64 protein-coding genes and 1 tRNA gene (2 of these 65 only partly in view) are annotated in these 115,343 nt (G+C 38.6%); 44 read left to right on the top strand and 21 right to left on the bottom strand.

Features of this window, described 5'->3' with window-relative positions; translation table 11 throughout:
- From KYH19_RS06395 to KYH19_RS06405, 3 genes are all read left to right on the top strand, one after another.
- Nucleotides 1-373, top strand: the 3' portion of a protein-coding gene (locus KYH19_RS06395) for a phage tail sheath C-terminal domain-containing protein (protein ID WP_219078020.1). It extends 1,208 nt beyond the left edge of the window; 373 of the gene's 1,581 nt are visible here — the last part of the coding sequence; the start codon falls outside the window, past its left edge; it ends in the stop codon at nucleotides 371-373.
- 236 nt (nucleotides 374-609) lie between these two features.
- Nucleotides 610-2,400, top strand: coding sequence for a type VI secretion system tip protein VgrG (gene vgrG, locus KYH19_RS06400; protein WP_219078021.1), 1,791 nt, complete (start codon nucleotides 610-612; stop codon nucleotides 2,398-2,400).
- Nucleotides 2,401-2,426: 26 nt separating this feature from the next.
- Complete coding sequence (locus tag KYH19_RS06405; RefSeq protein ID WP_219078022.1) at nucleotides 2,427-2,726, top strand: PAAR domain-containing protein; 300 nt, start codon at nucleotides 2,427-2,429, stop codon at nucleotides 2,724-2,726.
- A gap of 521 nt (nucleotides 2,727-3,247) precedes the next feature.
- On the opposite strand, the gene KYH19_RS06410 is transcribed toward KYH19_RS06405, so the two are convergent.
- Nucleotides 3,248-3,802 (bottom strand): hypothetical protein, encoded by a 555-nt coding sequence (locus KYH19_RS06410; protein ID WP_132396095.1) that lies wholly within the window; start codon nucleotides 3,800-3,802, stop codon nucleotides 3,248-3,250.
- Nucleotides 3,803-4,557: 755 nt separating this feature from the next.
- On the opposite strand from KYH19_RS06410, the gene KYH19_RS06415 reads away from it, so the two are divergent.
- The 6 genes from KYH19_RS06415 to KYH19_RS06440 all read left to right on the top strand — a co-directional run bounded on the left by KYH19_RS06415 (nucleotide 4,558) and on the right by KYH19_RS06440 (nucleotide 13,881).
- Entirely contained in the window at nucleotides 4,558-5,640 is a 1,083-nt protein-coding gene (locus KYH19_RS06415) for an efflux RND transporter periplasmic adaptor subunit (RefSeq protein WP_121283242.1), read from the top strand.
- Nucleotides 5,641-5,664: 24 nt separating this feature from the next.
- On the top strand, nucleotides 5,665-8,835 hold the full coding sequence (locus KYH19_RS06420) for an efflux RND transporter permease subunit (protein WP_219078023.1): 3,171 nt from the start codon (nucleotides 5,665-5,667) through the stop codon (nucleotides 8,833-8,835).
- Nucleotides 8,828-10,261, top strand: coding sequence for a TolC family protein (locus tag KYH19_RS06425; RefSeq protein WP_132396089.1), 1,434 nt, complete (start codon nucleotides 8,828-8,830; stop codon nucleotides 10,259-10,261). The genes KYH19_RS06420 and KYH19_RS06425 overlap by 8 nt, the downstream gene beginning before the upstream one ends.
- 405 nt (nucleotides 10,262-10,666) lie before the next feature.
- Nucleotides 10,667-11,497, top strand: coding sequence for an aldo/keto reductase (locus tag KYH19_RS06430; RefSeq protein ID WP_219078024.1), 831 nt, complete (start codon nucleotides 10,667-10,669; stop codon nucleotides 11,495-11,497).
- 719 nt (nucleotides 11,498-12,216) lie between these two features.
- Nucleotides 12,217-12,678, top strand: coding sequence for a VOC family protein (locus tag KYH19_RS06435; protein WP_255562575.1), 462 nt, complete (start codon nucleotides 12,217-12,219; stop codon nucleotides 12,676-12,678).
- Nucleotides 12,679-12,744: 66 nt separating this feature from the next.
- Nucleotides 12,745-13,881 (top strand): serine hydrolase, encoded by a 1,137-nt coding sequence (locus KYH19_RS06440; RefSeq protein WP_219078025.1) that lies wholly within the window; start codon nucleotides 12,745-12,747, stop codon nucleotides 13,879-13,881.
- 1 nt (nucleotide 13,882) lies between these two features.
- Here KYH19_RS06440 and KYH19_RS06445 read toward each other — a convergent pair whose 3' ends face one another.
- Together KYH19_RS06445 and KYH19_RS06450 are read right to left on the bottom strand one after the other, a co-directional pair.
- Complete coding sequence (locus tag KYH19_RS06445; RefSeq protein ID WP_219078026.1) at nucleotides 13,883-14,080, bottom strand: hypothetical protein; 198 nt, start codon at nucleotides 14,078-14,080, stop codon at nucleotides 13,883-13,885.
- Nucleotides 14,081-14,087: 7 nt separating this feature from the next.
- A complete protein-coding gene (locus KYH19_RS06450; protein WP_132397480.1) occupies nucleotides 14,088-14,309 on the bottom strand; it encodes a DUF3606 domain-containing protein in 222 nt (73 codons plus the stop codon).
- Nucleotides 14,310-14,587: 278 nt separating this feature from the next.
- Here KYH19_RS06450 and KYH19_RS06455 point away from each other — a divergent pair, with 278 nt between their 5' ends.
- From KYH19_RS06455 to KYH19_RS06475, 5 genes are all read left to right on the top strand, one after another.
- Nucleotides 14,588-15,799, top strand: a complete 1,212-nt coding sequence (locus KYH19_RS06455) for a glycosyltransferase family 87 protein (RefSeq protein ID WP_219078027.1) — start codon at nucleotides 14,588-14,590, stop codon at nucleotides 15,797-15,799.
- A 104-nt stretch (nucleotides 15,800-15,903) separates the two neighbouring features.
- Entirely contained in the window at nucleotides 15,904-16,077 is a 174-nt protein-coding gene (locus KYH19_RS06460; RefSeq protein ID WP_219078028.1) for a DUF3606 domain-containing protein, read from the top strand.
- Between the two features lie 10 nt (nucleotides 16,078-16,087).
- A complete protein-coding gene (gene ligD, locus KYH19_RS06465) occupies nucleotides 16,088-18,784 on the top strand; it encodes a DNA ligase D (RefSeq protein ID WP_219078029.1) in 2,697 nt (898 codons plus the stop codon).
- 50 nt (nucleotides 18,785-18,834) lie between these two features.
- Nucleotides 18,835-19,131, top strand: coding sequence for a Dabb family protein (locus tag KYH19_RS06470; protein ID WP_219078886.1), 297 nt, complete (start codon nucleotides 18,835-18,837; stop codon nucleotides 19,129-19,131).
- A 453-nt stretch (nucleotides 19,132-19,584) separates the two neighbouring features.
- Nucleotides 19,585-19,782, top strand: a complete 198-nt coding sequence (locus KYH19_RS06475; RefSeq protein WP_219078030.1) for a hypothetical protein — start codon at nucleotides 19,585-19,587, stop codon at nucleotides 19,780-19,782.
- 180 nt (nucleotides 19,783-19,962) lie between these two features.
- On the opposite strand, the gene KYH19_RS06480 is transcribed toward KYH19_RS06475, so the two are convergent.
- Nucleotides 19,963-22,461 carry a TonB-dependent receptor gene (locus tag KYH19_RS06480; RefSeq protein WP_219078031.1) on the bottom strand — a complete coding sequence of 833 codons (2,499 nt, stop codon included), beginning with the start codon at nucleotides 22,459-22,461 and terminating at the stop codon, nucleotides 19,963-19,965.
- 156 nt (nucleotides 22,462-22,617) lie between these two features.
- On the opposite strand from KYH19_RS06480, the gene KYH19_RS06485 reads away from it, so the two are divergent.
- From KYH19_RS06485 to KYH19_RS06500, 4 genes are all read left to right on the top strand, one after another.
- Complete coding sequence (locus tag KYH19_RS06485; protein ID WP_219078032.1) at nucleotides 22,618-23,787, top strand: DUF3095 domain-containing protein; 1,170 nt, start codon at nucleotides 22,618-22,620, stop codon at nucleotides 23,785-23,787.
- A gap of 102 nt (nucleotides 23,788-23,889) precedes the next feature.
- Nucleotides 23,890-25,035 (top strand): PAS domain-containing sensor histidine kinase, encoded by a 1,146-nt coding sequence (locus KYH19_RS06490; protein ID WP_132397466.1) that lies wholly within the window; start codon nucleotides 23,890-23,892, stop codon nucleotides 25,033-25,035.
- Between the two features lie 53 nt (nucleotides 25,036-25,088).
- Nucleotides 25,089-26,462, top strand: a complete 1,374-nt coding sequence (locus KYH19_RS06495) for an NAD-dependent succinate-semialdehyde dehydrogenase (RefSeq protein ID WP_219078033.1) — start codon at nucleotides 25,089-25,091, stop codon at nucleotides 26,460-26,462.
- An 11-nt stretch (nucleotides 26,463-26,473) separates the two neighbouring features.
- Complete coding sequence (locus KYH19_RS06500; RefSeq protein WP_132397462.1) at nucleotides 26,474-27,403, top strand: NADP-dependent oxidoreductase; 930 nt, start codon at nucleotides 26,474-26,476, stop codon at nucleotides 27,401-27,403.
- A gap of 139 nt (nucleotides 27,404-27,542) precedes the next feature.
- Here the strand turns inward: KYH19_RS06500 and KYH19_RS06505 are convergent, their stop codons facing one another.
- Nucleotides 27,543-28,484 (bottom strand): cation diffusion facilitator family transporter, encoded by a 942-nt coding sequence (locus tag KYH19_RS06505; RefSeq protein ID WP_219078034.1) that lies wholly within the window; start codon nucleotides 28,482-28,484, stop codon nucleotides 27,543-27,545.
- 189 nt (nucleotides 28,485-28,673) lie between these two features.
- Entirely contained in the window at nucleotides 28,674-29,663 is a 990-nt protein-coding gene (gene mgrA, locus KYH19_RS06510; protein ID WP_219078035.1) for an L-glyceraldehyde 3-phosphate reductase, read from the bottom strand.
- A 311-nt stretch (nucleotides 29,664-29,974) separates the two neighbouring features.
- Here mgrA and KYH19_RS06515 point away from each other — a divergent pair, with 311 nt between their 5' ends.
- Complete coding sequence (locus tag KYH19_RS06515; RefSeq protein ID WP_219078036.1) at nucleotides 29,975-31,147, top strand: aldose epimerase family protein; 1,173 nt, start codon at nucleotides 29,975-29,977, stop codon at nucleotides 31,145-31,147.
- Nucleotides 31,148-31,220: 73 nt separating this feature from the next.
- Here KYH19_RS06515 and KYH19_RS06520 read toward each other — a convergent pair whose 3' ends face one another.
- Both KYH19_RS06520 and KYH19_RS06525 read right to left on the bottom strand, forming a co-directional pair.
- Complete coding sequence (locus KYH19_RS06520; RefSeq protein WP_219078037.1) at nucleotides 31,221-31,886, bottom strand: HAD family phosphatase; 666 nt, start codon at nucleotides 31,884-31,886, stop codon at nucleotides 31,221-31,223.
- Between the two features lie 96 nt (nucleotides 31,887-31,982).
- Nucleotides 31,983-32,615, bottom strand: a complete 633-nt coding sequence (locus tag KYH19_RS06525) for a phosphatase PAP2 family protein (RefSeq protein ID WP_219078038.1) — start codon at nucleotides 32,613-32,615, stop codon at nucleotides 31,983-31,985.
- A 532-nt stretch (nucleotides 32,616-33,147) separates the two neighbouring features.
- Between KYH19_RS06525 and KYH19_RS06530 the strand changes: the two genes are divergently transcribed.
- Entirely contained in the window at nucleotides 33,148-33,840 is a 693-nt protein-coding gene (locus KYH19_RS06530; protein ID WP_219078039.1) for a lysoplasmalogenase, read from the top strand.
- Between the two features lie 285 nt (nucleotides 33,841-34,125).
- Here the strand turns inward: KYH19_RS06530 and pbpC are convergent, their stop codons facing one another.
- From pbpC to KYH19_RS06545, 3 genes are all read right to left on the bottom strand, one after another.
- Nucleotides 34,126-36,507: a penicillin-binding protein 1C gene (gene pbpC / locus KYH19_RS06535; protein WP_219078040.1), complete on the bottom strand. Its 2,382-nt coding sequence runs from the start codon at nucleotides 36,505-36,507 to the stop codon at nucleotides 34,126-34,128.
- Between the two features lie 139 nt (nucleotides 36,508-36,646).
- Entirely contained in the window at nucleotides 36,647-37,198 is a 552-nt protein-coding gene (locus KYH19_RS06540) for a transposase (RefSeq protein WP_219078041.1), read from the bottom strand.
- Nucleotides 37,199-37,329: 131 nt separating this feature from the next.
- On the bottom strand, nucleotides 37,330-42,921 hold the full coding sequence (locus KYH19_RS06545) for an alpha-2-macroglobulin (RefSeq protein ID WP_219078042.1): 5,592 nt from the start codon (nucleotides 42,919-42,921) through the stop codon (nucleotides 37,330-37,332).
- Between the two features lie 214 nt (nucleotides 42,922-43,135).
- Here KYH19_RS06545 and KYH19_RS06550 point away from each other — a divergent pair, with 214 nt between their 5' ends.
- Nucleotides 43,136-43,558 (top strand): nuclear transport factor 2 family protein, encoded by a 423-nt coding sequence (locus KYH19_RS06550; protein ID WP_219078043.1) that lies wholly within the window; start codon nucleotides 43,136-43,138, stop codon nucleotides 43,556-43,558.
- A 61-nt stretch (nucleotides 43,559-43,619) separates the two neighbouring features.
- Here KYH19_RS06550 and KYH19_RS06555 read toward each other — a convergent pair whose 3' ends face one another.
- Both KYH19_RS06555 and topA read right to left on the bottom strand, forming a co-directional pair.
- A complete protein-coding gene (locus KYH19_RS06555; RefSeq protein WP_219078044.1) occupies nucleotides 43,620-44,024 on the bottom strand; it encodes a hypothetical protein in 405 nt (134 codons plus the stop codon).
- 93 nt (nucleotides 44,025-44,117) lie between these two features.
- Complete coding sequence (topA, locus tag KYH19_RS06560) at nucleotides 44,118-46,682, bottom strand: type I DNA topoisomerase (protein ID WP_219078045.1); 2,565 nt, start codon at nucleotides 46,680-46,682, stop codon at nucleotides 44,118-44,120.
- A 557-nt stretch (nucleotides 46,683-47,239) separates the two neighbouring features.
- Between topA and KYH19_RS06565 the strand changes: the two genes are divergently transcribed.
- Entirely contained in the window at nucleotides 47,240-47,752 is a 513-nt protein-coding gene (locus KYH19_RS06565; RefSeq protein ID WP_121283271.1) for a glutathione peroxidase, read from the top strand.
- A gap of 353 nt (nucleotides 47,753-48,105) precedes the next feature.
- On the opposite strand, the gene KYH19_RS06570 is transcribed toward KYH19_RS06565, so the two are convergent.
- Together KYH19_RS06570 and KYH19_RS06575 are read right to left on the bottom strand one after the other, a co-directional pair.
- Nucleotides 48,106-48,942 carry an MBL fold metallo-hydrolase gene (locus tag KYH19_RS06570; RefSeq protein WP_219078046.1) on the bottom strand — a complete coding sequence of 279 codons (837 nt, stop codon included), beginning with the start codon at nucleotides 48,940-48,942 and terminating at the stop codon, nucleotides 48,106-48,108.
- A 46-nt stretch (nucleotides 48,943-48,988) separates the two neighbouring features.
- Nucleotides 48,989-49,432 (bottom strand): MarR family winged helix-turn-helix transcriptional regulator, encoded by a 444-nt coding sequence (locus tag KYH19_RS06575; RefSeq protein WP_219078047.1) that lies wholly within the window; start codon nucleotides 49,430-49,432, stop codon nucleotides 48,989-48,991.
- A 170-nt stretch (nucleotides 49,433-49,602) separates the two neighbouring features.
- Between KYH19_RS06575 and KYH19_RS06580 the strand changes: the two genes are divergently transcribed.
- Nucleotides 49,603-50,832: an MFS transporter gene (locus KYH19_RS06580; protein ID WP_219078048.1), complete on the top strand. Its 1,230-nt coding sequence runs from the start codon at nucleotides 49,603-49,605 to the stop codon at nucleotides 50,830-50,832.
- Nucleotides 50,833-51,052: 220 nt separating this feature from the next.
- Here the strand turns inward: KYH19_RS06580 and KYH19_RS06585 are convergent, their stop codons facing one another.
- Nucleotides 51,053-52,072, bottom strand: a complete 1,020-nt coding sequence (locus KYH19_RS06585; RefSeq protein WP_255562576.1) for a LacI family DNA-binding transcriptional regulator — start codon at nucleotides 52,070-52,072, stop codon at nucleotides 51,053-51,055.
- 252 nt (nucleotides 52,073-52,324) lie between these two features.
- On the opposite strand from KYH19_RS06585, the gene KYH19_RS06590 reads away from it, so the two are divergent.
- The 5 genes from KYH19_RS06590 to KYH19_RS06610 all read left to right on the top strand — a co-directional run bounded on the left by KYH19_RS06590 (nucleotide 52,325) and on the right by KYH19_RS06610 (nucleotide 57,528).
- On the top strand, nucleotides 52,325-54,154 hold the full coding sequence (locus KYH19_RS06590) for a glycoside hydrolase family 2 protein (RefSeq protein WP_219078049.1): 1,830 nt from the start codon (nucleotides 52,325-52,327) through the stop codon (nucleotides 54,152-54,154).
- 64 nt (nucleotides 54,155-54,218) lie between these two features.
- Complete coding sequence (locus tag KYH19_RS06595) at nucleotides 54,219-55,043, top strand: SDR family oxidoreductase (RefSeq protein WP_219078050.1); 825 nt, start codon at nucleotides 54,219-54,221, stop codon at nucleotides 55,041-55,043.
- A 39-nt stretch (nucleotides 55,044-55,082) separates the two neighbouring features.
- Nucleotides 55,083-56,246, top strand: a complete 1,164-nt coding sequence (gene uxuA / locus KYH19_RS06600; protein WP_219078051.1) for a mannonate dehydratase — start codon at nucleotides 55,083-55,085, stop codon at nucleotides 56,244-56,246.
- A 745-nt stretch (nucleotides 56,247-56,991) separates the two neighbouring features.
- Entirely contained in the window at nucleotides 56,992-57,225 is a 234-nt protein-coding gene (locus tag KYH19_RS06605) for a hypothetical protein (protein WP_132397428.1), read from the top strand.
- Between the two features lie 229 nt (nucleotides 57,226-57,454).
- A tRNA-Arg gene (locus tag KYH19_RS06610) sits at nucleotides 57,455-57,528 on the top strand.
- A gap of 259 nt (nucleotides 57,529-57,787) precedes the next feature.
- On the opposite strand, the gene KYH19_RS06615 is transcribed toward KYH19_RS06610, so the two are convergent.
- From KYH19_RS06615 to KYH19_RS06630, 4 genes are all read right to left on the bottom strand, one after another.
- Nucleotides 57,788-58,522: a competence protein CoiA gene (locus KYH19_RS06615; protein ID WP_219078052.1), complete on the bottom strand. Its 735-nt coding sequence runs from the start codon at nucleotides 58,520-58,522 to the stop codon at nucleotides 57,788-57,790.
- A gap of 1 nt (nucleotide 58,523) precedes the next feature.
- Nucleotides 58,524-59,201: a hypothetical protein gene (locus KYH19_RS06620; protein WP_219078053.1), complete on the bottom strand. Its 678-nt coding sequence runs from the start codon at nucleotides 59,199-59,201 to the stop codon at nucleotides 58,524-58,526.
- Nucleotides 59,202-59,983: 782 nt separating this feature from the next.
- The gene (locus KYH19_RS06625; protein ID WP_219078054.1) at nucleotides 59,984-60,871 is read right to left on the bottom strand and encodes an AraC family transcriptional regulator; all 888 of its coding nucleotides are present in this window, start codon (nucleotides 60,869-60,871) and stop codon (nucleotides 59,984-59,986) included.
- 9 nt (nucleotides 60,872-60,880) lie between these two features.
- Entirely contained in the window at nucleotides 60,881-61,885 is a 1,005-nt protein-coding gene (locus KYH19_RS06630) for an aldo/keto reductase (RefSeq protein WP_219078055.1), read from the bottom strand.
- A 166-nt stretch (nucleotides 61,886-62,051) separates the two neighbouring features.
- Here KYH19_RS06630 and KYH19_RS06635 point away from each other — a divergent pair, with 166 nt between their 5' ends.
- From KYH19_RS06635 to KYH19_RS06645, 3 genes are all read left to right on the top strand, one after another.
- A complete protein-coding gene (locus KYH19_RS06635) occupies nucleotides 62,052-62,750 on the top strand; it encodes a DUF1826 domain-containing protein (protein WP_219078056.1) in 699 nt (232 codons plus the stop codon).
- Between the two features lie 124 nt (nucleotides 62,751-62,874).
- On the top strand, nucleotides 62,875-63,591 hold the full coding sequence (locus KYH19_RS06640) for a DUF92 domain-containing protein (protein WP_219078057.1): 717 nt from the start codon (nucleotides 62,875-62,877) through the stop codon (nucleotides 63,589-63,591).
- A 227-nt stretch (nucleotides 63,592-63,818) separates the two neighbouring features.
- A complete protein-coding gene (locus KYH19_RS06645) occupies nucleotides 63,819-64,205 on the top strand; it encodes a hypothetical protein (RefSeq protein ID WP_219078058.1) in 387 nt (128 codons plus the stop codon).
- A gap of 350 nt (nucleotides 64,206-64,555) precedes the next feature.
- Here the strand turns inward: KYH19_RS06645 and KYH19_RS06650 are convergent, their stop codons facing one another.
- A complete protein-coding gene (locus KYH19_RS06650; RefSeq protein WP_219078059.1) occupies nucleotides 64,556-65,263 on the bottom strand; it encodes a LytTR family DNA-binding domain-containing protein in 708 nt (235 codons plus the stop codon).
- Between the two features lie 446 nt (nucleotides 65,264-65,709).
- On the opposite strand from KYH19_RS06650, the gene KYH19_RS06655 reads away from it, so the two are divergent.
- From KYH19_RS06655 to KYH19_RS06715, 13 genes are all read left to right on the top strand, one after another.
- Entirely contained in the window at nucleotides 65,710-66,222 is a 513-nt protein-coding gene (locus KYH19_RS06655; RefSeq protein ID WP_219078060.1) for a UpxY family transcription antiterminator, read from the top strand.
- Between the two features lie 149 nt (nucleotides 66,223-66,371).
- Nucleotides 66,372-68,120, top strand: a complete 1,749-nt coding sequence (locus tag KYH19_RS06660; RefSeq protein ID WP_219078061.1) for a carbamoyltransferase — start codon at nucleotides 66,372-66,374, stop codon at nucleotides 68,118-68,120.
- A 5-nt stretch (nucleotides 68,121-68,125) separates the two neighbouring features.
- Nucleotides 68,126-70,198, top strand: coding sequence for a hypothetical protein (locus KYH19_RS06665; protein WP_219078062.1), 2,073 nt, complete (start codon nucleotides 68,126-68,128; stop codon nucleotides 70,196-70,198).
- A gap of 110 nt (nucleotides 70,199-70,308) precedes the next feature.
- Entirely contained in the window at nucleotides 70,309-70,992 is a 684-nt protein-coding gene (locus KYH19_RS06670) for a head GIN domain-containing protein (RefSeq protein WP_219078063.1), read from the top strand.
- A gap of 130 nt (nucleotides 70,993-71,122) precedes the next feature.
- On the top strand, nucleotides 71,123-82,987 hold the full coding sequence (locus KYH19_RS06675; RefSeq protein ID WP_219078064.1) for a non-ribosomal peptide synthetase: 11,865 nt from the start codon (nucleotides 71,123-71,125) through the stop codon (nucleotides 82,985-82,987).
- A gap of 10 nt (nucleotides 82,988-82,997) precedes the next feature.
- Nucleotides 82,998-84,878 carry an asparagine synthase (glutamine-hydrolyzing) gene (gene asnB / locus KYH19_RS06680; protein WP_219078065.1) on the top strand — a complete coding sequence of 627 codons (1,881 nt, stop codon included), beginning with the start codon at nucleotides 82,998-83,000 and terminating at the stop codon, nucleotides 84,876-84,878.
- Between the two features lie 30 nt (nucleotides 84,879-84,908).
- On the top strand, nucleotides 84,909-91,307 hold the full coding sequence (locus KYH19_RS06685) for a non-ribosomal peptide synthetase (RefSeq protein WP_219078066.1): 6,399 nt from the start codon (nucleotides 84,909-84,911) through the stop codon (nucleotides 91,305-91,307).
- Nucleotides 91,308-91,309: 2 nt separating this feature from the next.
- Complete coding sequence (locus KYH19_RS06690; protein ID WP_219078067.1) at nucleotides 91,310-94,453, top strand: non-ribosomal peptide synthetase; 3,144 nt, start codon at nucleotides 91,310-91,312, stop codon at nucleotides 94,451-94,453.
- A gap of 6 nt (nucleotides 94,454-94,459) precedes the next feature.
- Nucleotides 94,460-96,169 (top strand): carbamoyltransferase N-terminal domain-containing protein, encoded by a 1,710-nt coding sequence (locus tag KYH19_RS06695; RefSeq protein ID WP_219078068.1) that lies wholly within the window; start codon nucleotides 94,460-94,462, stop codon nucleotides 96,167-96,169.
- Nucleotides 96,170-96,183: 14 nt separating this feature from the next.
- Nucleotides 96,184-101,817: an SDR family NAD(P)-dependent oxidoreductase gene (locus KYH19_RS06700; protein ID WP_219078069.1), complete on the top strand. Its 5,634-nt coding sequence runs from the start codon at nucleotides 96,184-96,186 to the stop codon at nucleotides 101,815-101,817.
- Nucleotides 101,818-101,935: 118 nt separating this feature from the next.
- Nucleotides 101,936-103,345: an aspartate aminotransferase family protein gene (locus tag KYH19_RS06705; RefSeq protein ID WP_219078070.1), complete on the top strand. Its 1,410-nt coding sequence runs from the start codon at nucleotides 101,936-101,938 to the stop codon at nucleotides 103,343-103,345.
- Between the two features lie 42 nt (nucleotides 103,346-103,387).
- Nucleotides 103,388-111,118 carry a non-ribosomal peptide synthetase gene (locus tag KYH19_RS06710; RefSeq protein WP_219078071.1) on the top strand — a complete coding sequence of 2,577 codons (7,731 nt, stop codon included), beginning with the start codon at nucleotides 103,388-103,390 and terminating at the stop codon, nucleotides 111,116-111,118.
- 44 nt (nucleotides 111,119-111,162) lie between these two features.
- Nucleotides 111,163-115,343, top strand: the 5' portion of a protein-coding gene (locus KYH19_RS06715; RefSeq protein ID WP_219078072.1) for a non-ribosomal peptide synthetase. 5,170 nt of this gene lie beyond the right edge of the window; 4,181 of the gene's 9,351 nt are visible here — the first part of the coding sequence; its start codon is at nucleotides 111,163-111,165; its stop codon lies off the right edge, out of view.

Genomic DNA, 115,343 nt, shown 5'->3' on the forward strand with positions numbered 1-115,343 from the left:
GGTATGGGGTGCCAGAACATTGGAAGGTAACAGCCAGGACTGGAGGTACATTTCGGTAAGAAGAACCATGATTATGATCGAACAATCCTGTAAACTGGCAGCACATTCTTACGTTTTCCAACCCAATGTAAAAAATACCTGGGAAGCAGTTAAAGCAATGATCAGCAGTTTCCTGAACACGATTTGGAAAGAAGGTGGATTGATGGGATCAACCGCTGCAGATGCCTTTTCGGTAGATTGCGGTTTAGGTACAACCATGACCGCCGATGACATCCTGAACGGATTTATGAACGTAACCGTGCGTGTTGCCATGGTACGCCCTGCAGAGTTTATTGTGCTTACTTTCCAACAGGAAATGGCGGTTTCCAGTTAACAGATTTATACATTAATTTAAAAAGATAATATTATGGCAGATGGTGTAAGCGCACAAGGCGCAATATCAATCACCTTGTTACCGTGGAAGAAGGAAAACATTGCACGAACTGTGCGAAAAGGTATGGAATAATGAAAAATATTACATTCAGTTAGCCCGCTACAACGGCCTTAATAAATTTAGAAACTTAAAAGGAGTAGAGAAACTGATTTTTCCACTCATCATCTCAAAATATAATGACATCATCATCCAATATCCCTAGTGGCAGTTTAGCCACCTATACCGTTAAAGTTGCAGGAAATACAGTTCCTGAAGAAGTAAATGTTCTTTCTGTGCGGGTAGAAAAAAGAATAAACCGAGTTTCTACGGCAATAATCACCATTTTGGATGGTGAAGCAGATACCGGAACGTTTGAGGCGAGTTCTTCTTCTGTTTTTGTACCTGGTAACATCATCAGTATCGAAGCCGGTTACGATTCGTCCAACACTGTAATCTTTAAAGGTATTATTACCCGTCAATCTATCCATATTAATGACCTTATCGGTTCAGCTCTGGAAGTAGAATGCAAGGATGAAGCAATAAAAATGACCGTGGGCAGAAAGAGCCTCACCTTTGCACAAAAAAAAGATAGTGATGTAATCAGTTCCATCATCAGTAATTATTCTTCCTTAACGCCTGATGTAAGTGGAACAACTACTGTTTGGCCCGAGCAGGTACAGTTTTATGTAAGCGACTGGGATTTTATGCTTTCGCTGGCAGAAATGAACGGCTTGGTTGTCACCACACTTAATGGTACAGTCGCTGTAAAAGCACCAGGCGCAAACCCTAGTCCGGTATTAACCATTGGTTATGGTAGCGGATTAATGGAATTCAGGGCAGATATGAATGCCATAACTCAGTTACGTAGTGTAAAATCAAGCACCTGGGATTATAAACAACAGCAGGTAGCCAGTGATGAAGCGCCAAACAATTATGCCGGACCAGGAAATATCTCCTCCAAAACATTAGCTGAAGTAGTTGGCCTGCCTGAATATGGCTTGCAAACCACCGCACCGATGGAAACAGAAAAACTTAATAACTGGGCCAAAGCGCAGATGCTAAAAAGTGAGTATGCCAAAATACAGGGAGAGGCTAAATTCCAGGGAACTAACCTGGTTGATCCCGGTAAATTTATGACCTTTAACGGTCTTGGCGGTAGGTTTAACGGCGATTATCTAATTTCTGGTGTTATCCATGACCTTTCTGAAGGAAACTGGGTTACTGAAGTTTCGGTAGGCCTTTCGCCTCAATGGTTTATCGAAGAACCCGATGTAATGGCACCTTCAGCTTCTGGCATGTTGCCTGGCGTTAGGGGTATATTTAATGGCACCGTTAAAAAAATGTATGATGATCCCGATTCGCAGTACCGCATTTTAGTAGATGTGCCGCTATTTGACCAAACCGGTCAGGGCATTTGGGCAAGATTGGCTAATTTTTATTCAACCAGCGGTGCAGGTGCCTTTTTTCTACCCGAAGTAGGTGATGAAGTGGTACTAGGCTTTTTAAACGAAGATCCACGCAACCCCGTGATATTAGGTAGTATGTATAGCAGTCCGAAAAATAAGCCTTATTCAGGCCTTAACCCTAACGAGAAAAACTCTATAAAGGCGATTGCTTCCAGATCTAACATTAATATCGAATTTGATGATGAAAATAAGGTGTTAACCATTGCCACCCCGGATAAAAACACAATGATTTTCAGCGATAAGGATAAAAAAATCACCATTCAGGATGAACATAACAATAGCATTGTCATGTCTGCGAGCGGGATTACCATCAAAAGTGCTACAGATATTAATATACAGGCAGATCAAAAAGTGAATATCGCAGGTACACAGGGTGTAACTATAAAAGCGCCAACAGGAGATGTTGCGGTAAGTGGTTTAAACATTAAACAAGTAGCCGACAGCCAGTTTTCCGCAGAAGGATCAATGACCACAGAAATTAAAAGTGGGATGGAACTGAGCCTGAAAAGTGCAATGATATGATTAATTAATTTTAAAACAGACGAAATATGCCACCAGCAGCCAGATTAACCGATTTTCATGAATGTCCAATGGTAACTCCGGCACCTGTGCCTGTACCGCATGTTGGCGGACCGATTATAGGACCGGGCGAACCTACTGTATTGATAGGCAAATTACCAGCCGCCAGGGTAGGCGATATGCTGGTTTGTGTAGGACCGCCAGATAGCATTATAAAAGGTTCTGCATCGGTAATGATCGGCGGAATGCCGGCAGCCAGAATTGGAGACCCAACCGCGCATGGCGGAACAATTATGCTAGGTGCATTTAATGTAATGATAGGCGGTTGAAATGGAACTTAACAACAAAAAGTAGCTTTCATGGGTGATAAAGTAGATGGAAGCATGCTAGCTGTTAGAACTGAAGTGACCAGAGTGATTAATGAAAACAAGAACGGAGAGGTGCTTGATGATATTGTTCGGTAAAGGCTTCTATTGCCTCCAGAAGAGGAGAACAGGCTACATTTAAAGATAAAACTGATCCTGAATATATAAAGCATGCTGCCAGAATTACAAATGAGGAAGTAGAATTAGCACGTTTGGAAGTTGTTAGGGCTCGGCAATTGGCAAATAAAGCTGCTGCCAAATCGAAGCCTCAGGCAGATTCCGATGATGGCTGGACAACTGTTTAATAAATTTACAGCGCTATAGTATCGCTTTTCAATACCCTTAAAAAAATAATCACTACACCGTCGGCTATTTTATGGATAAACATGCCTATACTGATGAACGTATAAAACAAGCGTGTTTATATAGCCCCATGCTTTTGGCACAGGGCTACCGAAATATTTTTTATTTAAAAAAGCGGACGATTAAAACGCACCGTCTTCTTTAACCATTTTATTAATGGCTTTTTGTACTTTGATCACATCTGTTTCAACTGTTTTTCTAACCGCTGCATCAAATGATGCTGCAAATTCTGTACTGATAGCAATCTGGTCTTTTTCATTCAGTACATTGAGTACAAAAGCATGGCTTCCGAATTTAAATCCGCTTTTTATTCTGATCACGTCTTTTTCAAAGATTTTCAAAAATTCGTAACTGTTACTGATCTGATCAAAACAATCTCTTACCGCTTGAAAAACAAGGTGGGTTTCTATATCCAAACCGTTTATAATTACCGTAACCGAAGTGAGGTCATTTAGCTCTGGAAGAAGGTCTTCACTGTAAATAATGTCTTTCGGATCCAGGATTACAACCGTTTCTTTATCTGCACTTTCACCTGCCTGTTGTGTTAATTGTATAGTGGCATTACCGTCTTTTAGGGTAACGGTGCTTGCAGAAGTTTGTTCAATTTTAATATCGCCAATGGTATCTTTTATAATGCCTACAACAAGTTCTAGCGCTTTTGATTGGGTATTGTTCATTATGGTATTTTTTACAAAGGTAATGCTTGCCTACGGTGCCGGATAATTATCATTTAAAATAATACAATATTTGTTGCTAAGTGTTTTATTTTTAATGGCTTAATTTTTTTATGTTAGCTGGTGTTATTTTATTTCAACTGTTTGTTAGATGAAGAAGGTAAAGCTGCAGATTATCCAAAAAGGATTTCGTGAGGGTAATTGCTCCGTATCCTCGTAACCGATTTCTGATATGCGATCTTCATCAAACTGATAAATGCTGGCTCCCGGATAGCAGATGTGCGGAAGGGAGAGCTCGGCAATAATAAACTAGACCTGGCCCGCTTTTTTCAATTGATTAATTCATTTCATGTAGTTCAACAGTCATAAAACCTTTTTCTTCACTATACAGCAAATATTCAATTACAATAAAAACAAGCGTTTTTTTTTAGGGAAAATGCCAATTTCTTCATCTAAAGGAATCATTAATTGCTTTATTAGTTAAAAAAGTACCCTAAATATGCTGTTTGCACTTATAAATCAACTTTTTATGTGCTAAACCACGATTTTCAGAATGGAAACCTGAAGTTCAACTTCATTATAACTTCATAAATCTGTATTTATTTCGCCTTCGAATTAAATCATTGCGTAACCACAATTTATTGAAATCAATTAAGTATCTGCAAACCGGTCGTAGATAGCTTTTCATTATAAATTGATTGCCAATGAAAACTAATTAAAGAAAAAATAAATCAGATTAAAACCATTAACGAAAAAAAATGAAAAGAGTTCTCATGTGCTTAGGCTTGTGTACTTTGCTTTACGTAACAGGTTGCACCTCGAAGAAAGAAGAAAAGGAAGAAGTAGCTACTTATGCAGTAACCACTCCGTTAAGGATGGATACTTCCTTTACCAAAGAATATGTTTCGCAGATTAAATCCGTTCGGAACATAGAAGTTAGGGCCCAGGAAAAGGGTTATCTCCAAAATATTTATGTAGATGAAGGCCAGCATGTAAAAGCAGGTCAGCTGTTGTTTAAGATTATGCCTAAAGCAGCTCAATCTGAGTTGCTAAAAGCACAGGCTGAAACTAAATCGGCAGAAATTGAACTGGAAAACACCAAATTACTGTCAGATAAAAATATCGTTTCTAAAAATGAGCTTGCTATGGCCAAAGCCAAACTGCAATCGGCTAATGCCGAAACTTCTTTGGCTAAATTCCATTTGTCTAACACCGAAATCAGAGCGCCATTTGATGGCACCATCGACCGTATTCCTTTAAAATTGGGTAGTTTGGTTGATGAAGGTGCTTTGTTAACCAGCCTGTCAGACAATAGCCAGGTATTTGCCTACTTCAACGTATCAGAGCCGGAATATTTAAACTATCAGAGCGCTGCAAAGGCAAAAGGACAGCAGGAAGTAAGTTTATTACTGGCCAATAACGAGTTGCTAAAATCGAAGGGTAAAGTTGAGGTGATCGAAAGTGAATTTGATAACGAAACTGGGAACATTGCATTCAGGGCAAGGTTCAACAATTCCGATAATTTACTAAGAAACGGCGAAACCGGTAAAATCCAGATGGTTGTTCCTTTAAAAAATGCCATTGTTATTCCACAGAAAGCAACTTACGACATCCAGGATAAAACTTATGTTTTCGTAATTGATAAAAGCAATAAGGTACACTCCAGGGCCATTACCATTGCAGGCGAGCTGCCGGATTTATACATCATCGGCGACGGCATCACAATAGAAGATAAGATCTTACTTGAAGGTGTACAGAAAGTTAAAGACGATGATAAAATTGCCTTTAAATTCCAGCAACCTCAGGATGTGATGAAACAATTGAGATTGAAAACAGAATAATCTAAACCCCTCCATACTTATTTTATGTTTAGTAAATTCATACAAAGGCCCGTCCTTTCTATCGTAATATCGCTTATTATTGTGTTTCTCGGGGTGCTGGCCATCAGTTACCTGCCGGTAACACAATTCCCATCCATTTCACCGCCTAAAGTAAATATTACGGCAGAGTACCCTGGAGCAAACAACGAATTGTTGATTAAATCGGTGGTTATTCCGCTAGAGCGTGCACTTAACGGCGTACCGGGAATGAAATATATTGCTTCTGATGCAGGTAACGATGGTGAGGCATCAATCCAGGTGGTATTTAACCTGGGTACCGATCCCAATCAGGCTTCGCTTAACGTACAGAACCGTGTAGCGGCCGTTACCAATAAACTTCCACCTTTAGTGGTTCGCGAAGGGGTTAAAATTACCCGTGAAGAGTCGAACATGTTGATGTATATCAACTTGTACAGTAAAGACCCTAAAATGAACCAAAACTTCCTGTATAACTATGCCGATATCAACTTGCTTTCGGAGCTAAAAAGGGTTGATGGTGTAGGTTTTGCCGATATTTTGGGAGATAGGGATTATGCCATGCGTATCTGGTTAAAACCAGACCGTATGCAGGCCTATAAAATTTCTGTAGATGACGTAATGAAGTCGCTTGACGAACAGAGTTTAGAAGCCTCTCCAGGTAAAACAGGAGAGAGTTCGGGTAAACGTTCGCAGGCTTTTGAATATGTGTTAAAATATTCAGGTCGTTTTAATACCAAAGAAGGATATGAAAACATCGTGGTAAGGGCAACTCCTAATGGAGAATTGCTTCGCTTAAAAGATATCGCTGATGTAGATTTTAGTGCTTCTGCTTACAATTTATACTCTACCTTAAACGGTAAGGCATCTGCTGCGATCGTTTTAAAGCAATCTTATGGCAGTAACGCTAGTCAGGTTATTAAAGATGTTAAGGCTAAAATGGCCGAGATTAAATCGGCTTCATTTCCTAAAGGCGTAGATTACGAAATCAGTTACGACGTTTCCAAATTCCTGGACGCATCTATCGAAAAGGTAATCCACACTTTGGTAGAGGCTTTTATCCTGGTGGGTTTAGTGGTATTCTTATTCCTTGGCGATTGGCGTTCAACGCTTATTCCAGCCATTGCTGTACCGGTATCCTTAATCGGAACCTTTGTGTTTATGCAGTTCTTCGGCATTACACTCAACTTAATTACCCTATTTGCTTTAGTATTGGCCATTGGGGTAGTGGTTGATGATGCGATTGTGGTAATTGAGGCGGTGCATGCCAAAATGGAGCACGACAGGCACCTTTCGGTACTCAAAGCTACACAGCAGGCCATGAAAGAGATTGGCGGAGCAATTATTGCGATTACCTTCCTGATGGCATCGGTATTTATTCCTGTAGCATTTATGTCTGGTCCGGTGGGTATTTTCTACCGTCAGTTCTCCATTACCATGGCAACGGCAATCATTCTTTCGGGTATTGTGGCGTTAACGCTTACACCGGCATTATGTGCCATTATGTTGAAGAACAATCACGGTTCAACCAAAAAGAAAACCATTATCGACCGTTTCCTTGATGGTTTTAATAATGGTTTTAACAAACTGTCTGGTAAATATGAACTGGTATTGAGCAAAGTAGTAAGCCGCAGGATATTAACCTTTGGTATATTAGTTGCCTTTTGTTTGGGTGTTTGGGGATTAAGTGGAAGTGTACCATCAGGATTTATTCCTAACGAAGATCAGGGGATGGTGTATGCCATTATCCAGACGCCTCCTGGGTCTACTTTGGAGCGTACCGACCAGATTGCTGAGAAACTGCAAAGAATGTGTGAAGACATTGACGGTGTAAAATCAGTTTCATCATTGGCAGGATATGAAATCCTTACGGAAGGTACAGGATCTAACTCGGGTACCTGTTTAATTAACCTGAAAGATTGGAGCGAACGTAAACATTCTGCAGCAGAAATTATTGAAGAGCTTGAAGAGAAATCAAAATCTATCCCTGGTGCAACCATCGAATTTTTCCAGCCACCAGCAGTTCCGGGTTATGGTGCCGCAGGCGGTTTCGAGCTTCGATTATTAGATAAAGCAGGTAGTGGCGATTACAAAAAAATGGAAACCGTTGCCAAAGATTTTGTACGCGAGCTGAATAAACGTAAAGAGCTTTCATCCGTATTTACTTTCTATAGCGCAAGTTTCCCGCAATACATGCTGGATGTTGATAACGACATTGCGCAACAAAAAGGAGTAAGTATTGATAATGCGATGAATACCCTGTCAACATTTGTAGGGAGTAATTACGAAACCAGCTTTATTAAATATGACCACCAGTATAAAGTAATCGTACAGGCCTTGCCTCAATACAGGGCTTTACCAGAGGATATCTTAAAACTGTCGGTTAAAAATGACCGCGATGAGATGGTGCCTTTTTCAGCCTTCATTAAAATGCGTAAAGTTTATGGTTTATCGGAGATTACCAGACACAATATGTATAATGCTTCAGAGATCAGCGGACAATCTGCTCCAGGTTATAGCTCAGGTGAGGCCATTAAAGCCATTACTGAAGTAGCCAAGAAAACTCTGCCAAGGGGATTTGGAATCGATTGGGCAGGTATTTCTAAAGATGAGGTATCAAGAGGCAACGAGGCCATTTATATTTTCCTGATCTGTTTAGGATTCGTGTACCTGGTGTTGGCCGCACAGTATGAAAGTTTCATTTTACCACTTTCGGTAATCCTCTCTCTACCGGCCGGTATTTTTGGCGCATTCCTCTTCCTTAAATTATTGGGACTGGAAAACAACATTTATGCACAGGTGGCCATGGTAATGTTAATCGGTTTACTGGGTAAAAATGCGGTGCTGATTGTGGAGTTTGCTACGCAGCGCCAAAGTCAGGGGGCAACAGTGCTTAAAGCGGCCATGGAAGGTGCAAGTGTGCGTTTCCGTCCGATTTTAATGACCTCTTTTGCCTTTATCGCAGGTTTGATCCCTTTAATGATTGCAACAGGACCGGGTAAGATCGGTAACCGTACCATTGGTTCGGCTGCTGCGGGTGGTATGCTTTTCGGTACCATTTTCGGCGTAATTGTGATCCCTGGGTTATATTATATATTCGGAACAATTGCAGCTAAACACAAGCTCATCAAAATTGAAGAAGAACATCCGTTAACTGAAGAAATTGAGAATAATGTTTAAGAATAATCTTTATAAAGGCCTTGGATTGGTGTTAATATGCGCAGCATATACCGCCTGTAAGCTACCGGAAGTAGCCCAACGTGCCGAAAATAAAAATGTACCTGTGAGCTTTAATGGCTCACAGGATACAGTAAGTACAGCTGGTATTCAATGGCGTAACTTTTTTACAGATCCTAACCTTATCAACCTGATTGATACCGCACTTAAAAATAACCAGGAGCTGAATATTACGCTTCAGGATATTGAAATTGCCAAAAATGAAATCAAGGCCAGAAAAGGAGAACTTTTACCAAGCGTAACCTATGGCGCTGGTGCCGGATTTGATAAAGTGGGCCGTTACACCAGTTCGGGTGCCGGCGATGCTTCTACAGAAATTACGCCAGGCAAAGGTGTGCCAGAAGTACTGCCTGATTATCACTTCGGTTTACAGGCCAATTGGGAAGCGGATATCTGGCATAAACTGCGCAATTCGAAAAAAGCTGCTATTAGTCATTATTTATCAACGGTTGAGGGCAAAAACTTTGTGATTACCAATTTAATAGCCGAAGTAGCCAATTCATATTATGAGTTATTAGCGGCCGATAACCAGTTAGAAACGGTAAAAAAGAATATTGAGTTACAGCGCAATGCTTTGGAATTGATGAAAATCCAAAAACAGGCTTCAAGGGTTAACGAACTTGCTGTACGTAAATTTGAAGCAGAGGTATTAAGTTCAAAAAGTTTAGAATTTGATATTCAGCAGAACATAACCGAAACAGAGAATAAAATTAACTTCCTGTTGGGGCGTTACCCTCAACCGATAGTCAGAGACAAATCTAATTTTACAGATCTGGTTCCGCCAACTGTACAAACAGGTTTACCTTCACAGTTATTGGCTAACCGTCCGGATATTAAACAGGCGGAGTATGAACTAGCCGCTGCTAAATTAGATGTTAAAGTAGCTAAAGCACAGTTTTATCCATCATTGGGTATTTCCGCTGCAATTGGTTATCAGGCTTTTAATCCTTCATATTTATTAAGAACACCAGAATCTTTAATTTATTCTTTAGCGGGAGATTTAGCCGGGCCACTGATCAATAAAAATGCGATAAAGGCTGAATATTTAACAGCAAATGCCAAACAGTTGCAGGCAGTTTTTGATTATGAAAAAACCATTTTAAATGGTTATATTGAAGTCGCCAATCAGTTGTCAAAAATTAGTAATCTGCAGAAAAGCTATGATCTGAAGTCGAAACAGGTTGCTGCACTTACGCAGTCGATTGATATTTCGAACGATTTGTTTAAATCTGCCAGAGCCGATTATTTTGAGGTATTGATGACTCAACGCGATGCATTACAATCGAAATTAGAGCTGATCGAAACTAAAAAACAACAGTTAAATGCTGTAGTAGATATTTATCATGCGCTGGGTGGCGGATGGAGATAGTTAAATTGCTATAACCTCATTTCATTATTATCCTTATAAATCTAGTTAGGCTGTTCCAAATCGGAGCAGCCTTTTTCTTTTTCTTGTCATTCTGAGCGCAGCGAAGAATCTTTATAGCTGCTAACGCTCGTTTCTATTCAGCGTTAAATACCTTTCGGTATCGTCATTGCGAGAAGGCTTTTTCAGCCGACGAAGCAATCTTACAACGATCGCTATTAGCGTATGCATTAAAATGATAGCTTTTCTTTTTTGATCTGTGAACAGTTTATCGTTACAACCAGCAACCACCTTACAATAGCCCTCTTACCCTTTGTTCATTTATTTATCATAAAATTCATTTTGCAAACAATGCCATCTGCCTGCGGTTATCTTTATCATTGAATTTATCATCATATCTGAAATAAAATGGGAAAAACTACATTTAAATTTGGCGAATTAGAAGTTAACCGCTTAGGTTATGGCGCAATGCAATTAACCGGTAATGGTGTTTTTGGGGAAGTAGAAGACCGGGAAAATGCAATCACGGTTTTGCGCGAAGCAGTAGCGAATGGCGTTAATTTTATTGATACTGCAGAGGCTTATGGACCAAAATTTAACGAGACGCTTATTGCCGATGCTTTATCACCTTTTCAAAAAGGTCTGTTTATAGCCACTAAAGGCGGTTTTGATCGACCGGGTCCAAATAATTGGGTGCCTAATGGTGCACCAGAAAAAATCAGACAAGATATTGAAGGAAGTTTACAACGTTTAAAAGTAGATTCAATCGATTTATGGCAACTGCACCGCATTGATCCCAATGTGGATGTCGCGAAAACCCTGGCACCGGTGGTAGAAGCCGTGAAAGAAGGTAAAATAAAAAATGTAGGCTTATCAGAAGTAACCATCGATCAGATTAAGCAAGTGCAGGACATTCTTCCGATAGTTTCAGTTCAAAATTTATATAACCTTAGCAACAGACAGTGGGAGCATGTTTTAGATTTTACAGCAGAACAAGGTCTGGCTTTTATTCCCTGGTTTCCGTTAGCTTCTGGTCCGCATAAGTTAGCTGATAAGATTAAAGCAATTGCCGAAACACATCACGCTACAACTGCACAGATTGCTTTAGCCTGGTTATTAAAAAGATCATCAAATATCCTTTTAATCCCTGGAACAAAATCTGTAGAACATTTAAAAGAAAATTTAAAAGCCGCAGAAATTGAATTGACTGAAGAAGAATTTGAAAGTTTAGCGCAATAGGATGGTTTTGTCATTCTGAGCGCAGTGAAGAATCTTTTTCTTTTTTTGCAGGTTTTAGCCAACTTTACTGGTCTTAACGTCTCACTAAGACCGTTTTTATTAAAATATTTTGCCACGGAAGCACAGAGAACACGGAAAATCCCCTGCGATCGTCATTTCGAGCGAAGTGCAACGCAGTCGAGAAATCTTTCTACATAAATCTCTCTATTTCGCTGCGCTACATCCGATAGCTATCGGATCGAGATGACGAAGGTTCTCTTGGAATCTTTTTTTACTGCAATTAATTTTTGCCACGGAAGCACCGAGAACACAGAAAATTCCCAGCGAACGTCATTTCGAGCGGAGTGCAACGCAGTCGAGAAATCTTTCTACATAGATCTCTCCATTTCGCTGCGCTACAGTCGAGATGACGACGATTCTAATGGAATCAATGGTAGCGCAGCAAGGAACCTGAAGGCTCTGTGAAGCAGATTTTTTTTAGTATGAATACATTAACTCGTGTCGTCATCCTGAACTTGTTTCAGGATCTTTACCAGATAGAATGATCAAGTTCAAAGATCTCTCCACTCTGCATTGCTCCAGGGGATAATGATCCCGCTTTTGCGTTTTTACGCACTTTGTCATGCTGAGCGGAGTCGAAGCACCTCTCAAAAAAAATGATTGGAGAATGTATTAAAAAAAATATAAAAATAATTCCTTTAGAAGTTTGATATTTAAGCATGAAAAAAGTCTTTCTAACCACCATTATTTTATTTTCTATCCTATTTCAAAAAGCCATGGCGCAAAATAAACCAGAAAATACACCTGCTATTTTAAACCATATCGCTGTTTATGTAGCCGATTTAAACAAAGCCACTACTTTTTACGAAAGTGTTTTCAACTTTAAAATGATTCCCGAACCTTTTAAAGATAACCGACATACCTGGTTTACCTTAGGGCCAGCCGGACAGTTGCACTTAATCCAGGGGGCAAAAGGAAATGAAACTTTTGATAAAAACGGACACTTGTGTTTCAGTGTTCCGTCAGTTGATGAATTTGTAAAAAAGCTGAATGCCAAAAATATCAGTTTCGAGGACTGGCCAGGAAAGAAAGATGGAATTACCATTCGTGTTGACGGCGTAAAACAAATTTATTTTAAGGATCCGGACGGACATTGGCTTGAAGTAAACGACGCCAGGTAAATTCTTTGCTACGTCAGACCTTTGTTTTGCTACATCATTTATATTTATTCCATATCCTGCAAGACTATGAAATTTAAATATTTTTATGCACTTTTTTTGATCGTTGGTTTTATCACGCCATCAAAAGCACAAAACGAAAAAGCTGAGGCTGATTTTAAATCCGTAATGGAAAAATATCAAGCTGTTGGCGCTTCCGTAGCGGTAGTCAAAAATGGCCAGATTATTTACACCCACTCGTTTGGTTTAAAAGATTTGGATAAAAAAATACCTTTAACCGATCAGGATATTTTCAGGATTGCTTCGATATCCAAGTCTTTTTCAGCAACATCTATTATGCAGTTGTTAGAAGCAGGTAAAATTTCTCTCAATGATGATCTTGGAGATCTGGTTGGTTTTAAAATCAGAAATCCAAAATTTCCAGATCAGAAAATTACTTTAAAGATGGCGTTGTCACATACGTCCAGTTTAAACGATTCGCAGGGATATTTAAATTTCGATGTGATCAATCCTGATAAAAATTCAGATTGGGCCAAATGTTATAATGATTATTCCCCGGGAAGCAAATTTGATTATTGTAATCTTAACTTTAACCTGATTGGTGCAATCATTGAGAAGAAATCGGGAGAACGCTTTGATTATTATGTGAAAAATCACATTATAAAGCCATTAGGACTTTACGCTGGTTATTATATAGATTCTTTGGACAGCACACGTTTTGTAAATTTGTACGAGTATCATCCAGATACCAAAACTTATACGCCATCTCCAGGTGCTTACGCGCCCAGACGGGCAGAAATTGCCAGTTATGTGATGGGTTATACCACACCGATTTTTTCACCAACAGGAGGAATGAAAATTTCGGCTACAGATTTAGCTAAATACATGATGATGCACATGAATTATGGCACATCAAATGGTGTTAAAATAATAACCAAAAAAAGTGCTAAAATGATGCAAACTGCCTTAACTGATGATGAAGGATACGGCCTGGCCATCAGAACTGCCGATCAGCTCATACCCGGCATTAAGTTAAAAGGACATACTGGCTCTGCTTATGGTTTATATAGCACCATGTTTTTTAATCCCAAAGAAAAGTTTGGATTTGTTATTATTACCAACGGAATAAATGCAACCTATACAGATGGTTTTCCCGATTTCAGTCGCGCTGCTATTAACAGTTTGTACCAATCTTTTTTCAAATAGCTTAAAGCAGGTTAGCTAAACCGTTCTTATTAAAGAAAGCGGTTAAAGTTCTAATGCCTGCCTTTGGATGGTTTACATTATTTCCTTTCACTTTTTGGTCGAAAATGCTTTTAACTGGCGGTAAATCAATTAAATGCGAGGAGTCGGTAATGGCTTGCTCTACCGTTACCGGATTTTTGCTTTCATTTCTATAATCCATATCACCGTTATTGATTCACAAATCGTTGGTAAGTACTTCCTGATTTAATTTTTTCCATCGTGAAGTATTCTTTCAGTTTGGAGAATTCCATGCTGTGAAGCGCTTTTACAGCTGATTTAAGTGTTTCAGTGCTTATGCCTAATCTGGCAGCCCAATAATTGCGGTCTTGTTCGTCTGCAATCTCGATAAATTCTTTTCTGGCATTCATCGAATTAAGTTGATTTTCCATTTTTATAATTTTGGTTAGTGTAATATAAAAACAGCATATTTTCCTTTTGGTTTTCTACTTTTGTCAGTAAATTCTCAAAAATTAATAATAAGCCCAGGTTTTCATTAAGACCTTCAATTAATCCCGTGAAAAATTGTTTCACAGCAATTTTTAATGCCCAAAACCGATGGTTTTTAACGTTTTGACTGTGATCGCTAAAAAGAGTAACGTTTTCTTTACAAAACACTAGGTTTTGTCAGTTTACATTTTTACTATTGTATTGTAATATAATTTTTACAATGCTGAGCCGTTTTTTTACCAATACTCAAAGTCTGTTTTCAAGTCGAAAATTTTATCAGGATAACAGGTTTGTATTATTTCTTTGGGTACTGATTACCCTGATTTTTGTAATAGATTCGTGGGCAACACATCGCTACAATAATTACCTGATTTTCGAGAATACGTTTAGAAACTTACTCCATGAGCGTTCGCTCTATGCAACTTATCCGGCTTATCATGATGATGCAAATCATTATGGCCCTATTTTTAGCCTGTTAATTGCACCATTTGCAATCTTTCATAATTGGATAGGGTTATTGTTATGGAACTTGTTTAACTGTTTCCTGCTTTTTAAGGCCATACAAACTTTGCCATTAACAGAAGATCAAAAAATAATTATAGGATATATTGCCATACCTTGTTTAATAGAATCTATGCTTAACCAGCAGTTTAATGCAGGTGCAGGTGCACTGATGGTATTGAGTTACACGCAGGTGAATAAAAACAAAGGGATCTGGTCTGCGCTTTGCATTGTACTCGGTACTTTTATTAAACTTTACGGTATTGTTGGCTTGGTTTTTTTCTTTTTTGCTAAAAAAAAGCCGGCTTTTATCTTTTGGTTAATCTTGTGGTCGATGGTAATATTCTTATTGCCGATGCTTTTAGCCTCTCCTGATTATGTAGTGCATTGTTATGTAGATTGGAAAAACTCCCTGGTGGGTAAAAATATGACCAATGTTTTGGGCGGAGGGATCGATATTTCTATTATGGGTTTCTTTAGAGCGCTTTTTGATGCGAAGAAAATACCGAATTTTTTATTCCTCAGCCTTGGAGCCATATTGTTTGTTTTGCCCTTGATAAACATATCGCGTTTCAAAAAAGATAAATTCCAATTGATGATCCTGTCATCGGTAATGATTTTTCCAATATTATTCAGCACAGGAGCTGAAGATTGTACATTCATTATCTCCATTATTGGGGTGGGCGTATGGTATGTGAAAGAAAGCAACGCGGCTATGAAAAAGGTATTATTGCCCGTTTTACTTTTAATTACATGCAATTTCCCACTATTGTTATTCCCGGTCTTTGCCAAATCACACCCGCTGTCTTTAGCTGTCATCAGCCTGCCTTATTTTTTGGTATGGTTAAAGGTTATTTATAATGCTATCAATAATAGGTTCACTTATGCGGAAGAAACAGAGCCGGAAATGGTTATTGCGCTAACAGATTAAGTTTAAAATTTATTTTCTTAAAGGTTTTAATGCCCGTTTGCAAAAACTGGTGTTAAAACCTTTTTCGTTATAGGACTGTTTTATACCTGTCTAATCAGAATATTATGGATGATAAACAAAAAAAAGGTAGCGCTGACCGGTCAAGAATCAACATTAACGAAGCTTATGAGCTGGATTATTGGTCTAACAAGTTTGGCGTGAGCAAAGATAAACTTAAAGCTGCTGTAGAAACAGTCGGAACCTCTGCCGATGCAGTTGAAGATTATTTGAAAAAGTAAAATATTGATTATGAGTTTGAAAAAGTACGTTTCCAAACGAGATTTCTCAAAAACTACAGAACCAAAATCGGGTAAAAGTAGCGATCGGAATAAATTACATTTTGTAATTCAAAAACATGATGCATCCAGGTTGCACTACGATTTCAGACTCGAAATGGAAGGCGTTCTAAAAAGTTGGGCTGTTCCCAAAGGGCCATCAACCGATCCGAAAACCAAACGCCTGGCCATGATGGTAGAAGATCATCCGTACGATTACAAAGATTTTGAAGGCATTATCCCGCAGGGCGAATACGGTGGAGGAACCGTGATTGTGTGGGATGAAGGTACCTATGAACCGATTGAGGCTATTAAAGGTAAAAAAGCACAGGAAAAACATCTTTTAAAACAATTAAATGAAGGTTCGTTGAAAATTAAATTGAACGGAGAAAAACTTCATGGTGAATTTGCCCTGGTTAAAACGCATGGTATGGGCGAAAATGGCTGGTTGCTCATTAAACATAAAGATGATTATGCTTCTACAAAAGATATAACCAAAGAAGATAAATCCGTGCTTTCCGGAAAAACAATCGAAAAGATGGAAAAAACATCCGATAAGGTTTGGAAAGCAGGAAAAGAGCAGAAAATAAAACCCGAAAATAAAAATCCCGGGCCAAAGGTTAAAAAAGAAACAAAACCAGTAGGCGATGATAAAAGCATTGATGTAAAAGCCATTCTGAAAAAAGCGCCAAAATCGGCCATGCCTAAAAACATAAAACCCATGTTGGCCACATTGGTTGATGAGCCATTTGATGATCCAAACTGGCAATATGAAGTGAAATGGGATGGATACCGCGCCCTAGCATTTGTCAATAAAGGAAAAGTAGAACTCTTTTCGAGGAATAATAAATCATTTAACGAAAAGTTTTATCCCATTTATGACCTGCTTAACGAATGGAAAATCAATGCCGTTTTGGATGGGGAAATCTTAGTGTTAAACGACAAAGGCATATCCAATTTCGGTTCATTGCAAAACTGGCGAAGTGAAGCTGATGGCGAACTCGTTTTTTATGTATTCGATATTCTATGGTATGAGGGCAAAAACCTGATGGAACTCCCGCTTGATGAGCGTCAGGCTATTTTAAATGATGTACTGCCAACCGATGATGACCGCGTGCGTTTAGGGAAAGTTTTTAAAGCAAGTGGTGTCGATTTTTTTGATGCCGCTCAAAGGATGGGTTTGGAAGGCATCATCGCCAAAAAAACGGATAGCACTTATGGTCCTGACCGAAGATCGAAAGAGTGGTTGAAAATTAAAGTGCACAAACGCCAGGAGGTTGTTATAGCCGGTTTTACCAAAAATGCCGATACCTCCAAATCTTTCAGTTCACTTTTACTGGGCGTATATGAAAAAGGAAAATTGCAATATGTAGGTAAAGTAGGTACCGGCTTTTCGGATAAACTGCAAAAAACAATGATGGAGCAGTTTAAGCCGATAATAGTAGATAAAAGCCCTTTCGAAAGTATTCCCGATGTAAATAAACCCTCACGTTTCAGGCCAAATCCACCAAAGGCAAAAGCCACCTGGTTAAAGCCGGAATTGGTATGTGAGGTCGCTTTTACCGAAGTAACAGATGATGGTGTTTTTCGACATCCGTCTTTTCAGGGCATGCGAGTAGATAAAAAAGCCACGGAAGTGGTAAGAGAAGTGGAAATGCCGGTAGAAAAAATTATTGATGAAACTAAAGAGCGAAGCCCACATGAACAGGCAATAAAAGCACCGGAAGGTAAAAAACCAAAAACTTTGTTGAATCCGAAAGATGAAACGCAGGTGAGAAAAATAAAAGGCCACGAACTTAAATTTACCAACCTGAGTAAAATATATTGGCCTGAAGATAAAGTAACTAAAAGAGACATGTTTAACTACTATTATCAGGTTGCTGAATACATTTTACCTTACCTGAAAGACCGGCCACAATCGCTAAATCGCTTTCCTGGCGGAATACATGGCCCTAGTTTTTACCAGAAAGATGTAAAAGGAAAAGCGCCGGATTGGGTTGAAACTTTTCCTTATGAAACCAGCGAAGGCGAAAAAAAAGAATACCTGGTTGGAACAGACGAAGCGTCCTTGCTTTGGATGGCCAGTCTAGGTTGTATAGAGATGAATCCCTGGTTTAGCCGGGTAAAAAGTCCTGATCATCCCGATTATTGCGTAATTGATTTAGATCCGGATAAACAAACTTTTGACCAGGTGGTTGAGGCAGCGCTGGAAACTAAAAAAGTATTAGATGCTATAGATGTTCCCAGTTACTGTAAAACCTCAGGCTCTACCGGTATGCACATTTACATTCCTTTAAATGCGAAATACGATTATGATCAGAGTCAGATGTTCGCTAAAATCATTGTAAGTCTGGTACATAAACAGATCCCTGATTATACGTCATTAGAACGGATGGTAGCTGCACGAAAAGGGAAAATGTACCTCGATTTTTTGCAGAACAGGCCAGGGGCAACCATCGCCGGACCTTATTCTTTACGGCCAAAAGTGGGAGCAACGGTTTCCATGCCTTTGCATTGGGATGAAGTAAAACCTGGCTTGAAGATGAAAGACTTCAATATTTTTAATGCTATAGATCGTTTAAAAGTTGAAGGAGACCTGTTTAAAGGAGTTTTAGGCAAAGGTATAGACTTAAAAAAAGCCATAAATAAGGCCAAGAGTGTTTTTGGATAAAGATGAATGATCTTTTCTCGCTTTCATTATATTTGAAAAAAATTAAAATAATGATCGCACACCACGTTTTATTCTGGCTTAAAGCCGATACCACCGAAGAGCAAAAAACTGCTTTCCGCAATAGCTTACAAACATTAGAAAACATTGAAGTTGTTAAAACTTTTCATCTAGGCATACCAGCTCCGATTGAGCGTGCCGTTGTAGATACTACTTATACCTTTAGCTTGCTTTTATTATTTGAAGATTTGGCTGCGCATGATGTTTACCAGGTTCATCCATTGCATAAAGCTTTCTTAGATGAATTCAAAGTTTACTTTGAAAAGGTTGTTATTTACGACGCAGCATAAGATTTAATGCCTTCGATAATCCGGAGGCATTTTTTTATAGTTTGATTTCTGAATAACACATTGTTATACAGAATAGCCATCACCTTGATTCGAGGGCTATCGGATAGAAATGTAATGAAAGATACAGAAAATGCCTTAATTGTATGCTGTGCTTTACTCAGCGTGCCTGGTGGCTCAATTTCATTAAGGTAATCTCATTGGCATAGGTGGAAATAATTTAACCACAGATAAAAAGGATGCACACAGATGTAAAGATCCGTGTTTATCTGTGTACATCTGTGGTTAAAACCTTTAACTTAATGTTTTTTAAGAAATGTTCAACTGGTTTATGAACTGTTATATTACTGATTAACAATACAATTTTATATTTTTTGATACTTATTTATAAGTAATTAATAAAGCCGAAAAACCAAAATGTTTTTGATTGCGTAAATATTTTAAACCGCGATCATTATGGAAAAAACAGCTACATTTATTAAAAGAGCCTCAATTAATATAAACCAATTGGATAGCATTAAAATTGGTGATTTTTTATCTGATGAATATGGAAAATCTGGCAAAGTATGTGAAATCGAAAAAATAAACCGTTCTGGTGAGTTTCACTATTACTTCAAATTATCTAAATCGGGTACAATCTTAATTATTCTATAATTCTTTATTAGTTCAACGCATTAGTGTTTCTTTCTGTTATGAATGATATTTTATAACCGTTGGCTTTGCTGTGCCCGTCAATGATGGAGTTTTTACGAAAAAACTGCCATCAATCGTTTACTGTTAAACAAAAAAGCTCTAGATCTATCAACCTGAAGCTTTTCTTTGAAATATTTTTTATTAAAATTTATAAGATAATGTAGTCATGAACTGACGTGGAGGAATTGGATTAACACTGTAGTTCTCATGTACAAAGTAATTTAATTCATTCGTAATATTCGAAATTTTAGCCAATAATGAAAGCTTTTTCCAGCTATAACCAGCAGATAAATCGAATGTGGTAAACGCACTTAAAGGAATTAACCTGCTATAAGTTTGCGCCTTAGTGTCATTGTAACCTCCATTACGCGAACCTGTATAATAAGCAGATGCCCCAAGCTTTAAGCCTTTAACAGTTCCTTCCTGGAAAGTATAAAATAAAGTTCCGTTTGCAGTGTTCTTGGTAGAACCTACCAATCTTTGCCCTTCTATCACACCACCAAGTGTTATCGTTCTGGTTGCTGCCGGGTTCTGGGCAGTAGGAGCAGGCACAGTATATACTGTTTTATCACGGGTTTCGGTGTAACGGATGAAATTGTAACTATAACCTGCAATAAAATTCAGGCCTGTTACAATTGTTCCTGTAATGTCAAGTTCTAAACCATCACTTAATGATTTCCCATTAAGTTCTTTAATATTTGCATCACCATTTGGAGCACCTTGAGCGTTTAACAGTGCTTGCTGTGCAAATTTATCGTTGGCAATTCTATACCATGTTAAGTTAACTGATAATCTGCCCTTAAATAAATCGTTTTTAACACCAGCTTCATACTGTTGCAATGTAGATGGATCCAGTGGTGCTAAATTGATGTCCGTTCCGGTATTTTGAACAAAATTGCTCGAATAGCTTGCATAAACTGAAGTGGTTTTTAATGGCTGATAGATTAAACCAAATTTAGGCGTAAAAGCACTTTCAACTTTCGATTTATCCAAACTGTTTACACTCAAAGTCTGTACTCCTGTTGCCAAATTGGTACTCACCGTTCTTGGAGTTTTCTGGAAAGTATAACGCACCCCTGCAAGCACTTTAAATTTGTCTGTAACAGTAATCAAATCCTGAACAAAAGTACCCATACGATATAACGGTGCAAAAGTTTCCGAAACAACATTTACGTTTGGCTCAATACCTGAGCCGAAATAAGTTGATGGATCAAGTAAGTTTACATTGCCATAATTAAACGTTGTTAGGTTATTATTGAAGGTAAAACCTCCGCTTGTAGTGCGCGATTGATCAGCATCTGCACCCACCAATAAAGTGTGGCTGATGCTTCCAGTTTTGAAATAACCGTTTAAATTAATCTGCTCATTATAGGTAAACTCTTTTGTTTTGGAACGGGTAACATTACGCGCTGCAAAACCATAAGGAAGCGGATTGGCTGCTTTTGTATCAGCAAAAGGACGTTCTGCACTGAAATAATTACGGTTGTAAGATTGCAGGTTGGCCAATATATTCAACTTCCAGTTATCATTGAATTTATGGTTGATGTTTAGTTGTGAAGTAACCGTGTTGGTTTTGTTATAAGCCCAGGGTGCATTTACAAAAGCCTTACGGCCTATATCTGCAATCTGGTTTTCAACCGTGCCTACACCAAAATCTGGTGTCATATTGCTTTTTAAGTAATCACCTTGCAATAAAATATCTGTTTTCTCATTAATTTTATAAAGCAGGGATGGATTGATGTAAACTCTGTTAGAATTTACGCTGTTCCTAAAACTGGCCGCATCTTCATAAGTACCGATTAATCGGAAAGCTAAATTTTTGGTAATAGGCCCATAAATATCACCTGTTGGTTTGTATAAGCCATAACTGCCTGCACGCATGGAAACTTCACCACCATATTCGAATTTAGGTTTTTTGGTTACCATATTCACTACAGCACCACCACTTACGCCACCGTAAAGTAAGGCTGCACTTCCTTTTAAAACTTCAACCGATTCTAAAGTGCTGGTTTCTGGCATACCGCCACTGGTAGCACGCGATCCATTTTTAAAAACATTGTTGGCGCCTAAGCTATAACCACGGGCAAAAAAAGTTTCACCACTCACCGATCCGCGGTTCTCTCCAAAAGCAACACCGTTTACATTTTTCAATACATCACTTAAACGATTAGCTTGTATGTCGGTAATTACTTGATTTCCAATAATCTGTACCGCCTGAGGAAGATCCATTGGCGCGATAGCAATTTTACCTAAGTTAACTGGCTTTCTATTTGGCGTTTTATATCCGTTAATAGCTACTTCATCCAATTGTGAAGAAGATTCTGCGAGGGCGAAATCTGCATTTGCAGTTTGACCGGCAATAACGGTAACCGATTTTTCCTGAGCAGAAACACCAATAGCAGACGTTTTAATCGTATAAGTGCCGGGTGTTATATTTTTGAAGGTGAAATTACCTTTTTCATCAGTTTGTGTAGTTTTGCCTGTGTTTTTTAATCCAACATTCACATAAGCAGCCGGATTGCCATCGCTTGTTTTTATCGATCCAGAAACAGAGCCATTTTTGTTTTGTGCCATTGTATTCCCTGCTAAAAACAGAAAAAGCACTATAAAATTTAAAAGAAGAGTAAATTTTTTATTCATTTTATTTAGATTAATTCTTAGTGGCCGCAAAGGAACCGTTTTTGAAGCGGATTAGCAAATTATTTTTATTTGTTCTAAATAAGGTTAGTTTTTAGTCGGGGGTTTAGAAAAACTTAAGCTTTTGTTATGCGTATATTAGGTGTATTAATTCGAATTATGCCAGATAGCGAAGATCATTTCTATTCCAATTTGCCCATTCATAAAATGCCATTACATCAGTTATTGATTAAAGATCAATTATTTGAAAATGTAATTGCAAGCTGGTGCGTAATTATTACCGATATCAAGCGTTCAACAGCTGCTGTAAATTCGGGGCTGCACGAGAATGTTAACCTTATTGCTACGGGAAGTATTGTTGCCGTGCTCAATATTGCGTTTAAAGCTAATATTTCGGTTCCATTCTTTTTTGGTGGCGATGGGGCCACTTTTATTGTTCCGCCAGGTATTGTAGATGATGTGATGAAATCACTGTTAAAATACAAAGAGAACACTTTACTGAATTTTAACCTCGATTTAAGGGCTGGGATTATACCCGTTGCAGAAATTTATAAAAAAGGTCATACCCTTAAGATTTGTAGATTTAGCAGCGCTGAAACATTTTCTATACCCATTGTTTTGGGCGATGGCCTGGCTTATGCCGAACAAATTATAAAGGGAGAAAATTACCTGCTGGCTGATCATCATACCTTAAGCGATGAAATTGATTTAAGTGGGATGCAATGTCGCTGGGATAAGATTGAACCACCTGAAAACAGTGAGGAGGTGGTTACATTAGTCGTGATCGCATCAGAAATAGCGCAACAGGCAGCCGTGTTCAGCAAAGTAATCCTTCACCTTGATCAAATTTATGGAAGTCCGGAAAAGCGTCAGCCCATTTCTGTTCCTAAATTAATTTTCAGAACAAGCTTTAATAGTTTGGGTAAGGAGATGAAGCACCGCCTGGGAAAGATTAAATTCCTTGAACTCATCAAATCATGGTTCATCAACGTTTACGGATATATTTATTTCCGGACAGACAGTGGTAAAAAATACCTGAAGCAACTTGTCGAAATGTCGGATACACTCGTGGTAGATGGCAGGATAAATACGGTAATTACCGGTACGGCAAAGCAACGTTTGGCTTTAGAGCAAGCCCTTAACCAGCTTGAAAAAAACAATGAAATTTTGTATGCTTTTTATGTAAGTGGCGAATCGGTGATGTCTTGTTATGTAAGGGACCTGGAAGATGACCATATTCATTTTGTTGATGGAGCAGATGGAGGATATACCCAGGCCGCAGGAATCCTTAAACAGAAAATACGCGATAAATTTAACGTTTTGCGATAAAAGTCAACAATTTAACAGACTAACCAAACATTTGTGAAGGCTGACTTGTATGATACTTAGTTCAATTTGATTCATCAAAATATCAGCATAGTCTACCCATATATGAAAAGTTATTCAAAGGTTTTAAGTAATGATCAACTTTTAGAGGTTCTTTTCTTATCAAAAGATGCAACAGCTATATACACTTCAGAACAAATCGTAATTGAAATGGCTAACGACGCCATGATTTCCTTTTGGGGTAAAGACCGCTCTGTTATTGGCAAACCACTGGAAGATGCAGTGCCTGAGTTAAAGGGACAGCCTTTTATAAATATGCTGAAAAATGTGCTGCTTACAGGAATTACGGATAATGGTGATGCTATTCCTGCCGAAACAATGAGGGATGGTAAGTTACAAACTGCTTATTATACCTACGAATATCGGGCTATTAAGGATGAGTCCGGAATACCTTATTGTATTATCCATACTGCTAGCGATGTTACTGATATGATAAAGGCAAAAAAGGCAATCAAGGAGACAGAACTGCAACGTGAAGCACTAGATCAGGAACAGATTTTAATCAGTATAAAGGAAGACCAGCAAAAGAATGATTTTATCAGTATGGTAAGCCATGAATTGAAAACGCCATTAACTTCTATCAGTGCTTACGTACAGTTAATGCAGAGTCGAAGTTTACCAGATACTTTTGTCGCAAATACGTTGGCTAAGGTGCAAAAGCAGATCCGCAAAATGAGCACATTAATCAGTTCTTTTTTAAATGTATCGCGTTTAGAATCAGGAGAAATTCAATTGAACCTATCTCATTTTGATCTCAATAAACTGATTCATGACCTTGTTGAAGATTTAAGATTAATATATCCCACTAACCAGATTGATTTTGAAGGGGGAGATGCTAAATTAATTTACGCAGATAAAGATAAAATTGGCTCTGTAATTTCAAATTTGATCAGCAACGCTGTAAAATATTCAGATCAGAGCAGTACTGTTTTGATTCAATCGGCAAGCAAAGAGAGTAAAATAAATGTTTCTGTAACCGATCACGGCATTGGCATCCAGGCTCATGATCTGGAAAAACTTTTTGACCGGTATTACCGTGTAGAAAGCCAAGAAACTAAAACCATTTCGGGTTTCGGGATAGGTTTATACCTCAGCGCAGAGATTATTAACCGTCATAACGGTAAAATATGGGTAGAAAGTAAGTACGGCGAAGGTTCTACCTTCCATTTTGAGATTCCACTTGTTTCTTAGCTGAAATATTCAAATAAAAAACACAATCTTAAATGCTCATTTGTTACTGTTAAATGAGCATTTCATCTGTAAACCCTGTAAACGGGGCAATCATAAAAACCTATCGGGAAGATACTGAGGAGTTAATCGATCAGAAAATTGATCAGGTACATCAAGCATGGTTAAGTTATAAGGAAACCGATTTTCAAAGCCGCTCGAAGCTACTCCTGCAGGTTTCGAAACTTTTAATCGAACGTAAAGATCAGCTGGCCGAACTTATGGCGTTAGAAATGGGGAAACCCCTAAAAGCTGGCGTAGCAGAAGTTGTCAAATGTGCTTCTGTTTGTGAATACTATGCAAAAAACGGTGCTGAATTTTTAGCTGATCAAATCATAAAAACCAGTGCAACCAAAAGTTATGTGAGTTTCCAGCCTATTGGTGTGGTATTGGCCATTATGCCCTGGAATTTCCCTTTCTGGCAAGTGTTTCGCTTTTTGGCGCCAACTTTAATGGCTGGTAACTGCGGCGTTTTAAAACATTCATCGGGTGTTACAGGCTGTGCCATAGAAATAGAAAAAGTAATTGTCGGTGCTGGCTTTCCTGACAATGTTTTTAAAACACTGATTTGCAGTAGTAAATCTATTTCAAAAGTAATTGAATACCCTTATATCAAAGCCGTAACCCTTACAGGAAGCACCGAAGCCGGTAAGAAAGTAGCCGAACAAGCAGGAAAATTAATTAAAAAAACAGTTTTGGAACTCGGTGGGAGCGATCCTTATGTAATTTTGGAAGATGCCGATTTAGAAAAGGCTGCCAAAATATGTGCGGAAGCCAGGCTAATCAATAACGGACAAAGCTGTATTGCTGCAAAACGCTTCATTGTGGTTAAAACAGTTGAAACGCAATTTACCCAACTTTTCAAAACAGAAATGGAAAGTAAAAAAACAGGAGATCCCTTGCAGAACGATACTGATTTAGGACCAATGGCGAGGGCTGACCTTCGCGATGAATTGCATCAGCAGGTTTTAAAGAGTATCGAACAGGGTGCAAAATGTATTCTGGGTGGAGAAATCCCCAGGATGGAAGGTGATCATGCTTATTACCAACCCACCATATTAACCGATGTAAAAAAGGGCGTATTGGCTTATGATGAAGAAATATTCGGTCCTGTAGCTGCAATTATCTCCGCAGAAGATACTGAAGATGCCATCCGCATTGCCAATGATACCAATTTTGGATTGGGCGCAGCAGTTTTTACCGAAAATGCAGCAATAGCAGAAGACATTGCGCGAAATAAACTTGCAGCAGGCTCTTGTTTTGTAAATGAAGGTGTTAAATCAGATCCAGCATTGCCTTTTGGAGGCATCAATGAATCTGGCTACGGCCGTGAATTAAGTATGTTCGGTATTCATGAGTTTGTGAATATCAAAACCGTGTACATCAAATAATAATATCCGATATGAAAGCAGTTAGAATCCATGAGTTTGGCGGACCAGAAGTTTTATCTATAGATGAAATTCCGGTTCCCCAGCCAGCACCAGATGAAGTATTAATTAAAGTGCATGCAACCAGCGTAAATCCGGTGGATTGGAAAATTAGAGAAGGACAAAGGAAAGTGAAATTTCCAGGAAAACTACCTTTAACCCTCGGTTGGGATGTTTCCGGAACAATTGAAGCATTAGGCGAAAAAGTGAGTGCTTTTAGAAAGGGAGATGAAGTGTATGGCAGGCCGGATCCAACTAAAAACGGTGCTTATGCTGAATACATTGTGGTAAAAGCCAACATTATCAGCATTAAACCCACTAGCATTGGGCATACCGAAGCTGCTGCAGTACCATTGGCAGGTTTAACGGCATGGCAAGCCTTATTCGATCATGGTTTGTTAAAAGCCGGACAAAAAGTACTGATTCATGCTGCAGCCGGTGGGGTAGGAACCTATGCCGTACAATTTGCAAAATGGAAAGGAGCCTACGTGATCGGTACCGCATCAAGCGCTAATATCGATTTTTTGAAACGTTTAGGTGCCGATGAGGTAATCGATTATAAAATGGAAGATTTTGAGACTGCTTTAAGTGATGTTGATCTGGTTTTAGATACCATTGGCGGAGAAACGCAACTCAAATCGTTAACTATACTAAAAGCAGGTGGAAGGGTAATCACCACCTTAATGCCAGAGTTTGTGGCAGAAGCAAAGGCGAAAAACGTTCATCTTACCGGTTTTATGGCGCAATCAATTCCTGATCAACTGACTGAAATTGCTACTTTGATCGATTCAGGTAAAGTTAAACCTGTTATAGAAAAAGTTTTGCCTTTTACCAGCGCCAGGCAAGCTCAAACCGAAAGTGAGCAGGGACATACGAGAGGAAAGATTGTATTGCAGGTAATTTAGTAGAGAAGTCCGAAGTCGGATGTCCGAAGAAATAATAATTCATATTATTATCGTCCTCCTGAATAAATTCAGAAGGGCGATAATATTCAAACTTTAAATCTTAATGATCTTAACAGCTTAATGGTCAAAAAAACAAGTATTACTCCAAATAAATATCCTTACTAAAATCATTCTCCGTTACGTCGGCAGACTGTGGTTGAATAATGACAAACTTGATCACGTTATACTCTGATTTTATTTTATCCCTCAACCTGTCTATTGCATTGGTTAAATCGGTAGTGTTTAATTCTGCTTTAAACGTAAGAATGAGCACAAGCAGTACTTCCTTTGGCGATTGATATTGGGATAAAATGCTTGTTACCATAATCACATCCTGATCATTTTCTGCCAGTTCTTTTATCTTCTGCTGCGTTTCAGGTGTTAAGCCTTCGCCCATTAATAAACTTCGGCTTTCCCTGGCCAGTATAAAAGATACGAAAATTAAGAGTGTACCCACCAAAACAGAAGCCAGTCCATCTAAAAATGGAAGGTTTAAGTTGTGGCTTAATACCATAAATATAAAAACAATCAATAATCCTAAAACGGCAGCTCCATCCTCAAATAACACTAAAAAGCCTGAGGGATCTTTACTTTTAATAATGGCTTTCCACCAGGGTAAACCTTTACGTGTTTTGTTAAATTCCTTCATCGCAATGATCAAAGAGGCACCCTCAAATAAGAAAGATAACCCCAATACTACATAATTCCAGGTAGGATTGCCCAAAACTTCAGGATGACGGATATGCGCAATCCCTTGCGAAATAGAGACCACACCACCTAAACCAAAAATCATGATGGATACAATAAACGACCAGAAATACAGCTCTTTACCATAACCAAATGGGCGGGATTTGTCAGGCGGTTTTACGCTTCTTTTTAAGCCATAGAGCAATAAAAGTTGATTGCTGGTGTCAACCGTAGAGTGAATGCCTTCGGCAATCATCGATGAGCTGTTGGTAAATGCCCCCGCAATGAATTTAGTTACTGCAATTAATAAATTGGCCGCTAATGCGCTGTAAATAGAATTGTTGGCTCTTGCCATAGATTAAGAAATGTAAAGGATTTATTTCTTAAACGGTTTTAAATTGATTTGGTTTTGAAAAGTATGAGCAGATAGGGTCATCATTTCGACTGCAGTGGAGAAATCTTTTAACAATGTTCAAAGATCTCTCCATTTCGCTATGCTCCATCCGATAGTTATCGGATCGGGATGACGGCTATTTTGGGTTTTTTAACCTAAAATCTCATCAATCAATTTAATTTCAGTTTCACTAAATTCAATGTTATCTAATGCTTTAATTGAATCGGTAATCTGCTCTGGTTTACTGGCGCCAATCAGAACAGTAGTTACCCTTTTGTCTTTCAGGATCCAGGATAAAGCCATGTGCGCTAATTTTTGTCCACGCGATTTCGCAACATCATTAAGTTTGGTAATTACAGCTAATTTCTCCGGTGTAATATTACTTTCTTTCAGGAAAACACCACTTGTAGCAACTCTCGAATCGGAAGGAATGCCATGTAAATATTTATCGGTAAGTAAACCCTGAGCCAATGGCGAAAACGGAATACAACCCACACCATTTTGTGTTAAAACATCAAGTAAATCATTTTCTATCCAACGTTCAAACATGGAATATTTCGGCTGGTGAATTAAACACGGAGTACCGTTATCTCTTAAAATTTTAATTGCTTTTGCAGCTTCTTCTACCTGATAATTTGAAATACCCACATACAAAGCTTTGCCTTGTTGAACTAAAAGACTTAAAGCGCCCATAGTTTCTTCCAAAGGAGTTTCAGGATCCGGCCGATGGTGGTAAAAAATATCAACGTAATCCAGTTTCATGCGTTTTAAGCTTTGGTCTAAACTAGAAACCAGGTATTTTTTCGACCCCCAGTCACCATAAGGACCATCCCACATGGTATATCCCGCTTTGCTCGAAATAATCATTTCGTCACGGTAACCCTTAAAATTTTCATAAAGGATTTTTCCGAAAACCTCTTCAGCCGAACCAGGAGGCGGACCATAATTATTGGCTAAATCGAAGTGGGTAATTCCATGGTTAAAAGCAGTGGAGATGAGATTTTTGCTGTTTTCAAAAACGTTTACATGTCCGAAATTATGCCATAAACCCAATGATATTGCGGGCAATTTTAAGCCGCTGTTTCCACAACGGCGATATAGCATTTTGTCGTAACGATCTCTTAAAATGATTTGGTTCATATTTGAGTTTTGATTGCCACAATAATAATTAGTTTTAGCGGAATTTAATGGCTATTGCTAAATATATTATCACCTTATAAGTGATGGACTATACAATCAGTATCTGGTTGCTGCAAATATTTGGCAAAAATCTATTCAAGGTTAATTTTTATACTTCCACATTTTGTGATCATCAATTCTGCAAATCGTATCGTTGCTGATATCCTGGGCAAATTATTGAATATAATATGTTTTTGATTGTTCTAAATCGTTTTATTTGTAAAATTAAGTGATATATTTATAATTAAAATCTAAACCAAGTATTCCATTTTATGAAACCAAAAGTATTATTTGGCCTAAGCGCGCTAGTAGCTATCGGCTTTACATCTTTTCAATCCGGAACACAAAAATCTTCATCAGCAGATAGTTTGAAAAGCGATTCTGCGGCAGTTGTAAAATTATTCCCCGATTCTTTTAAAAAGGAAACTGATGGTAAACAAACAGCATTATACACTTTAAAGAATAAGAACAATGCGGAAGCAATTTTTACCAATTACGGTGGGCGCCTGGTTAGTTTATTGGTGCCGGATAAAGATGGTAGGTTAGTAGATGTGGTGGTGGGTTTTAAAAGTGTTGGTGATTACGAAAAATCTACCGAACCCTATTTTGGTGCAACTATTGGCCGATATGGCAACCGAATTGCCAAAGGTAAATTTACGCTTGAAGGTAAAACCTATTCGCTGTTTACCAATAACGGACAAAATACTCTTCATGGTGGAAAAAAAGGATATCAATATGTAGTTTGGGATGCGAACCAGCCTAACCCCAATACTTTGGTGCTACATTATTTATCAAAAGATGGCGATGAAAAGTTTCCTGGTAATTTAGATGTTAAGGTAACTTATACCTTAACAGACGATAATGAATTGAAAATGGATTATGAAGCTAAAACAGATAAAACTACAGTGGTAAATTTAACAAATCATGCATTTTTTAATTTAAATGGCGATGGAAGCGGTGAGATTTTGAATCACAAAGTGCAGATTTATGCAGATGAATATACACCTGTTGATTCTACTTTAATCCCGACCGGAAAAATGGATAAAGTTAAGGGTACGCCCTTCGATTTCACCACCGCAACAACTATTGGTGCTCGTATACATGATAAAAATGAGCAATTAACTTTTGGTAAAGGTTACGATCACAACTATGTGCTTAATAAAAACAAAGCAATGGGCATGTTCCATGCGGCTACGGTTAAAGGAGATAAATCGGGTATTATAATGGATATTTATACGCAGGAGCCAGGTTTACAGTTCTACAGCGGGAACTTTATGCAAAGTAAAAATACTTTTAAAACTGGTGCTAAAGATGATTTTAGAACCGCAATTGCAATGGAAACGCAGCATTTTCCGGATTCTCCAAATCAACCTGCTTTTCCGTCAACGGTTTTAAAGCCAGGAGAGGTGTATAAAACGAGTTCTATCTATAAATTTACCAAATAATCATGTCAAGGATCAATGTATCCCGATAATCATAAAATAAATACGGCCTATAGAAATGCAGGCTGTATTTATTTTAGAAAAGTTCCTGTAAAACAGGATCAGTATAATCTTCTATAAAAGCAAAAACGTTATTGTAATCAGAAAATTCTTCCCTGGTGTGCATGGTGGTTAGTACAACACATTTCATCCCCGCATTTTGGGCGGCTTCAACACCTTTTGGTGCATCTTCAAAAACGATACATTGCTTAGCTTCAATACCTAAAATTTCAGCCCCTTTGGTAAAGGTTTCCGGATCTGGTTTACTATTCACAACGTCTTCAGCACTTACTATAGCTTTAAAATAAGAGCGGATATTTAAGTTATCAAGAACAAAATTAATGTTGAAAGGAATAGCTGCCGAACCAATTGCCATTTGAATGCCTGATTGTTTTGCTTTTTCGAAAAAATCGCCTAAGCCAGCTATTAACGATAAATGTTTTTTATATGCCGCCTGATAACGGTGTTCCTTCTCGATAGAAATCTGATCAATTTGTTCCTGTGAGAAATGACCAACACCAAAAACACGTTCCAACAGATCCTGGTTTTTGCCGTACATCTGTTTTTTAACCGCATCAAAGCTGATGCTTGCGCCTAAATCTTGCGTAAGTATATCATGCCATGCACGATTGTGGAAAGCCATATCGTTAATCATGGTTCCGTTAAGATCGAAAAGGAAAGCTTTAGGTTTATCGTTCGTCATGGCTGCAAAATTATCAGATTTTTTTATGATTATGATAAAATACGGTTATCATTACCAAAATTTAACTCATCAAGGAAGTGAAACAGTAAGAAAGTATTAATCTTTTTGCTTTTTAAAATAAAAGTAACAAAGTGGGAAGAGGCAAATCAAGCCTAAAAGAAAACCACCAACGGTATCTGTAAACCAATGTGCACCCAGGTAAATTCTGGATGGGGCAATGGTGATCATCAAAAATGCTGATAAATAGGTTACTATATTCCTTGTTAGCCTCGGCACATCTTTCAAAGTATTCATCAAAATAATTAAGAAACCAAAAAAAAGCGTGTAAGAAAGTACATGCCCGCTGGGATAGCTTTGAAACCGGTTTACTTCTACCAGACGTACGTAAAATGCAGTAGGGCGAGGACGGTCGATTACATTTTTTATACCCAGAATAATTAATCCGGATAGTAGCACCGTCGAAATGAATATTCCCTCACGCTTATATTTCTGATAATAAAATATAAACGCCACAACTATTACTGAAAGTAATGAATAGGGAAGTTCGCCAAAAAAGCTAATGGCCAGCATCAATTTATCCAACCAGTCTGCATGGTATTGTTGAATAAAGAGAGAAGTTTTAATGTCAAAATCAAGTATAGGATGCTGCGCAATAAAAAAACTTAAACAAGTAAAAGCAGCTATGAGTACGACGAGTATAAAGATTAATGTATTTCGTTTTAAAGCCATAGGTTTAGGAAAAGCCAAAACTATGGATTTTATGGCAATAGGTGCAAAATTTTCAGCTTTTTTAAACTGGTTAGGATTTGATAACCAAATCTAAATTTGATTTTAAGAAAAACCATAAGGTTGAAAATTTCATCATGGAAATAAGACGATTCATCAAGGAAATACACCTATCTGTATAATCCGTTATAATAAGTTGAAATGATTTTTAATATTCGGGTCAGATAATAAGGATATCTATGCTTAACAGGTTGGCAGGATTAATTTCCTGCCGACTAAAGAAGCACACGCTTCGACAATTTATTCACAAATTATACTTTTTGTATTAACGCTTCAGCCCAAGCCTACCTCCTTTAAAAGAGGAGGTGCTTAGGTTGTTCCCATATTTCCGTTTTAGCACTTCGAGTATTCCAGGTCGTTATTTTACCAGTATCGTTCTTTAAATTACAGATAGGTTATTGAGTAATTTTTGTGGCTATCCATTTAATATCCGTAATTTGGTTTTTTAATTTGCAGAATGCAAATCTTAATACTGATGAAGACTAAACTATTTTCATTTATATTCTCCCTTGTATTTGTAATTCAGCTATATGCCGAATATAGCAATAATACAAGCTTGGGTACTTTTTCTAAACCGCTGATTGTGCTGATACTTTTGGTATGGCTATATGTTGCTACAAATTTGAAAGGCCGATTCCATAAAAGGATTTTTACAGGATTAATTTTTGCTTGGGCAGGAGATCTGTTATTGATGCTGCAGGATGGAAGGACAAGTTTTTTTATCTTCGGATTGGCTGCTTTTTTAGTTTGCCATATTTTTTACATCAGGGCATTTACGCTCGATCATAAATCGAATCCAAGTCATAAAACACCCTATTTTTTATGGGCTGTGGGGGCATTTGCCATCTTTTGCTCAGGTCTGTTTTTCTACCTCCAGCCAAAACTAGGAGCAATGCAGTTCCCTGTTTTAATGTATGCCATTATTATCTGTGTGATGGCATTAATGGCTGTTAACCGCTATGGAAAAGTGAATATTTTTAGTTTTAAACTTATTCTTTATGGTGCGTTGTTTTTCTTGCTGTCTGACAGTGTCTTAGCTGTTAATAAATTTGCGCAGCCCATTCCGCAAGGCGGTGCGCTGATTATGGCTACATATATGATTGCACAATATTTAATTGTTTATGGTACTATTGAGCGCAAGTTGGTAGTAATGCGGACGGAAGTATAGGGAGTTGTGGTCTGTAAAATCTGATTTTTGTTTTTTGAAAGCAGGGTTCTGTATTAATCGGTTACTGTAGTCCTGCTATCGTTCCAATCTTTTTAACAGGTGCTGTCAGTGCATTGAATACGGATGGAGCGTATCGGTTACAGATACTTCGTGCCTCAGCATGACAGTGTATTTAAGGTCGTTGCAAATTAAAAAGGATTTTCACTATATCAGGTTTATAAAACTCAAGGTTGTAGAGGAAAGAAAAATATAAATCACTGCCTAAATCTTCAATCATATCATCCTTTATCTTCCACCTTTCTTTTCCTTATCCAAAACAGTAAAAGACTGTACCAGGCGTTCTCCATTTTCATCAACTAAGGTTAAGGTATGTTTACCTGGTGGCGGACTAATGGCCAATTGATGAAAATTAGTTGTTGTTGCTACGTATTCATTATCAATGTGCCAATATATTTTAGCACCTGCATTTCTGTGTGCTGCATTAAGCACAATTTTACCTCTTGAGCCATCCTGTTCTAAGGGAATGTAAACTATCGCATTATTTTTTGGATAAATGACTTCCATTACACTATTTCCGCCCGAGAGTTCACAGCCAGCTTTAAAAGGAGGGAGGGATTTATAATCGCTGTTTTTTATTTTATAATAATATTCCATGGCCGGTGGTAAAATAAACCAGCTTTTGTGCTGCATATAGGGTATGCTTTCGCATTGGTCGGTGACCCTAAAAGTACCTGTTCTGTCTAAATGTACCAGTTTGTGAAAAGGACAGATGGCAGTTTTTTCTCCGGAAACGGGAACAAGCTCTTCTACAACATCTGTGCAATATTCTGCTGCCTTGTAACCGCTTTTTTTGCAAATTTTAAGCTTTTTAAGCTTGGTTGTGGGCGTTTCAAACCATTTTCCATTGGGTAATAACCTAAAAATATCAAAGAGTACTGGTGCGGCTGCTTCTATTCCTACTAAACCCGGTCTGCCTTCTCCATCTGCATTACCCACCCAAACACACACTACATAATTTGGAGTTAAGCCTACGGCCCAGGCATCGCGAAAACCAAAACTGGTACCAGTTTTCCATGCTATTCTTTGCGACGAGGAAAATTGTTCCCATAAGCCTTCATCACCCGGGCGCATCACTTCTTCCATGGCATTAAAGGTTGCCCATATTGCTCCATGATCTAAAAATGAGTTGCGCTGATAGTCTTTTTCTTCTTTAGTTATATTATTAAAGTAAGTTGCCTGTTTATAGTCTTCAGTATTGTAAAGGCCTTTGTAGGTGTTGAAATGGTTAAGCGTACGCACCATACCCATGTAAGTGTTGGCCAAATCCCACATCGTAACTTCACTACCACCCAAAATTAATGACAGACCATAATGATCTGCTGGCTGGTTCAGTGTTCCTATCCCTAATTTTTTTAATTTATCATAAAAGCGTTCGTATTTATATTGCTGCAACATTTTCACTGCCGGGATGTTCAGAGAGCGGCTCAGCGCTTTATCTGCAGCGATAGCGCCGTCATAACCCAGATCATAATTTTGAGGCGAATAACCTGCTATTTGAGTCGGGATATCTGGAATTAGGGTGTGCGGCAATATGAATCCATCATTCATCATGCTGGCATAAAGCAAAGGTTTTAAGGTACTACCCGGGCTGCGCGGCGCTTTAATCATATCTACGTGACTTTGCAGGTCAGCATTTTCCGGCTGGTAAATATTGCCTGCATAACTCACCACATGACCAGTTCTGGCGTCAAGCACTAAAGCTGATATATTATTAATATCGTTGGCTCTGTAGCGGTTGTTATAGCGTTTTAATATCGAGTTTACTTTCAACTGGATGTTTTCATCCAATGTGGAGGTAATCCTCGTAGAATTGATTTTTAAACTTGCTCTTTCCGCTTTAAAACGGTTTAATAAATGGGGCGCATTTTGTGGTAGGGGCATGGGCTTGCCGGGAACAGGCTCTAACTTAGCTAAATTAGCCGTTGCCTGATCCATGTATTTTAACTTGGCTAACTTATCTAATAAATCGTTTCTTTTTTTGATCAGCCTGCTCGAGTTTTTACCAGGATGAACTAACGATGGGCTGTTGGGAAGAACGGCTAAAGTAGCCATCTCACCCCAGGAGAGCGTTTTGGCATCACGTCCATAATAGCGCCAACTTGCAGCCTCCAAACCCACTACATTACTTCCAAAAGGCGCGTTAGCAGCATATAAGCCAATAATTTCTTCCTTTGAGTATTTTATTTCTAAGCGTAATGCTAAAATTACTTCCAATAGTTTTTGCCAAACCGTTCGGTCTTGTTTTCGTGATAAACGGATTACCTGCATGGTTAAGGTACTGCCGCCACTTACCACACTTTTTGCCCGCCAGTTTTGTCGCATGGCCCTGCTCATGGCCAATATATCTACGCCAAAGTGGCTATAAAATCGTTTATCCTCGAAAGCGATAATGCAATCCTTAAATTTTACTGGGACGCTGTCTGCTACCGGGAAGCGCCACTGTCCATCGCTGGCAATTGCAGCACTTAATAAATTACCATTGCTGGCCTCAATAACATAGGAGGTAGGCGTTTTGAAAAGTTTGGATGGTAAAGCGAAAAGGAAAGCCAAAAGCAATACAAAGCAGATGATGTCGGAAATGAGAAATGCTTTTGGGATTTTGTTCATTTAATTTTTAATTCTGGCCTTAACTCTAGTCTTAGCGTCTCGCTAAGACATTTGTTGTTTATTATTTTTTATTTTTAGAAAGTCGTAGCGTGATGCTACGACTAGAGACTTGGCATATATTATTTCAAAATATTAAAAGTTATTCGATAATAATAAGATCAACTTGTCCCTTTCTAATTTGATAATAATCGCCAGCACTACTGTTAATCCAATCTTCTTCTTTTTCTACAAAGCCTGCCATCACAGGATTTTGGTGAATATAATTTAAACGCTGGTCTAAAAAATCATTTGTATCTAGTTCTATGGGGTGACTGTGCTGTTGCCAAAATTGAAAGTCTTTATTTCTTTCATTTTTACTCCCTAATTTTTTCATAATTTCTAACATCCACAACTTTCGACTTTCAGTATTGCTATTTTCAATGGATTTCCTAATGTGCCTTGAAGTAAAACTTTTAAAATCTCTTACAATATCAGATATTACTCCATTTTCAGTCCCAATAATTAGATGGATGTGATTTGTCATAATGCAATAGGCATATAATTCTAATCCCTTTTGTTTTTGACAAAACCTTAAACTATCATAAATAATATCAATGTATTCTTGCCTTGTAAATACGTCAATCCAATCTACAACGGTGAAAGTCACAAAATAAAGTTTAGTATTATCATGAAATTTATACTTTCTTCCCATTTTATTTTACAAACGATACCTAGTCTTAGCGTCTCGCTAAGACTCTCGCTCAGTTTAATCAACTCAACGTTAATGTAATTATAGGTCGTAGCGAGACGCTACGACCAGTATTTTGTGGTGCACAAAATATTCTACTTCACCACCTGCACCCACTTGCCTGCCTCTGTAGCCGAGATATCATTGTTATACATCGCTTCACATTGAACAGCCGATAAGTAATATTTGCCCAGATAAGATGCGTTCAGCAATACCTTATACACCAGGCTTTCACCTTCTCTTACGTTAAAGTAAGTGAAAACGCGATCATCCCTGATGTCCTGATAGGTAAAAGGAGATGAAGCCAAAATACTTTGATTATCGTTCACGCGTGTATTGATAATTTCCCATCCAGAAGGGAAAATTTGAGTTAATGCCATTTGTTCGTAGTAACCCATTCGCCCAGGATTTTTTACAGTTACTTCTGCATAGAAATCTGTTCCTTGTTTTAAAGTAGTAGGATCTAAAACTTTTCCGTTTAAACGTTTGTAGCTCACACTCATATCCAAAACTTCAGGACGGTTAGGTAAGAAGTTGTTCTGACCAGCAACTGGTTGTCCTTCTAAAACCAAACGAACAAAAAGTACATTATTTCCATTATTAGTAACTGAAGCTGTATTTCCCTTAAAGGTTACAGGTGTACTATTAATATATTGAGTAGAATTTACAGGAGCAGACTTTCCATCCAATACATATTGAAATTGCAGTTTATTTGCCGATTGGTTAGATCCACAGAATTTAGCAATAGCCAACAAACTATAAGCGGTTGTTTGTGTACTGTACCAGGTATTTTCGCCAAGCTTGGCTGCTAAAGGCTGTAATAAACTCGCGGCCTTTGCTTTCTGACCGAGTAGCGTTAACGTTTCTAAAATCATCGCTTCATCGCGTACATCAGAACCATAAGTTCCACCCAATTGTTTGTAAGCCTGGATGGATGTATCCAAACCTCTGATCATGTTTTGTGCCACCTCATTTTGCCCAGCCAGTTTATAAGCCGCTGCCAAGCGCCATTTCGCAGCCACAGATAAATATTGGAAAGCTTTTAAACGGTTCATGGCAGCCATTTCAGGTTTTTTAGCCAGTGCCAGCATGTATAAACGGTATGCTTGTGATAAATCGCCACCATAGAAATTATTGCTGTTTGGTGCCCAGTTTGTGGCTTTTGATTTTTGAAAGCGCAATAGCTCATCCAGAAGGCCAACAGGTAGGGTATAACCAGCATTTTGTGCCTCAACTAAGAAATGGCCGGCATAATTACTTCCCCATTCATCAGATGTGCCTTCTCCAGGCCAGTAAGATAAACCACCATCAGTAGTTTGGAAACCTTTTAGTCTGTTTATGCCAGCTTTAATATTTTTCTCTGTTCTGGCTTTCTGTTGTTCGTTCAATGGACTCAACCGATCTAAAAATAGTTGTGGGAATATACCCGAAGTCGTTTGCTCAACACAGCCATGGGGATATTGAATGAGGTAACTCAATCTTTTGCCAAGGTTAATCGCCGGGATGGAAGATACTTCCAGTGAACCAGAATTAGTACCCGTCATTCCGATCGGTAAATAGTTTACAGCCCATTTAGTATGCGGCTGAACCGTTGCAGAAACCACATTGGTTACATAAGGATTTGGATTTCGGATGTCCATTTCCACATCATAAACCGTTTTTTCGGAACCACTCTGTGCGATGACTTTTACCTTGGCAATGCCTACATTATTCGGCGCTTTTACCTCGAAAGAAGTCATCTGCTCACCCGTTTGTTTGTAGTAAAGCTGTTGTTTGTTACTGCCTTGAACAATTAAATTACTTGCCTGAAGCTGTACGGATACATTTTTAAGGTTATTCTCTGTAGCGAAAACGGTTACAGGGAGCGTAAAACTCTCTCCAGGGCCGATTACCCTCGGTAGGGTAGCCAGAACCATTAGCGGCTTTTTAACCTGAACCGATTTTTCTGCAAAGCCGTAAGCTGCATCCTGTCCGGCAACTACCATCGCCCTTACGGCACCAATGTATTGTGGTAATTTAAATTTGTGTGTTTTGCTTTCGCCTTTACCAATGGTAAACGGCCCCATAAATTTAACCACTGCTTTAAAACGATTGGCTTTCGCAGGATTTAAGTTTTTATTGATGCTACCGTCACCACCAATGCTTAAAATACGTTCTAAATTTCCACCCCATGCGCCAAGTACATAGTCGAATAAATCCCAGGTTTTAACGCCCAGACCTTCGCGGGCATAAAATGCACCATGTGGATCCGGAGTTTTAAATCGGGTTAAATCCAATAAACCTTCATCAACCAGGGCAATAGTATAGGTCATTGCTTTACCGTTTTGCTCGCCTACAGTAATGGTGTTTTCGGTTTCCGGTTTAATTTTATCGGCCATTTTAATGGTCGGTTTTAAAATGGTTTGCGGATCTTCTATAGAAAGTGGAATAGCACCATACATTCTAATTGGTAAATCATTAACCGTTTGTGCATGCGGTTGTAATAAAGTAATATTAGCAAAAACATTAGGTGCCATCTCTTTTTCTGCCTTGAACTTAAATTGCGTTTGTCCGGCTTTGGTATCTACCCAGAAGGTTTTTAATACCCGGCTTCCGTTTTCAATTGAGATAAGTGCTCTTCCGTTTTTGCCCGTTGGGATGGTTAAGGTAATATCTTCTCCAACGGTGAATTTTTCTTTATTAGCCGTGAAAGATAACATAGAGGCCTCTGTTGGGTTGCTGCCTTGTTCGCGTTGTGCCCAGCCCGGCCAATCTACGTAAACAGATTTTCCGGTAACGTGTCCGCCATTTACATCGCGTACTAAAATTAAATAACGTCCCCATTCTGGTTCATCAACACGTAAATTCCAGCTTCCTTTTCCGTTGAGCAGGCTAACCTGATGACTTTCTACCAGTTTATTGTACTGGTTTTGGGTGAAGTTGGCGTAAGTGTATTGATCATCCTGTTCCCACCACCAGCGCCATTGTGTTTTATATAACTCTACGGTAACGGTTTTGGTGCCGCTCAATAATTTTCCATCCGTATTTACATTAACGATTTCAATTTTATGCTCTTTTCCGGTAACCAGCATACCACTTAAACGATCGCCCTTTTCAGCACGGATCCCTAAATAGCTATTGTACACATGGTAAGGAATACTGAAATTATCAATACTAAAATTACCTCCCGGTTCGAAAACTTTTGTGGTGAAATTTGCTCTCAACACACCTGGAGCCGTATTGTTCTCATTTAGATTAGTATTAATCTGCGCAGTACCGTTTTGGTTTAACGTGCCTTCGAAAATGGTTTTAACCTGCGATTCAAAGTTAACCGTAGGATTATCAAAACTAAAACCCTCAAAGCCTTTAAACTTGGTTTCGGTAGTGTTTAAGTTTACATCAACCTTAGCTTTTAAGTTTTGTGCAACGGCACCAAATAACCATTTAGCAGATAGGGTAGCGGCTGAGGTTCCTGCGCTTAAATATGTTCTATTGCCAACGTTGAAATCAATTTTCAAACGGTTTGGCATTACGGTTTCAATTTTTAAGGTTTTGGTAAAAGTAGCACCGCCTGCTTTCACTTTAGCCATCCAGTTACCGGTAGGTGCAGTACTTTCTGTAGCAGTTTTAAAGGTATAGAACCCATTTAAAGGCTTGCCATTAATCAATCTTTTGTAAAGCTGTCCTTTTGGATTATAGAATTCCATGGTCACCGGATAATTCGCCGGAAGTTTTTTTAGTTTATCTTCCAGAACGAAAGAAACAAATAAACTATCACCAGGTCTCCAAACTCCGCGTTCTCCATAAATAAATCCTTTTAAGCCACTTTGAACTACATCGCCTCCCACATCAAACCTGCTTAAAGGAAGCGAGCTGCCATCGTCTAATTTCAGGTAGCCACGTTCTGAACCATTTTTAGCGATCAATAAAAATGGCTGGCGTTTTAAGTCAAAACTTGCAAAACCATCACCATCAGTTTTAGTCGTAAAAATGATTTGCTTTTGGTAGTCCATTAATTCCAGGTTTATACCACTCAATGGTTTTGCCGTCAATAAATCGGTAGCGACAATCAGCATGCTGTTATCGTTACCGCGTTTGGCTACTAAGCCTATATTCGAGGCAATTAAATTCCTGCTCGCCCAGCGCTGGGTGGTATAAAATGATGGTGTGCATGGATTGTCTTTATCGTCCCATTTGTAATTTGGCGGATAATAATTATTATAACGCTTCCAAAAATCATCGTCCTCATCAATCTTTTCACCATAACCATCATAATCTCCATATTCGCTTTCCTCATCGTCACCATCGCCTTTTTCTTCTCCGGCTTTACAATTATAGGCGTTATATTCCTGTCTGAAAGCAATGGTAACACGGTACATCGCACCAGGCTCAGTACGGATCATTTTATCCAGATCGAGTGTAAATCGGTTCTTTTTATGGAGGTTAAGCGCTTTATCTTCATCTAAGCGAACGGTTTTCTGTAAAATAGGTTTCGCTACCCTGCGCAGTTCATTGCCATCCTTATAGCTATTGGTCTGGAAGAACTGTGGAATATTATTTTCGTAAATTTTAATTACTGTTACATCAACCGCTTTTAAATTAATCGCTTCGAATGGTAAAACCAATTTTCCGGAGTTCGGTAAAATGGTACCTGCGCCTGCAATGGTAACAGATGGTAGTTTATCTTCAAAAACAAGATTAGCTACTTTACCGGTGGTTAGCGTTTTGGCATTGATATTTTCGACCCCTGCATTTACACTTAAGGCATAATTGCCTTTTAATTCTTCAGGAGCGTACACTTTAACCTGACTGGCATCAATGGTATACCTAACATCGCTTAAGTTACCAAGAGTGATCATACCGGTTAAATCCTGACCTACGCCAATCGGTTCAGAAAACTGCACCAATGCATAATCTTCTTCCCCCTGAATCGCTTTCATATCAAGGATTTCAAATTTATTTATGGCCGGAACACGAACTTCCACTTCTCCTTTCTGATCGGCATCAATGGCATCACCATCCCACTCTAATTTTAGATTTTGGTCGTTCCCCGTCTTTTTAATGCTATCGATAGTGAATTTTGAGGTATTTTTGGCCGGATCATGCTGCCACTTGATCTTTAACTTTTGGTCAAAATCCAATGAAAGGGTTTTCTCTATTTTACTGGTTTCTTCCACATCGGCAGTAGCTACTTCACCTGTAAGTTTCATGTAATCCAGAGAAGTGTTGTTCTGTGAAACCAAGCCGTTTTGCGACAACATGATCCCCGGGGTAATTACTTTAAATTCAAAATCGAAATCCTCAAGCCCCTTTTCCGTAGCAGAAACTTCAGAAAGTTTGAAGGTCGCCTCGTAGTTTTTGCCTGGTTTAAGACTTTCATCAGGTCTGAATTCAACCGTTTGAGGGTCTATCCAATAGGTTTTTCCAGAGATAGAAGGAGAGAAGTCGAAAAGTTCGCGGGTATCTGCTTTGCCCAGATCCTGCATGCCCGTTGCGGCATTAGCGAGGTGGACGCGGATAAAACTCTTTTTCGAAATGGTACCGGAAGTATAGGCTTCGATATATTTCGCATAAGCCTGGTTTTCTTCGTGGTTTTTCTTTTTTCTATTGAAATAGATAAATATAATTGCCACTATTGAAACAGCAAGCAGGCCAATAAAAATAAATTTCTTTTTTGAGGACGATTGATAGGTAGATGGTTGTTCCATAAATGAAATTCGTTAAGATAAATGAGAATATAATGCTGCGGTTGCCGCAATTGTTATGCCGTAAATTATTTGAATAGGCCGATATTCCTCTGTTCTTTCCGAAAATTAACTAAAATCGACGTTAAAAGAAATAATGTTGAAAATTAAAGCGAATGGTTTGTCCATTTGAAGGGTTTTGGATATGTTTACGGTATCAACCTCAATACAACCAGATATGATCAAGAAACTCTTAATTCTTTCGTGTTTATTAATTCCTACACATTTTTGTTTTGCACAGAAAGCTGAAGTAGAAAATGCAGTGACGCAATTGGCCAAACTGATGGTTAGCCCAGATAGCGTAGCTTTGGATAAAATGGTGCTTAATAATTTAAGCTATGGGCATTCGGGTGGAAAAATACAGACTAAACAGGAGTTTTTACATTCTTTACTTTCTGGCGAATCTGATTTTGTAGATATCAACTTAACGGATCAATCGGTTATTATTCAGAATAAAACAGCCTTGGTTAGGCATACCTTAAATGCTAAAACGAATGATAAAAATGTTCCAGGAAATGTAAAACTGTATATTCTTTTAATCTGGAGTAAAGAAAAATCAGGCTGGAAGTTGCTTGGAAGACAGGCTGTTAAGGTGCCTTAATTGAATCCCTGGTCTTGAGTCCTAAGTCGGTAGTCAAAGACTCAGTACTAAGGACTCATGACTATTTTATCATCACCCCAGGTCTGTTCACCAATGGGATTTTAATTAGATTAGAATCGATGATGCTTTCGGGCAGGAAAATAAATTTTTTGTCGTAGATGGTGCTATCTATGTAGTAGCTTAGCCAATATTCGTTGGTTAAACCAAAAACTTCAGGATCAACAGCTTCTACGCCAGCAAAAGAATTTGCTTCCATATCACCAACAAAGTGCCTTAATACAGAAGTTTTTACCTGCTTCCCATCTTTTTCACCATAACCTTTTGAGCTGATTAACACATTTGTTATGGGTTCGTTTTTTAAATTGACGAGATAAACCGTCCAGCTTTTTACTTCGGGTGTTTCGCCCATTAATACAACGGCCATCGCGATATCTTCAACTGTATTTTCTGGTAAATCTGCTTTCAACTGGGTTAACTGTTTAAACTGCTTAATCGGTTAATTGTATAATTTATTTTAGGATGACAGAATCCTACCATCCTAAAATCATTTAATCCTGGCCTATTTCTTCTTCGCTACTGCCTTTTTTGCTGGAGCTGCTTTTTTCTTTGCGGGCGCTTTTTTCTTCGTTTCAAAAGCATTAGGTACCTGCTCCACAATCATTTTCTTAACGGTTTCCAAATCAATATCAACCAGTTCTTCTGGTGTGTATTTTTGTTTGGTAGCCTCGTTATTCCTTAATTTAAGCATCAATTTGCCAAAACGGATAAACGGTCCCCAACGGCCATTTTCAATAGATATTTTTTCAGCATCCCAGGTTTTAATGTACCTGTTGGCTTCTTTTTCTACTTTTTTGCCGATTAAAGTATTGATCTCTTCTTGTGTTAAATTGTCGAAATCGTATCCTTTTGCCGGAATATTGATAAAGAGATCGTTCCATTTAATAAACGGACCGAAACGGCCTTTACCTTTTGTAACGCCTAAACCTTCATAGTGGGCAATAGGTGCATCATCATCCATTTTCTGTTTGATAATTTCAACTGCTCTATCATAAGTTACCGATAGCGGCTCTTCGTTTTTAGGAAGTGAAATAAAACTTTCGCCCCACTTTACATATGGACCAAAACGGCCTACACCGATCATTACCTCTTTGCCTTCAAAATCAGGTAATTGGAAAGGAAGTTTAAACAGTTCCAATGCATCATCCAAAGTAATGGTGGCTACCGATTGATTACGCATTAAACTGGCATAACGCGGTTTTTCTTCCTCATCAAGTTCGCCGATCTGCACCAATGGTCCAAATTTACCTACTTTGGTATATACATTTTTACCTGTTGCAGGATCTAAGCCTAATAAACGTTCACCTGTAGCACGTTCGGCAGTTTCTAAAGTGGTTTCTACTTCACTATGGAAAGGATTATAGAATGAGTGCAGCATTTTAGTCCACTCCTGTAAACCTTGTGCAATTTCGTCAAATTCCTTTTCTACTTTGGCCGTAAAATTAAAATCTACAATGCCTTTGAAATGTTCTACTAAGAAATCGTTTACCACTTCACCAATATCAGTAGGGAAGAGTTTTGATTTCTCGGCACCGGTAATTTCCGATTTGATTTCTTTTTTGACCTGTCCGTCTGCTAAAACGATAGATGTAAATTTACGTTGTTTGCCGTCTCTGTCTTCTTTTACCACATAACCACGGTTTTGTACCGTAGAAATGGTTGGTGCATAAGTAGACGGACGGCCAATGCCCAGTTCTTCTAGTTTTTTAACCAAACTGGCCTCTGTATATCTTGCCGGCGGACGTGAGTAACGTTCCGTTGCCTGCATTTCTTTTAAAAATAGTTCTTGTCCTTTGGCTAAAGGAGGTAAAATTGAACCACCTTCTTTTTCTTCGTTTTCTTCATCATCAGTAGATTCCAGGTAAACTTTTAAGAAACCATCGAACTTTAATACTTCACCTTCGGCCACCAAATGTTCTTTTCGGGTTGAAGCGGTAATTTGTGCGGTTGTTTTTTCAAACAAAGCTTCACTCATTTGCGAAGCAATGGAACGTTTCCAGATTAAATCATATAAACGTTTTTCTGAAATATCTCCATCTACAGTATGTCTGTCGAAATATGTCGGACGGATGGCTTCGTGAGCTTCCTGCGCACCAGCCGATTTGGTTTTATAAATGCGGTGTTGGTGGTATTTATCTCCATAAGCAGATTTAATCTCGGCAGCAGCAGCATTTAAAGCGGTTTCTGATAAATTTACAGAGTCTGTTCTCATGTAGGTAATCTTACCCGCTTCGTACAGTCTTTGCGCCACCTGCATGGTTCTAGCAACCGAAAAACCTAATTTTCTGGAAGCTTCCTGTTGTAGGGTAGAGGTGGTAAAAGGAGCGGCCGGATTACGCTTTGCCGGACGGGTTTCTAAACTCGTGATATCGAATTTAGCATTTACACAGTCCTGAAGAAATTTTTCGGCATCTGCTTCGCTTTCAAAACGTTGTGGCAATTCTGCCTTCACCATTTCTTTTCCTTTGCCGGTAGAAAACTGTGCGGTAATTTTATATGCAGCAGCTGCATTAAAGTTTAAAACTTCTCTCTCTCTGTCAACAATTAAACGTACGGCAACAGATTGTACACGGCCCGCAGAAAGTGATGGCTTTACTTTTTTCCATAATACAGGAGAAAGTTCAAAACCTACTAAACGATCCAATACACGGCGTGCCTGTTGGGCATTTACCAGATTATAATCAATCCCACGGGGACTATCGATTGCTTTTAGAATTGCAGGTTTGGTAATCTCATGAAATACAATACGTTTTGTTTTCTCTACTTTCAGGCCTAAAGTTTCGAATAAGTGCCAGGAGATAGCTTCTCCCTCGCGGTCCTCATCGGATGCTAGCCATACCATTTCGGCCTCTTTAGCTAGTTTTTTTAGTTCAGCGACAACGTTTTTCTTGTCGGCCGGTACCTCGTAGGTTTGGGCAAAATTGTTCTTGATATCAATCGCCATATCTCCCTTAACTAAATCACGGATGTGGCCATAGCTAGATTTCACAAGGAAATCTTTGCCTAAATAGCCTTCTATAGTTTTAGCTTTTGCGGGTGACTCGACGATTAATAAATTTTTGGCCATGAAATACGTTTTTGTGCAAATAAAGCTATAATTAAAGCATAAATCCAAACCTGAGGAGAATTTAATATATTTTTTTTATCAATTAAGTGATAAATATGTTGGTTTATAGGTCGGATTTTAATCTGGTTTTAATCTTTTTTGTTTTTGAAAAGCAATAACAATGCTGTTAGGTTAAGGTTGGGCCCGCCCCCGTTTCTGCCGATGAAAAATCGGCATTTCACTTCGGTCTGGTTTAGTTGGCTTGGCTGATGCTGCTATTCAGGTTTTAATAGCGTTTTTGCTAGTATGAAGCGATAAGAACAGACTTTGTTAATTAAACCGGATAGAGCGGAATAGCCCACAGCGCAGCGAGGACTATAAGCGATAGCAGGGCTACAACTGCGGAAGAACTACTGCGCGCTCATTTCCTGATCAAACGAAATAATGATTTATGATAAATAGCCGCCTTATTGGCAATACCTCATGCGCTTTAATTATGGATATCACATAATTTACAGCCACATTACATCAAGGCAACCGATTTGTACCTATATTCGTATATAAAAATAAAAACAACGATGATCAGCACAATTCTAATCCTATTAAACTTATTGGTATCTCCACCAAAAAATGTTTACGATTTCAGCTTTAAAACCATTGATGGTAAGGAAATTAAGCTTTCTAAATTTAAAGGCAAAAAAATCCTAATTGTTAACACAGCATCTAAATGCGGTTTTACGCCTCAGTACGAAGATTTAGAAAAACTTCAGAAACAATATGGTAAAAAGGTAGTATTAATCGGTTTCCCGGCAGGTAACTTCGGCGGACAGGAATTTTCTACCAATGCAGAAATTAAAGAGTTTTGTACCGGAAAGTATAATGTTTCGTTTTTGCTTGCAGAAAAAAGCAGTGTTAAAGGCGATGACATCAGTCCTTTGTTTAAGTATTTAACTTCTCAGACGAATACTGAAGAGCAAGGCGATATTAAATGGAATTTTGAGAAATTTTTAATCAACGAAAAAGGAGAATTGGTACACCGTTTCCGTTCTAAAACAAAACCTACTGACGAGGCGATTATTAAAAACCTGTAGAAGGATGTAAAATGGAAAATGTAAGAGGGAAGATGTATTAATCTTTCGCTTCTTTAAATAAATTAAAAAGGTAAAGTGGTTTAAGCCATTTTGCCTTTTTTTTATGTTATATATGGAGTGTTCGGGGAATTTAGACATAAGAAAGGGGCTTAAATCCATAAGCCCCAAATAAACCAAACAAACTATTTATGAAGTTTATATAAAACGCCTGTTCAGATAAAAAGTTTTTGAAAAAAATAAATTTATAATGGGTAGATATTGTATTAACAGCTCAATGGCTATTAATAACATAAAATAGGGGATACTGTAACCGAATTGATGGAAAAAGCAAGAATATTTTTGACACTAAAATGTTAAAACAGGTTAAGTTGTGCTGGCTGATATAGACTAGGGTCGAAGCTGTAAACCTCTGGGGTATCTTGCGTGTTGCTAACGTAATAAAGCGCTGTTTCCTCATGTCTTGAAGCTACTTTTACAAAAGTATCGCCAGCCACATTTTTAAAAAGATTTTCAACCAACTCTGCGCTGTTATTATCTTTTGATAAGTGGCTCAGTAAGAGATGGCTCATGTATGGTGCTTTGTGATTGATGAATAGTTCCAGTGCCTGTGCATTGCTCAGGTGGCCATGTCCGCCCGTAATCCTTCTTTTCAAAAAATAAGGATATTTACCACGCTCCAACATTTGCGCATCATAATTGGCTTCCAGGAAAGCGGCGTGACAGCTTTTGAAATGGGTAATTAAACGATCGCATACTGAGCCAATATCTGTAAAAACACCAACTCTTACTTCGTTACATTCAATAGTAAAACTATAAGGATCAGCCGCATCATGAAATTTAGAAAAGGCAGCAATCTTTAAGTTGCCAATATGAATGTGCTGTTGATGGCTTAATGAAAAGGTATTGTTTGCATCCAAAAGAAGTCGGCTGCTTTTTAAGGTAGCTGTACTGATGTAGACCGGGAGTTTATATTTTTTAGCAAACACAGCTACCCCTTTAATGTGGTCGCTGTGTTCGTGCGAGATAAAAACAGCTTTTACTTTGCTTATAGGTAAACCCAAACGGTTCATCCGGATTTCAACCTCTTTACAGGTTAGGCCAATATCAACCAAAACGGCTTCATTATCATTACCTATATAGTAACAATTGCCATTACTGCCCGAATTGATTGATGTAAAATATAATGCCATTTTCAGGTTGCAAGATAAGGCTTATTTGGCGAAGCAAAAAAGAAAATTATACTCTTGCACCGTTGTGTTCTACCAAACGAGAAAGCAGGGGTAAGAAAGCCTGGATGAGGTTGATTTCTTCGGAAGAAAAGATTTTTTCCATGGTTTGTACCAGCCATTCTTCTTTTATTTTTCTAGTTGCAATAATGTGTTTTTCGCCAAGTTTGGTTAGGCCGATAAAAACCTTTCGTTTATCCTCTTCGCTTGGAAACCGCTCTACACATTTGGCATCAAACAGGCGGTTAATAATCTGCGAAATGGCTTGTTTGGATACTCTTTCCAGGTCTGCCAGTTCTGTAGAAAGCATTTTGCCGTGCTGTTCGAGTAGCGACATGGTCAGTAATTCAGCGTTACTAAAGTCTGAACTTACATTTTGCTTGCGTAACTCTCTGGTTAAGCGGGTAACGGTGCTTCTTAACTTTGCGGCAATCTCTTGTGTTTGAGTAGGCATCTTATTGGTAAATAAACTTTACAAATATAAGGTTTAATTTTTATAGATAAACTAAGTAACTTTTATTCGGCGCGTAAATTATGATGTTTTCGTGATAAAAAGGAGTTGTTTTGGTTTTATAGTTTAATCAAAATTTTTTACTTTTGTAAAGTTACTTTACTATTTTAATCATGAGTATTTTTCGTTCGTTAAGACATTACAATTACAGGTTATTTTTTACAGGTCAGGCTATTTCGCTAATAGGCACGTGGATGCAGCGTGTTGCCATAAGCTGGTTGGTTTACCGTTTAACAGGTTCGGCATTTTTGTTAGGACTGATTACTTTTTTGAGTTTAATCCCTTCGCTGGTACTGGCGCCCTATGCAGGGAGCTATGTAGACAGGCATAATAAATACAAGATATTAGTAATTACCCAGATCATTCTGATGCTTCAAGCTGGTGCTCTTGCTTTAATGATCTGGTTTAAGGTGTACGATATATTCTGGATTGCAGCACTTTCGCTGGTTCAGGGCCTTGTGAATGCTTTTGATGTGACTGCGCGCCAATCGTTAATGGTAAATTTAATTGATGATAAAGAAGATTTGCCTAATGCTATAGCACTCAACTCTTCCATGTTTAATGCGGCCAGGCTAGTCGGGCCGGCATTGGCAGGGGTAATTTTAAGTGCCTGGGGAGAAGATATCTGTTTCTTGGTTAACTTTGTAAGCTTTATTGCAGTGTTGGGCTGTTTGGTTATGATGAAACTGAAACTCACAGAGCACCAAAAATCGACAGAAAATATCTGGATTGACCTGAAAAAAGGTTACGATTATCTTAAATCATCTCCGGATTTGGCCTCTATGATATTAATGATGGCTGCATCGAGTTTATTGGTAATCCCTTTTACTACTTTATTGCCTGTTTTTGCAAAAGATATTTTTAATGGAAACGCCACAACATTTGGGTGGTTTGAAAGTGCGGCCGGATTTGGAGCGTTTTTTGGAGCCATTTATATGGCCACTTTAAAAGCAGGCCAGAATCTACAGAAAATTGTAATGATGTCGGGTGTACTGTTGGCTATTTCTGTTGTGGCTCTGGCTATATCCCCATCACTTATTATGGCCTTAATTTGTACCGGTATGGCTGCATTGGGTTTAATGGCGCAAAATTCATCTATTAATACCTATTTGCAGACCCACGCCGATGATGTAATGCGCGGCAGGACTTTAAGTTATTATATTATGGCTTACCAGGGGGTATTGCCAATTGGTAGTTTGTTAATGGGTTACCTGGCGCATCTTTTCGGTACGCAAGTGGTTGTGGCTTTCGAAGGTGTTGCAGGATTGTTGATCGTGGCAGCGTTTGTATATCATGAAAAACATAGAAATCAATTGAGTAGCAGTGCGATGTCGCTGAATTAATATTTTCCTTGAAACTTCTCCAATCGTGGCGTCATCTCGACAGAAACGCAGTGGAATGGAGAGATCTGTAAAAACAGATTTTGCTTTTTTTACCATTAAGGAGTTAAGAAACATTAAGGTTTAGTGCAAATTGTTTCCCGCAGATTAAACAGAAAAGAAACACAGATTTTAACAGAGTCGGTTAAAACGCCAAACTCCAGCCGCTATACGCTACCCGCATTTACCCGTGCACAATCAACTTACAATCGACCATTACTTTTTGGTAATTATGAATATCAATTTCTTTGTTAATCAATTGTATCAATAATGAAATAGCATTTTCACCTACCGATTCGGGGTTTTCTTCAATAGAGGCGATAGGGGGCGAATCCAGATAACTGATGAAAGAAGTGTTGCCAAATCCTATACACTCCACTTCGTTGGTTTTGAAGTGCTTTGTGGATCTTAGGTACTTGATCGCGTCGAATAAGATAGGTTCTTTAAAAGCCACAAGCGCAGTGGGTTTATTTTCGGGATAAACAAATAAATTCTCAATTGCCGTGATTGTATTTTCCTTATCAAAATCGGTGTAAGCAACTAATTCTGATGAAAAAGGCACCTCGTTATCTTTTAAGGCATTGATATAACCATTAAAGCGATCGTGCGTAAAATTAATCATTTTGGGGCCACCCAAATAAGCGATCTTCTGATGCCCTCTGTCTATTAAAAACTTGGTAGCCTGGTAACAGCCCTGGAAAGTATTGCACAATACTTTATGGGAGTTGAGGTTAAAACTCGGGTTCCGTGTATAATACACCACCGGAATGCCTATGTTTTCGAACTGATTCAGGTGTGCAAAATCTTGTGTGTGCTTCGAAATAGCCACGATTAAGCCATCTACCCGGCTTCGCAACAACATATTTGCAGATTGAATCTCTTTTTCCAGCTCATCGTGAGATTGACTGATAATCACATTGTATCCATTTTGAGTGGCAAACTGCTCTATACCATAAATACTTCTGGTAAAAAAGTGATCTAAAAGATTGGGTAAAATAACGCCAATAATGCGCGATCTCTTTTCTTTTAAATTGATAGCTGATTTATTCGGTGTAAAATGCAAATCGCGGGCCATTTCCTGAACGCGCTGCCTGGTGTATGCGTTTATAGTCGGGTAATTGTTAAGGGCTTTTGATACTGTTGAAACTGACATCTTTAACTTCTCAGCCAGGAATTTCAGTGTAACAGGGGTATTGTTCGTCATCTTTTCCAATCTCAGTACATAATTAAGAAAAAAAGCAATTATTTCAAACGTTTGAAATGTATTTTCAATAGATTTTATGGCGTTTTAGCCTTTTTAAAACCATTTAATCTTTTAAGCTTTTCTAAATTCGTTACCACAATATAAACCAGGCAAAAACAGGATATTGCTTAAATTTAGGCTAGCGACAGAGAAACCGTCCGCAATTAATTGTTAGTTTTGAAACGATCAATTAATAATATTAAAACTTAAGTTATGCTAAAAACAACCTATAGCGTATTTTTAATCTGCTTTTCGCTCCTTTCATCCTTCAGTTACGGTCAGGTTACCGCTATACAGAACATCCAGGGACGGAAAATCCAGAGTCTTAATGGTAAATGGAATTATATTATCGATCCTTATGAAAATGGTTATTACGATTATCGTCATGATCCATACGATCAGTCGAAAACCGGATCCGGAGGTTTTTATGATGATAAAGTTCAGAAAGATAAGTCAGAACTGATTGAATATGATTTCGATCATTCGCCTCAAATGAATGTTCCGGGTGATTGGAACTCGCAATCAGAAAAATTAGAGCTTTACGAGGGCAATGTTTGGCTTCGCAAAAAGTTTGATGCAAAACCCGAAAAAGGAAAAAAGTATTTCGTTTATTTTGGTGCAGTAAATTACGAAGCCCATGTTTACCTTAACGGTAAAAAGTTAGGGGTACACAAAGGTGGTTTTACACCCTTCCAGTTCGATGTAACCAATAATTTAAAAGCTGGCGAAAACTCCCTGGTGCTTAAAGTTGATAATATCCGTAAACAGGATGAAATTCCAACTGTAAATACCGATTGGTGGAATTATGGTGGCATTACACGCGATGTTTTTTTAGCAGAATTTCCTGAACATTTTATCAGTGATTACAAACTTCAGCTCGTTAAAGGCAATAATAACCTGTTAAGTTTTTCAGCAAAACTTGCCGATGCCACTGCGGGACAGGAAATTACGCTTTCTATCCCTGAGCTTAAGCTGGAAAAGAAATACAAAACAGATGGCGAAGGTAAAATTGCTGATGAATTTACCTGGAACAATTTAAGCTTATGGTCGCCGGAAACACCAAAATTATATGCAGTAAATATTAAAACCGATAAAGAAGATATTAATGATAAAATTGGTTTCAGAACCATTAAGGTTGATGGCGATAGCATCCTGTTAAATGGTAAATCTGTTTTTTTAAGAGGGATATCACTTCATGATGAAAACCCTCTTTTAGCCGGTCGTTTGCGCTCAGAAGGGGATATGCGGATGATGTTGCAATGGGCAAAAGACATGAATTGTAACTACGTTCGCCTGGCACACTATCCGCATAACGAAGAGATGATTCGTCTTGCGGATGAAATGGGACTATTGGTTTGGGCCGAAGTGCCTGTTTACTGGACGATTAGCTGGACTAACCCGGCAACCTATGCCAATGCCAAAAAACAATTGACAGATTTAATTGTACGCGATAAAAACAGGGCAAGTGTAATCGTTTGGTCGATTGGGAATGAAACCCCGCTTAGCGATGCCCGTTTAAGTTTTATGAGCAATTTGGCAGAAACTGCCCGTGCCTTGGATGATACCCGTTTGGTGGCTGCTGCTTTAGAGGTTCACCGAGAAGGGAATACGATCATTTTAAACGATCCTTTGGGTGAAAAAATTGATTTGGTTAGTTTTAATGAATACGCTGGCTGGTACTGGGGTGGTAATCCATCCGAAATTACTAAATACAATTTCGATATCAAATATAAAAAACCTGTGGTCGTGACAGAATTTGGTGGCGATGCACTGGGCGGATTCCACGCTGATGAAAATACCCGCTGGAGCGAAGAGTACCAGGAGGCATTGTATAAAAACCAGATTACCATGCTGAGTAAAATCGGTGCTTTACGCGGGATGACGCCATGGATTTTAACCGACTTCAGGTCACCAAGAAGACAACATCCAATTTATCAGAATTTCTGGAACCGCAAAGGATTGATCAGTGAAACAGGTAAGAAAAAGAAAGCCTTTTATGTACTGAAAGATTTTTACGACCAGATGCAGGTTAAATATAAATAATAGATGAACAACCGTAATCTTTTGATTCACGAAAGGATATAGAATAAATAAAAGAACTAATTAAATGATAAAAGAAATAGAGAGCCTGTTTTCGTTAAGGAACAAGGTAGTAGTGGTTACAGGTGCTACGGGTGTTTTGGGTGAGGCTTTTGTAAATGGATTATGTGCCGCGGGTGCTACAATCGTTGTGATTGGAAGAAACGAAGAGGCTGCAACGCAAAGGGTTGCTGATGTAACAAACGAAGGTGGGAAAGCCATTTATATTATTGCTGATGTACTGAATGAACAGAACCTGCTCGATGCGAATGAAACCATTATCAAAGAATTTGGCCGCATAGATGCTCTGGTAAACGCAGCAGGTGGAAATGTGGCAGAAGCTGTGATCCAGCCTGGAAGTGATATTTTTGAACTTAATATTCCAGCCCTGAAACAGGCATTTGACCTGAATTTATTTGGAACCATTTTACCTACGCAGATTTTTGGTAAAGAAATCGCAAAAAATGGGGGAAGTATTGTGAATATTTCATCTGTTTCTGCTAACCAAGCCATTACACGCGTATTGGGTTACTCGTTAGCCAAAACTTCAATAGATTGTTATACCAAATGGATGGCTGTAGAACTGGCAAACCGCTATCAGGATAAAATCAGGATCAACTCAATTGTTCCGGGCTTTTTTATCACCAACCAAAACAGGGCTTTGCTCACCAATGCAGATGGTAGCTTAACCGCAAGAGGGCAGGCCATTATTTATAAAACACCATTTAAACGTTTCGGTGCTCCTGAAGAATTAATTGGTGCATTGGTATATTTACTAAGTGATGCCTCTAAATTTGTAAATGGCGAAAATATTAAAGTGGATGGTGGATTTACCGCATTCTCTGGTGTTTAAACATCTTTGTAATCATATAAATCAGTGTAATCATATATAATGAAAAAATTAGAACAAACCTGGCGTTGGTATGGTCCAAATGATCCGGTTAGCTTACAAGACGTTAAACAGGCTGGCGCTACAGGCATTGTAACTGCATTGCATCATATTGCACATGGCGAAGTTTGGCCATTGGAAGATATTCAGGAAAGAAAAGCCATTATTGAAGCTGCAGGTTTAACCTGGTCAGTTGTAGAAAGTGTTCCTGTACACGAAGCGATTAAAACGCGTAGGGCAGATGCCGGAAAATATATCGAAAATTATAAAACCTCTTTGCGTAACCTTTCGGCCTGCGGAATTAAGATCGTATGTTATAATTTTATGCCGGTTTTAGACTGGACACGTACGCAACTGGACCTCGAAATGACCGATGGATCGAAAGCGCTTTATTTTAACTGGATCGATCTGGCTATTTTTGACCTTTACATTTTAAAGAGAGAAAGTGCAGAAGCAGATTATTCGAAATCTATTTTAGATCGGGCTGCAGTTAAATTTGCTACTTTATCCGAACAGGATTTGATTGATCTCCGGATCAATGTATTAATGGGAATCCCTAACGAAAAAGAAATCGAACTGGAAACCCTGCGCAACAGTATTAATGAATACAAAGCCATTGGAACACAAGGCTTAAAAGAAAATCTCAAATTTTTCTTATCCGCTATTGCTCAGGTTTGTACGGAGGAAGGCATTAAAATGACCATTCACCCGGACGATCCGCCTTATGCTATTTTGGGTTTGCCAAGGATAGCAAGTACACTGGAAGACTTTAATTACATCATCAAAGAAGTAGACCAGGCTTTTAACGGTGTTTGTTTCTGTACGGGTTCTTTGGGTGCCGGTATGGGGAATAATGCATTAGAAATCTTCAATGCAGTTAAAGAGCGGGTGTATTTTGCGCATTTGCGGAACGTTAAAAAAGATGAAGATGGTAGTTTCTACGAAGCAGATCATTTAGGTGGTGATGTAAACATGTACGAAATTATGAAAGCATTAACAGAAGAAAATGCACTGCGTGATAAATCGATTCCTTTCCGTCCGGATCATGGTCACCAGATGCTCGATGATCTGGCAAAAGAAACCAATCCAGGTTATTCGGCTATTGGCCGGTTAAGAGGTTTGGCCGAACTGAGGGGCTTAGAAATCGGGGTTACAGGGAATTATTAAACAAATTTCCTGGAGAAACACATTCGCGATCCGTTCCTATTTCGTTTTGAGGGATAATTTATTTTATAAAAATGAATATTAGTGACAGAGGATTTTTTGTGCTATGTGCCGGCGAGGAATCGTCATTGTGAGTAACCATCAGGTCAGTGGCCTGGAAAAAAATAGGAATGACGTCCTGTATGCGCTTTCTAACGTATTAAGTTTAAGATTTTGCATCCTGCAAAACTCATTGAGCTAAGATGTCTAAGGTGGTCGTAAAAATTAAAGACTATGCAGTTTAATTAATCACCTTAGACACCTAAGGACATCTAATTCAGTAAGTAATTCACACCATATAAGCTTATATGGTCCTTAAATGTCTTATATGGTCAAAAAAATAACACTAAATATCAGTTGTTTAAATAAACGTCATTATAAGGAGGACTTTCAGCCGACAAAGCAATCTTACGACTATCGCTAGTAGCGAGAGCTTTAAGATTGCTTCGTGCCCCGCAATGACGATCTTTCTATTGGGGCTGTCAATAGTAGCGTAGTCCGAAGGATCTCTTTAGCATTTAATTTACCACAGATGCGTACAGATAATTACTGATTTATTTGTGCGCATTTTTGCAATGGCTGCGCTGGTTTACGCCTTTCGCCAACCGCCAAACAATACCGTTGATCCTTATTATCCATAAATACACCCTAATTGCCAAAATTTTAACTCACCTTTGCTTGTGGCTTGAAATTTGAGTCTCTTAAAATTATGGAAAATAGCAATAATCCCAAGAAGAAGATCTTAACGCCTTCTGTTGTGCATGACGATTTACCAGAGGTTAAAAAGCCTGAACATCTGAGGAAAGTACCGCTGGATCACGATAGCGGATTGCCGGAAAATCCTGAAAGGAATTATCACCACGAAGAATTAAAGAGTATCACCTCCAGTCATGACGAAATCAGGCATGCAGATGATGATATCTGGAACGGGGAAGACGCTTAAATTAAAATCTAATCTTTTTTAGCTAACTTATTCCAATCTTTTAGTCCGGAATACGGTGTTTAATGTTGTTTTTTGTGGTCAGAATTAAAATTTATTTAACCAAAATTAAATTTTAATTGCTTCGCTCTTAATTACTTATTTGAATTGAGAAAAGTAGCTTCTAAATAGTTTAAAATATATTTTTACATATTAAATAGAACTTCTATATTTGCAGCTCATTAAAAAATGAGCCTCGGTAGCTCAGCTGGATAGAGCGTCGGTTTTCTAAACCGAGGGTCAGGGGTTCGAGTCCCTTCCGGGGTACGTTTAAAGGCTTCTAGTTAAAAACTGGAAGCTTTTTTTATTTCCCATCCATACTGATTTGTTTCGCATTGGCGCGCAACTGGCGCGCTGGTTTAAAATCTATCGATGTTGTGTCTTTATAAGTTCAGGAGTCTCCCTAAGAATTGCTTGCCTTTTAAAATGACAATCAAAACCCTAACACTCAGCGCACATTTTTGTTTTGAAGGGGTTAATAAAACAGAAACTACATTAAATTATGCAACTGTAATTAATTGAGCCATTAACTATACTTCAAAAGGAAGCTTGATTTCGATATCTTCTTTAGGTACAAGTAATCATTTGTTTCTTGAACTCTATATTTTAGCCAGTACAAGTCTTTGCCTCCAAAGTCGATAAACACTGGCATTGTTGATCCATACCAAGCTTTATGAGCATGCTTCCAAAGAAAAGAATAGTGCAATTCGGACATTTGAATATGACGCAACTCTTTTGATTGCCTACTTAACATTTCAACCATCCTGTTTCGAGCTTCTGACTTCCTCATAAATGAAAGATGTACCGAATCATTAAAGTTATAATTCATCAGTTCCTCGGAAGTTGGATCTGGTATATTTTCGAGTATCTCGAATCCTTTAAACTTAAAACCATTGACAACCCATATAATCTTCTTGTAAAAGTCATTCCTGCTCTTTAGCTCGTCACTGGTCAAAGGTGAGTTCTGAAACTCAATGGTAATACCGTTTTTGTTATGTACATCTGCTCTATGATACTCATTTAGTACATCATCGTAAAATGAAACTTCTCTGCTTTCAACTGGAAAATGGCTCTTCCATTCCCTATGCCACTCAGTTTCATTCTCCCACCAAGAATCGCATTTGTGAGTAGAGATATGAGCCCAGTGATGTAATTTGATGGTGCCACATTTGGCAATTACATAGTTACCACATCCACAGCATAAACCTTTTGAGCCCTTGATGGGTTCTGATTTAATATTATCTACATAGGCATACTGCATACTAGGATGTTCGAGCAATGAAATTAACCACTCCTTGATACATTAAGTTAACTTGCTCCTTTGAATATTCTCTGTATTTTCCATGTGCTGCTTTATTTCGAAGGTCTAACCAAGCCGTAATACTCTTTTGATCTAGCTTATTATATATGCCTTGCGATGCTAATTCGCTATTAAGGGTGTCTGCTTTTTTGGGTATTGTTTTGTCAGGTTTTTGAATTTCCAGTGCAATGCTATTATTAATGGCTTGCTGTCTTAAATGTTCCTCTAATACACTACCAATCATAACTGCAGCAGGATCTTTATAGTCTTCATCCAGTAAGTGTTCGGCCATTTCAAGAAAGTCAGAGAAGATTTCTGCGGACAACAATTCTTTTAAGCTAAATAGCCAACCCCCATCAATTTCTCTTTTGGCGGCTTTAAGTATTCCAATTGCTGACACGGTATCATGGGGCGTGCTAAGCTTAGCTTTTGCATCAAATTCAATGTAGATTGGATGACCGTTGTTAAACACAGTTTGTAGAAATGAAAGGCCAACGGATCTTAATTCATTAAACATTTGGTTATTTACAGATGCTCTTATGAATTCTGCACTAGGTCGTTGAGTTTTAAGCACCTCTTCTCCAAAGAGAATTAATTCATCTATCCTAGCCTTTATTTTATCAAATTTTATATCTTTCATTTATCACGGTTAGCTATTGAATTCAGTTTATCTTCTGGCAATGAATTGTACATACTGCAAACTTTCTTTGGAAGGACTCTACAACGATATTAGTCAGTTCGAATAAGCTACCTACAATCTTTGGATTGTCTGTGTCAATCTGAACAGGCTGGACTGCCTCGTTACCAGTTATACTCTTACTATATCTAAAGATCCCATCTTCGTAACCACCATGTTTGCTGTGAAATAGCATCGCAATGGGGACAGGTGAAAGACTTTTCTAAAACTTCAGGTTCAATATACTTCATAAGAGATTAATTTAGACTAAGCAAATATATAAATCCAGGTTGATATAGGCGAACTACATGCGAATGTTTCGACGGTCGTTAAAAAGAAGCTCGATCAGAGCGATGCAACGATATGTTTTATGTAATAAAACACGAGGCTTGGCGGTGTTGTTGATTGGTAACTCTTGATGGTATATCAACTCAACAATAGTGACAAGCTGAAGCCAGAGAAACCACGCAGGTTCGCCTAAAAGTGTAGCCTGACTAGGTTTATCAAGGATGAAGCGAAGCAAATTCCAAATGAAGATAAGAGAATGCTGACGAAGCCATCCGCTTTGCCAAAATTAAAACCATGACAGTGAAAAGCAATGGCGTGTGTTTTAAGTGGCATTAGACATGGCGTAATACCTATCTACCTACCTTAAACTCACTGTTCGTTGATATGTGTTACACGGTCAGTTTTGTATAGTTAAATCTAAAATCACCTGGATTTATACCTCCCCGAATATGTGTTTTTTAGTTAAAAGCCTGACGAAATTCCAGCGGCGATGAATTCGTTTTCTTTTTGAAAAGCGTACTAAAAGATTGCGGGTGCTCAAAGCCCAGCGCATAGGCAATCTCGCTAACTGAGAGGCTGGTTGTGGAAAGTTTTTCCTTGGCTTTTGCGATCAGTTTTTCATGGATATGCTGCTGTGTATTCTGTCCGGTATGAACCCGGAGCAGGTCACTCAGGTAGTTCGGAGACAGGTTCATTTGCTCTGCGATAAATTGTACCGTGAGCAAAACCTGTACGTCATTATTAAAATAGTCATCGATTAACTGCTCAAACCTGGTTAGCAGTGCTGAATTATTATTCTTGCGCGTTAAAAACTGCCTTTCATAAAAACGGTTGGAGTATTTTAACAGGCTCTCGATCTGCGTGAGAATAATCTCTTGGGTATATTTATCGATATGCTGGCACTCCTTATCGATTTTATGCAGGATAGTGATGAGGTCATCTTCTTCTTCGGCAGATAGATGCAGCGCTTCGTTAACCGCATAATCGAAAAAACCGTAGTGGTTAATCGTATGGGCCAGGGGATGCTGTAACAGGAAGTCAGGGTGAAAGATCAGTAGGTAACCAGACCCGCATTCCATATTTTGCAGGTCCAGTTGTTGTACCTGGTTAGGTGCAGTAAAACTCAATACTCCTTTATCGTAATCGTAATGTTGCTGTCCGTACCTGATCTTGCCTTTGGCTTCACGTTTGAGCGCAACGCAATAGAAGCGGTTAACGAAACCTTTCCAGATCTCGTCTTCCAAAAAGACGCTTTCCGCCAGATTGATCACGCTGACCAGCGGGTGGCGGGGTTCTGGTAAGGACAGCAAGCGGTGAAATTCTGATAGTGAGTTAATGAAGTTCATAAAACAAATTTAATCAATTAAGCCCATACTGAACTCATCATAAGGTGCGCCGGTATCCGTACCCAAAGGCACGATGTTTTCCAGTTGCGCCAGATCAGCCTCTGTTAATACAATGGTTGTTGCCGCAATGTTTTGCTCCAGGTATTTCCGGCGTTTGGTTCCGGGGATCGGAAGGATGCCCTTACTCATGATCCAGGCCAATGCCAGCTGCGAGGAAGTAACCTGCTTAGCTTCAGCCATTGCCTCGATGGCTTTCACCAACTCAATATTTTTGTCGAACTGTGCACCCTGGAAACGCGGAATTGCCCTGCGGAAATCGTTTTCTGGTAGGTCATTTATACTTTTGATCTGTCCGGATAAGAATCCGCGGCCCAGTGGTGAGTAGGCTACAAAACCAATGCCCAGTTCCTGTAAGGTTGCCAGAACGCAACGTTCTTCCACTGTCCGCTCAAACAGAGAGTATTCGCTTTGTACGGCAGTGATCGGGTGCACGGCATGCGCCCGCTTAACCGTTTCGGATGAAACTTCCGACAAACCGATATAACCCACTTTGCCTTCTTTAACCAGCCCGGCCATTGCCTCAACCGTTTCCTCGATCGGCGTGCTTTTATCCAGGCGGTGCAGGTAATACAGATCGATGTAATCTGTATTCAGGTTTTTGAGCGAACGTTCCAAAGATTTCTTTACATATTCTTTCTTTCCATTAATTGCCCAGGTTACCTTATTGTGATCATCGATCTCCCAGCCGAATTTGCTGGCTAAAATATACTGGTTACGTTTGCCACTAATCGCTTTGGCAATCAACTGTTCATTTTTCAATGGTCCGTAAAGATCGGCAGTATCCAATAGATTACCACCTAATTCGAGCGAACGGTGAATCGTCGCAATCGCTTCCTGCTCATCGGCAGGTCCGTACATATGCGCATCTTCAAAGCCCGTCATACCCATGCAGCCAAGGCCAATTGTGGGCACAACCAGACCCTGGCTGCCCAATGCTATTTTCTTTATTTCCATGATTCAAAGGTCGGCAAGCCAAATCATAAGCATGTATGCAAACCCCTGAAGCTTGTAAGCAAATCAAGGAACGATTTTTTAATGTTTATACGTTTCGATTTATGAGAGACTTAGCAATTAACTTTTATTTTTGCAGTTCATATCGGCTAAATGGCTTCACTAAAAAATGGATAAAAAATTTTCTGACCGTTCACAGATTGCGGTGGTCTCCACTTTTTCTGATCTTTTGGATACAGATTTTAAAGATGATTTAAATGCAGTTTGCTGGAAAAGAGACCTTTTAGGAGATTTTAAGGAAATTGTGTGCAAACTTGAATTGAAAGCGGATCTGACAGAAGTATCTATGGAAGATCTCCAGGCGCTCGAGCTTTCAGAAAAAGGAAATATGGCCAGGGCGGTTATCCAGAGTGATTTTCAGTTGTTGGCAGATTCCGGAGCATCACCCTCCCTTAATTTAATTAAAGGTTATGAGCGGGATGAGGAGTTCGATTTCATTTCAACAGATGTATATTCTTTTCATGTAGACCGATCGCCCATTGGTACCGATACATTTTTATGTACCTACTATGGTGCTGCCAGTGAAATTTTACCCAATCATCAGGCTGAGCAAAAAGTACAGGTGCCGGAAATCCGGCAGAAGCTCAGGGAATTGCATGATGGTCCGGAGGAAGAATTTGAAAGCTTTTTGAGAGAACATTATTTTGATCTGCATTATCAGGTTAAACCGGGTGGAGTACCTGTAAACGTGGGATTGGGCCATTTGTGGAGACTTGCCGTAGATCATCCTGAGAAACAGTGTTTACCCTGCATCCACAGGGCACCAATAGAAAATGACGGGGAGTATAGATTGTTGCTCATCTGCTAAATTAGGCAGGTTAAGTTTTAAAGCAGATAAAATGTTATGGTTTTCTGTTTTTCTCAAGAGCTAATGACATCGGTAAATATCTGTTATGGCTTTTTCATCAATATAATTCAAATATATTTGCGATATGTTTAATAACGGCATCTTTTTGCCTGTCATCATAATTGCTGGTATTGCTTATAGTACCCTGGCCAAAAAACTGACTATTCCGGCTGCGTTGACAGGAGGTATGCTGGCCTGTCTTTTTTATATTGCTGCTGGTTATACAGGAGTTGCGATGATGAGCGTGTTTTTTATCATGGGTTCTGCAGCCACTTCCTGGCAGAAGCATAAAAAGCAACCTTTCGCTACAAGCGCGGAAACTAAAAATGGTCGTAGTGTGCTGCAGGTGCTGGCCAATGCCGGGGCTGCTGGTATTGCGGGTACAGTGGTTTTATTTTATCCCTCACTCACTTATTTAATGCTTCCGGCAATGGCGGCAGCTTTTGCTTCGGCTAGTGCAGATACGCTGTCATCCGAGCTGGGAATGGTTTATGGAAAACGGTTTTTTAATATCGTTTCTTTCCGGCCCGACCGTTGCGGGATGGATGGTGTAATCAGTCTGGAAGGAACGGTGATCGGTATTGGCGGTAGCTGTATTATTGCTGCAATTTATGCGCTGGGCTATGGATGGAATATTAACTTTTACTTTATCGTTATTGCAGGAACAGTGGGAAACCTGACAGATTCTATATTGGGCACTGTACTTGAACGTAAAGGTAGAATCGGCAATAATATGGTCAATTTTTTGAATACATTAACAGCCATGCTGGTAGTGTTGATGTTGGAAATGTTGTTTATTTAAAATTGCTGTGAATATTTGGATAAAATGTAAGCTAATTGCAGATTATGCTAATCAATTATAATTAATAATTTCAATGGTGAAAATCGTACTCACCTTTAATATCAGGCCGATTATACCTTACTGCCTTAATTTTTGAAATCATCTTTTTGCATAAACAAAATTTATTTTTCGCCAATTTATAATAAGTTTTTTCGCGATATTTATACTATTGTTTATTCCATAAGATCATGAAAAAAATCATTTTTGTTTTACTGCTTGCAGCCTGTGGATTTTCAGGTTACGGGCAAACCTACAAGCCTATTACCAGCAAGGATAAAACCTATCTGGGAACATTAAAAGGAGTGAGTTACACCTATAAGCAGGGCGTTGTGACCCTGAAGAATAACGGCAACTATAATTTAGGTACGGTGAGTATTGTGGCCTCATCGAAAGTGGACAGTACCCTGTTCGGGATTGTTTTGTTTGAGGATGGGATTGAAAAAGGAGAGACTGTTAAAGCTGAATTTTATTTTACCACCGGCCTGGGTAAAAAGGAACATGAGGTGCCTTTAAAGCAGGTTGATCAGAAGAACCTGGTATTGTCTTTTGATAAAGCAACCCGGGCTGTAAAATAATCGTTTGTGGCATTACTTTTTTAAGTGTTGGTTTTAACTTACAGTTCAGTGCATTGGTGGCAGTTTAGCAAAATAAGCCTGATTACCCCGGAAAAATAGCCTGCATCTGTATTGATATTATTGAGAATCAATTTTCCATAACATGTTATAAATATTTAACACTGGCTTAATAATCGATATTTAGATTTGCGCTATAAATATTTGGTTAGTATTTATAAGTTTAGGTTAGTTGATAAGAAAAGCCCGGATGGATATCCGGGCTTTTTATTTTAAGCCATATTCGATATAAAAACTAATAGTAATATAATTCGCAAAAGTGATGAAGAACCGCCAAGTGATAACATATTTTATTATTCCAGAATTTTGTAGTAAAAGTCTTTGTACATTCTACCAATTGGTATTTTTAAGTCATTAGCAAGTAAAACATACTTTCGCTCAATACCTTTAATGTGGTTTTGGGATATAATAAAAGATTTATGGATCTGCGAAAAGTTATCAGTATGTTCCAGTAATTTTAATAGTTTCGAAAGAGAACTATAAGCAAAAATTATTTCATCAGAAGTGTAAATCTTGACTTCTTTATTTTGGGACTCCATGGCAATAATCGTTCTTATGTTAACTCTGATAAATTTAACATTTTGGGATGTACTTTTCAGTAGAATAAAATCTTGATCTACTTTTTGATTGAAATGATTTTTTTCTACTTGTAAAACTTCTTTTAAAGTTTGAGAAAATTTCGAATAGGAGAATGGTTTTAATAAATATGCATTGGCTTGTACCTCGTATGAGTCAAATGCATATTTTGTATGTGCGCTGGTAAATATTAATTTTCTGGCTTTGTGCTTAGTCAGTTTCGCAAGTTCGATCCCATTCATTTTAGGCATTTCTACATCGAGAAATAATATATCAACGGGTTTAAGTAATTCGTTGATAGCTTTTAGTCCTAACAGTGGATCGCTAAATGTTTTAATTAGTTTAATGTTTGGTTGGAGATCAATATATTCAGAAATTAATTCTAAAGAAGAATAATCATCATCCACGACAATGCTTGTTTGCATTTTGTAATTAGTATTAATGTTAAATGATAAAATAAATAATACAAGGATGATCTAGCCCAATGTAGTGAGAATATTTTAACTGACAAAATATAGTTGAAAAAGTGCTGTTCATTCTTTGAAATATGTCGTATGATCTTTATTTATTGTCGTTTGCGCTTAAATTTTTTTCATTTTTTTTAAAACTATACCTTTAGTAATCGCTTGAAATCAAATAGTATATTGGGTTCTTCCCGCAAGCGTAGAGTTAAATGAATAAGGCAGTAATAATGTGACTCATTTTAGCAGAGCTATGCTCAATCCTTAGATTTTTTTGTAATACTTACAATATTATTAAGTTTAATTATAGAGTGGTTTCCTATCACAATCCAATTATCTCACTTTGTAGATTTATATCCTTTTAATCGATTTTTTATCTAAAAATTAATTATTAGCAATCATCTTTATTTATGAACAACAGTCATATTGAAAATTTCAGTTGGTTTGTCATTTACACGTTCCCTAACTATGAAAGGAAAGTATATTCTTCATTGGAAAAGAAAAAAATTACCGCATTCTTACCTTTACAAAAAATTACAAGGCAATGGAGCGATCGAAAAAAAATAATGGAAGTCCCCTTGTTTCCAAATTATATTTTTTTAAAAATAAAGGAGACTGAGCGTTTTGCGGTTTTGGATATTCAAGGGGTGAAGTATTATTTGTCAAACGATGGAAGACCTATAAAGCTCTCGGAAATTGAGATAGAGCAAATCCAAAGGCTTAGAGGCGAAAAGGAAGTATTGATCAGCCAAAAATTGGAAAAAGGAGCTGCTGTAATCATTAATAGTGGACCCTTTATGGGGATGACAGGTATCCTATTCGAAAAAAAAGGTAAAACAAGGTTTGGCATTTTGATTCATTCCATGAATCAAACAATTTCAATAGTAGTGCCTTCTACCGAAATAGGATTAGTTTGTGAATAATTTTTTTGCTGGAAAATAACTGCTGATCTCTACCCCAATTATCTATGTATATATGATGGGTAAGCTATTTTCATAATTCCTTTGTTCTGCCGGTGTCTTAAAAAATCTGTTATTTATTAATTGAAATATTAAATCTTACGTTTCAAAGTATGTCAGTTTATGTAGTTGGTATATCTGCTTTTTATCATGATTCATCATGTTGTATAATCAAAGACGGCCTGCTAATAGCGGCTGCTCAGGAAGAACGTTTTACAAGAATTAAAGCAGATTCTGCTTTACCAAAAAATGCATTTAAATATTGCCTCAAAGAAGCAAATATCAATGTAGCTGATATTGCCTGTTTAGCCTATTATGAAAATCCGGTTGACAAATTTTCCAGACAAATTTGGAGCGGACTCTTTAAGACAAGGGAGCATCTTAATAAACATATTCCAAATAATATTGAAGAGGCAATTAGGAAAATATTTGGATATGAAGGACCAATTAAGTTTATGAATCACCATCTGTCCCATGCCGCCAGCGCTTTCTATTTTTCAGGTTTCGAAAATTCGGCGATCCTGACTATGGATGGTGTCGGGGAATGGGCAACGACAAGCTATGGATTTGGAAAAGGCAATGAGATCAAAATCTTTGAAGAAGTGCTTTTTCCCCATTCCTTAGGATTGTTTTACAGCACGATAACCAAATATCTAGGATTTGGGGTAAATGATGGCGAGTATAAGGTTATGGGATTAGCTCCATATGGGAAACCACTTTATGTTAAGGAGTTGAAAACAATCCTTAATTATGGAGTTGATGGGCAATACGAATTAAATCTTGAGTTTTTTGACTTTATCGCGGGTGAAAAGATGTTCTCGGACCTTCTGCCCGAATTACTAGATCGACCACCTAGAGAAGAAAACAGCGAACTGCTGCAATTTCACAGTGATATTGCAAAAAGCTTACAGGTAGTGCTGGAAGAAATTTTAATTGAAAAGGCTAATTACCTTTTTTCTAAGTCGAATTGCGAAAATTTGTGCATGGCCGGAGGTGTAGCATTAAATTGTGTGGCTAACGGAAAAATACTAAAAAATACACCCTTTAAAAGGCTATTTGTACAACCCGCTGCTAATGATGCAGGCTGTGCACTAGGTGCTGCTGCAATGGCATATATAGAAATTACGGGGGAGAAAATAAAACGGTTAAAAGACGTTTATAACGGACCTGCTTTTTCTCACAACGATATTGCGAAAACAATTGCAGCTACTTCGATTAACTCAGCAGATTATATGAATGATTTACCAGGGCTTATCAAGTTAACGGCAAAAAAGCTCGCTGAAGGAAAAGTTATAGGCTGGTTTCAGGGAAGGATGGAATTTGGCCCTCGTGCTTTGGGTTCACGGTCTATCATTGCTGATCCTAGAAACGCTCAAATGAGGGACAGGATTAATGGGATGGTTAAAAAACGAGAGTCATTCAGACCATTTGCCCCTGCTGTTTTGGCACACAGAGCCAATGAGTTTTTTGAGCTCGATCATCCTTCTCCATATATGCTAGAGACATGTGAGGTACGCGATCCACTAAGCTTTCCTGCAATTACTCATCTTGATAATTCCGCTCGTGTGCAGACCGTGGACGAAAAAAGTAATCTTCGGTTTGCTATGCTACTTAAAGAATTTGACTTGATAACTAAATGCCCAATACTGCTTAATACCTCTTTTAATGTAAAAGGCGAACCCATTGTTTGTACGCCCGAAGATGCGATAAAATGCTTTATCAAAACTGACATAGATTGTCTGGTTGTCGGTAATTTTTTTATTGATCGGTCGGAAAATGATTTCGAGATTATCAGGATGATTTTGGATTTCGATGAAAATCGGAAAAGTGTTATTTCACAGGACGTCTATACTTTCATCTAGATTTAATGAAAAAGAGAAACGAAGTATTATCCAAATTCCAGGCTGATTGTTTGGCTCAGCAATTATCATCCGGTAACCCGACTACCAGTTCAGAAATACTAATCAAACAATATTTTAATGGGCATCAGTTCCCCTCATCGTCTGATGAAAAAATATCGAATTTGCAAAACGACACTGAAGAAGAAAGGATTGGAATCTGGTCACTGCAAAATACCGTTGATAAACCTACTTACGTCAGAGATATTAAATTTTATAACGAATGGCATTTGTGGGCTAACGCCAGCATGATTAATTTGTTGAAAGAGAAAAATAGGATTGTTTTGCTGGGAGAATCTGTGGCGCGCGGATATTTTTATGATCCTTATTATAATCCCGCAAAAGCGTTGGAAAAATTTTTGTGTGATCAGGATATTTACCCTGCATCAGAAATTATAGATTTAGCCAGGACAAGTCTCGATCTGACAGGACTGTATGATATTTTTAACTCCTGTATTAAACTTCAACCTGATGTAGTGATAATCTTTGCAGGCAATAACTGGTGGACGGAACTTGGTGGTTCGATTATGGACTATTTGAGTAACCAAGTCGATCGTCAGTCGCAACCTTCTGTGGAGGCAGTAAAAGAGTATTTGGAAGGTGAATTAAAGAAACGTGTTGAAGAGTTTATAGATGATACTGTCGCAAAAGCAAAAGCACATAAATTCAGAATCGTTTTTGTAATTCCTGAATTCAATCTTTTGGATTGGAAAAGTACAAAATCAGAACAGATTATTTCTCGTCTAGATTGTGATAATACGTCTGTATGGGTGCAAAAAAAAATAGAGGCTGAACAAGCATTAAGAAATGGAGATTATGTACAATTGGAAGCATTTAGTCAGGGTCTAATTGCTTTAGACAAAACTCATCCCATTGGCTACGAGCTGTTAGCTACATCTGCAATTAACCTCGGTAATTTCGATTTAGCCAGAAAAGCACTGGAAGATGCACGAGATACCGCAATCGTATTTAGGTCGTCCAGTAAGCCCAGAATATTTTCGACTATAAAGCACACAATTTTAGCAAAAGCGGAAAGCTATCCTAGTTTAGAAGTAGTTGACTCTCTTGATGTACTCACACCAGGAGCTAAGGTGTTACCGAACAGAGATATTTTTCTTGATTATTGCCATTTAACGATAAAAGGAATTGACTTGACTATGCAAGCCGTAGCCAAGTTATTGACCGGAGTTGATAAATACAACTGTGGCTATCCGGAAATGCAACTTCCTGAACATGTAGTTCCAATGGCACATCTTTTTGCTGCTATTCACAATGCTCATTTAGGACAAAATGATGAGATAGTTACGGATCACTGTCTGAAAGCGGTTAAAAGTGCTAAAGTACGAAAATTTATGCCTCTCTACATCGACATGTCCACAAGGCGACTCCAGTCGATATTGTGTAATAGTTTTGAACAAATTATTATCAATGGTGATCTTGAACAATACCAAAAAGGCACAGAGTTACTACACGCGCCAAACAATAAAAAGCTAGATTTAATTTTAGTGGATGCAATGATAAGTGCTTTGAAAACCTTTGGATTGGATCTTGAAAAATCAACGTCAGAACTTAGGATAGCTGAACATGGTTTGATTACGGAGATCAACCTTTTAGAATCATTTTATCTGTTGGATGAACATAGCCCGCCGGTGGTGATGGAAAGAGCGTTTTATCAGGCCAGGCAGTTAGAAAGCAATTTCCTTATGGTCATTTCCAATGTTAGGCAGGTTGAACTGAACCTAATAACAAGGACTACGAACGATAATTACTCCAGTAATAATTTGGAACTTTGCCTAAATGGCCAGCTAATGGCATCTTTTTCTTTAACAAAAGATTGGGCGCACCATAAGATCTTGCTTTCTCCGGATGCCTTGTCTACTGGTAATAATGTGTTATCGATAAAATGGCCAATAGCTAACGACTCTTTCAGCAGTTTGCTGATTAACAAAAGAAGTTTAAAAACGGTTGATGACTATTTTAATGCGATGTTTCATGTATTTGGTGAAATTCAAACATTTACAGCGACAATATCGGAAGATTGATATCATTAATTTGGACCTTCGATGAACAAATCCCGAAAAATAATTGGCTTCGTTATTCAATAAAAAACCTAAATCACAGTCATTAAGTACACTCATATTAACTATAGATCATGAAAAACAAATTAATTATAATGCTAACATTTGCATCATTTGGCTTTATAAATGCCAATGCACAAACAGAAGATTTTAGGAAACTTGCTCATTTTGACAAAATATCGACCAAGGAAGGTTATGATATTTTTTTAACTCAGGGAACCACAGAGTCTGTTAAAATTGTTACTGAGAATATCTCTCCAGGTCAAATTATCACCAATGTAAGCGGTGGAACGCTGATGATAGGAACGAAAAAAGGAAAGTATCCGAATACAAGTGTTAAAATTTACATCACTTTCATAGAAATAAATTCTGTTATTTCCTATGGAGGTGGTAAAATCGAATTTTCACCTTTTAAGGCAAATACGCTGTCATTAAAAATCGTGGGTTCGTCTGCTATGAAAGTACCTGTAGAAGTTAATAAATTAAATATTTTTTCTTCAGGATCAGGTATTGTTGAGTTAACTGGTAAGGCAGAAAATGCCGATATAGAACTATCGGGTTCAGGTAAAATTAATGCTTTGAATCTGGCGCTTAATAAATGTGATATCAAATTAACCGGTTCCGGAACAGCGAATTTAAATGTACGTGCTAACCTTCAAGTAAATTCTTCTGGAAGCGGAAATGTTTATTACAAGGGTAAGCCTGCTACTAAAGAAATCAATAGGACAGGATCAGGGAATGTCGAATCTATACCTTAACAGCAGCTTAATTTACCTTGTTAATAATTAAATCATTTTGGTGCCGGATACTTAAGTTTATAAGTTGAAACCCAGCGCCAAAATGATTTGAACTAATCTCCACCTTCGTTCTTAAAGTTTCCCATCTGTTATGATGAACAGTAGTTTAATTTCGTGCCTGACTTCGGCCTGCAATGCGGTCAATACTGGATTGACTTTTATTGACAACTCATCGGAAGACAGTTTTATTTCTTACGGAGAACTGTATGAAAAGTCAATTGATGTTCTTGGTGTATTGCAGACTAGCGGTTTAAAACCCGGAAATGAGTTGATTTTTCAGATTGATGATAACAAGGCTTTTTTGACCGTTTTTTGGGCATGCCTTTTAGGTAAAATAGTACCCGTACCACTTTCTATCGGCAACAAAGACGATCACAAGCTAAAGGTGCTAAAAGTTTGGGATTCTTTAAAGACGCCATTTTTAATCGGCAACCTGGATAACCTAGAACGGTTGAAGGATTTTGCCGCAACGCAGCTTTTTCCTGGTTTTGACAAGGGGATTAATGACCGATATATTGAACTGTCTACCATCTTTAAGCATTTTAGGAAAGGTAAGGTTATAGAATCTTGCGCATCTGATATCGCCTACATCCAATATTCATCCGGTTCAACCGGCGATCCGAAAGGGATAGTTCTGACTCATGCAAATTTGCTGCATAATACAAACGATATCATTGAAAGATCAGAAATTACGGAAAAAGATTCTGCTTTAAGCTGGATGCCTTTGACACATGATATGGGTATGATATGCTTTCACCTTTCATGTCTGGTTGCAGGTATTAATCAGTATATTATTCCTACTTCCTTATTTATCAAAAGAGCTAGTATCTGGATAAATAAAGCGCATGAGTACAAAACATCTATTCTTTATTCCCCGAATTTTGGTTTTCAATATTTTTTGTCCTCTTTGAAATCTGCTGAATCAAGGTCATGGGATTTATCGGCAGTAAGAATAATTTATAATGGTGCAGAGCTCATTTCATACGAACTCTGTGAAAAATTTTCTGCTGAACTCAGTCAGTTTAATCTGAAGCCAAATGTCATATACCCAGGTTATGGCCTGGCGGAAGCTTCTGTTGCAGTAACTTTGCCCGAGCCAGGAAAGCCACTGCATGTCCATCACCTTAATCGGAACAATTTAAACATAGGGGATAAAGTGATGTTTTTAAGTCCCGACAATAGTGATGCTATCGCTTTTGTCGAATTAGGAACCCCAATAAAAACCTGTTCTGTTAGAATAGCTGATGGAAACCTCCTGTTAGGCGAACATAGGATTGGTCACGTACAAATAAAGGGCAATAATGTTTCAGCCGGTTATTATAATAATCCAGCCCAAAGCAAGAGAATATTTACAGATGATCATTGGCTGATTACCGGTGATCTAGGTTTTTTTAATAACGAACGGCTGATAATTGTGGGCCGAGCAAAAAACATCATCATTATTAATGGCCAAAATTTTTATCCCCATGATATTGAAAGATATGCGCATCAGGTTGCACCTTTAGGGCCTGGTAAAGTAGTAGCATGCGGTATTAAAGATCCGAAAAGCTTTAGGGAACTGCTAATATTGTTTGTGCTCTATAAAGGAACTGTTTCCGATTTTTCGTCGATCGCGGCAAACTTAAAGCGTAGAATACTGCAAAATGTAGGTTTGGCAGTAGATCAGATTGTTCCGGTAAGAAGTATCCCAAAAACAACAAGTGGAAAGATCAAAAATTACAATTTAATTGAGCAATATTATGAAGGCACCTTCAATAAAGTTATTGATGAACTCAATCTCATAGACAATAGCCTCAGTTTAGTGAACATTGACCTTCAAATTGTAGACAGGATACTTGAAAGTATATGTGGAGAGATTTTGATGGGGGATGATGATTTCTTTTCGTATGGATTGAATAGCCTTCATATTACGAACTTTATTGGCAAGGTCAATTTATCACTTAAAACGGATTTAAACTTAGCTGACGTTTTTACTCACCCCACACTGAATAAATTTAAGTCTCATATTTTAAATCGAACACTGACTGTTCAGAAACAGTTAAATAAGGCAGAGAAACAAGAATATTACGAATTGTCACATAGGCAGGCCAAATTCTGGTTCATTGAAAGGCATAACCCAAACACGAGCGCCTTCAATATTTCTTTAGCATTTAAAATCAATGGTGTTGTTGATTTGAATGTTTTCCAAAAAGCCTGGAAGTCTGTCATTGCACGCCATGACTCTTTGCGGACGGTTTTGTTTGAGATTGACGGAATACCCTTTCAGAAATTCAATGAGGAGGGAAATCTTGATTTCGAGTTGATCGATTTTACGTCGCAAAACAACGCTAATGAGCAATTGAGAGAACAAGTAAATGCTGAAGCCAATACTCCATTCCAGTTGAATAATGGGACGCTTCTCAGAGCAAAGATTTATACTCTGACACCGAAATTGATCATTTTTCAATTTACGATTCATCATATCATTTCGGACGGTTGGTCAATTACTGTCTTGTTAAAAGACTTAGCTACATTATATAAATCGTATATCAAAAATGAGGGGAATCCCCTTAAAGCATTGGACTTTCAGGCTAAAGACTTTATTAATTGGAATAAAAATATTCATAGTGAAGGAAAACTTGGCGCAATCAAAAATTACTGGCTAAAAGAGTTAAAAACAGAATCGCCATTTCTTCATTTACCAACATATCAAATAAGACCTGATAAACTTACTTATGTTGGTCAAACCAAAGTGTTTACATTTTCATATGAGACATTTGGGGCATTTCAACAGCTCAACAAAGTTTATTCTTCGTCTGGTTTCGTGACAATTATATCTCTGCTAACTATTTTATTTTCAAAATACTCTTTACAGGAAGAGATATCTCTTGGAACGGTTATCGCCGATAGGGCAGATGAAATAATCAGTGACCAGATAGGCTATCATTTGAATACTGTGGTGTTGAAAAATAATGCCGCGCCACAATTATCATTTGCTGAATTTCTAAAAGGGGTACGTGAAAAATTCGCCGGGGCATTAAACAATCAACACCTTTCATTGGAGGAAATCTTGAGGGAGCTCAACTACGGCTATGATAATAATAGAAATCCCGGATTTGACATACTGGTTATACTGCAGGGTTTTGAAAATTATTTTGATGATTTGGGTGGGGATATCTCAATTGATCGCTTTCCAGTAAACATTAAAAGTAGCTTTGTTGATTTGCAATTTGAGTTTATAGAGGAAAAAGATGGGCTAAGCTTAGATTTAAGATACAACACAGATCTCTTTGCAGCAGCGCAAATTGAACTCATGGTTTTACAATTTGAAAAATTATTATTAGATATTGTAACTTATCCCAATAAAAAATTAGCAGATTATAATCTGCTCACAGAGCAAGACCGGTTAAATATACTGCTAAATTACAACCCCTCGGTACCTGCTAAGTCGTATCCTGAAAAAAATGTAGTTGAACTTTTCGAACTGCAGGTTGTTTTAAACCCAGGACTAAAAGCGGTTCAATTCAACGATGTCACCCTAACCTATACCGAACTAAATGACAAGGTTAACCAGTTGGCTAACTTTATCGTTGAAGAGGCTGGTAAGCTTAAGCAGGATGATGTTATCGGGGTGCACTTGCAGCGGTCAGAGGAATACATTGTTATTGTATTGGCAATTTTAAAAACCGGTGCCGCTTTTCTACCTATTGATGTCGAGTTCCCCTACGAACGAAAAATTGCAATGATTGAGGATTGCGGACTGAAGCTCCTTATAACCGATCAGATTAGTGGTTTAGGGTCAACAGACATTTCCTGTCGAGAGATAATGTTGGCAGATGCTTACAGCTGTAGCGGAACGTATAGTACAGGCAATTTAACGCAAAAACCTCTAGGTTCAGCCCTCGCATACGTACTGTACACATCTGGATCGACAGGTGCTCCCAAAGGTGTAATGATAGAACACAATAGCTTAGCTGACTATGTCCAAACATTTTCCACGTGTTTCAAACTTGAACCTAATGATCGGATAGTTCAACAAGCTTCTTTTACTTTTGATACCTCATTAGAAGAGATATTTCCTTCATTGTGCAGCGGCGCCTGTGTGGTAATGATGAAAGACGGCGCGCGAAATATCGATGAACTTATTGAAATTATTGAAGCAGAAAGCATTACTATTTTAAGCACTACACCGGTTATATTAAACGAAATCAACCAGAGTCTGATCCACTTCAGTGCGCTTCGGCTTATTATCAGTGGCGGTGATAAATTAAAAATCGCTAATATAGATCGTTTGATTAACCATTATGCGATTTATGATACTTACGGGCCTACTGAATCGACTATTTGCAGTACCTTCAATAAATTAGAAACTTTATCGGATGTGTCTAATATCGGAAAGGCGATTCCCGGTAGAAATATTTACATCGTAGATGATCTTCTCCGTCTACAGCCTACTGGAGTTATCGGTGAAATTGCAATTGGAGGTCGCGGTTTGGCCCGGGGGTATAAAAATAATGCCGATTTAACTAACCTCAAATTTATAAACAGCCCTTTCAAACTTGGCGAAAAGTTGTATCTTACGGGTGATCTCGGCCGTTTTTTACCGGATGGCAGCGTTTTCTTTATCGGTCGAAAGGACGAACAGGTAAAAATTCGTGGGCAACGTGTCGAAGTCGGTGAAATAGAAAATGTTTTGTCGCTACACTCTGCTGTTTCGGAGGTTAAAGTACTTCCCGTAGAAGATGAATTTGCTAATTTAAATCTGGCAGCATTTGTAATTTCCACTGAGAAGAGCATAACAGAACTCCGGACTTTTGCCGAAAGATATCTGCCCCAGTATATGATTCCAGTGTTGTGGACTTTCTTAGATAGGTTTCCGCTTTTGGAGAGCGGAAAAATCGACAGCAAAAAGTTACGCTGCCTACCAGGTGCTTTCAACGATGAGTTTGTCTTGAATCAAAAAGCTACAACCACTATAGAAAAACTTTTGATCAGCATATGGGAAGATGTGCTTGGAACGACTGTTGAAGGAATCAACCTGAACTTCTTTCATCTGGGGGGACACTCGCTGCTGGCAACACTCGTAATTTCACGTGTTCACAGTTTACTGAAAGTGAAAATCGAAATTAAAGACATTTTCGCTTACCCGACTATTTATAGTTTAGGAAAGAAAATAGAGAATCAAAACGAAAGTCTTTTCAAGGAAATATTGCCCGTCATAAAAAAGGAACATTATGAACTTTCACATGGTCAAAAACGCCTTTGGGTTTTAGACCAGCTTATTAGCAATCCATCAGCATACAAAATATATTGCGCTTACAATATGAACGGCTTGTTAGATAATGCCGCACTTACTGAAGCACTTGTACTTATTGTTGGAAAATATGAAAGTTTAAGAACGATATTTATAGAGGTTAATGGAGAACCTAAGCAACGGGTACTTGATTTAGAAGATGTTGCCGTTCCGATAGAATCTTTCCAGGTAAATAAACAGGTTGATTTTCAAAATGAAATAGATAATATCATAAACGACGATCTAGGTATGCCATTTGATCTTCGAAACGGTCCGCTAGTTCGTTTGAAAACCCTTTCTAATGATCGTCAATCATTTTTCCTGATCTCATTTCATCACATCATAGTCGATGCCTGGTCACTTGAAATATTAGCCAGTGAATTAATGGACCTGTATGATACACTGGCAAATAATAGAAAATCCATTGAAGGTTTATCTGCGCCAGTTATCCAGTATAAAGATTTCACTTATTGGCAGAATGAGATCTTAAGTTCACCTGAAAAGATCGAACATCAGATGTATTGGACCAGTAAATTTAAGGATCCAGTAGTGGTAATGGATTTTCCTGCGGATTTTCCTAGACCTCATGTGCGATCTTATAACGGAAGTAAGCTAAAAAGAATAATAAAAGACGACTTATATATTGCCCTAAAATCAATCGCTGAAGAAACTAACACAACCCTGTATATGGTTTTAACAGCTTCAGTAACGGCGCTGTTATTTAGATACACAGGACAGAATGATATCACCTTAGGAGTGCCAGCTGCTGGCAGAGATCATAGGCAGCTTGAAAAGCAAATAGGTTTCTTTATTAACACATTAGCACTTAGATTACGTTTTGACCCTGAACGGTCATTTGATGATTTGCTTCGATTAGTTAAAAATGAAGTCTTAGGTGCCTATGAGCATCAAATTTATCCATTTGATAGCCTTGTGGATGATTTATCGCTTGAAAGAGATTTTGACCGCAATCCTTTATTCGATGTTGTAGTCGCTTTGGAAAATCAACGTGCGCAAAACACCATCAATATTACGGGGCATACGCTCACCAAATACGATGTAGATATCCCCCAAAGTAAATTTGATCTGGTATTCATTTTTGCTGAGATTGACAACTGCCTGGAGCTGAATGTGGAATATAATACAGACATTTTTTCAAAAGAGAGAATTGAGTATCTGATAGTGCACTTAAATAATGCTTTTCAATCAATAGTTGAAGATAGACAGCGTCCAATCTATAGTCATAGTGTCTTATCTTCCGACGAATTATTCAGGATAACGCAAAAGTTCAACACTACTTACGCACCATATCCTGAAGACATGACAATTCAGGAATTGATTGAAAGTCAGGTTCAGAGAAATCCACAGGCCGTGGCAGTGAATGACGGAAAACATATCCTAACTTATCAGGTGTTGAATGAACGAGCAAATCAGCTTTCCCATAAACTGACAGCGCTTGGTTACCCTAAGGGAAGTCATATAGGTGTTTTGATCAGTCGATCAGTCGACATGATCGTTGGTGTATTGGCGATAATTAAATCAGGAGGAAACTATGTTCCAATGGAACCCACATTGCCAAAAAACAGAATTCTGGATATTTTGGGGATGCTGGAGATCGCGTGTGTGATAACAGATCAAGCTCAATTGCCCTATTTACAGCCGATGATGTGGCAACTTAGAACGTTTAAAGATGTTATTTGCTTAGATCTCGACCATAAAGATATACCTATCGAATCTTTTGAACCAGAGGCAGTAATAGGTTTCTGGGATCATTTGGCGCAAAAAGGAACAAACGCTATTGAAGGCGGCGGTTTTTTTAGCAGTTACACAGGAAAATGTTTTCAGGAAATTGAAGTAAACCAGTATGTTAATCACGTAGTTGGATTGTTAAGGAATGAGTTACATGCTAAAGCTAATGTATTAGAAATTGGTTGTGGTAACGGGGCGTTGATGTTTAGAATCGCTCCACTTGTTGGTCAATATTATGGTGTCGAACCATCTCCTGTAACACAAAATAAAAATAAGAAATTTATCTCTGAGAATGGTATTTCGAATATTACCTTATTGGAAATGTTCGCTGACGAGGTAGATACAATACAGAACAAATCACTTGATGTCATTATTTTAGCAAGTACAGCCCAGTTTTTTCCTGGCTATAAATATCTTGAAACAGTCCTGGATAAAGCACTATCACTTTTGAATGAAGGTGGTACCATTCTTTTAGCGGACATTTTGGATCTGAATAGAAAAAGTGATTTTAAAGAGTCATTAGACTTGTTTGCAAATCAACACAATGATGCGTCTATGAGAACTAAGGAAAACTTAGATGGGGAGCTGTATGTTAGTTGTGAATTTTTTGAAGATTTTTGTAGAAAAAAAGGTTTATCGAAATACAAGATTATCAGCAGAGGCAAGGATTTTGAAAACGAACTTCAGTTCCGCTTTGATGTGATCATTGAAAAAAAATACACGTCGCAGAATGTAGGTTATGTGCCTGTGAAAAATATCTGGACAAGATATCACTTAGATGGTCAGCCCCAATATAATCCAGCAAATAATCTGACGGCTGACGATTTAGCTTATATTATCTTCACTTCCGGAACAACAGGAACGCCAAAGGGCGTATATGTGAAACACCGTGCAGTCATCAACCTAATAGATTGGGTAAACAAGACCTTCGATGTTTCTCCAAAAGATAAAGTTTTGTTTGTTACCTCGCTTTCATTTGATCTGTCTGTTTACGATATTTTTGGAGTACTGTCTGCAGGTGCATCTATTTACGTAGCCTCGAATGATGATGTAAGAAACCCTGAAAAGCTACTTTGGCTGTTGGACAACGAAAAGATTACTTTTTGGGATTCAGCTCCAGCTGCTTTGCAACAATTGGCTTTTTTTATTCCTACCAGTCGGATTGCTGATACGAATAATCTCAGATTGGTGTTTTTGAGCGGCGACTGGATTCCGTTGGATTTAGCAGTGAAAATGAAGAATACTTTTCCATTGATCCAGGTAATTGGATTAGGAGGGGCAACTGAGGCAACAGTTTGGTCAAACTTTTTCCCTATAGAAACAATAGATCCAGCGTGGGTTAGTATTCCTTATGGAAAGCCTATACAGAATGCTCAATATTATGTACTCGACTCATACCTACAGGTATGCCCGATTGGCGTAGTAGGGGATTTATATATTGGCGGAGAGTGTTTGGCAGAGGGCTATATCAATGACCTAGAATTAACTGCCAAAAAGTTTATTCAGAATCCTCTTGTTCCAGATAAGGCATCCAAAATCTATAAAACCGGCGATACCGCCAGATGGTTTCCCGATGGTAATATGGAGTTCTTGGGAAGAAAGGACACGCAGACTAAAATCCGAGGTTTTAGAGTTGAACTTGGGGAAATAGAAAATGTTTTGGTAAAACACCCTGCTATTGAAAACGCATTAGTGCTAACTTATGACGACAATGGTTCCAAATCGATAGTAGCTTATTTCACCGGAAATAAGAATTTTGATGTTTCCGGACTGCGACGATACGCTTCGGAGATGCTTCCTTCTTATATGATCCCTGCTTATTTTATCTGGATCCCAATTGTTCCCATTACTTCCAATGGTAAAGTTGACCGGAACGCTTTGCCGAAACCAATAGGAGAGGTATATAGTAAAATAGCCTTAGCATTACCCGAAACGGAGATACAGTCTGTATTATTGAGTGTATGGCAGGGCGTACTTAACCGTTTCCATCTGGGTATAGATGACAATTTTTTCGAGGTTGGTGGAGATTCGATCAAGGCGATCCAGATCTCAAGCCGCCTGTATAAAGAGGGTTATAAGCTAGAAGTACGGCAGTTGTTTGAACATCCTACGATCCGTCTTCAAAGTTTATATGTGAGCCCTGTAGTTGTTGTTGCCGATCAGGGGGCTGTTCATGGCGAGGTATTATTGAGCCCGGTCCAGCAATGGTTTTTTGGTAGCGGTCACCCTGACCGCCATCATTACAACCAATCAGTAATGCTGGCCGTACCTTCGGGACTGGATGAGTCTGGACTGAGTTCGATACTGACCGCCCTTCAGAGGCACCACGATATATTGCGTGTTTATTACAAGGAAGCAGGTAGGGATATCCGTCAGCTGACGGGTGATCTGTCCCATCCTGTGAGCGTAAAGGTTCTGGATTTGCGTGGCAAGATCAACTGGCAGCAGCAGATGCACGATTCGGGTCAGCAGGTCCAGGAGAGTATGGACCTGTCGTCGGGTCCTTTACTTAAAGTGGTATTGTTCCGTCTTGATTCAGGTGACCGGCTTTTGCTGGTCTCGCACCATTTGGTTATAGATGGTGTTTCCTGGCGGATATTGTTTGAGGACCTAGACCAGCTGACCATTCAGTACCGGAACGGTGAGGAGTATAAGCTGCCATTGAAGACAGACTCTTACCAGCGCTGGGTTTCGGGGCTTTTGGCGCATGTTCCTGTTCTCCAGTCATTGGAGCAGGATTATTGGGCTGCTGTGGTGGAACGTTCTTTGGGGTCAAAGTTATGGCCATCCTTTGAAGGTTCTTATCAGACAGGAGAAATGGGGGTGGTCTCATTTACTTTGGACCGGGATGAAACAGAAATGCTGCTGACTGGGGTGAACGGTGCTTATAATACAGAGATAAACGATATCCTTCTTACGGGCCTTTTCCGCTCGTTACATCAGGAGTACGGCCAAGACCGTTTGCTGGTGTCGATGGAAGGACATGGTCGGGAGGAGATCCTCGCCGGAGTTGATATCAGCCGCACGGTTGGTTGGTTTACCAGTATCTATCCGTTGTTACTGGAAGTTTCGGTTGGTTCATCGATATCGGACCAGCTGATTGCGGTGAAGGAACAGTTGCGTCAGGTTCCGTCCAGGGGTATAGGTTACGGCATACTTGCTTACCTTGGAAATGGGGTTTTGTCGGGTAGTATCTCCCCTGAGATCAGTTTCAATTACCTGGGACAGTTTGACTCAGATACAGCGGATAAGGAATTCGATATCGCAACAGAATCCTCGGGCCAAAGCCGCAGTCCCAGAACGCAGAGCACTTTTGTGCTGGATATATCGGGAATGATCGTCTCGGGGGAACTGACCCTTGAGCTGGGTTATCACCAGTTACATATTCCGGCAGAACAGGCCGTACGGCTGAAAGACCACTACCACAATGCCCTTAAAGAGATCATCAATCATTGTGCAAACCTTGAAACCAAACAATTAACCCCTAGCGATTTCAGTTATAAACTATCCATTAATGAATTGGCAAAATTAAGTTGCCAATACGATATTGAAGATATTTATGCGATGACCCCAATGCAGCAGGCCATGTTATATCAAAGTATGATCGATGATACTTCAATGGCTTATCTGGAGCAGATATCCTTTATTATTGAGGGAGACTTTAAGGTATCAATTGCAGAGGAGGTATTGAATATTTTAATTCAACGGCACGATATATTGCGGACGGTATTTATTCAGGATAAAACTTATCCGTCAATTCAAGTTGTTCTTAAAAATAAATTAATAGACTTCGAGTTTTATGATTTAACAACTTTCGAAAACGACGAAAAGAATGATTTGATATCAGATAAAAAAACAACTGACCGGACAAAATCATTCGACTTAACAACTGATACCTTAATGCGTGTAGCCGTTTTTAAAACCTATGAGCATCGACACGCCTTCATCTGGAGTTTTCATCACATCATTATGGATGGATGGTGTATTGGAATATTCTATAAGGAATTTTTTGAGTTGTATAGTACGTTAGTCAATGGTAAAACACCAAATTTTTCTCAGGCCACTCAATACAAAATGTATATGTCTTGGTTGAATAAGCAGAATTATGAGGACTCCAAGGCCTATTGGAATAGTTACCTTGATGATCTTTCAGAGCCTTCCAAAATACCGCAGGTCGCTACAACTCTGGAAATAGCAGATGGCTATAACAGTAAAGATTTATTCATCAACTTTGAAGAAAGTGTAAATGCACAGTTTTTAAAATATACGACTGAAAATAAAGTAACAGTAAATATAGTATTCCAAGCTATATGGGCGATTTTAGTAGGTAAATACAATAAGCAGGACGATGTTGTATTCGGTTCAGTCGTATCAGGGCGTCCGTCTGCCATATCAAATGTCGAATCTATTATAGGGCTTTTTATTAATACAGTTCCAGTACATATAAATTTTGCGAAAACAAAGGGCTTTGCTGCAATCGTAAAAAAACTTCAAACTGATGCCTTAGAAGCGGGCAGCCATCACTACTACCCAATTGCGGACATACAATCCTCGTCCGGTTTAAATACAGATCTTTTTGATCATGTTTTGGTTTTTGAAAATTATCCACTAGCAGAGCAGTTGCCATTGTTTGGACAACAATTTGCTTATGAAACAAATCTTAAAATTGATGAAGTTGAAGTTCACGAAAGAACGAATTACAACTTTAACGTCATTATCTATCCCGGCCAAAGCTTATCAGTAAAAATCACTTATAATAGCAATGTCTATAGTGAAAGTTTTGTAAGAGAGATAGCTGCTAATCTGAACTATTTGGCGGTGCGGCTTCTGTCCGCTGATTTGACATATGAGGAAATCAGTTTAATATCGGCATCTGCTAATCATCCTGAATTAGAAGGGTTTATGGCGCAGGAAACCACCAGTCTTGACCTTTAATTTATAGTAAATGTGCGGTATAACCGGTGTTTTTGATTTCCAGTCGAGAGGCGTCGACGAACAAGTTGTAATTTCAATGGCCAGATCGCTGAATCATCGAGGACCTGATGATGAATCATTTTTTTTCGATAAAAATTGTGGATTGGGATTCAAACGGCTGAGTATAATTGATATTAAACATGGTCAACAGCCTTTTCGCAGCAGTGATGGCTCAGTTATCCTGATCTGCAATGGCGAAATTTTTAATTACAAAGAATTACGTAATGAGTTGACCTTAAAAGGATACGAATTTAAGTCGGACTGTGATGTAGAGGTAATTTTGCATGCCTATCTGGAATACGGAACGAGATTTATCAAACGATTGAACGGACAATTTGCTTTTGTTATTTACGATAGCAGGAACCGATCACTATTATTAGCAAGAGATCATTTCGGAATATGCCCGTTGTTTTATGCGAGCATAGGTGATTGCCTGATTTTTGGTTCAGAAATCAAGGCATTGTTAAAATTTCCTGCATTAAAGCGAGAGGTAGATCTTAACGGTCTTGATCAAATTCTCACACTTCCAGGATTAGTAAGTCCGGCAACCATGTTCAAAAATGTTAAAAGTGTTAAGCCCGGACATTTGATCATTGCTAAAAATCATGAGTTTGTTCAGCAGGAATACTGGGATGTTAATTATCCTGATGCTGTTCAAGGCCAGGTAACAACCAAGCCTGAGGAATATTATATCGAAAAGCTGGAGGATCTGTTATTGAAATCAGTAAGCTACAGATTAAACGCTGATGTTCCGATCGGTTACTACCTGAGCGGGGGACTGGATTCTTCATTGATTGCTGGTCTGATTAAGAAAATTAAGCCGCAGAATCAATTTGATTCTTTCTCCATAAGTTTTCCTGATGCCGATGAAAAACAAATCGACGAAAGCTTTTATCAAAGACTGATGTCTGGTCATGTGGGTTCAAATCATCATGAGGTCGAGTTTCGCTCCTCTGATATTTATGATAATCTGAAAAAAGCAGTCTTTTGCGCGGAAAGCCCGCTAAAGGAAACATATAATACCTGTAGCCTAGCGCTATCCGCCAATGTGAATCGCGAGAAAATTAAGGTAATCTTGTCTGGAGAAGGCGCGGATGAATTATTCGGCGGGTATGTGGGTTATAAACTGGATGCCCTTAAATCGCCCGGTCTTCCCGGTGATAATCTGGAGGAGTTGATGGAAGAGCAATATAGGCTACGAATGTGGGGGGATCCCAATTTTTTCTATGAAAAAAATTACTACGATTTTGCCCAACAGAAAAGAAGCCTGTATTCGGAAGCCGTGAATTACATAATGCCTGAATTTGATTGTACATTTAATCTGAGCATTGATAAAGATAAGTTGAAAGGTAGGAGTGACTTCGATAAAAGGTCTTATTTGGATTTGAAAGTTCGCTTGGCAGACCATTTAATGGCTGATCATTGTGACAGAACATCTTATGCCAACTCGATTGAAGGAAGATACCCTTTTCTTGATATAAATATTATGGATTTTTTGGCTGAAATGCCATTGTCAGTAAAGTTGAAGGGTTTAAATGAAAAATATATTCTTAAAGTCCTTGCAAAAAAGTATGTGCCGGAACAGATTTGTAGACGAGAGAAATTTAGCTTCGTCGCACCCGGGAGTCCTTCGATCCTGGCGGACAACATTGAATGGGTTAATGACCTTTTATCTTATGATATGATTAAAAGGCAGGGATATTTCAATCCTGATACCATTGAGAAATTAAAGAAAATATATACACGGAAAGATTTTAAATTAAATCTTCCATTTGATACAGATTTATTGATCACGGTCCTTACGTTCAATATTTTTTTAACACTATTCGATATGCCTGATTTTTCAGGATAGGTATTCTTTTTAAAATTAAGATCACATTTTATGCATCATAAATTGATTCACGAAGTTTTTCGTCAGGTCGCAATAGACTATCCGAATTTAACAGCAATAGAAGAGGATTTAAATATTGTCACTTATGCGGAACTGGATGCAAGATCAGATAAACTTTCAGCAGTTTTAAGCGCTCAGACAAATAAGATGGGACGCGTAATTGCTGTCTTTTTACCAAAAGGGATAGATCTGGTTACAGCAATCCTTGCCATATTCAAATCGGGAACTATTTATTTACCACTAGATCTGAATTTTCCTTTAAAAAGGATTACAGAAATACTCAATGAACTTGATGTGGATGGAATCATCACCACAGAAGAATCAAGGTCTGAGATTGAAAAAATTGCACTGGAAAATTCTGTTCACATTAACGAAATTTTTACTTTTGATAACTCCTGTTCAATAAACATTTATAACCAAACTGCTCGCGGTTTCGAACGTTGCGATGAGGCAACCTATGTTCCTGAAAATTCAAAAAATATTGTTGATCCGGATAGTGGCTGTTATATCTTTTACACTTCAGGCTCTACCGGTGTTGGTAAACCTATCCTAGGGAGGCATAAGAGTCTGCATCACTTTATAAATTGGGAAATAAAAGAATTTGAACTTGACCATAATTGCAGGGTAAGTCATTTGATTCAAAAAACGTTCGATCCTTCTTTACGTGATATTTTCGTGCCTTTGTGTTCAGGTGGGACACTTTGTGTTCCATCGGTTGCTATAGTGTCCAACCCAATATTATTATTGAAGTGGCTGAAACAGGCTTCAATTACTTTAGTACACTATGTGCCTTCCTTATTTAAGACTTTGACCAGAGAGCTTGAGGTAATGTCAGGCGAGGAGTGTTCTTTTCCTGCATTAAAATTTATGCTCTTGTCAGGTGAAATACTTTATTCAACGGATCTGAAAAAATGGTGGGATAATACTGAATCAAATACAGAGTTTGTCAATCTCTATGGGCCGACTGAAACCACGTTGGCGAAGATGTTTCACCGGATTAAAGCAATATCAGGCACAACTGCACAGATTCTACCGGTTGGTAGGCCGATAAATGACACGCATGTAGCGATAATAAACGAGGCCAATCAAATTTGCGGTGTGGGGGAGATTGGCGAGATTTATATTAAAACCTCTTTTATTTCTTTAGGATATTATCGGAACAAAGACTTGACACGAGCTGTTTTTGTACAAAATCCTTTAATCAAGGACAAGGCAGATATCGTTTATAAGACTGGTGATCTTGGGAAATACCTTGAAGATCGGAATATCCAGGTTATGGGGCGTTTAGATGACCAGGTTAAGTTAAATGGCGTTCGGATTGATCTGAAAGAAATAGAACTGTCAGTTATAAAGTTGCATGAGGTAGAATCTGCGGTAATTATAGCTGATAGAGACCAGGAAAATCAAATTTCTTTAATTTGTTATTTTATAGGAGAATCCGCTAACGAAGAGTTGTTAAGATCCCATTTAAAAAATGAAGTTGGTGCTAGTATGGTTCCCTCATACTTTGTTAAATTAGTTGATTTTCCGCTTAACTTAAATGGAAAAGTTGATAAAAAAGCACTTTTAAAGCTTTTTAAGATTGATGAAAGTAAACTTCAATACGAACCTGCAGAAGGCACAACAGAGGTAAGATTAGCGGAGATTTGGAAAAAAATTCTGGGTGTATCCAAAGTCAGTCGAAATGCTTCTTTTTTTAAAATAGGAGGACATTCGCTAAAGGCCTTACAGCTCATTTCAGCAATTTACAAAGAGTTCAACATCAATTTGAGTATTTCAGAACTTTTCAAAAAGCCTATACTGGCTGAATTGGCTAATTTGATTGATCATAGCCAGCTATTTGAGTATTCAGATATATCGCATATTCCGGATTCTGTTTATTATGATTTGTCACATTCACAGCGTCGTTTGTGGGCGCTGAGCCACCAACCTGGTTCAGGTCTGGCCTATAACCTAGTTGGGACGCATGTTTTGGAAGGTGATCTTGATGTGGAAGCCTTCCGACGTGCCTTTGGGGAAGTAGTTTCCCGTCACGAGATTCTTCGGACAGGTTTCCATGAGGTATCCGGGGAACCTGTTCAACAGGTTGAGCCCTTTTCATCGATGGGCTTTTCTGTGGTTTACAGGGATTTGCGCGGATTATCGGAGGATTCCGTGGAACTCCAGGAGATTATCCGTGAAGAGGTATCAAAGCCTTTTGATTTATCGGAGGCCGGACTGTTGCGTTCACAGTTGCTGCATCTGTCAGCCGACCGTTATCTGTTTGTATTTACGATGCATCATATCATTTCCGATGGCTGGTCGATGCGTGTATTGCTCAAAGAAGTATCGGTACTTTATCTTTACTATAAGAAAGGTGGTGCTTACCCTTTGGCTGAGCTCAGGCTTCAATACCGTGATTATGCGCGTTGGCAGGTCCAGGAGCTGGCCGATCCGGCCCACCGCTCCCGTGCCTACTGGAAAGAGCAGTTTTCGGGGCAGCTTCCCTTACTTTCGGTTCGCGGTGATAAGTCACGGCCTGTACAGAAGAGTTATAATGGTTCCCGAGAGCACTTTATGATCGGTGCGGATGTTTCCGATGGTCTGAGCATGCTGAGCCGTTCCCATGACAGCACACTTTATATGGGTGTACTGACATCTCTTTATATCCTGTTGTATAAATACAGCCATCAGCGTGATATCATCATCGGTACGCCTGTTTCTGGCCGTTCTCACCGGGACCTTGAAGAGCAGATCGGTTTTTATGTGAATACACTGGCATTGCGGATGCAGTTTGAAGAAAGCTGGAGCTATATCGGCCTGTTACGCCGTGTAAAAGAACGGTGCCTGGAAGCTTTTGCCCATGACCAATATCCATTTGACTGTTTATTGGAAGACCTGTCTCTGGTCCGGGATCCGGGCCGTAGTCCGTTGTTTGATGTGATGCTCACCTTTGAAGGTTCGGGTTCTTCGGAAGAAATGCTTGAGGGGATTACGATCAGTAATAATGAGACGGAGCTTCCGGTAAGCAAGTTTGACCTGACCTGGATAGTTGTGTCTGGCGAATCCGGTCTGTCGGTAAACATTGAGTACAATACAGATTTGTTCAGCCGGGAGTGGATATTGCAGTTAGGCAGTCATTACCAAGAGCTTTTACGGAGTATCGTTTTAAATCCGGATATGCGGCTGCATGAACTGAATTGTCTGACAACAGCAGAAGCGGAACGTTTCCATCAGGTTCCTTTTTTTAGTTTTCCCTTGGGTACGCTCCACTCTGTTTTCGAAGAACGTGTCCTGGCAGGTGGCAGCTCAGTAGCTTTAAGTTACCAGGGGGCCTCCTTAAGTTATAGCGAACTGTCTTTCCGGAGCAACCAGCTTGCCCGCTATTTACGGGATGTGCAGGGTGTTACTGCCAATGATCTGATCGGTATTTTGTTATCACCAGGTTTAGATATGGTCGTATCTGTACTGGGGATTTTAAAAGCCGGTGGCGGATATGTTCCGCTGGACCCTTCTTATCCTGAGGACCGTATAGGTTTTATGGTAAAGGACTCGTCTGTAAAAGCTGTTCTCACCACCGGATCATTTTCAGTCCTGTTGGGATCGTGTAGTGGACCAACGGTTTTATTGGTAGATGAGGTATTTTCCGGACAGGGCAGTTACAGTGGTGCATCCCTGGCAGATCTCAACAATCCTGCAGATACGGCATACGTAATTTATACATCCGGGTCTACAGGAACGCCCAAAGGGGTGTCTGTAAGCCATTCGAATGTAATGAACTTATTGTTTCATGATGATTTTGAATATGAGTTCAGCAGTTCAGATGTTTGGGTTTTGGCGCATTCCCTGTGTTTTGATTTTTCGGTGTGGGAACTCTTCGGGAGCCTTCTTAACGGAGGTAGGCTTGTAGTTATTTCGCGGGATACTGCCCGTAATACGATGGCTTTTGCCGATATGCTGGAAACAGAAAGGGTCAGTGTCCTGAATCAGACGCCATCGATGTTCAGTAACCTTTTAACCGAGATACTGGAGCGTGATCATATCCGCCTTGGCCTGCGTTATGTGATATTCGGTGGGGAAGCCTTGAAACCGGGTATGCTACAGTTATGGCACAAGCGTTATCCTGATGTTCGGCTGGTCAATATGTATGGGATAACGGAGACAACGGTCCACGTAACCATTAAAGAGATCGGCGAGTCGGAGATCACCTGCGGTCAAAGTAACATAGGTGTTCCCTTTAAGAGTCATTATATCTGTTTGGTGGATGATCTTTTATGCCCTGTACCTGACGGATCTGTAGGAGAGATCATTGTCGGGGGTGCATCGGTAAGCGGTGGTTACCTGAACCGGGAAAGCTTAAGCGGTGAAAGGTTCATCAGTCTTCCTGGCCGTCCATCTGAGCGTTTTTACCGCTCGGGTGACTTGGCCGTACGTATGCCTAACGGTGAATATGTATATATGGGCAGAAAGGACATGCAGGTAAAGATCCGGGGCTACCGTATTGAGACAGGAGAAATAGAAAGTGTACTTATGGGGCACAGCTCGGTCAGGTCAGCAGCCGTACTTGCCCGTACAGATGCCTCCGGCATAGCCAGTTTATGTGCTTATTACTCAGTGACGGAGGCCCTGGACAGTTCAGAAGTGCGGAACTACCTGCGCATGCATCTTCCGGACTACATGCTTCCATCCGTTTATATAAAAGTTGACTCGATCCCTTATACCAGCAATGGTAAGGCTGACTACGACCAGCTGAAATCCATCGTGTTAGCGGAGGAGGAAGAAAAGCCCTTAGCATTACCCGAAACGGAGATACAGTCTGTATTATTGAGTGTATGGCAGGGCGTACTTAACCGTTTCCATCTGGGTATAGATGACAATTTTTTCGAGGTTGGTGGAGATTCGATCAAGGCGATCCAGATCTCAAGCCGCCTGTATAAAGAGGGTTATAAGCTAGAAGTACGGCAGTTGTTTGAACATCCTACGATCCGTCTTCAAAGTTTATATGTGAGCCCTGTAGTTGTTGTTGCCGATCAGGGGGCTGTTCATGGCGAGGTATTATTGAGCCCGGTCCAGCAATGGTTTTTTGGTAGCGGTCACCCTGACCGCCATCATTACAACCAATCAGTAATGCTGGCCGTACCTTCGGGACTGGATGAGTCTGGACTGAGTTCGATACTGACCGCCCTTCAGAGGCACCACGATATATTGCGTGTTTATTACAAGGAAGCAGGTAGGGATATCCGTCAGCTGACGGGTGATCTGTCCCATCCTGTGAGCGTAAAGGTTCTGGATTTGCGTGGCAAGATCAACTGGCAGCAGCAGATGCACGATTCGGGTCAGCAGGTCCAGGAGAGTATGGACCTGTCGTCGGGTCCTTTACTTAAAGTGGTATTGTTCCGTCTTGATTCAGGTGACCGGCTTTTGCTGGTCTCGCACCATTTGGTTATAGATGGTGTTTCCTGGCGGATATTGTTTGAGGACCTAGACCAGCTGACCATTCAGTACCGGAACGGTGAGGAGTATAAGCTGCCATTGAAGACAGACTCTTACCAGCGCTGGGTTTCGGGGCTTTTGGCGCATGTTCCTGTTCTCCAGTCATTGGAGCAGGATTATTGGGCTGCTGTGGTGGAACGTTCTTTGGGGTCAAAGTTATGGCCATCCTTTGAAGGTTCTTATCAGACAGGAGAAATGGGGGTGGTCTCATTTACTTTGGACCGGGATGAAACAGAAATGCTGCTGACTGGGGTGAACGGTGCTTATAATACAGAGATAAACGATATCCTTCTTACGGGCCTTTTCCGCTCGTTACATCAGGAGTACGGCCAAGACCGTTTGCTGGTGTCGATGGAAGGACATGGTCGGGAGGAGATCCTCGCCGGAGTTGATATCAGCCGCACGGTTGGTTGGTTTACCAGTATCTATCCGTTGTTACTGGAAGTTTCGGTTGGTTCATCGATATCGGACCAGCTGATTGCGGTGAAGGAACAGTTGCGTCAGGTTCCGTCCAGGGGTATAGGTTACGGCATACTTGCTTACCTTGGAAATGGGGTTTTGTCGGGTAGTATCTCCCCTGAGATCAGTTTCAATTACCTGGGACAGTTTGACTCAGATACAGCGGATAAGGAATTCGATATCGCAACAGAATCCTCGGGCCAAAGCCGCAGTCCCAGAACGCAGAGCACTTTTGTGCTGGATATATCGGGAATGATCGTCTCGGGGGAACTGACCCTTGAGCTGGGTTATCACCAGTTACATATTCCGGCAGAACAGGCCGTACGGCTGAAAGACCACTACCACAATGCCCTTAAAGAGATCATCAATCATTGTGCAAACCTTGAAACCAAACAATTAACCCCTAGCGATTTCAGTTATAAACTATCCACTAATGACTTGGAAAAATTATTTGATTAGCAATGAGCCTGAACTTAACTAAGGAAAATATCAGAAATGTTTACCCACTTACGCCAATGCAAGAGGGAATGTATTTGGATTTCTTGTTAAAGAGACCAGAACGAACTTATTTTGAACAGCTAAGCTTTATTCAAAATGGCGAACTCGACCTTGATATTCTAAAAGAATGTTTTAATAAAGTAATTGAGCGACATGAAGTATTGCGAACTGTTTTTACGCATAAAGTTGGAGGAAAGCCTTTACAGGTAGTATTGAAAGCGGCTGAGATAGAATTTTATTTCGAAGATATTTCCCGCCTTCAGGACTCCAAGACAATTCTTTTGGCATACAAAGCGAAAGATGAGGAAAGGTTTTTCGATTTAAATAAAAGTCTGCTTTTTCGTGTAGCAGTATTTAAACTCGCAGTGAATGTTTTTCAATTTGTCTGGAGTTGGCATCATATTATTATGGACGCATGGTGTATAGGTTTGTTGTCTAATGATATACTGTACATGTATAATCGTTTGAACAGTAAAAAGTCGATTGATTTACCTCCAGTGAAGCCTTACAGCAGTTATGTCAACTGGCTGTCTAAAAGAAACGGCACGCAATCAACCGCATTTTGGTCATCATACCTCGACGGATTGGAAGAAAATATAATACTAAGCAATCAGGATTTACTAACGAGCAAAAAATCACGCGATCAACTTAGCCTTAAATTCGACGATCAGACATCTGCAGCAATAAAGAAGTTAACCCAAAAGTTGAATATTACTTTAAATGTATTTGTTCAAACTGTTTGGGGAATATTGCTAGGTAAAATCACCGCTAAGAAAGATGTTGTTTTTGGTGCGGTTGTTTCCGGCCGGCCATCCGAAATAGAAGGGATAGAAACAATAATTGGTTTGTTTATTAATACTGTTCCGGTTAGGTTGAAGATAAAGGAAAACCAAAATGTATCTTCATTAATGGCAGATGCTCAGGCTAATGCGCTAGATGCCGAATCTCATCATTATTCTTCTTTATCGGAAATTATTTCCCATAACGCTTTGGATAAAGATTTTATCAATCATATTCTAATATTCCAAAATTTTCCGTTTACCGAACTTGATGAAAATAAAGATTCAGCTTTGAAGCCAAGTAATTTTGAAGTGGTAGAAAATTTTTATTATGACCTAAATATTTTCACTCAGATTAAGGGTAAAATAGAATTGATTTTTGAATTCAACACCGCTAAATATACTAAACTCAGGATAACCGCTTTTGCAGATTATTTTAATACTATAGTGATGCAGTTGCTCAGTGATCCTCAAATCTGCGTCGACAAAATTTCTTTGATCTCAGAAACAGACAAAAGAAAAATAACTGGGTTCAATCAGACAGAGAAATCAAGGTCAGACAAAACATTTATCCAGGCTTTCGAAAAAAGGATAATTGACCATCATAATAAAATCGCAGTAAACTTTAAAGGAAAAAGATTAACCTATCAGGAATTAAATGCCGAGGCAAACAAACTGAGTGTTTTCTTGAAAGACCAATATGAAATTAAAGCAGGTGACATTGTAGTTGTAATGATGGAAAGGTCGGAGCGGCTAATCATCACCCTACTAGCCATTATGAAGGCCCGGGCAGCCTTCTTGCCGCTAGAAGTAAATTACCCTGACACCAGAAAAAAAACAATTATTGAGAATGCTCAGCCAGCAGTAATGATTACTGATTCAACATTTTTGCTGGGGATTGATATCTACTTCTCGGGAAAGATTTTCGCAGCAGATATTCAATTGGGAAGTTTGTCAGAATGCGGAGAAATGGCTACGGATACAAGCGCTGCTTCTGATTTATTATATGTTCTTTTTACCTCAGGATCAAGTGGTAAGCCAAAAGGAGTACAAATTGTGAACGGTAGCTTTATTAATTATATGTTATGGGCGAATGCATTTTACTTTAACAATAATGACGGATACACCTTTGCCTTTTTTACTCCAATAACATTTGATTTAACGCTTACAAGCATATTTTCAACACTACTTAGGGGCGACGAAATTGTTATTTACGACAATGATGATACTGCTGTAGTGTTAAGAGACGTATTTCAGGTCTCAAACCTTATCAATACAGTTAAAATTACGCCCTCACACATCACGCTTCTAAAGTATTTAGGCATTAACCAAACCAATATCAAGAGTGTTATAGTTGGAGGCGAAAAGTTAAACAAAGAACAAATCCATTTTCTTCTCGGTCTCAATCCTGCAGTGAAGATATATAATGAATATGGACCTACTGAAGCCACGATTGCCTGTACAGCTGTAGAAATAACAGACGAAAATGCGATCTCTGTTGGAAGCCCGATCTGGAATACGAAGATTCACATCTTAGATGAAAATTTGAACCTAGTACCTATTGGGGAAACAGGAGAACTTTATATATCCGGAGTAGCTGTTTCATCCGGATACATTGGCAACACTTTATTGACAAATGATTGCTTTATTGCCGATCTGGAAAATCCAGGACAAAAAATGTATAGATCGGGGGACCTGGGCTACTGGACCGATGAGGGCGTTATTAATTTTGTAGGAAGGAAAGACACTCAACTAAAAATCCGCGGTTACCGCATCGAATTAAGCGAGATAGAGCTTACAATACATCAAATCAAGTCGGTAGTAAATGCCATAGTAATTCCAGATAAATCTTGTACAGAATTAATTGCATTCGTCACACTAAAAAATGAGCTTGAAATCGACACTATAAAGTTGTTTGTTAAAGAAAGACTTCCATCATACATGTGTCCTGATATTATTATTATACTTAAAACAATCCCTTTAACCCCAAATGGAAAAATTGACAACAAGCAGCTTCTTAGGTTAGCCGCCTCTGGTCCAGTTCCAGCCTCAGTCCGTTTACCGGCTAATCGATACGAACAAGAAATTCTGGTTGTGTGGCAAGCTGTTTTAGGAAAAGATGCTATCCAGACAAACGATAGTTTTTTTAATATAGGTGGTAATTCATTAATGGTAGTGAAGTTGTTTAATCACCTAAATAATTATTTCCCAGACATATTTACCATAGCAGATTTATTCGATCATTCAACCATAATGAGTCAAGCTATTTACCTGGAAAATAAAAGTAGATCTGCAGACACCATTTCCGAAAATGTAATTGAATTTTAAAATCTTATGATAATTTGTGGTATAAAGTTGACCCATGACGGAGCGGTAGCTCTGATTGAAAACGGAGAATTGAAGTTCTGTGTTGAAATGGAAAAAATCCAAAATAATCCGCGTTATTCTGAAATCACGGATTCAGCCATTATTGGCAAAATTTTAAATGATAATGGCTATTTTTTAAAAGATGTTGACTGTTTTGCGATTGATGGGTGGGCGGGCTTGACTGACTCATTCATTAAGACTAAAAATCAAGGTGAAGATTATATAATACAGGTGGCGCCATATAGGGAAAAAACGCGTTCGGAAAACCTTTTAACTCAATTCTATTTTAATGGATTGAAAATAAGTGATGAGGTTTTGCAATATGAGAGCTACTTTCACGTAACGAATCATATTACCTCAGCTTATTGTACCAGTCCATTTGCAGCAAAAGGTGAAAGTTCGTTCGTATTGGTCTGGGATGGTGGAATGTTTCCCCGTCTTTATTACTACGATTATAATAATAAAACAATTCAAAGCCTGGGTAAATTGTTTTACCTGATGGGCAACATTTATAGCGAATTTTCTCAGTATTTTAATCCTTTTAAAAAGGAGAAGCCCGTTACCGGAGAAAGTTTATCTGTTGCTGGTAAACTCATGGCTTACATTGCTAAGGGTAAGGTTAATGAACTCATATTAAAGGATTTTGAATTTGTTCTTGAAAATCATCTAGAACTGTCCCTCAAATTTTCGGATAAATTTGCGACTAAGTTTATAGAGATCAGTTCAGGGAAAAATTACCGGGATGAAGATATTCTAGCTTCCTTCCATGTTTTTCTGCAAAATAAATTAATCGAAGGTTTAAATGATAAAATTAAAGGAAGTCACCGGGGTTCATCGAATCTGTGTTTTGTTGGCGGTTGTGCGTTAAACATTAAATGGAACAGTGCGATCAGAGAATCTGGCTTGTTTAAACAAATGTGGGTACCGCCGTTTCCAAACGATTCAGGTAGTGCTATAGGTGCAGCATGTTCAGCATGGATGGTACATACGGGGCAGGTTAATCTGAAATGGAACGTATACAGCGGCCCTTCATTTATCAACAACGAATCGGCAACTGGATGGCTCAGATTTGAATGTAAGATTAATGAGCTTGCACGTTTTATAGATCAGGTGAACGAGCCTATCGTATTACTGAATGGACGTGCTGAGCTGGGACCAAGGGCTCTAGGAAATCGGAGTATAATATCTGCCGCCACTGACCGGAATTGCAAAAGTAAACTAAACCATATCAAGCAGCGAGAGGACTACAGACCAATTGCACCAATATGTATAGAAGAATTAGCGCCTATGATATTTGAGCCCGGCTCTCCTGATCCATACATGTTGTATGATCATCAGGTTAAAGACGAATGGATAGATAAGATACCGGTCATCTGTCATTTGGACGGAACGGCTAGATTGCAAACTGTTAGTTTGGCAGATAACCCTACTCTATACCAGCTACTATGTGATTATTATAACATTACCGGAATTCCGGTATTAAGCAACACCAGCGCTAACTTAAATGGCACCGGTTTTTTTCCGAATTTGTCAAGCGTGATGGAGTGGGGAAAGGTAAACTATATCTGGAGTGATAATGTTTTGTACGCCCATCCAGCCTATGAATTGTTTTTGGATAATCTTAAAAGGATAGATCATGTTGCCGACAGCCAGCCGGCAGCAATTATTAAGTTTTAACTTGTCAAGCTACTATGGACATTGCCATAATCGGTATTTCTTGCCGCGTTCCCGAAGCGGAGTCACCAGATGTTTTTTATCAAAATCTTGCAGCAGGGAAAGATAGTGTTCGGGTATTCTCGAAAAAGCGCCTAAGAAGTACCACAATCGCTGATGACGAGAATTATCAGTTAAATGGTTTTATCGAAGATATTGATTTTTTTGACCATGAATTCTTCGGAATATCTTTAGGTGAAGCGCAGCAAATGTCTCCTCAGCATCGTATGATGTTGGAAGTTGCCTATGAAACTATTGAAAATTCTGGCTATAGCATAGATTATTTTGACGGCTCTAATACCTCGGTTTTTATCGCGGCGTCTGGAATCGACTATTATTTGCATGCAGAAAAATTCGATCCTATGTTAACCACTGGCAACCTAAGTGCGATAGTAGCCGGTAGAATTTCAAGGTTTTTCAATTTCCGTGGCAATTCAGTAGTTATTGACACATCTTGCTCATCATCATTGACAGCCGTTCATCATGCTTGTAACGATTTGATACTTGGAGAATCAAGCTGCGCACTCGTTGGTGGCGTTAGCCTAAATCTTTTCCCGCCCGTAATCAATGATCAGTATGACATGGGGATAAGCTCGGCGGATGGAAAAGCCAAAGCTTTCTCTGCTGAAGCCAATGGAACAGTTCCAGGTGAAGCTGTTTGCTGTCTGCTATTAAAACCCTTGGTGGAAGCGATTAAATCAGGTGATATTATCCATGCAGTAATTAAATCAACTGCTGTAAATCAGGATGCCAATCGATCCGGTAGTTTAACAGCTCCAAGCAGTACTGCTCAAGCTGAAGTTATTCAGAAAGCTTGGGAAAAAGCAAAAATAGATCCAAGTACTATAACCTATATAGAAGCACATGGGACAGGAACGAAACTGGGAGATCCAATAGAAATTCAAGGGATTGACAGCGCATTTCGCAAGCATACTGACAAAATCGGCTTTTGTGCTGTGTCATCGGTTAAAACAAATATTGGACATACGGATTGCGCAGCTGGAATTGTTGGTTTACTCAAGGCGACACTTTCCCTTAAATACAAAGTATTGCTTCCGTCTCTGCACTTTAATTCACCAAATCCGTTTATCAATTTTGAGAATTCATCTGTGTATGTTAACACTACATTGAAAAACTGGGATGTGGGAAAAACTGGGGTTAGACGGGCTGGCGTTAGTTCATTCGGACTATCAGGTACAAATTGCCATGTCGTTTTAGAGGAGTACGATGGCGGACTGAAGGTTTTACCAAGCCAAACAAATAAGAGTGAGTTATTTGTTTTTTCAGCTAGAACGGAGCGGGCACTGCGACGGATTATCAAAAGATTTTCGGATAAACTTATAGATACACCCGGTTTATTCTTGAACGATCTTGCTTATACATTGGCTGTTGGCAAAAAGCATTTTAACTGCAGATTATCGTTTGTTGTTAAGGACCGAACATCGCTGTTGAAAGTTTTGGAAGATTTTAGTGCATCAAATGAGGTATTCCACTGGAAAATCGATGTAGCGACAGTCGCTGTATTTTCGCCGGATTTAAATATAAGTGAAAAATTTATAGCCACTTACAGTAACAGATATGCGATTTTCCGCGATTCTATGGAAGAATGTGAGAAGGCATACGGTGAAAATAGACAGACTGAAGAATTCAGAAAGTTCGCTTTTCAATACAGCTTTTATAAACTATTGCTTTCACTTGGAGTAAAAGCGAAATACCTCATCGGTGTCGGTATTGGGCAATATGTAGTAGAAGTCATTAGCGGGCGTCAATTACTGACGGAGGTTTTACCAGCAATACTTATTGATAGTTTAGATCATAGCGATATAGAAGGGAGATGCAAAAAAATACTCGAAAAATTCGAATCACAGTCAGTTGTTTTTATTGAGATCGGGAAATTGGGTTTGATCTCAAAACAGTTGCAATCATTAATCGAAAGAAATCCTGATGTGGAAGTAACTGCATTGAAAGCGGCCATGGATGAAGATGGTTTGAATGACTATATCAGTGAACTATACAGATTTGGGTTTGATATAGACTGGGGTTGTTATTATTCTGGTAGTACGGCCCGGCGTGTAGAAGTTCCTGTTTATCCCTTTGAACGTGTGCGTTGCTGGATCAGGGAAGCCTTACCCACGCGTGTCCACAACTGGTTTCATGAATTGGTTTGGGATGCTGCCGAAGCTAAAGGTTTTACTGGAGTTACTGGGAACAGTTATGTGATCATCATGGACGAACTTGGTTTAGGTTTGGGATTGATATCCGCCCTACGTTTGGCCGGGAACGAATGTATTACGGTAAGTCGTGGTAAGCGATACGAGATGGAGTCTGCTGGTGCATATATTATAGATCCGGAAGAAGAATCGTGTTATGAACAGCTTTATGAGGATTTACGTACCATGACTAAACTGACGGGGATCATAGATTTATCGGGATATCGTAAGGTTGAAGCTGGCACGGAGGCCCAGGCCGTTAAGTATTTGTACTCGCAGGTATACCTGGCCAAATATTTTAGCGGTCATCTGTGTCGTAAGGGCTTTGAATATGTACAGGTAAGCAGTAATGGTTACCGTATCGGTACAGGAGATGATCCGGTTTTAGCTATCCACACTGCAGGCAGTTGTTTTTTAAAGGGCGTATTATCAGAATATACAGGTTTAAAAGCACGTGGCATAGATGTAGACATTTATACAGAGCATGTATCGGATGCCATCGGTTATGTGTTTAAAGAACTGGGAACGGAAGATAACATAAAGTTTGTTGGCTACCGTTTGGGTAAACGTTATGTTCAGCAATTTAAGAAAGTGGCGGCTCCTGAGCTGCACCAGTCATCCGTACCGGTTATCCGTTCGGGAGGTGTTTACCTAGTTACTGGGGGTGCCAGCGGTATCGGACTGGAAATAAGCAAGTCTTTATCAAGAGTATCAGGTGTCAGGCTGATCATTCTGGGGCAGACCTTCTTACCGGTCAAAGCGCAGTGGAATGATACCTCAGACCTTAGCCCTGTGGAACAGGAGCGGATCTCGGCCTTGAAATCACTGGAAGCATCAGGCGCCTTGGTAGATTATTATGGTCTTGATATGCGTGAAGAAGCGGCGATGTCTGTAACATTTGAGAAAATAAGACAGACGACGGTTAAGCTGGATGGGATCATACATTCCGCAGGTGTTGGTATAAGCGGTTATAGTTTGTCAGAACAGACAAATTCAGAAATAGACAGTATCCTGGGCCCAAAGATCTATGGGACTTATTTTCTGGATAAGTACAGCCGGGAACTGCATCCGGATTTTTTAGTGATGTTCAGTTCTTTGAACTCCCTGGTTCCTAAAAGGCGGAGTGCAGTTTATGCAGCTGCTAACGGTTATCAGGATGGTTATTGTAATTATTCTGGTTATCAGGGGACAAAATTTATCGGGATCAACTGGCCTGGCTGGTCAGAGTGTGGTATGGGCGCGCGGGGTTTGGGCGGATCAGCACCTGAAAACACGGGCGAAGATGTGCTGAAGCATATAACAACGGGTGATGGTATAGATAGTTTCTATGCCTTATTGGATATGGGCCGTGCTAACACAGCGGTAGCAGAAGTAGATATCACCGGATTTAAGATAAACCCGTTTTTCAGCGTGGGAAATGAAGTTGTGCTGAATCCTTCAGTGTCAATGGGCTTATCCCCATCTGCGGGGGAAGGTTCCGGGCCGGATGAGGCTTTAACAATCAGTGGTTTAAGTCAGGCTGAATCCAGGGTTCATATGGTTTGGCAGGAGATACTGAAAGCAGAAACCATATCGGTGGATTCAGATTTTTTCGAGATGGGTGGCCATTCATTGAATGGCAGCCAGGTAATTAATCGTCTAGAGAAGCTTTTTGAGGTAGAGCTGGAATTTGAGGATTTGTTTGAATACCCAACGATTCGTTCATTGTCAGCATATATAGAACAATTGCAGTCAGCGGGCGATATGACTGAATATTCAGATATAGCGCATATTCCGGATTCCGTTTATTATGATTTGTCACATTCACAAAAGGGCATTTGGATATCGGACCAATTTGAGAACGCTCAAGCTGCTTACAATATTCCAAGTGCTTACCTATTAAAAGGCATTTTGAATATAGATGCGATCAGTCGGTCATTTGAGATGGTAGTGTTGCGATATGAAATTCTTCGAACGGGATTTGAAGTTGTTGATGGTGAACCAAAACAAAGAGTGAAAAATCTCCTTGAATCAGGCTTTAAAGTAGAAGTTAAAGACCTGACCAACCAATCTTTTAACGAAACACAGTTGAATAAGTTGATTCTGGAAGAATTCTGGAAGCCTTTTGAACTTGAATCCACACCATTATTGCGAGTTAACATCGTTCGATTGGACCATGAAAAAAATGCCCTTTTCTTTACCTTACATCATATTATATCTGACAACTGGTCTATGGATATTTTTATAGGGGAAGTTGCAAAGTATTATAATGAGTACGTTGCTGGCAAGATCTTACAGACCACACCAATGAGATTACAATACCGTGATTTTGTTAATTGGCAAAATAGCCAAATCAGTAACGGTGATTCGATCATGCGAAAATATTGGTTAGAAAATATGGGTGGAGTAATTCCTGTCTTGAACCTTCCGCTCGATTACAATCGGCCCTTGAGAAAGACAATCGATGGGAGCAGTATTATTTTTTCTTTGGATGTGGAATTGGTAACGAAAATAAAGAAAACATGTAAGGAACAGGAAATTAGTCTGTTTATGTTTTTAGTAGCCGGTATCAATTGCTTGTTATACAAATACACAGGCCAATGTGACATCATTGTAGGTACGCCTACTGCTGGCCGGACACATAAAGATTTAGAAGATCAAATAGGGTTATTTATCAATACAATACCACTCCGGACAAGGTTTGATCCAACGAACGATACTATTGAAAAATTTCTAGCAAATATTAAACAAACTATCCTTGGGGCATTTAAGCATCAGTTATATCCATTGAATAAATTGGTTAATGAGTTAAACATAACCAGAGATTTAAGCCGTTCGCCTCTCTTTGATGTAATGATTACTCTTTATAATAAGGAATCGGAAAGGGATCAGAAACCACAATTGAAAGACATTATAATTGATGAATTGAAATTGGAGATAGCCCACAGTCCAATGGAACTGTCAATTGATTTTACAGAAAATGATGGTTCAATAATCGCAGAAGTTCAATACAATACCAATTTATTCAGTCAGAAAAGGATCGGGAAAATAGAAAGTCAGCTTAAAAAAATAATTGCTTGCTTTACAAATGAAGTCAAAGCAAAGATTAATGAAATCAATATCCTCTCCGCTAAAGAAAGTGTTATCGCCGGTGTGTGGGCACGCCATTTGGGAATAACGGTAGAATCGATTTGGGTAGATAATGATTTCTTCGAACTGGGTGCTACCGATCTGATTGCAAGTGAAATAATTAGCGAAATCAATCAAGTTTGTGATATTGATCTAACCTTGGGAGATTTAAAGTCACATCCTACAATCTTTAAGCTCTGTAATTACATCGAGGAAATACGGGAAACCGATGCTACAATCGTAATTGATACTCAGCAACTGAGAAATTATAGAGTGGATAAATCCACTCTATAATTTCTCAGTTGAAATATTCTTCTAGCTAGTTATAATATTCAGGCGAAGTCGTGTAGCGGCAAATGCCAGGCTTATAATTGTCTTTTAAATTTTTTTAGAAATCACTAATCGAATAATCATGTTTGAAACTTATCATTTGGGCCAAGGGGCATCCATAGTGACAGCAGTACCCGGAGCAAGATCACGTGCCTTATTAGCACTTCAACAACAAATTGAAGGACGAATAGTTTCTTATCCGATCGGACTTCCTATCGCAATAAAAAATGCTAAGGGGGCGATTGTGCAGGATGTTGATGGAAATCGATTTATCGATTTTTTTTCTGGTGCAGGCGTTTTAAACGTTGGTCACTGCAACCCAGATGTTTTGTCATATGTTGAGGAACAGCAAAAGGAGCTTATTCATATGCTTGATTTTCCTACCGAAAATAAACTGGAGTTCATCAACAGTATATTATCTTTTTTTCCAGAAAACACTCGAGGGGAATTTAAAGTTAGTTTTTGCGGACCCACAGGTTCTGATGGTGTGGAAGCAGCAATAAAACTGGCAAAACACAAAACAGGGCGTAGTGCAATTATCGCATTTCAGGGCTCCTATCACGGTATGACAGCAGGTGCATTATCCCTTACCAGCAATACAAGGTTAAGAGAGAAATTTGGTTCACTTGTACCTGACGTTAGCTTTATTCCGTATAGTTATTGTTACCGATGTCCATACAACAAAAACGAGGAAAGCTGCCAACTCGATTGTGCAGGATATCTTGAAACACTTTTAAATAATCCCCATTCAGGATTCAGCAAGCCGGCGGCAATCATCTTGGAGCCAATTCAAGGTGAAGGAGGAACTATTGTTCCCAAGGATGGTTTTCTCGAACGGATAATTAAGATCGCCAGAAAAAATGACATTTTAGTAATTTTTGATGAAGTGCAGTGCGGTTTTTTTAGAACGGGTAAGTTTCTTGAGTCTTTAAAACTCAAAACTCTTCCCGACATTTTGGTCATGTCAAAGGGGCTGGGCGGTATAGGATTTCCAATATCAGCCATCATATATAATAAAACCATAGAGTCTTGGGATGCAGGCGATCATATAGGCACTTTCAGAGGAAATCAGGTAAGTATCGCAGCTGGAAGAGGTGCCTTGGCCTTTGTAAAGCAAAATAATCTGGAGGAACATACCCTCAAAATGGGAAGATACCTGATCAACAAACTTAAGGAAATTTGTACTTGGAATCCCTACCTAGGTGAAGTTCGTGGAAGTGGTTTGATTATCGGAATTGAATATGTAAAAGATAAAAAAACTAAGGAGCCTTATCCTGAACTGGTTAAAGAACTCAAAAAAATAAGTTTTGAAAATGGTCTGCTGTTTGAAATCGGTGGACATTTCAATAATGTCATCCGATTTCTACCTCCATTGATCATAAACGAAGAAATTATAGAAAATGCAATGCAGATATTCGAATTGGCCAATAGAGCTGTGCTGAAATTAAAGAACGAAGGTCAATTGAATTTACCTATTGAGAAAGCTGATTAGAAAATTTGCCAACGTCCGTACCTTCTAAACTTGTTAATGACTATGAATGAAGTGAAGAAAAAATATTTTGAAACGTCTTTGTTACAGCAAAATGAGCTCGCAGGCGCCATAGTGAATCAAGGTTATATAGATAAAAATCAACCTCTGTTTATTTACATTGATGAAGATATTAATTACAACAAGCTATGCTTGGCCGTCAATGAATTAATAGCCCGGCATGAGCTGTTGAGGACGGGCTTTAAAGTTGGACAAAATAAATTTAAATTGTATTTGCTGGATGAATACGTGTACGAGTTGACTGATAATTCGAAGGAAATATCAACGCTGGAATATTTGAAAAAGCTAGCAGATAAAAGAAAATTCTGTTCGGAGGATTTTCCACTATTTGATTTTGGCTTACACAAAATCGGGAAAAAACAATTTGTATTACTCTTCAATAAGCCGGCTTTTATTTCAGATGCAATTTCGGATGGGATATTAATGTCGGAGCTGGAAAAAATATACAAAGACCAGCAACTACCTAAAATAGCCTTTCAACATCTTGATTTCTTATTATGGCAGAACGATTTCATCAAGACTGAAAAGGGCGAAAAAGCTAAAGACTCATTAAAAAGGTTATTAGCAACTCAAACTACTGATTTTTTCCAACCAGAAGATATTGATTGTCCTAATGAAATCTCTTGTGGCTTAAACGATCCGTTAAATATCAGCATAAATTTATTGGAAAAAATCACCCTTTATACTTCAAAACATAAGATAAATGTAGATGATTTTTTGTTATCAGTTTGGTATGTTTTTTTGCAAAAATACACCAGAAATGATCATGTTTTAGTTAACTGTGTGAAGTCATGTCGCGAGGCAGACTGGAAACAAGTTAGTGGAAATTTCGAAAATGTCTTTCCAATGTCTAGGTCGATCAATAAAAATGACCGGTTCATTGATTTTTGCATAAACGTAAACAGAAATGCTGTTATTCTGGATAAGTACAAATATTATCCTTCGGAGGGATTAAAAATGATGGGCGACCAGTATGAAGATGAAAACAAAAATACTGGTATGGGTTTTATATTTTGCGCCGAAGTTAACCAGCAGACTCGCTGGATAGATCTGCATTCTCACCTTGGGACTTCATTGCTTAAACGCTGTAATTTTAATTTAAAGATTGTTGCACAAAAGGATGAGCTAAATATTTATTTGATAAACAGTACAAAGAAATTTTCTACGGACGCTGTTAATCGGATCAAAGACTGCATTTCAACGATAATTACATCAGTTCTTGATGAGGAACATATTTTGATTAGAGATGTTGATTTTACCAGTGAATCTGAAAAAAAACGGTTGTTATATAAATTTAATGAACCTTACCAGGATTTAGGCGAAATAAAGCCTATCCACGTCTTGTTTGAAGAACAGGCAACGTTATTTCCTGACACTACCGCGGTGATCCATAATGACTATAACTTATCTTATCAGGAACTCAATCAAAAATCAAATAAACTTGCTCACTTGCTTATTAGCTTAGGTGTTCAACGTAAAGAATTTGTGGGTGTGTTCTTAGACAGAAGTTTCGATCTACTGAGTTCGATGTTAGCGATATTTAAATCGGGAGCATCCTATGTGCCCTTTGATAAACAAAATCCGGTTGAACGGTCTAAGTTTTTGATCGATAATAGTAATGCAAAGATTTTATTCACAGATAGTGATACTGTAAGAAATAATGACTGGCTTATCCTTGATTTGCCCCATATTGATTATATAATCTGCATTGATGAATTAAAATCTGATTATGGAAGTCTATCACCCAGAAGTAAAACTACAATCATTGATTGTTTAAGTTATAGTAACTTGTCTACTGATAACCCAGAAAATGTCAATTCAATTGACGATTGGTCTTATATGTTATATACATCGGGTTCTACAGGCGATCCGAAAGGTGCAATTCTAACACATCAGGGGGCAGTCAATCACATCTATGCGGAATATAAGTTTTTGAACTTAGCACAGGGGTTTAAATTTCTTCAAAGTGCAAATATTTCATCTGACATATCCGTTTGGCAATACTTAGCACCATTATTACATGGTGGTACAGTAATCATCATAGATCAAGTCGATCTTCTTGACTTCAATAATCTAATTTCAATTCTAAATAAAACTGAAGTCACCCTTGCAGAGTTTGTTCCATCGTATTTAAACGCTTTTTTGGATTTTGTTGAAAGTTCAGGGACAACGTCAAAAACAGAACTGTTTTATTTACAAAGTATCATGATGACAGGTGAAGAGTTACCTGTTGAATTAGTTGGACGCTGGAAGAAATTTACCAGCTCAATTAAACTAATTAATGCTTACGGACCCTGCGAAGCCTCTGATGATATTACTCAATACCTGATAGATGATACCTTTGACCCCCGTTCCAAAAGGGTTCCGATCGGGAAACCTTTAGCAAATTTGAATCTGTTCGTATTAGATGAGAATGTGAAGCTTCTGCCAATTGGCTTTACTGGAGAAATTTACGTCTCAGGCATAGGTGTAGGGGAAGGGTACTGGAAGGATATTAAAAAGACGTTATCAAAATTCATCCCGAACCCGTTTCCTGACACATTGGGTGAAATAATGTATCGGACTGGTGATTTAGGAAGATGGAAAGCTGATGGAAATTTGGAATTTTTAGGAAGAATAGATCATCAGGCACAGATCCGTGGCAACCGGGTTGAGACAGCGGAGATTGATCATCTTCTTGGCCAACACCATCACATAGTTGAGGGTATAACCGGAATTAAAAAAGACAATAACGGGCAGGAATACCTGGTAAGCTACATTATCAGAAAGCTGAATAGTGGGGCAGGAGATGAGGAAACTTTCAGGAGCGAATTGACAATCTACCTGAAGAGATTTTTACCAAGTTTTATGGTACCCGCTTATTGGGTTTTTTTGAAGGAATTTCCTAAAAATCTTAGTGGTAAAATAGATCTTAAATTGTTAAAAGAGATTGATGAGCGGTCACTTACAGGTAGTTATGTTACTCCGGTAGGAGATTTGGAAATAAGAATTTCTTCCATATGGGAAGCGGTGTTAAACAAGGATAAAATAAGTGTTGAAGCGAACTTTTTTCAAGTTGGGGGGCACTCATTGAAAGCTGTACAAGTAACTGCAAAGGTTTACAAAGAATTAAATGTTGTTCTAAAACTCAGAGATTTTTTTAACGCTCCAACTATAAGACAACAGGCAGAACTAATTGCAAACGAAAAAAATCAAAATTACCAGCCTATAAATCCGATAAAAAAGAATCAATTTTACGATTTGTCTTTTGGGCAGAGAAGGTTGTGGTTGTTTCAGCAATATAAACAAACGGGGCAGGCCTATAATATGCTAAACGGTTATTCGATGACCGGCGAGCTTGATTATCATCATTTCGAAAAGGCAATCAACTATGTTATTCTAAAGCATGAAATTTTAAGGACCAGGTTTATTACAGTGGGGGGTGAACCAAAGCAGGTCGTTGAGGAATTTGGTGGCAATTATGCTTTAGACTATGAAGATTTGCGAAACAATACAGAAGCTCATCAACACCTCGATGTTTTAGTTGATTGCATGGCTGCGTTTCAATTTGACTTGGCAACCGCGCGTTTATTCCAATTTAAGTTGCTCGAAATGGAGGACAACAGTTACGTGTTCTTGACTTCCTTTCACCACATCATTATGGATGGCTGGTCTATTGATGTTTTTATCAAGGAACTTGCAATATTTTATAATGATTTGTGTAGTGGCATTAAGCCTGAAGTGACACCACCACTCTTGCAGTACAAAGACATCGCGTCGTGGTCAAATGCATTAATAAAAAATGAGTCTAATGGTGGTCATCGATCATATTGGCTAACCCAGCTGCAAGGAGAGTTGCCCCGTATTGAGCTCCCATTTGATTTTAAACGGCCCACGAGCAAATCATATAACGGCGGATCAGTTGAGCATGTCTATGATCAGCAACAAATTTCCCTGTTGAATAATTTCTGCAGACGCGAGGGGGTTACGACTTTTATGGTATTGCTTTCTGCGGTTAAATTGCTGTTGTTCCGGTATAGTGATCAAAAGGATCTAATAATTGGTATTCCAAGTGCCGGTCGTACTCATCCCGATATGGAAGACCAATTGGGGTTTTATGTAAACACTTTACCAATAAGAAGTTGCGTGAAACCTTTCGAAAGCTTTAGAGAATTGCTCGATCAGGTAAAAGGAAATATGCTTGACGCTTTCAATCATGATTTATATCCTTTTGATAAGATTGTCTCAGATTTAGAGATCGTAAATGATCAAAGCCGGACCCCTATATTCGATGTAATGGTAACCCATCAGAAGTCACTGCTTGACCGAGAGCTGAGGTTATCGAATCTCGTGGTGGACGATTATTACATCCCTTCCAATACGAGTAAATTCGATCTTACATTTAACTTTCTGGATGATAACGACCTATTTTCATTAAACATTGTTTACAATACCGATATATTCAAAAAGGAACGGATAGTAAGTCTTCTTGGGCACTTAACAAATCTTATCTACGCAGTTTTGGCTGATGCAGATAAGCCAATGAACGAGGTTGATTATATCGGTGAAGTAGAAAAGACCAGAATTTTAAAGGAATTTAATCGTACTGAAACCGAATATCCCGATCAGGATTCTTTAGTATCGTTGTTTAGAAAGCAGGTGTCGAAAACCCCAACCAAAACAGTTTTGGTGTTTGAAAGTGGTAAATTAACCTATACTCAGTTTGACCTGTTAACAAATCTACTGGGGAACTATTTAGTGGAAAAGTATAATATCAACCAGGGGGATGTGGTCAGCCTTTTTATGGATCGGTCTCTTGAAATGGTTATATCCATTTGGGCCCTTCTAAAAATTGGAGCAATTTATGTACCACTTGACCCAACCTTTCCTGAAGAGCGGATATCTTATATTATTAAAGACTCGCAGGCGAAACTGATATTGACAAAAACAAAAAAAGTTTTTGAAGATTTGAATATTGACCAGTATACTGTAAATCTCGAAGTATTAGCCGCACTTTATCCCAATAAAGAGATTAGCTTTTATCCAAAACCTGAGGATGATGCTTACATCATTTATACATCAGGATCAACAGGGAACCCCAAAGGGGTAATTATTAAACATAAAGGCATCGTTAACAGGTTAAACTGGCAGTGGTTGGAATATTCCTTTACGGATGCTGACATTGTTCTTCAAAAAACAAATTACGTGTTCGATGTGTCCACATGGGAATTATTTTTACCGGTATGCTTTGGATGTCAAATGGTGTTATGCCCCCAAGAAGTCGTTTACGATCCGCTTAAGATGGTCCAATTTATCGATTATCATAAGATTACTAGGGTTCACTTCGTTCCAACGATGTATAATTATCTTTTGGACTCCCTCAACCTAATGGATAAGACCTGTTTGCAAAGCCTACGAAATGTCTATTGTGGTGGAGAACCGCTCTCTACCAAGTTGGTAAATAAACACTATAAAAATTTAAAAGCACAGTTATTTAATTGGTATGGACCAACTGAGGCATCTGTTGACGTAACTGCACAGCCTGTTTATGAGAATGATGAAATTATTCCTATTGGTTATCCCATACATAATACAAAACTTTATATAGTCGATACAAATTTGCAGCTAAAACCGATCGGAGTAACAGGTGAAATAGGGATATCAGGAGTTGGTTTGGCAAAGGGATATTTGAATAACGAAGTATTGTCGAATAGTAAATTTATTGATAATCCCTACGAACCGGGGCAGAAGCTTTATTTAACCGGCGATTTGGGCTGCTGGGAACCTGATGGCGCTATTTTATATTTTGGCAGATCGGATGACCAGGTAAAGATAAGAGGACATAGAATTGAATTAGGTGAGATCGAAAACGTATTAAAAAAAAATACAGATATTTTAGATGTTGTTGTCTTAGCTGTTGAGAACCCATCGGGAGACAAGAGTTTAACAGCGTATCTCATCAGTGAAATCGATGATATAGTTTCTAAAGCCAGAGATCGCCTGCGGGCCGCATTACCGGATTACATGCATCCAGCTCAATATGTGATTTTACAGCGGTTTCCTTTGACAGCCAGCGGCAAACTCGATAAACAAGCGCTAAGCAAGATCATAGAGTTTAAAAGCCCTCAGTCTGATAAACAGCAAAGAAAAACCAGCGCATTAGAAAATACCCTATTAGAAGTCTGGAAAGATGTCTTGGGTAAACAAGATATACTGATAGATGATAATTTCTTCGAAATAGGGGGAGATTCAATAAAAGCTATCCAAATCGCAGTCCGGTTACAAAAACATAAATTTAAAATAGAAGTCAAAAATATTTTCGAACATCCATTTATTGATAAACTGGCCAATTTTATCAAACCCTTTGTGTCCACCGCTGACCAATCGATAGTGGAAGGATCTATTCTTTTGACCCCAATTCAAAGATATTTCTTTTCAAAAAAACTGCTGAATATTAATCACTATAACCAATCTGTTGTTTTGTATCACAGCAAATTAGGTATTGATGAGGTAAAGTTCATTTTTTTAAAACTCTATCATCACCATGATGCCCTTAGGATAACTTTCCTTCAAAGCGAAAATGAGAGAATGCCGGAGCAATTCAATAGGGGGGGCGCAGGCGATATTCCCGTTCTTGAGTTTGATATCAGGGGTGATGATGATTTACCAGAATTTAAACGTATCTCGAACGACCTTCAAAAAAGTTTAAATATTTACAAGGGTGAACTATTTAAGATAGCGCTGTTTCATATGAATGATGGAGAGCGATTACTTATAATTTGCCACCATCTTATTATCGACGGCGTTTCTTGGCGGATACTCTTAGAAGATATCACTACACTTTTCCAACAATTCCGGAAGCAGCAACAGTTACTCTTACCTGAAAAAACTGACTCATTTAAAACCTGGTCTGAAACATTGGCACTGTATACAAAAAGTGAGAATTTTCAGAATGAAAAAGAATATTGGAACACATTAGAGGTAAATGATGGCTTTATTTTGCCTAGAAGGATTAAGCAAGCCGGTAAGCGTAGAGATATTAAAACACTGACTTTTACGCTAGATGAGCATAAAACTACAAAACTGATCAGTAATGTAAATCAGTTTTTTGAGAGTGAGATTAACGATATTTTGTTATCTGCACTGATTATCACCTTCCAGAAATTGTTTAATGCCAAAAGCCTGTTGATCATGCTTGAAGGTCATGGTCGAGAGCCGATTTCCGATACCATTGATGTCAATAGAACAGTTGGTTGGTTTACGAGTGTTTTTCCTGTTAAATTGATTGCTGATCAAAATCGGGAGTTTAGCCAACAGATCGAAAAAGTCAAAAAAAAATTACGGTCGATCCCGAATAAAGGTATTGGATACGGTATCTTAAAGTACCTGACAGCTCCAGAGGTGATGATGAATATGCAAGCAGATATTTTGTTTAACTATTTAGGTCAATTCGATTCTGACGAATCTGACTTTCAGGTTATATCAGATTCTGCAGGACACGAAGTTGGACAGGACGAAGCAGCTGATTATCCTTTAGAAATAACTGGGATGATTGCTGGTAAAGCTTTGCTTGTAAGTTTTAATTACGACTCTAAACTATTTCAGGAAAACTTGATCATCGATATCCATAGAGCGTATCAGCAAACCCTGGATAATATAATATCAAATGCCACCGTAGATTTCCATCAAACACTCTCTCCGGAAGCTTTGGATCATATCAATTCATTATTTGAATAGGACTCACCGCATTTGCGGTTTTTTATACGCCTTAAACCACACTTATGATAAATAAAGACCATATAAAGGATATTTATCCTCTGTCGCCTATGCAGGAGGGTATTTTATTCCACACCCTGCTTGATAAATCATCAAACAGCTATTTGTCACAATCTTCCTACCGTCTGAAAGGTAAGATAGATATTGATCTAATGATTGATTGCCTAAATAGATTGTTTCAAAGACATGACATTTTAAGAACTGCATTTGTTCATGATAAGCTTGATAAACCACTGCAGGTGGTGTTAAAAGACCGTAAAGCGCACATTTATTTAGAAGACATCTCTCAGGACAAAAATCCAGAGCAACGTATAATAGATTACTGCTCGCAGGATATCGATAAAGGATTCAATCTGACGACCGAACCATTGTTGCGTTGTGCGCTTTTTTGCTTGAAAGCCGAAGAGCACGAATTTGTTTGGACAAGCCACCATATTATACTTGATGGCTGGAGTATGCGAAACCTGACAACTGAGTTTTACGAGCTTTATAATAACCCGGAAAATGCTTTGCCTGAGCTAAAATCAAGTTATAAAAACTACATTCAATGGTTATTAAGAAGGGATAAGGAGCTTAGTAAGCATTACTGGCAATCGTATATCGCTGATTATGATAACAAAATTGAGTTGTGCCCCGGCAGATTTAAAAGCGATACCAATGTTTCAGCCAAGTCTTTTATATTCGAAATGGATGGTGATTTCTTAAGGCAGCTTCAAAAATTAGCATCTGATAACCAGGCTACCTTAAGCTCTTTATTTAAAACTGTATGGGGGATTGTCCTATCAAAATATACTAACACCAGAGACGCTGTTTTTGGTAGTGTTGTTTCTGGTAGACCACTTGCTATAGAGGGAATAGATGATATAGTTGGACTATTTATAAACACTCTTCCTGTACGCTGCCGGTATAATGCTGATGCAAGCTTCCCAAACTTGCTTGAGGCTGTTAATAAGGAAAATTTTGAAAACGAAAAATACAACTATCATAGTCTCGCGGATATTCAGGCATTAAGCCCACTTAAGCAAAATTTATTCAATACAATTCTAGTTTTCCAAAATTTTCCAAAAGTTGAAAAAGGAGAGGTCAATAAACTGCATTTAGATATTTTAGGTGCCAAAGAGTTCAAACCGACCAGTTATCAGTTGAATATTGTGATTTCCTGTTCAGATAAGATATCGTTCAGTATCGATTATCACGAGCAATATTATGACGAAAATTTTATTGAAAATTTGGCTGGACAACTTCAAGAGGTGATCAGACAGGTTTTAGATAAACCTATTATTAAAATAGATGCTATATCACTTCTCCCAGAAAGTCAAAAAAGAGAAATTATAAGTTGGAGTGGTGTTAAGGGTTTACACAAAGAAAAAATATTAAAACAGCTTATTAGAAGTCGCTCAGATATGGCTCAGGGAGACACTTCTTTGCTTTTTGAAGCAGATGAAAGTAATCAGGTTAATGATAGTGAAACCAAAGTTTATGTAATAGATGACCAAAATAATTTACAACCAATCGGAGCGATAGGTAATATTTATCTGGAAATAAAGGATAAGAGTATTTTACCTGTAAAATACTTTCAAAATACTAAAGCCCATACTTTCACTGGCCTAGGTGAAAAGCCTATTGAAGTTTTGAATTTAAATAAAGTGGGACGTTGGGTAAGCAAAAATGAACTTGAAATATTTGTTGACGAACGCCCCCAAAAGGTGGAAGCAGGAGAAGAGACTACTACTCAAATTTCATCCACGATGACTATTGACGAAAAAATAGTATGGAGTGACACCGAATTAAAAGTCAAAGAAATATTTGAAGATGTCTTGGACATGCGTGGCATTAATCAACATGATAGTTTTTTCGAACTTGGTGGTCATTCACTTAAAACGATTCAGGTGAGTTCAAGGGTACATCGAATTCTTAATGTTAAAATATCAATAAGTGATATTTATGATAACTTTAGCATAGCCAGCCTGGCAAAATTTATAGACAAACAAAAGAAGGAGAAGTACCGTACAATAACTCCAGTTCCTCTTGCTGAACATTATGAGGTTTCTTATGCCCAACGTCGTTTATGGACTGCAGGGGACTCTTTGGATAATAAAGCGCATTACAATATCCAAAATTCATACCTTGTTAAAGGCATTCTTGACGAGTCTGCTTTGGAAAAAGCTTTTGAAGCACTTGTAACCCGGCATGAAATACTAAGGTCAACTTTCAAGCTGGTTTCAGGTGAGTTGAGACAATTCATAAACCAGCCAGCGGGCTGGCTTAAAATGCTGAAGGTTAATCTTTCTAATGAGAAGCAGCCCTTGTCTGCTGTGAGGAGGTTTGCTGAAATCGAATCCAGCCAGCTATTTAATCTTGAGTCCGGACCGCTGATTCGGATTTCTTTGATCAGAATATCAAATAATGAAAGTGTTATTATAGTTACTCTTCATCATATCATTTCAGACGGTTGGTCTTTTGATCTTTTAATTATCGAAATTACACAGCTGTACAATCTTTATGTACACAAAATGACACGACCATTAAATCCACTTAAAATAAATTATAAGGATTATGCGAAATGGCACAATAAAGAGCTCAGCGGAGAGCGATTACTTCAGCATCGAAATTTTTGGAAAAGCAAATTGTCTGGGAATATTCCTTCGCTCGATATACCAGCTGACTTTGGTAGACCTATAAATAAAAGTTATGCAGCAAAAACGGTAAGCGCTGTTTTAGGCAAAAATCTAACGAAAAGTATCAAAGATTATTGCAAAGAAAATAATGTCAGCACATTTATGACCCTATTTTCCTCTGTTAATGTATTGTTGTATAAGTATACTGGGCAAAATGAGATAATTATAGGATCTCCAATGGCGGGTAGGGAGCACCAGAACTTGGAAAACCAGATAGGGTTTTATATCAACGTTGTCCCGATAAGGACAATATTAGAGCCCGACCACTCCTTTAAAAAGTTATTAACTAAAACGAAAAATAATTTGCTTGAAATCTATGATCATCAAATTTATCCGTTTGATTTGATATTGGAAGATCTCAATGTCCAGTGGCCGCGGAGCCGTTTTCCATTATTCGATGTTGTAGTCGGTCATCAAAATAAGAATAATGTATTCAAGGATGATCATCCCCAAATGCATGGAGTTGAAGTTAGCGCTATTAAATCTTCAGCAAAAAAATGCGATGTTGATTTGCGAATAGAGTTTTTCGAAGACGACCAGGAAATTACTATCAACGTAGATTATGCAACCGACCTTTTTGTCCGCTCTAGGATAGAAATGCTGTTGGCGTCTTTGAAAGTGGTCTTAGCGGCTGCAATCAAAGGCGATGATTTTTCGATCAGTTCTCTGGACTATTTACCGTTAAGCGCGAAAAGAAAAGTTGAAAGATTGAATCGCCCGATTAGGAATGAAATTTCAGATAGAACATTATTGGACATATTTAAAGCTCAGGTTAAATCATTTCCTGAAAAAATAGCTGTTGAAACGGATAAAGTTGCTTTATCATATGTAGAACTTGATGACTTAACAGATCAATTGGCTTTTTATCTCAGCAGTAACAGTAAGGTGACACCTGGTGAAGTAATAGCATTTTATCTTGATAAAACGGAATACGCGATCATTAGTATTATCGGTATAATGAAATCTGGCAGGGCATTTCTGCCAATTGATCCGCAATACCCTGTCGAAAGGGTAAAGTTTATTTTATCGGATGCTGATGTGAAACTTTTGATTACCGAGAGCGACCATATGTTCAATCTTGGATTTTATAATGAAGAATTGTTTGTCATCGATATAAAATTAAATCAATTGCCAAAAGATACCTACAACGCTATTCCATTACCTAAGGTTAATGATCTTGCCTACATCATTTATAGCTCGGGATCTACAGGGACTCCAAATGGCGTTATGATTGAACATGCAAGTGTTGCCAATATGGTGGAGGATCAAATAAAGATGTTTTCAATTACAGCTAATGATAAAGTATTGCAATTTGCTTCATTAGCCTTTGATGCCGCTGTTTCGGAAATTTTTATGGCGCTGGGCGCTGGAGGCACGCTAGTGTTATTAAACAAAGATTTTATGGAAAACACAGATCTTTTTTTAGAAACTATGCGCCAGCGGCAAATCAGTGCGGTGACCTTACCACCGTCATACTTAAGCATTTTGGATAAGACGAAACTGAGCTT

The organism is Pedobacter sp. D749, from assembly GCF_019317285.1.
Taxonomy (GTDB): Bacteria; Bacteroidota; Bacteroidia; order Sphingobacteriales; family Sphingobacteriaceae; genus Pedobacter.

What these genes read in the sequence shown, in the direction of transcription:
- KYH19_RS06500 (WP_132397462.1), top strand. Translation starts at nt 26,474, where the DNA reads ATGAAAGCAGTTAGAATCCATGAGTTTGGCGGACCAGAAGTTTTATCT.
- KYH19_RS06525 (WP_219078038.1), bottom strand. Translation starts at nt 32,615, where the DNA reads ATGGCTTTAAAACGAAATACATTAATCTTTATACTCGTCGTACTCATA.
- KYH19_RS06625 (WP_219078054.1), bottom strand. Translation starts at nt 60,871, where the DNA reads ATGAACTTCATTAACTCACTATCAGAATTTCACCGCTTGCTGTCCTTA.
- KYH19_RS06475 (WP_219078030.1), top strand. Translation starts at nt 19,585, where the DNA reads ATGGAAAAAACAGCTACATTTATTAAAAGAGCCTCAATTAATATAAAC.
- KYH19_RS06710 (WP_219078071.1), top strand. Translation starts at nt 103,388, where the DNA reads ATGAATGAAGTGAAGAAAAAATATTTTGAAACGTCTTTGTTACAGCAA.
- KYH19_RS06425 (WP_132396089.1), top strand. Translation starts at nt 8,828, where the DNA reads ATGTTTAAGAATAATCTTTATAAAGGCCTTGGATTGGTGTTAATATGC.
- KYH19_RS06645 (WP_219078058.1), top strand. Translation starts at nt 63,819, where the DNA reads ATGAAAAAAATCATTTTTGTTTTACTGCTTGCAGCCTGTGGATTTTCA.
- asnB (WP_219078065.1), top strand. Translation starts at nt 82,998, where the DNA reads ATGTGCGGTATAACCGGTGTTTTTGATTTCCAGTCGAGAGGCGTCGAC.
- vgrG (WP_219078021.1), top strand. Translation starts at nt 610, where the DNA reads ATGACATCATCATCCAATATCCCTAGTGGCAGTTTAGCCACCTATACC.
- mgrA (WP_219078035.1), bottom strand. Translation starts at nt 29,663, where the DNA reads ATGAACCAAATCATTTTAAGAGATCGTTACGACAAAATGCTATATCGC.
- KYH19_RS06655 (WP_219078060.1), top strand. Translation starts at nt 65,710, where the DNA reads ATGAACAACAGTCATATTGAAAATTTCAGTTGGTTTGTCATTTACACG.
- KYH19_RS06410 (WP_132396095.1), bottom strand. Translation starts at nt 3,802, where the DNA reads ATGAACAATACCCAATCAAAAGCGCTAGAACTTGTTGTAGGCATTATA.
- KYH19_RS06460 (WP_219078028.1), top strand. Translation starts at nt 15,904, where the DNA reads ATGGATGATAAACAAAAAAAAGGTAGCGCTGACCGGTCAAGAATCAAC.
- KYH19_RS06675 (WP_219078064.1), top strand. Translation starts at nt 71,123, where the DNA reads ATGATGAACAGTAGTTTAATTTCGTGCCTGACTTCGGCCTGCAATGCG.
- KYH19_RS06455 (WP_219078027.1), top strand. Translation starts at nt 14,588, where the DNA reads ATGCTGAGCCGTTTTTTTACCAATACTCAAAGTCTGTTTTCAAGTCGA.
- KYH19_RS06520 (WP_219078037.1), bottom strand. Translation starts at nt 31,886, where the DNA reads ATGACGAACGATAAACCTAAAGCTTTCCTTTTCGATCTTAACGGAACC.
- KYH19_RS06540 (WP_219078041.1), bottom strand. Translation starts at nt 37,198, where the DNA reads ATGGGAAGAAAGTATAAATTTCATGATAATACTAAACTTTATTTTGTG.
- KYH19_RS06485 (WP_219078032.1), top strand. Translation starts at nt 22,618, where the DNA reads ATGCCAGATAGCGAAGATCATTTCTATTCCAATTTGCCCATTCATAAA.
- KYH19_RS06690 (WP_219078067.1), top strand. Translation starts at nt 91,310, where the DNA reads ATGAGCCTGAACTTAACTAAGGAAAATATCAGAAATGTTTACCCACTT.
- KYH19_RS06420 (WP_219078023.1), top strand. Translation starts at nt 5,665, where the DNA reads ATGTTTAGTAAATTCATACAAAGGCCCGTCCTTTCTATCGTAATATCG.
- KYH19_RS06695 (WP_219078068.1), top strand. Translation starts at nt 94,460, where the DNA reads ATGATAATTTGTGGTATAAAGTTGACCCATGACGGAGCGGTAGCTCTG.
- uxuA (WP_219078051.1), top strand. Translation starts at nt 55,083, where the DNA reads ATGAAAAAATTAGAACAAACCTGGCGTTGGTATGGTCCAAATGATCCG.
- KYH19_RS06570 (WP_219078046.1), bottom strand. Translation starts at nt 48,942, where the DNA reads ATGGCATTATATTTTACATCAATCAATTCGGGCAGTAATGGCAATTGT.
- KYH19_RS06630 (WP_219078055.1), bottom strand. Translation starts at nt 61,885, where the DNA reads ATGGAAATAAAGAAAATAGCATTGGGCAGCCAGGGTCTGGTTGTGCCC.
- KYH19_RS06530 (WP_219078039.1), top strand. Translation starts at nt 33,148, where the DNA reads ATGAAGACTAAACTATTTTCATTTATATTCTCCCTTGTATTTGTAATT.
- KYH19_RS06565 (WP_121283271.1), top strand. Translation starts at nt 47,240, where the DNA reads ATGATCAGCACAATTCTAATCCTATTAAACTTATTGGTATCTCCACCA.
- KYH19_RS06595 (WP_219078050.1), top strand. Translation starts at nt 54,219, where the DNA reads ATGATAAAAGAAATAGAGAGCCTGTTTTCGTTAAGGAACAAGGTAGTA.
- KYH19_RS06640 (WP_219078057.1), top strand. Translation starts at nt 62,875, where the DNA reads ATGTTTAATAACGGCATCTTTTTGCCTGTCATCATAATTGCTGGTATT.
- KYH19_RS06450 (WP_132397480.1), bottom strand. Translation starts at nt 14,309, where the DNA reads ATGGAAAATCAACTTAATTCGATGAATGCCAGAAAAGAATTTATCGAG.
- KYH19_RS06665 (WP_219078062.1), top strand. Translation starts at nt 68,126, where the DNA reads ATGAAAAAGAGAAACGAAGTATTATCCAAATTCCAGGCTGATTGTTTG.
- KYH19_RS06405 (WP_219078022.1), top strand. Translation starts at nt 2,427, where the DNA reads ATGCCACCAGCAGCCAGATTAACCGATTTTCATGAATGTCCAATGGTA.
- KYH19_RS06515 (WP_219078036.1), top strand. Translation starts at nt 29,975, where the DNA reads ATGAAACCAAAAGTATTATTTGGCCTAAGCGCGCTAGTAGCTATCGGC.
- KYH19_RS06650 (WP_219078059.1), bottom strand. Translation starts at nt 65,263, where the DNA reads ATGCAAACAAGCATTGTCGTGGATGATGATTATTCTTCTTTAGAATTA.
- KYH19_RS06605 (WP_132397428.1), top strand. Translation starts at nt 56,992, where the DNA reads ATGGAAAATAGCAATAATCCCAAGAAGAAGATCTTAACGCCTTCTGTT.
- KYH19_RS06590 (WP_219078049.1), top strand. Translation starts at nt 52,325, where the DNA reads ATGCTAAAAACAACCTATAGCGTATTTTTAATCTGCTTTTCGCTCCTT.
- KYH19_RS06490 (WP_132397466.1), top strand. Translation starts at nt 23,890, where the DNA reads ATGAAAAGTTATTCAAAGGTTTTAAGTAATGATCAACTTTTAGAGGTT.
- KYH19_RS06430 (WP_219078024.1), top strand. Translation starts at nt 10,667, where the DNA reads ATGGGAAAAACTACATTTAAATTTGGCGAATTAGAAGTTAACCGCTTA.
- KYH19_RS06545 (WP_219078042.1), bottom strand. Translation starts at nt 42,921, where the DNA reads ATGGAACAACCATCTACCTATCAATCGTCCTCAAAAAAGAAATTTATT.
- KYH19_RS06505 (WP_219078034.1), bottom strand. Translation starts at nt 28,484, where the DNA reads ATGGCAAGAGCCAACAATTCTATTTACAGCGCATTAGCGGCCAATTTA.
- KYH19_RS06470 (WP_219078886.1), top strand. Translation starts at nt 18,835, where the DNA reads ATGATCGCACACCACGTTTTATTCTGGCTTAAAGCCGATACCACCGAA.
- pbpC (WP_219078040.1), bottom strand. Translation starts at nt 36,507, where the DNA reads ATGAACAAAATCCCAAAAGCATTTCTCATTTCCGACATCATCTGCTTT.
- topA (WP_219078045.1), bottom strand. Translation starts at nt 46,682, where the DNA reads ATGGCCAAAAATTTATTAATCGTCGAGTCACCCGCAAAAGCTAAAACT.
- KYH19_RS06445 (WP_219078026.1), bottom strand. Translation starts at nt 14,080, where the DNA reads ATGGATTATAGAAATGAAAGCAAAAATCCGGTAACGGTAGAGCAAGCC.
- KYH19_RS06495 (WP_219078033.1), top strand. Translation starts at nt 25,089, where the DNA reads ATGAGCATTTCATCTGTAAACCCTGTAAACGGGGCAATCATAAAAACC.
- KYH19_RS06635 (WP_219078056.1), top strand. Translation starts at nt 62,052, where the DNA reads ATGGATAAAAAATTTTCTGACCGTTCACAGATTGCGGTGGTCTCCACT.
- KYH19_RS06660 (WP_219078061.1), top strand. Translation starts at nt 66,372, where the DNA reads ATGTCAGTTTATGTAGTTGGTATATCTGCTTTTTATCATGATTCATCA.
- KYH19_RS06580 (WP_219078048.1), top strand. Translation starts at nt 49,603, where the DNA reads ATGAGTATTTTTCGTTCGTTAAGACATTACAATTACAGGTTATTTTTT.
- KYH19_RS06415 (WP_121283242.1), top strand. Translation starts at nt 4,558, where the DNA reads ATGAAAAGAGTTCTCATGTGCTTAGGCTTGTGTACTTTGCTTTACGTA.
- KYH19_RS06575 (WP_219078047.1), bottom strand. Translation starts at nt 49,432, where the DNA reads ATGCCTACTCAAACACAAGAGATTGCCGCAAAGTTAAGAAGCACCGTT.
- ligD (WP_219078029.1), top strand. Translation starts at nt 16,088, where the DNA reads ATGAGTTTGAAAAAGTACGTTTCCAAACGAGATTTCTCAAAAACTACA.
- KYH19_RS06620 (WP_219078053.1), bottom strand. Translation starts at nt 59,201, where the DNA reads ATGAAAGATATAAAATTTGATAAAATAAAGGCTAGGATAGATGAATTA.
- KYH19_RS06440 (WP_219078025.1), top strand. Translation starts at nt 12,745, where the DNA reads ATGAAATTTAAATATTTTTATGCACTTTTTTTGATCGTTGGTTTTATC.
- KYH19_RS06435 (WP_255562575.1), top strand. Translation starts at nt 12,217, where the DNA reads ATGAAAAAAGTCTTTCTAACCACCATTATTTTATTTTCTATCCTATTT.
- KYH19_RS06615 (WP_219078052.1), bottom strand. Translation starts at nt 58,522, where the DNA reads ATGCAGTATGCCTATGTAGATAATATTAAATCAGAACCCATCAAGGGC.
- KYH19_RS06585 (WP_255562576.1), bottom strand. Translation starts at nt 52,072, where the DNA reads ATGACGAACAATACCCCTGTTACACTGAAATTCCTGGCTGAGAAGTTA.
- KYH19_RS06685 (WP_219078066.1), top strand. Translation starts at nt 84,909, where the DNA reads ATGCATCATAAATTGATTCACGAAGTTTTTCGTCAGGTCGCAATAGAC.
- KYH19_RS06480 (WP_219078031.1), bottom strand. Translation starts at nt 22,461, where the DNA reads ATGAATAAAAAATTTACTCTTCTTTTAAATTTTATAGTGCTTTTTCTG.
- KYH19_RS06670 (WP_219078063.1), top strand. Translation starts at nt 70,309, where the DNA reads ATGAAAAACAAATTAATTATAATGCTAACATTTGCATCATTTGGCTTT.
- KYH19_RS06550 (WP_219078043.1), top strand. Translation starts at nt 43,136, where the DNA reads ATGATCAAGAAACTCTTAATTCTTTCGTGTTTATTAATTCCTACACAT.
- KYH19_RS06705 (WP_219078070.1), top strand. Translation starts at nt 101,936, where the DNA reads ATGTTTGAAACTTATCATTTGGGCCAAGGGGCATCCATAGTGACAGCA.
- KYH19_RS06700 (WP_219078069.1), top strand. Translation starts at nt 96,184, where the DNA reads ATGGACATTGCCATAATCGGTATTTCTTGCCGCGTTCCCGAAGCGGAG.